112 protein-coding genes and 1 tRNA gene (1 of these 113 running past the window's edge) are annotated in these 113741 nt (G+C 70.4%); 68 read left to right on the forward strand and 45 right to left on the reverse strand.

What is annotated here, in order from left to right; translation table 11 throughout:
• Positions 1-97: 97 nt before the first annotated feature.
• The 3 genes from CLV68_RS27185 to eno all read right to left on the reverse strand — a co-directional run bounded on the left by CLV68_RS27185 (position 98) and on the right by eno (position 2399).
• The gene (locus CLV68_RS27185) at positions 98-586 is read right to left on the reverse strand and encodes a DUF501 domain-containing protein (protein ID WP_121393763.1); all 489 of its coding nucleotides are present in this window, start codon (positions 584-586) and stop codon (positions 98-100) included.
• The gene (locus tag CLV68_RS27190; protein WP_246010140.1) at positions 583-1041 is read right to left on the reverse strand and encodes an FtsB family cell division protein; all 459 of its coding nucleotides are present in this window, start codon (positions 1039-1041) and stop codon (positions 583-585) included. The genes CLV68_RS27185 and CLV68_RS27190 overlap by 4 nt, the downstream gene beginning before the upstream one ends.
• A gap of 71 nt (positions 1042-1112) precedes the next feature.
• A complete protein-coding gene (gene eno, locus CLV68_RS27195) occupies positions 1113-2399 on the reverse strand; it encodes a phosphopyruvate hydratase (protein ID WP_121393765.1) in 1287 nt (428 codons plus the stop codon).
• 157 nt (positions 2400-2556) lie between these two features.
• Here eno and CLV68_RS27200 point away from each other — a divergent pair, with 157 nt between their 5' ends.
• Both CLV68_RS27200 and CLV68_RS27205 read left to right on the forward strand, forming a co-directional pair.
• The gene (locus CLV68_RS27200) at positions 2557-2943 is read left to right on the forward strand and encodes a tetratricopeptide repeat protein (RefSeq protein ID WP_121393766.1); all 387 of its coding nucleotides are present in this window, start codon (positions 2557-2559) and stop codon (positions 2941-2943) included.
• A gap of 97 nt (positions 2944-3040) precedes the next feature.
• Positions 3041-3295 carry a hypothetical protein gene (locus CLV68_RS27205; protein ID WP_121393767.1) on the forward strand — a complete coding sequence of 85 codons (255 nt, stop codon included), beginning with the start codon at positions 3041-3043 and terminating at the stop codon, positions 3293-3295.
• Positions 3296-3401: 106 nt separating this feature from the next.
• Here CLV68_RS27205 and CLV68_RS27210 read toward each other — a convergent pair whose 3' ends face one another.
• Complete coding sequence (locus CLV68_RS27210) at positions 3402-5039, reverse strand: acyl-CoA dehydrogenase family protein (RefSeq protein WP_121393768.1); 1638 nt, start codon at positions 5037-5039, stop codon at positions 3402-3404.
• 263 nt (positions 5040-5302) lie between these two features.
• Here CLV68_RS27210 and CLV68_RS27215 point away from each other — a divergent pair, with 263 nt between their 5' ends.
• The 9 genes from CLV68_RS27215 to CLV68_RS27255 all read left to right on the forward strand — a co-directional run bounded on the left by CLV68_RS27215 (position 5303) and on the right by CLV68_RS27255 (position 16549).
• Positions 5303-6559, forward strand: coding sequence for a lytic transglycosylase domain-containing protein (locus CLV68_RS27215; RefSeq protein WP_211346788.1), 1257 nt, complete (start codon positions 5303-5305; stop codon positions 6557-6559).
• A gap of 357 nt (positions 6560-6916) precedes the next feature.
• Positions 6917-7609 carry an enoyl-CoA-hydratase DpgB gene (dpgB, locus tag CLV68_RS27220; RefSeq protein ID WP_121393769.1) on the forward strand — a complete coding sequence of 231 codons (693 nt, stop codon included), beginning with the start codon at positions 6917-6919 and terminating at the stop codon, positions 7607-7609.
• A 263-nt stretch (positions 7610-7872) separates the two neighbouring features.
• A complete protein-coding gene (locus CLV68_RS27225; RefSeq protein ID WP_121393770.1) occupies positions 7873-8844 on the forward strand; it encodes a Ppx/GppA phosphatase family protein in 972 nt (323 codons plus the stop codon).
• 278 nt (positions 8845-9122) lie between these two features.
• Entirely contained in the window at positions 9123-10793 is a 1671-nt protein-coding gene (locus CLV68_RS27230; RefSeq protein WP_211346789.1) for a peptide ABC transporter substrate-binding protein, read from the forward strand.
• Positions 10794-10868: 75 nt separating this feature from the next.
• Positions 10869-11798 (forward strand): ABC transporter permease, encoded by a 930-nt coding sequence (locus tag CLV68_RS27235; protein ID WP_121393771.1) that lies wholly within the window; start codon positions 10869-10871, stop codon positions 11796-11798.
• Positions 11791-12744 carry an ABC transporter permease gene (locus CLV68_RS27240; protein ID WP_121393772.1) on the forward strand — a complete coding sequence of 318 codons (954 nt, stop codon included), beginning with the start codon at positions 11791-11793 and terminating at the stop codon, positions 12742-12744. The genes CLV68_RS27235 and CLV68_RS27240 overlap by 8 nt, the downstream gene beginning before the upstream one ends.
• A gap of 4 nt (positions 12745-12748) precedes the next feature.
• Positions 12749-13783 (forward strand): ABC transporter ATP-binding protein, encoded by a 1035-nt coding sequence (locus CLV68_RS27245; RefSeq protein WP_121393773.1) that lies wholly within the window; start codon positions 12749-12751, stop codon positions 13781-13783.
• On the forward strand, positions 13776-14774 hold the full coding sequence (locus CLV68_RS27250; protein WP_121393774.1) for an ABC transporter ATP-binding protein: 999 nt from the start codon (positions 13776-13778) through the stop codon (positions 14772-14774). Before CLV68_RS27245 ends, CLV68_RS27250 begins: the two co-directional genes overlap by 8 nt.
• A 20-nt stretch (positions 14775-14794) precedes the next feature.
• Positions 14795-16549, forward strand: a complete 1755-nt coding sequence (locus CLV68_RS27255; RefSeq protein WP_121393775.1) for a S8 family serine peptidase — start codon at positions 14795-14797, stop codon at positions 16547-16549.
• Here CLV68_RS27255 and CLV68_RS27260 read toward each other — a convergent pair.
• The 4 genes from CLV68_RS27260 to CLV68_RS34265 are packed head-to-tail and all read right to left on the reverse strand — an operon-like array spanning position 16521 to position 19313.
• Positions 16521-17318, reverse strand: coding sequence for a hypothetical protein (locus CLV68_RS27260; protein ID WP_121393776.1), 798 nt, complete (start codon positions 17316-17318; stop codon positions 16521-16523). The two genes, CLV68_RS27255 and CLV68_RS27260, sit on opposite strands and share 29 nt — an antisense overlap.
• A complete protein-coding gene (locus CLV68_RS27265) occupies positions 17303-17938 on the reverse strand; it encodes a TfuA-like protein (protein ID WP_170224612.1) in 636 nt (211 codons plus the stop codon). The genes CLV68_RS27260 and CLV68_RS27265 overlap by 16 nt, the downstream gene beginning before the upstream one ends.
• Complete coding sequence (locus tag CLV68_RS27270; RefSeq protein ID WP_121394015.1) at positions 17935-19128, reverse strand: YcaO-like family protein; 1194 nt, start codon at positions 19126-19128, stop codon at positions 17935-17937. Before CLV68_RS27270 ends, CLV68_RS27265 begins: the two co-directional genes overlap by 4 nt.
• A 17-nt stretch (positions 19129-19145) precedes the next feature.
• Positions 19146-19313 carry a hypothetical protein gene (locus CLV68_RS34265; protein ID WP_170224613.1) on the reverse strand — a complete coding sequence of 56 codons (168 nt, stop codon included), beginning with the start codon at positions 19311-19313 and terminating at the stop codon, positions 19146-19148.
• Between the two features lie 156 nt (positions 19314-19469).
• Between CLV68_RS34265 and CLV68_RS27275 the strand changes: the two genes are divergently transcribed.
• A complete protein-coding gene (locus tag CLV68_RS27275) occupies positions 19470-20792 on the forward strand; it encodes a caspase, EACC1-associated type (protein ID WP_121393778.1) in 1323 nt (440 codons plus the stop codon).
• A 75-nt stretch (positions 20793-20867) separates the two neighbouring features.
• Here the strand turns inward: CLV68_RS27275 and CLV68_RS27280 are convergent, their stop codons facing one another.
• The 3 genes from CLV68_RS27280 to CLV68_RS27290 all read right to left on the reverse strand — a co-directional run bounded on the left by CLV68_RS27280 (position 20868) and on the right by CLV68_RS27290 (position 24004).
• Positions 20868-21083: a hypothetical protein gene (locus CLV68_RS27280; RefSeq protein WP_092779822.1), complete on the reverse strand. Its 216-nt coding sequence runs from the start codon at positions 21081-21083 to the stop codon at positions 20868-20870.
• A 167-nt stretch (positions 21084-21250) separates the two neighbouring features.
• Positions 21251-22426: a helix-turn-helix domain-containing protein gene (locus CLV68_RS27285; RefSeq protein WP_121393779.1), complete on the reverse strand. Its 1176-nt coding sequence runs from the start codon at positions 22424-22426 to the stop codon at positions 21251-21253.
• Between the two features lie 111 nt (positions 22427-22537).
• The gene (locus tag CLV68_RS27290) at positions 22538-24004 is read right to left on the reverse strand and encodes a S10 family peptidase (protein WP_121393780.1); all 1467 of its coding nucleotides are present in this window, start codon (positions 24002-24004) and stop codon (positions 22538-22540) included.
• Between the two features lie 59 nt (positions 24005-24063).
• Here CLV68_RS27290 and CLV68_RS27295 point away from each other — a divergent pair, with 59 nt between their 5' ends.
• On the forward strand, positions 24064-24765 hold the full coding sequence (locus CLV68_RS27295) for a uracil-DNA glycosylase (protein ID WP_121394017.1): 702 nt from the start codon (positions 24064-24066) through the stop codon (positions 24763-24765).
• A 100-nt stretch (positions 24766-24865) separates the two neighbouring features.
• Positions 24866-25060 carry a hypothetical protein gene (locus tag CLV68_RS27300; protein ID WP_147460181.1) on the forward strand — a complete coding sequence of 65 codons (195 nt, stop codon included), beginning with the start codon at positions 24866-24868 and terminating at the stop codon, positions 25058-25060.
• Between the two features lie 68 nt (positions 25061-25128).
• Here CLV68_RS27300 and CLV68_RS27305 read toward each other — a convergent pair whose 3' ends face one another.
• Positions 25129-25974, reverse strand: a complete 846-nt coding sequence (locus tag CLV68_RS27305) for a helix-turn-helix domain-containing protein (protein ID WP_121393782.1) — start codon at positions 25972-25974, stop codon at positions 25129-25131.
• Positions 25975-26350: 376 nt separating this feature from the next.
• Between CLV68_RS27305 and CLV68_RS27310 the strand changes: the two genes are divergently transcribed.
• From CLV68_RS27310 to CLV68_RS27365, 16 genes are all read left to right on the forward strand, one after another.
• The gene (locus CLV68_RS27310) at positions 26351-26524 is read left to right on the forward strand and encodes a DUF397 domain-containing protein (protein WP_121393783.1); all 174 of its coding nucleotides are present in this window, start codon (positions 26351-26353) and stop codon (positions 26522-26524) included.
• Between the two features lie 159 nt (positions 26525-26683).
• Entirely contained in the window at positions 26684-27355 is a 672-nt protein-coding gene (locus tag CLV68_RS27315) for a DUF4129 domain-containing protein (protein ID WP_121393784.1), read from the forward strand.
• On the forward strand, positions 27352-27672 hold the full coding sequence (locus CLV68_RS27320) for a hypothetical protein (RefSeq protein ID WP_121393785.1): 321 nt from the start codon (positions 27352-27354) through the stop codon (positions 27670-27672). The genes CLV68_RS27315 and CLV68_RS27320 overlap by 4 nt, the downstream gene beginning before the upstream one ends.
• Before the next feature lie 8 nt (positions 27673-27680).
• Positions 27681-27830: a hypothetical protein gene (locus CLV68_RS34270; RefSeq protein WP_170224614.1), complete on the forward strand. Its 150-nt coding sequence runs from the start codon at positions 27681-27683 to the stop codon at positions 27828-27830.
• On the forward strand, positions 27830-28141 hold the full coding sequence (locus CLV68_RS27325; protein WP_147460182.1) for a hypothetical protein: 312 nt from the start codon (positions 27830-27832) through the stop codon (positions 28139-28141). Before CLV68_RS34270 ends, CLV68_RS27325 begins: the two co-directional genes overlap by 1 nt.
• The gene (locus tag CLV68_RS34275) at positions 28138-28299 is read left to right on the forward strand and encodes a hypothetical protein (protein ID WP_170224615.1); all 162 of its coding nucleotides are present in this window, start codon (positions 28138-28140) and stop codon (positions 28297-28299) included. Before CLV68_RS27325 ends, CLV68_RS34275 begins: the two co-directional genes overlap by 4 nt.
• A complete protein-coding gene (locus CLV68_RS34280; protein WP_170224616.1) occupies positions 28296-28457 on the forward strand; it encodes a hypothetical protein in 162 nt (53 codons plus the stop codon). The genes CLV68_RS34275 and CLV68_RS34280 overlap by 4 nt, the downstream gene beginning before the upstream one ends.
• Positions 28454-28615, forward strand: coding sequence for a hypothetical protein (locus tag CLV68_RS34285; protein WP_170224617.1), 162 nt, complete (start codon positions 28454-28456; stop codon positions 28613-28615). The genes CLV68_RS34280 and CLV68_RS34285 overlap by 4 nt, the downstream gene beginning before the upstream one ends.
• Positions 28612-29082 carry a hypothetical protein gene (locus CLV68_RS27330; RefSeq protein ID WP_121393787.1) on the forward strand — a complete coding sequence of 157 codons (471 nt, stop codon included), beginning with the start codon at positions 28612-28614 and terminating at the stop codon, positions 29080-29082. Before CLV68_RS34285 ends, CLV68_RS27330 begins: the two co-directional genes overlap by 4 nt.
• The gene (locus tag CLV68_RS27335; protein WP_121393788.1) at positions 29079-30026 is read left to right on the forward strand and encodes an AAA family ATPase; all 948 of its coding nucleotides are present in this window, start codon (positions 29079-29081) and stop codon (positions 30024-30026) included. The genes CLV68_RS27330 and CLV68_RS27335 overlap by 4 nt, the downstream gene beginning before the upstream one ends.
• A 52-nt stretch (positions 30027-30078) precedes the next feature.
• Positions 30079-31404 carry a DUF58 domain-containing protein gene (locus CLV68_RS27340; protein ID WP_121393789.1) on the forward strand — a complete coding sequence of 442 codons (1326 nt, stop codon included), beginning with the start codon at positions 30079-30081 and terminating at the stop codon, positions 31402-31404.
• Between the two features lie 59 nt (positions 31405-31463).
• The gene (locus CLV68_RS27345; RefSeq protein ID WP_147460183.1) at positions 31464-31973 is read left to right on the forward strand and encodes a hypothetical protein; all 510 of its coding nucleotides are present in this window, start codon (positions 31464-31466) and stop codon (positions 31971-31973) included.
• Between the two features lie 102 nt (positions 31974-32075).
• Positions 32076-33401: an NAD(P)/FAD-dependent oxidoreductase gene (locus CLV68_RS27350; RefSeq protein WP_121393791.1), complete on the forward strand. Its 1326-nt coding sequence runs from the start codon at positions 32076-32078 to the stop codon at positions 33399-33401.
• 90 nt (positions 33402-33491) lie between these two features.
• Positions 33492-33568, forward strand: a tRNA-Leu gene (locus CLV68_RS27355).
• Positions 33569-33843: 275 nt separating this feature from the next.
• The gene (locus CLV68_RS27360) at positions 33844-34593 is read left to right on the forward strand and encodes a MerR family transcriptional regulator (RefSeq protein WP_121393792.1); all 750 of its coding nucleotides are present in this window, start codon (positions 33844-33846) and stop codon (positions 34591-34593) included.
• A 68-nt stretch (positions 34594-34661) separates the two neighbouring features.
• Entirely contained in the window at positions 34662-36416 is a 1755-nt protein-coding gene (locus CLV68_RS27365) for an SDR family oxidoreductase (RefSeq protein ID WP_121393793.1), read from the forward strand.
• A 4-nt stretch (positions 36417-36420) separates the two neighbouring features.
• On the opposite strand, the gene CLV68_RS27370 is transcribed toward CLV68_RS27365, so the two are convergent.
• Together CLV68_RS27370 and CLV68_RS27375 are read right to left on the reverse strand one after the other, a co-directional pair.
• On the reverse strand, positions 36421-36807 hold the full coding sequence (locus tag CLV68_RS27370; protein WP_121393794.1) for a hypothetical protein: 387 nt from the start codon (positions 36805-36807) through the stop codon (positions 36421-36423).
• Positions 36808-36881: 74 nt separating this feature from the next.
• Positions 36882-37691 (reverse strand): Bax inhibitor-1/YccA family protein, encoded by an 810-nt coding sequence (locus tag CLV68_RS27375; RefSeq protein WP_121393795.1) that lies wholly within the window; start codon positions 37689-37691, stop codon positions 36882-36884.
• A gap of 417 nt (positions 37692-38108) precedes the next feature.
• Here CLV68_RS27375 and CLV68_RS27380 point away from each other — a divergent pair, with 417 nt between their 5' ends.
• The 5 genes from CLV68_RS27380 to CLV68_RS27400 all read left to right on the forward strand — a co-directional run bounded on the left by CLV68_RS27380 (position 38109) and on the right by CLV68_RS27400 (position 43656).
• Positions 38109-39581, forward strand: a complete 1473-nt coding sequence (locus tag CLV68_RS27380) for a SpaA isopeptide-forming pilin-related protein (RefSeq protein ID WP_211346790.1) — start codon at positions 38109-38111, stop codon at positions 39579-39581.
• Positions 39582-39587: 6 nt separating this feature from the next.
• On the forward strand, positions 39588-40352 hold the full coding sequence (locus CLV68_RS27385; protein WP_121393796.1) for a class F sortase: 765 nt from the start codon (positions 39588-39590) through the stop codon (positions 40350-40352).
• Between the two features lie 114 nt (positions 40353-40466).
• A complete protein-coding gene (locus tag CLV68_RS27390; protein WP_121393797.1) occupies positions 40467-41594 on the forward strand; it encodes a polysaccharide deacetylase family protein in 1128 nt (375 codons plus the stop codon).
• Between the two features lie 90 nt (positions 41595-41684).
• The gene (locus CLV68_RS27395; protein ID WP_121393798.1) at positions 41685-42644 is read left to right on the forward strand and encodes an ATP-binding protein; all 960 of its coding nucleotides are present in this window, start codon (positions 41685-41687) and stop codon (positions 42642-42644) included.
• 139 nt (positions 42645-42783) lie between these two features.
• The gene (locus CLV68_RS27400) at positions 42784-43656 is read left to right on the forward strand and encodes a coiled-coil domain-containing protein (RefSeq protein WP_170224618.1); all 873 of its coding nucleotides are present in this window, start codon (positions 42784-42786) and stop codon (positions 43654-43656) included.
• Between the two features lie 725 nt (positions 43657-44381).
• Here the strand turns inward: CLV68_RS27400 and CLV68_RS35805 are convergent.
• On the reverse strand, positions 44382-45392 hold the full coding sequence (locus tag CLV68_RS35805; RefSeq protein WP_121393800.1) for a polyprenyl synthetase family protein: 1011 nt from the start codon (positions 45390-45392) through the stop codon (positions 44382-44384).
• A 400-nt stretch (positions 45393-45792) separates the two neighbouring features.
• On the opposite strand from CLV68_RS35805, the gene CLV68_RS27410 reads away from it, so the two are divergent.
• Positions 45793-46866, forward strand: a complete 1074-nt coding sequence (locus tag CLV68_RS27410) for a terpene synthase family protein (RefSeq protein WP_147460184.1) — start codon at positions 45793-45795, stop codon at positions 46864-46866.
• Here CLV68_RS27410 and CLV68_RS27415 read toward each other — a convergent pair.
• Complete coding sequence (locus CLV68_RS27415; RefSeq protein ID WP_170224619.1) at positions 46863-47345, reverse strand: Lrp/AsnC family transcriptional regulator; 483 nt, start codon at positions 47343-47345, stop codon at positions 46863-46865. The genes CLV68_RS27410 and CLV68_RS27415 overlap by 4 nt on opposite strands.
• Positions 47346-47496: 151 nt before the next feature.
• Here CLV68_RS27415 and hppD point away from each other — a divergent pair, with 151 nt between their 5' ends.
• Together hppD and CLV68_RS27425 are read left to right on the forward strand one after the other, a co-directional pair.
• Positions 47497-48699, forward strand: a complete 1203-nt coding sequence (gene hppD, locus CLV68_RS27420) for a 4-hydroxyphenylpyruvate dioxygenase (RefSeq protein ID WP_092779865.1) — start codon at positions 47497-47499, stop codon at positions 48697-48699.
• Positions 48700-48825: 126 nt separating this feature from the next.
• Positions 48826-49077: a hypothetical protein gene (locus CLV68_RS27425; RefSeq protein WP_143073539.1), complete on the forward strand. Its 252-nt coding sequence runs from the start codon at positions 48826-48828 to the stop codon at positions 49075-49077.
• A gap of 70 nt (positions 49078-49147) precedes the next feature.
• Here the strand turns inward: CLV68_RS27425 and CLV68_RS27430 are convergent, their stop codons facing one another.
• From CLV68_RS27430 to CLV68_RS27445, 4 genes are all read right to left on the reverse strand, one after another.
• Positions 49148-50305, reverse strand: coding sequence for a cystathionine gamma-synthase (locus CLV68_RS27430; RefSeq protein ID WP_121393802.1), 1158 nt, complete (start codon positions 50303-50305; stop codon positions 49148-49150).
• 149 nt (positions 50306-50454) lie between these two features.
• Positions 50455-50973 (reverse strand): hypothetical protein, encoded by a 519-nt coding sequence (locus CLV68_RS27435; protein ID WP_121393803.1) that lies wholly within the window; start codon positions 50971-50973, stop codon positions 50455-50457.
• 88 nt (positions 50974-51061) lie between these two features.
• Entirely contained in the window at positions 51062-52330 is a 1269-nt protein-coding gene (locus tag CLV68_RS27440; protein ID WP_121393804.1) for a hypothetical protein, read from the reverse strand.
• Positions 52331-52449: 119 nt separating this feature from the next.
• Positions 52450-53829 (reverse strand): cystathionine beta-synthase, encoded by a 1380-nt coding sequence (locus CLV68_RS27445; RefSeq protein ID WP_121394019.1) that lies wholly within the window; start codon positions 53827-53829, stop codon positions 52450-52452.
• Positions 53830-53996: 167 nt separating this feature from the next.
• Between CLV68_RS27445 and CLV68_RS27450 the strand changes: the two genes are divergently transcribed.
• Both CLV68_RS27450 and CLV68_RS27455 read left to right on the forward strand, forming a co-directional pair.
• Positions 53997-54809, forward strand: coding sequence for an SGNH/GDSL hydrolase family protein (locus tag CLV68_RS27450; RefSeq protein ID WP_121393805.1), 813 nt, complete (start codon positions 53997-53999; stop codon positions 54807-54809).
• Positions 54810-54894: 85 nt separating this feature from the next.
• Positions 54895-56115 carry an acetyl-CoA C-acetyltransferase gene (locus CLV68_RS27455; RefSeq protein WP_121393806.1) on the forward strand — a complete coding sequence of 407 codons (1221 nt, stop codon included), beginning with the start codon at positions 54895-54897 and terminating at the stop codon, positions 56113-56115.
• 188 nt (positions 56116-56303) lie between these two features.
• On the opposite strand, the gene greA is transcribed toward CLV68_RS27455, so the two are convergent.
• Positions 56304-56798 carry a transcription elongation factor GreA gene (greA, locus tag CLV68_RS27460; protein ID WP_092780077.1) on the reverse strand — a complete coding sequence of 165 codons (495 nt, stop codon included), beginning with the start codon at positions 56796-56798 and terminating at the stop codon, positions 56304-56306.
• Between the two features lie 175 nt (positions 56799-56973).
• Positions 56974-57414 (reverse strand): DUF4307 domain-containing protein, encoded by a 441-nt coding sequence (locus CLV68_RS27465; RefSeq protein ID WP_121393807.1) that lies wholly within the window; start codon positions 57412-57414, stop codon positions 56974-56976.
• A gap of 128 nt (positions 57415-57542) precedes the next feature.
• On the opposite strand from CLV68_RS27465, the gene mca reads away from it, so the two are divergent.
• The 3 genes from mca to CLV68_RS27480 all read left to right on the forward strand — a co-directional run bounded on the left by mca (position 57543) and on the right by CLV68_RS27480 (position 59109).
• Positions 57543-58424 carry a mycothiol conjugate amidase Mca gene (gene mca / locus CLV68_RS27470; protein WP_121393808.1) on the forward strand — a complete coding sequence of 294 codons (882 nt, stop codon included), beginning with the start codon at positions 57543-57545 and terminating at the stop codon, positions 58422-58424.
• The gene (locus CLV68_RS27475) at positions 58421-58693 is read left to right on the forward strand and encodes a hypothetical protein (RefSeq protein ID WP_425454885.1); all 273 of its coding nucleotides are present in this window, start codon (positions 58421-58423) and stop codon (positions 58691-58693) included. Before mca ends, CLV68_RS27475 begins: the two co-directional genes overlap by 4 nt.
• A gap of 134 nt (positions 58694-58827) precedes the next feature.
• Complete coding sequence (locus CLV68_RS27480) at positions 58828-59109, forward strand: hypothetical protein (protein ID WP_342772813.1); 282 nt, start codon at positions 58828-58830, stop codon at positions 59107-59109.
• Positions 59110-59115: 6 nt separating this feature from the next.
• On the opposite strand, the gene CLV68_RS27485 is transcribed toward CLV68_RS27480, so the two are convergent.
• Both CLV68_RS27485 and CLV68_RS27490 read right to left on the reverse strand, forming a co-directional pair.
• The gene (locus tag CLV68_RS27485; RefSeq protein WP_121393809.1) at positions 59116-61626 is read right to left on the reverse strand and encodes a polynucleotide kinase-phosphatase; all 2511 of its coding nucleotides are present in this window, start codon (positions 61624-61626) and stop codon (positions 59116-59118) included.
• Entirely contained in the window at positions 61627-62967 is a 1341-nt protein-coding gene (locus CLV68_RS27490) for a 3' terminal RNA ribose 2'-O-methyltransferase Hen1 (protein WP_121393810.1), read from the reverse strand.
• A 59-nt stretch (positions 62968-63026) separates the two neighbouring features.
• On the opposite strand from CLV68_RS27490, the gene CLV68_RS27495 reads away from it, so the two are divergent.
• Positions 63027-65021, forward strand: coding sequence for a thioredoxin domain-containing protein (locus CLV68_RS27495; RefSeq protein WP_121393811.1), 1995 nt, complete (start codon positions 63027-63029; stop codon positions 65019-65021).
• Positions 65018-65314 carry a hypothetical protein gene (locus CLV68_RS27500; RefSeq protein ID WP_121393812.1) on the forward strand — a complete coding sequence of 99 codons (297 nt, stop codon included), beginning with the start codon at positions 65018-65020 and terminating at the stop codon, positions 65312-65314. The genes CLV68_RS27495 and CLV68_RS27500 overlap by 4 nt, the downstream gene beginning before the upstream one ends.
• On the opposite strand, the gene CLV68_RS27505 is transcribed toward CLV68_RS27500, so the two are convergent.
• The gene (locus CLV68_RS27505) at positions 65311-65841 is read right to left on the reverse strand and encodes a GNAT family N-acetyltransferase (RefSeq protein ID WP_121393813.1); all 531 of its coding nucleotides are present in this window, start codon (positions 65839-65841) and stop codon (positions 65311-65313) included. The two genes, CLV68_RS27500 and CLV68_RS27505, sit on opposite strands and share 4 nt — an antisense overlap.
• A 74-nt stretch (positions 65842-65915) precedes the next feature.
• Here CLV68_RS27505 and CLV68_RS27510 point away from each other — a divergent pair, with 74 nt between their 5' ends.
• Positions 65916-66419: a hypothetical protein gene (locus CLV68_RS27510; protein WP_121393814.1), complete on the forward strand. Its 504-nt coding sequence runs from the start codon at positions 65916-65918 to the stop codon at positions 66417-66419.
• Between the two features lie 456 nt (positions 66420-66875).
• On the opposite strand, the gene CLV68_RS27515 is transcribed toward CLV68_RS27510, so the two are convergent.
• From CLV68_RS27515 to CLV68_RS27530, 4 genes are read right to left on the reverse strand one after another with little or no spacing between them, the layout of a single operon-like run.
• Entirely contained in the window at positions 66876-67076 is a 201-nt protein-coding gene (locus CLV68_RS27515) for an exodeoxyribonuclease VII small subunit (protein WP_121393815.1), read from the reverse strand.
• The gene (locus CLV68_RS27520; protein WP_121393816.1) at positions 67073-67444 is read right to left on the reverse strand and encodes a sugar ABC transporter substrate-binding protein; all 372 of its coding nucleotides are present in this window, start codon (positions 67442-67444) and stop codon (positions 67073-67075) included. The genes CLV68_RS27515 and CLV68_RS27520 overlap by 4 nt, the downstream gene beginning before the upstream one ends.
• Positions 67445-67452: 8 nt before the next feature.
• On the reverse strand, positions 67453-68691 hold the full coding sequence (gene xseA, locus CLV68_RS27525) for an exodeoxyribonuclease VII large subunit (protein ID WP_121393817.1): 1239 nt from the start codon (positions 68689-68691) through the stop codon (positions 67453-67455).
• Positions 68688-69218: a lipid droplet-associated protein gene (locus CLV68_RS27530; protein ID WP_121393818.1), complete on the reverse strand. Its 531-nt coding sequence runs from the start codon at positions 69216-69218 to the stop codon at positions 68688-68690. Before CLV68_RS27530 ends, xseA begins: the two co-directional genes overlap by 4 nt.
• A 126-nt stretch (positions 69219-69344) precedes the next feature.
• Between CLV68_RS27530 and CLV68_RS27535 the strand changes: the two genes are divergently transcribed.
• Positions 69345-70307, forward strand: coding sequence for a 4-hydroxy-3-methylbut-2-enyl diphosphate reductase (locus CLV68_RS27535; RefSeq protein ID WP_121393819.1), 963 nt, complete (start codon positions 69345-69347; stop codon positions 70305-70307).
• Here CLV68_RS27535 and CLV68_RS27540 read toward each other — a convergent pair.
• Positions 70304-70840, reverse strand: a complete 537-nt coding sequence (locus CLV68_RS27540; protein WP_121393820.1) for a DUF4245 family protein — start codon at positions 70838-70840, stop codon at positions 70304-70306. The two genes, CLV68_RS27535 and CLV68_RS27540, sit on opposite strands and share 4 nt — an antisense overlap.
• 154 nt (positions 70841-70994) lie before the next feature.
• Between CLV68_RS27540 and glpX the strand changes: the two genes are divergently transcribed.
• Positions 70995-72056, forward strand: coding sequence for a class II fructose-bisphosphatase (glpX, locus tag CLV68_RS27545; protein WP_121393821.1), 1062 nt, complete (start codon positions 70995-70997; stop codon positions 72054-72056).
• A 194-nt stretch (positions 72057-72250) separates the two neighbouring features.
• Positions 72251-72910 carry a L,D-transpeptidase gene (locus tag CLV68_RS27550; RefSeq protein WP_121394023.1) on the forward strand — a complete coding sequence of 220 codons (660 nt, stop codon included), beginning with the start codon at positions 72251-72253 and terminating at the stop codon, positions 72908-72910.
• Between the two features lie 79 nt (positions 72911-72989).
• On the opposite strand, the gene CLV68_RS27555 is transcribed toward CLV68_RS27550, so the two are convergent.
• Positions 72990-73973, reverse strand: coding sequence for an NAD(P)/FAD-dependent oxidoreductase (locus tag CLV68_RS27555; protein WP_121393822.1), 984 nt, complete (start codon positions 73971-73973; stop codon positions 72990-72992).
• A 114-nt stretch (positions 73974-74087) separates the two neighbouring features.
• Between CLV68_RS27555 and CLV68_RS27560 the strand changes: the two genes are divergently transcribed.
• Positions 74088-75479 (forward strand): class II fumarate hydratase, encoded by a 1392-nt coding sequence (locus CLV68_RS27560; protein ID WP_121393823.1) that lies wholly within the window; start codon positions 74088-74090, stop codon positions 75477-75479.
• On the opposite strand, the gene CLV68_RS27565 is transcribed toward CLV68_RS27560, so the two are convergent.
• Positions 75385-76323 (reverse strand): DMT family transporter, encoded by a 939-nt coding sequence (locus tag CLV68_RS27565; RefSeq protein ID WP_246010141.1) that lies wholly within the window; start codon positions 76321-76323, stop codon positions 75385-75387. The two genes, CLV68_RS27560 and CLV68_RS27565, sit on opposite strands and share 95 nt — an antisense overlap.
• Positions 76324-76432: 109 nt before the next feature.
• Between CLV68_RS27565 and pdxR the strand changes: the two genes are divergently transcribed.
• Positions 76433-77815, forward strand: coding sequence for a MocR-like pyridoxine biosynthesis transcription factor PdxR (gene pdxR, locus CLV68_RS27570; protein WP_121393825.1), 1383 nt, complete (start codon positions 76433-76435; stop codon positions 77813-77815).
• Between the two features lie 294 nt (positions 77816-78109).
• Positions 78110-79621, forward strand: a complete 1512-nt coding sequence (locus CLV68_RS27580; RefSeq protein ID WP_121394025.1) for an ATP-dependent DNA ligase — start codon at positions 78110-78112, stop codon at positions 79619-79621.
• Between the two features lie 813 nt (positions 79622-80434).
• Here CLV68_RS27580 and CLV68_RS33520 read toward each other — a convergent pair.
• Positions 80435-81160, reverse strand: coding sequence for a hypothetical protein (locus CLV68_RS33520; RefSeq protein ID WP_147460185.1), 726 nt, complete (start codon positions 81158-81160; stop codon positions 80435-80437).
• Positions 81161-81165: 5 nt separating this feature from the next.
• Positions 81166-81729 carry a papain-like cysteine protease family protein gene (locus CLV68_RS27585; protein ID WP_121393827.1) on the reverse strand — a complete coding sequence of 188 codons (564 nt, stop codon included), beginning with the start codon at positions 81727-81729 and terminating at the stop codon, positions 81166-81168.
• Positions 81730-81915: 186 nt separating this feature from the next.
• Here CLV68_RS27585 and CLV68_RS27590 point away from each other — a divergent pair, with 186 nt between their 5' ends.
• The 7 genes from CLV68_RS27590 (at position 81916) to CLV68_RS27620 (ending at position 87595) form a co-directional block, all read left to right on the forward strand.
• Positions 81916-82869 carry a hypothetical protein gene (locus tag CLV68_RS27590; protein WP_121393828.1) on the forward strand — a complete coding sequence of 318 codons (954 nt, stop codon included), beginning with the start codon at positions 81916-81918 and terminating at the stop codon, positions 82867-82869.
• Positions 82870-82874: 5 nt separating this feature from the next.
• Complete coding sequence (locus tag CLV68_RS27595; RefSeq protein ID WP_121394027.1) at positions 82875-84311, forward strand: GuaB1 family IMP dehydrogenase-related protein; 1437 nt, start codon at positions 82875-82877, stop codon at positions 84309-84311.
• Positions 84312-84378: 67 nt separating this feature from the next.
• On the forward strand, positions 84379-85431 hold the full coding sequence (locus tag CLV68_RS27600) for an ABC transporter ATP-binding protein (protein ID WP_121393829.1): 1053 nt from the start codon (positions 84379-84381) through the stop codon (positions 85429-85431).
• A complete protein-coding gene (locus CLV68_RS27605; protein WP_121393830.1) occupies positions 85428-86210 on the forward strand; it encodes an ABC transporter permease in 783 nt (260 codons plus the stop codon). The genes CLV68_RS27600 and CLV68_RS27605 overlap by 4 nt, the downstream gene beginning before the upstream one ends.
• Positions 86211-86311: 101 nt before the next feature.
• Positions 86312-86857, forward strand: a complete 546-nt coding sequence (locus CLV68_RS27610; RefSeq protein WP_121393831.1) for a hypothetical protein — start codon at positions 86312-86314, stop codon at positions 86855-86857.
• Between the two features lie 52 nt (positions 86858-86909).
• On the forward strand, positions 86910-87389 hold the full coding sequence (locus CLV68_RS27615; protein WP_121393832.1) for a DUF2975 domain-containing protein: 480 nt from the start codon (positions 86910-86912) through the stop codon (positions 87387-87389).
• Positions 87389-87595, forward strand: coding sequence for a helix-turn-helix domain-containing protein (locus CLV68_RS27620; protein ID WP_092779936.1), 207 nt, complete (start codon positions 87389-87391; stop codon positions 87593-87595). Before CLV68_RS27615 ends, CLV68_RS27620 begins: the two co-directional genes overlap by 1 nt.
• A 1-nt stretch (position 87596) precedes the next feature.
• Here CLV68_RS27620 and trhA read toward each other — a convergent pair whose 3' ends face one another.
• Both trhA and CLV68_RS27630 read right to left on the reverse strand, forming a co-directional pair.
• Positions 87597-88220, reverse strand: a complete 624-nt coding sequence (gene trhA, locus CLV68_RS27625; protein ID WP_092779956.1) for a PAQR family membrane homeostasis protein TrhA — start codon at positions 88218-88220, stop codon at positions 87597-87599.
• Positions 88221-88665: 445 nt separating this feature from the next.
• Positions 88666-89103 carry a CoA-binding protein gene (locus CLV68_RS27630; RefSeq protein ID WP_246010143.1) on the reverse strand — a complete coding sequence of 146 codons (438 nt, stop codon included), beginning with the start codon at positions 89101-89103 and terminating at the stop codon, positions 88666-88668.
• A gap of 49 nt (positions 89104-89152) precedes the next feature.
• Here CLV68_RS27630 and CLV68_RS27635 point away from each other — a divergent pair, with 49 nt between their 5' ends.
• On the forward strand, positions 89153-89929 hold the full coding sequence (locus CLV68_RS27635) for an isoprenyl transferase (RefSeq protein WP_170224620.1): 777 nt from the start codon (positions 89153-89155) through the stop codon (positions 89927-89929).
• A gap of 492 nt (positions 89930-90421) precedes the next feature.
• Complete coding sequence (gene phoH2, locus CLV68_RS27640; RefSeq protein ID WP_121393835.1) at positions 90422-91786, forward strand: RNA 5'-3' helicase PhoH2; 1365 nt, start codon at positions 90422-90424, stop codon at positions 91784-91786.
• Between the two features lie 452 nt (positions 91787-92238).
• Here the strand turns inward: phoH2 and CLV68_RS27645 are convergent, their stop codons facing one another.
• Both CLV68_RS27645 and rmuC read right to left on the reverse strand, forming a co-directional pair.
• A complete protein-coding gene (locus CLV68_RS27645) occupies positions 92239-92862 on the reverse strand; it encodes a DUF6542 domain-containing protein (protein WP_121393836.1) in 624 nt (207 codons plus the stop codon).
• Between the two features lie 81 nt (positions 92863-92943).
• Complete coding sequence (rmuC, locus tag CLV68_RS27650) at positions 92944-93879, reverse strand: DNA recombination protein RmuC (protein WP_121393837.1); 936 nt, start codon at positions 93877-93879, stop codon at positions 92944-92946.
• A gap of 123 nt (positions 93880-94002) precedes the next feature.
• Between rmuC and CLV68_RS27655 the strand changes: the two genes are divergently transcribed.
• Positions 94003-95145 carry an exonuclease SbcCD subunit D gene (locus tag CLV68_RS27655; protein WP_121394029.1) on the forward strand — a complete coding sequence of 381 codons (1143 nt, stop codon included), beginning with the start codon at positions 94003-94005 and terminating at the stop codon, positions 95143-95145.
• Positions 95142-98105 carry an AAA family ATPase gene (locus tag CLV68_RS27660; RefSeq protein ID WP_121393838.1) on the forward strand — a complete coding sequence of 988 codons (2964 nt, stop codon included), beginning with the start codon at positions 95142-95144 and terminating at the stop codon, positions 98103-98105. Before CLV68_RS27655 ends, CLV68_RS27660 begins: the two co-directional genes overlap by 4 nt.
• Before the next feature lie 40 nt (positions 98106-98145).
• Here CLV68_RS27660 and CLV68_RS27665 read toward each other — a convergent pair whose 3' ends face one another.
• Together CLV68_RS27665 and CLV68_RS27670 are read right to left on the reverse strand one after the other, a co-directional pair.
• Positions 98146-99609: an AlkA N-terminal domain-containing protein gene (locus CLV68_RS27665; RefSeq protein WP_121393839.1), complete on the reverse strand. Its 1464-nt coding sequence runs from the start codon at positions 99607-99609 to the stop codon at positions 98146-98148.
• Positions 99610-99744: 135 nt separating this feature from the next.
• Positions 99745-102966, reverse strand: coding sequence for a S8 family serine peptidase (locus CLV68_RS27670; RefSeq protein ID WP_121393840.1), 3222 nt, complete (start codon positions 102964-102966; stop codon positions 99745-99747).
• A gap of 340 nt (positions 102967-103306) precedes the next feature.
• Between CLV68_RS27670 and ychF the strand changes: the two genes are divergently transcribed.
• From ychF to CLV68_RS27695, 5 genes are all read left to right on the forward strand, one after another.
• Positions 103307-104380: a redox-regulated ATPase YchF gene (gene ychF, locus CLV68_RS27675; RefSeq protein WP_121393841.1), complete on the forward strand. Its 1074-nt coding sequence runs from the start codon at positions 103307-103309 to the stop codon at positions 104378-104380.
• A 57-nt stretch (positions 104381-104437) separates the two neighbouring features.
• A complete protein-coding gene (locus CLV68_RS27680; protein WP_121393842.1) occupies positions 104438-105952 on the forward strand; it encodes an Eco57I restriction-modification methylase domain-containing protein in 1515 nt (504 codons plus the stop codon).
• Positions 105949-106908 carry a BsuBI/PstI family type II restriction endonuclease gene (locus CLV68_RS27685; protein ID WP_121393843.1) on the forward strand — a complete coding sequence of 320 codons (960 nt, stop codon included), beginning with the start codon at positions 105949-105951 and terminating at the stop codon, positions 106906-106908. Before CLV68_RS27680 ends, CLV68_RS27685 begins: the two co-directional genes overlap by 4 nt.
• A gap of 179 nt (positions 106909-107087) precedes the next feature.
• On the forward strand, positions 107088-107915 hold the full coding sequence (locus CLV68_RS27690; protein ID WP_121393844.1) for an ATP-grasp domain-containing protein: 828 nt from the start codon (positions 107088-107090) through the stop codon (positions 107913-107915).
• 22 nt (positions 107916-107937) lie between these two features.
• Positions 107938-108585 carry a Clp protease N-terminal domain-containing protein gene (locus tag CLV68_RS27695; RefSeq protein WP_121393845.1) on the forward strand — a complete coding sequence of 216 codons (648 nt, stop codon included), beginning with the start codon at positions 107938-107940 and terminating at the stop codon, positions 108583-108585.
• Here the strand turns inward: CLV68_RS27695 and CLV68_RS27700 are convergent.
• The 5 genes in view from CLV68_RS27700 to CLV68_RS34290 are tightly spaced (each overlapping or abutting the next) and all read right to left on the reverse strand, a layout consistent with a single transcriptional unit that may run on beyond the window.
• On the reverse strand, positions 108582-109886 hold the full coding sequence (locus CLV68_RS27700) for a protein kinase domain-containing protein (RefSeq protein WP_121393846.1): 1305 nt from the start codon (positions 109884-109886) through the stop codon (positions 108582-108584). The two genes, CLV68_RS27695 and CLV68_RS27700, sit on opposite strands and share 4 nt — an antisense overlap.
• Positions 109883-111181, reverse strand: a complete 1299-nt coding sequence (locus tag CLV68_RS27705; protein ID WP_170224621.1) for a DUF4407 domain-containing protein — start codon at positions 111179-111181, stop codon at positions 109883-109885. Before CLV68_RS27705 ends, CLV68_RS27700 begins: the two co-directional genes overlap by 4 nt.
• Complete coding sequence (locus CLV68_RS27710; RefSeq protein WP_121393848.1) at positions 111178-111771, reverse strand: hypothetical protein; 594 nt, start codon at positions 111769-111771, stop codon at positions 111178-111180. The genes CLV68_RS27705 and CLV68_RS27710 overlap by 4 nt, the downstream gene beginning before the upstream one ends.
• Positions 111764-113191 (reverse strand): vWA domain-containing protein, encoded by a 1428-nt coding sequence (locus CLV68_RS27715; protein WP_170224622.1) that lies wholly within the window; start codon positions 113189-113191, stop codon positions 111764-111766. The genes CLV68_RS27710 and CLV68_RS27715 overlap by 8 nt, the downstream gene beginning before the upstream one ends.
• On the reverse strand, positions 113188-113741 hold the 3' portion of the coding sequence (locus CLV68_RS34290; RefSeq protein WP_170224623.1) for a hypothetical protein. The gene runs 496 nt beyond the window's last position; the window shows 554 of its 1050 coding nt (coding positions 497-1050); the start codon falls outside the window, past its right edge; the stop codon is at positions 113188-113190. The genes CLV68_RS27715 and CLV68_RS34290 overlap by 4 nt, the downstream gene beginning before the upstream one ends.

Genomic DNA, 113741 nt, shown 5'->3' on the forward strand with positions numbered 1-113741 from the left:
CCATCGAGCTTGTCGCTTGAATCGCGCACAGGCCAATGCCGCAGGCGAGGCGTTCACCGTCGACGGCGCAGCCGAGAACGAGAGCCGGACAGTCCAATCAAACCGCGCAAACCCCCACCGGCCAATGCGGCGAAAGCAACTCCAACGCCTCATCCCCAAACGGATTCACGCCCGCCCCCTTGGCCAACGAATGCGCCACCAACGCGTGCAAACACTTCACCCGCCCAGGCATCCCCCCCGCGGTAACCTGAGTCCCCAAAGGACCCAACGCATCGCGTTCGTCCAAATAGGACTCATGCGCCCGCAAGTAGTGCGCGGCCAGATCCGGATCCACAGCCAACCGATCCGTCATCTCCCGCATCACCCCGCTCGTCTCAACCGTACTGATCGCCGCAGCAAGCCGAGAGCAAGTCAAGTAATACAGCGTGGGAAACGGCGTCCCATCCTCCAACCGAGGATTGGTCTGAATCACCGCCGGATGCCCGCTAGGACAACGAGCAGCCACCGCCCGAATAGCGCGCGGCTGCCGCCCGAGCTGTTCGGCGATCGTGGCCAGGTCAAGGTCGCTGGGCGGCTCGAAGGTCACCGGCCCGCTCCGGTGACCGAGTCCCACAGGCCCTCGTACCAGGCTTGTTGCGGGATCGGGTGGCCCGGCTGACCAGCGCCGGGCGCGGTGGCCGGGTCGCTGGGGAGTTCGACCATGTAGGGGGTTTCTCCTGGCATCACGTAGCGGAGTCTCTCGCGGGCCTGGGCGCGGATCTGCTCCGGGTCCGAGAGGCGCTCCTTGCGCGCGTTGAGCTCGGCGACCTGGCTGACGAGTTCGGCCTGGCGCTGTTCGTAGACCTCGATCTCGGAGCGCTGTGACAGGTAGTTGCGCAGCGGGACCGCGATGCTCAGTGCCAGGGCGCACACCACGGTGGCGACGACGGCGGCGCGGCGGGTGGTGGCCAGGCCGAGGATGCCCTTGCGGGTGTGCCTCGCGCCGGGCTGCGCCTGCGGTTCGCGTGCCGGGGTGGTGGTGGTCGGGCGCGTGCGCCGCACGCGTGCCGGACCGCGGGCGACGGGGTCGCGTCGCCCCCGGCCTCGTTCGGTTCCGCGCCCGACCATCGGCGTCAGGACTCCGCGGTGAAGCGGGGGAAGGCGAGTTCGCCCGCGTAGCGCGCGGCGTCGCCCAGGGTCTCCTCGATGCGCAGGAGCTGGTTGTACTTGGCGGTGCGCTCGCCGCGGGCCGGGGCGCCGGTCTTGATCTGGCCGACGCCGGTGGCCACGGCCAGGTCGGCGATGGTGGTGTCCTCGGTCTCGCCGGAGCGGTGGCTCATCATGCTGCGGTAGCCGTAAGAGGTGGCCAGGGTGACCGCGTCCAGGGTCTCGGACAGGGTGCCGATCTGGTTGACCTTCACCAGCAGCGCGTTGGCGGCGCGGCGGGCGATGCCCTCCTCCAGCCGGTCCGGGTTGGTGACGAACAGGTCGTCGCCGACGATCTGCACGCGCTCGCCCAGCTCGGCGGTCAGCCGCACCCAGCCGTCCCAGTCGTCCTCCGACAGCGGGTCCTCGATCGAGACCAGCGGGTAGGCGTTGACCAGCTCGGTGTAGTACGCGATCAGCTGCTCGGAGCTCTTCTTGCTGCCCTCGAAGGTGTAGGCGCCGTCGGAGTGGAACTCGGTGGCGGCGACGTCGAGGGCCAGCGCGATGTCGCGCCCCGCGGTGTAGCCCGCCTTGTCGATGGCCACCAGGATCAGGTCGAGCGCCTCGCGGTTGTTCGACAGGCTCGGCGCGAAGCCGCCCTCGTCGCCGAGGCCGGTGCCCAGGCCCTTGGCCTTGAGCACGGACTTGAGCGAGTGGTAGACCTCGGTGCCCCAGCGCAGCGCCTCGCGGAAGCTCTCCGCGCCGATCGGCGCGATCATGAACTCCTGGATGTCGACCGCGGTGTCGGCGTGCGCGCCGCCGTTGAGGATGTTGAGCATCGGCACCGGCAGCACGTGCGCGTTCGGGCCGCCCAGGTAGCGGAACAGCTCGAGGCCGCTGGAGTCGGCGGCGGCCTTGGCCACCGCGAGCGACACGCCGAGGATGGCGTTGGCGCCGAGCCGGGACTTGTCCGGGGTGCCGTCGAGGTCGACCAGCTTCTGGTCCACGATCCGCTGGTCGACGGCGTCGACGCCCTGCAGCTCGGGGCCGATCTCGTCGAGCACCGCGGTGACGGCCTTCTCCACGCCCTTGCCGAAGTACCGGTTGGGGTCGCCGTCGCGCAGCTCGACCGCCTCGTGCTCACCGGTGGAGGCACCCGAGGGCACCGCGGCGCGGGCCAGCGTGCCGTCGTCGAGGGCGACCTCGACCTCGACGGTGGGGTTACCGCGTGAGTCCAGGATCTCGCGCGCGCCGACCTGCTCGATGACCGCCACGTGGTGCTCCTAACAACGTCTGCCGACTACTCCGGGTCGAGCCTAGCGGTGCCCGGACCCGGTCGGAGACGAACACGACCGGGGGATGGCTCACATCGTGGAGCGAGTTGTTCTGGGGTCGAACTACCACCCCGTCCCGCGTAGAGTTGATCTGACCATGAGCCCTGAGCCCGCAGAGGTGTTCGCCGCGTTCCGCCACGCAGAGTCACTGGTGGCCCAACGCAGGCCCCTTGACGCCCTCGCGGCGCTCGCTCCGGTGCTGGCGGCCGAGCCGGACGCGCCGAGCGTGCACCTGCTCGCTGGCCGGGCCTACCTGGGCTCGGCCCAGCTGCGCCGCGCCGAGCAAGCATTCCTGCGGGTGCTGGAGCTCGACCCGTCCGACCACTACGCCCGCTTCGCGCTCGGCAAGACGTTGCAGCGGCAGAGCAGGCTGACCGAGGCGCAGACCCAGCTGCGGATGGCGGTCGCGATGAACCCGCTGCCCGAGTACCAGGAGGCGCTCGGCGAGGTCAACGCCAGGATCTCGGTCGAGAGCGACCGCTGAGCGCGCGGGTTCCGGCCATCACCGCGGGTGTCCGCCCGGTGTCGGCGAAGATATCCCGGTCCGAGTCGCGTCACCTGCCGACGGGAGAATCCGGAGGATGAGCATCCAAGAAGAAGCGCAGCGGTTGAACGGCGTCGCGGACCGCGTCCCGGTCAACGCCACCCAGCAGTTCCTCAGCGAGTTGGGCAACATCGGGGCCGAGGTGTCGTCGATCCTGGGCAGCACGTCCACCTCCGGCAACATCACCAACCTGCTGCACCAGGCCGAGTCGCACGCCGAGGCGCTCAACCAGGCGCTGCAACAGGCCCGCCAGGCCATCCAGGACGCCGCGCAGCACCACCTGACCGGCTGAGCGGCGACAGCCGCCGACCGGCACGGCTGGTCGGCGGCCAGTCCACACCCGACGCTCACCAGTCGCGGTCGCGCAGCAGCCGAGCCCGGCGGTCGTACTCCGGGGCTCACCCGACCGCGGGCGTCACCCGGTCGACCAGGTCCCGCACCGGCACACCCCGCGGCAGCACCCCCAGCACGCCCGACCGCGCCCCCAGCCGCGACGCGCAGAAAGCCTCGCCGACCACCGGCGACACGCGCAGCAACAGGCTCGTCTGCAAGCACAGCGCGATCAGCTCGGCCACCCGCCTGGCCCGCACCGGCGCGGGGTCCGCGATCTCCGCCCGCAGTTCGGCCACCGCGGTGTCCAATCGGGAGTCGGCCCCGGCAGTCGACGCCAATTCCTCCCACAGCGCCTCCACGGTGAGCGGCTCGCGCTGGACCGCCCGCAGGACGTCGAGCGCGGTCACGTTGCCAGAGCCCTCCCAGATCGACATCAGCGGCGCCTCGCGGTAGAGCCGCGGCAGACCGGATTCCTCGACGTACCCGTTGCCGCCCAGGCATTCCAGCGCCTCGGCCACGACACCGGGTGCCCGCTTGCAGACGGTGAACTTCGCCGCGGGCAGGGCGAGGCGCAGCAGCGGGGAGCCGGAGTCCACCAGGGACGCCAGCCACATCGCCAGCACGGTCGCGCCTTCCGATTCCAGCGCCAGGTCCGCGAGCACCGCCGTCATCGCGGGGTGTTCGCGCAGCAGCGAGCCGAACGCGGTGCGGTGGGCGGCGTGGTGGGCCGCCTCGGTGAGCGCGGCGCGGATGTTCGACGTGGAGCCGAGGACGCAGTCGAGGCGGGTCATCGTGACCATCTCGATGATGGTCCGCACGCCGCGGCCCTCCTCGCCGACCCGCCAGCCGGTCGCGCCGGTGTACTCCAGTTCGGCTGAGGCGTTGGACTTGTTGCCCAGCTTGTCCTTGAGGCGTTGCAGGCGCAGTGCGTTGCGGGTGCCGTCCGGGAGCACCCTGGGCAGCAGGAAGCAGGTGAGGCCGCCCGGTGCCTGCGCGAGGGTGAGGAAGAGGTCGTTCATCGGGGCGGAGGTGAACCACTTGTGGCCGACGAGCGCGTACGTCCCGTCCCCCGAAGGTGTTGCTGTGGTGGAGTTCACGCGGACGTCCGAGCCGCCTTGCTTCTCCGTCATGGACATCCCCGCGAGCAACCCCGCTTTCGCCGCGGGGGGCCGCAAACCGAAGTCGTAGGACGAAGAGAGCAAACCGGGTTCGTAGGCGGCGGCCAGGGTCGGTTCGTGGCGCAGCGCGGGGATCACCGCGTAGGTCATGGAGATCGGGCAGCCGTGGCCCGCTTCCACCTGTGACCACAGGGTGAAAGCCGCCGCGCGGCGCAGGTGCGCGTGCTCGCCCGCGTCCGGGGCCCAGGGGGCGGCGTGCAGCCCGTGCGCCACAGCGCGTGTCATCAGCCAGTGCCAGGACGGGTGGAACTCGACCTCGTCCACCCGGTTGCCGTACCGGTCGTGGGTGTGCAGCACCGGAGGGTGTGCGTTGGCCAACCGTCCGTGTTCACGCGCCTCGGCGGATCCGGACTCCAGCGCGACCGTGCGGAGCGAGTCGAGCACGCCGTCGGATCCGAACGCGCGCACCGCGCTGACCAGCGCCGGGTCACACTCGAGGGGGTCGAGGCGATGCAGTGGTGGGGTCTGGTTGACCACGAGGTGGGTGCGTTCCAGCGGGCGCGCGGTGAGCTCGGTGCCGGTCATTACCGAAGGGTAATCCCGGCGGCGGGGCAACCCGGAGCGGTGCGCTTTACGTCCCTCCTTGGTCAAGAACGCCACAACTCGTACCCCAGGGTTAACAACGGACGGACGTAAGGGCGGCAGGTGACGACTTCTGGACCCTTTTACCGCGGCTTCGCCTGCCGACGATGACTCTGGGACCGAGATGAGGCAGGGTAGATGACCGGACACACGAGCACGGGTCTGCGGCGGCAGGCGGAAGCACAACCGAGGGGCGGGGTTTGACGGTGGGTTCCAGGACCGGGGGCGGGAAGGCGGGCAAGCACCGGCAGCAGAGAAAGCGCAGACGGGGCGTGGCCGCGGCGGCTGGGGCCCTGCTGCTCGTTCCCGTCGTCGTCGCGGGCGAGCCGGTGAACTTCGCCGGTGCCGATGACGCGGGCGGTGTCACGCTGGCCAAGCACGTCGGTGGCGGGCTCTTCGGCCTGACCGACCCGAGCGAGGTCGGCGCGGACGGTTCGGCGCCGGAGAACACCGAGCTCGGCAAGCAGATCCTCGCCCTGGCGGGTACGCCGGAGCTGCTCAAGTACACGGCAGGCCCAGCGGTCTCCCCGCTGCCGGGCGGCCCCAACGGCATCCCGGGCACGATGCTGCAGGCGTACATGCGCGCCGCGCAGGCGCTGGCCACCACCACGCCCGGCTGCAAGATCGACTGGCCGCTGCTGGCCAGCATCGGCCGCATCGAGTCCAACCACGCGCGCGGCGGGCGGGTCGACGCGAGCGGCAGGACCGCGAGCCCGATCCTGGGCCCGGTGCTCAACGGCGGTGGTTTCGCCGCGATCCGCGACACCGACGGCGGCCGCTACGACGGCGACGCCCGCTGGGACCGCGCGGTCGGCCCGATGCAGTTCATCCCGTCGACCTGGAAGGGCTACGCCTCCGACGGCAACGGCGACGGCGAGACGGACCCGAACAACATCTACGACGCCACCCTCGGCGCGGGCAAGTACCTGTGCTCCGGTGGCCTCGACCTGTCGAACCCGCAGCAGCGGGCCACGGCGGTGTTCCGCTACAACCACTCCGACAGCTACGTGCGCACGGTCCTGATCTGGGCCGACGCCTACGCCAAGGGCGTCACGCCGCTGCCGAGCACCCCGGTGGACCAGGCCGAGCAGCTCGCGCTGCCCGCGCCGGTCGAGCCGAGGCCGCAGGGTGGCACCCCGCCGGTCGAGGGTGTGCAGCCGACGCAGAACCCGAGCACCCCGCCCGCGGGCACCACGCAGCCCACCGGTTCCAGCGACGCCTCGACCACGACCACGGAGCCGAGCACGAGCCAGACCACGGCCCCGACCAGCACGCCGACGACCACCACCGACCCGACCAGCACCACGACGCCGACCACCGCGCCGAGCTGCGTCGAGCCGACCGAGTCGACGACGCCGACCCCGACGCCCACCACGACTCCCGTCCCCGACCCGTGCGCGCCGCTGAGCTCGTCGGTCCAGGCCACCGGCGCCGCTGGGTCGACCGTCGTGCCGACTCCGTAGGACCGCGGCGACAACGCCGAACGGAACCGCCCCACTCGATTCGAGTGGGGCGGTTCTTTCATTCGGCAATCGGCGATCTTGCCAGGCCGGGCCATTACCCTGTGCCGCAAGGCAAAGATCGTGTGGACGGCCCACCAGAATAGTCGCCGCCGCGGTGCCCCGCGGTGCTTTCCCCGATGCCGCAGCCGAAGGACCCGACCTGGTTGACACCGCTCACCGGCTGTGCGCATCCTGGGTGCCGCCAGGGGGTGTTTATTTTTATATATTCCACACCGCGCGGCCAGTGACTGTCGCTTGTGGACGGTCGAATGGCGCGCGGACCGGGTTGGGGCCCGGGGGAGCAGTCGAGGGGGAGCGATGACAGGTCCAGTCCCGAGGTCCACCGACCGCGCTGCCGGTCGAGCAGGGGGCGGTGCGGGCGGCGAACGGCCCATGGCCGAGCTGGCCGCCCTGCTCGAGCGGGCGTGCGCGGCCGCGGAGCGCGACGGCGGGCCGCTGGTGCTGTGGCACCGCGCGACGGCGCGGACGTGGCCGGGCACGGCCGACGTCGCCGACGTCGCGGCCTGGGAGCGGGTGCTGCGCCGGGTCGAGCGGGTCGATGTCCCGGTCGTCGCCGTGGTCGTCGGCGCCTGCTCCGGCCCGGCGCTGGAGACCGTGCTGGTCGCCGACCACCGCATCGCCGCCGTCGACGCGCGGATCGGGCTGCCGCGCGAGCGGGGGAGGGTCTGGCCGGGCATGGTCCTGCACCGGCTCGCCACCCACCTCGGCGCGGCCAGGGCCAGGAGCCTCGCCGTGCGCGGCACCGAGCTGACCGCGGCGCAGGCGCTCCAGGTGGGCCTGGTCGACGAGGTCACCGACGACCCGGCGGCCGCGCTGGCCTCGGTCATCGCCGACGCGGGAGCGCTGGCCGGTGGGTTCGCCACCCGCAGGGCGCTGCTGCTCGACGCCGCGGGCCGCGACTACGCCGCTGCGCTCGCCGCGCACCTCGCCGCCTGCGACGCCGAGCTGTCCGAGGTGGACCTGCCCGCCCGGGTCGTGTCCCGGCTCTGATCGCGGCCACCACCGCCTCGGCCACTTCCTTCACACCGTTGCGGGATGGCAGCGTGACGACTGACAAATGGCAACCGGTAATGAAGCGGGACCGTGCCACTCGTTATTGACGGGCTGTGTCGTGCCTTGCCCGACCCGGTGAATCCGGACCCCACCGGGTGCGATCAGCGCACGTCCGCGCATTCCGACCCGGCAAAGCCCCGAAAGCGGTGGCACCCGGCCCGGCAAGACACGCCAAAAAACCGACGCTTAGGCTCGTGCCCATGAGCAGAGTGGCCGCCATCGACTGCGGCACGAACTCGATCCGCCTGCTGGTGGCCGAGGTGGCCACCGGGCACGACGGTTCGGCCGCCCTGCGCGACCTGCACCGGGAGATGCGGGTGGTGCGGCTCGGCCAGGGCGTCGACGCGACCGGCCTGCTCGCCCCCGAGGCCATCGCCAGGACCAGGTCCGCGCTGGTGGACTACGTCGGTGTGCTGCGCCGCAAGGGCGTCGAGCGGGTGCGCATGGTGGCCACGTCGGCCACCAGGGACGCGGCCAACCGCGCCGAGTTCTTCGCCATGACCACCGAGGTCCTCGGGGTCGAGGCCGAGGTCATCAGCGGTGCCGAGGAGGCGCGCCTGTCCTTCCTCGGCGCGGTCGGCGACCTCGACCCCGACGACGGCCCGTTCCTGGTCGCCGACGTCGGCGGCGGGTCGACCGAGCTGGTCCTGGGCGGCTGGGACGGGGTCGAGGCGCGCTTCGACGGCTCCCACTCCGCCGACGTGGGCTGCGTGCGGCTCACCGAGCGGGCGCTGCACTCCGACCCGCCGACCGAGGCCGAGGTGGCCGAGGCCGACGCCGTGGCCGCGCGGCTGCTCGACGAGGCGTTCGCGCAGGTCCCGGTGGCCTCGGCGCGCACGTTCGTCGGGGTCGCGGGCACCGTCACCACCATGGCCGCCATCTCGCTGGGGTTGCCCGCCTACGACCCGGACCGGATCCACCTGAGCCGGATCCCGTTCGCCGGGATCGAGTCGATCACCGCCCGTCTGCTCACCGCCGGTCACCACGAACGCGCCGCCATCGGGGCCATGCACCCCGGTCGGGTGGACGTGATCGGTGGTGGCGCGGTGGTGGTCCGGGCCCTGGCCAGGCGCGTCGCGCTGGAGACGGAGATCACAAGCCTGCTGGTGAGCGAACACGACATTCTGGACGGCATCGCGCTGTCGGTCGCGAAGGCCGCGGGCCATCAGTGAACCGCATCAGTTCTTTGGATAGCCGTCATAACATTGCCCTGACACAGAATCGCCAACGACAAACTGTTCGGTTAGCGGTCACTCTCCGAAGAGGCCATCCCCCAAACGGATGAACTCGCGCTGATTGTGACTCGTTTGTGACGCTGTCGATCGCCTGCTGACTCACCCCTCCGGTTAACTTCCACTCACTTTCGGAGCGGGCGGTTCCGCTCCGCGATCGACGACTGCCGTTGGGCGTACCAAGCCTGAGCACGTCGAACTAGCCTGGGAGGAGACCCATGCGCAAACCACGCTGGATAGCGGCATCGGTGATGCCGCTTGCACTCGCGCTCACGATCGCGGGGTGTGGCGGTGGCAGCGAGGACACCGGCAGCGGCGGCACCACCGGTGGCAACACCGGGGCCGCTGACGCCGATGGCGCGCTGTCGGCCTTCGGTACCGAGCCGGAGAACCCGCTCGTGCCCGGTAACACCACCGAGAGCGGCGGCAGCAAGGTCATCCGCGCCCTGTTCGTCGGTCTGACCAGGTACGACCCGGTCACGGGCGAGTCGAAGAACGCGGTGGCCAAGGAGATCGCGACGACCGACTCCAAGAGCTACAAGATCACGCTGAACTCGGGCTGGAAGTTCCACGACGGCACCCCGGTGAAGGCCAAGAACTTCGTCGACGCCTGGAACTACACCGCCTACAGCCCCAACGGGCAGCAGGGCGCGAGCTTCTTCGAGCAGGTCCAGGGCTACAAGGACGTGCACACCGAGGACCCGGACGGCACCGCGGGCCCGCAGAAGGCCCCCGAGCCCACCGCGAAGGAGATGTCCGGCCTCAAGGTCGTCGACGACTCCACCTTCGAGGTCAACCTGAACGCCCCGTTCGCGGTCTTCCCGCTGAAGCTGGGCTACAACCCGTTCTTCCCGCTGCCGGACTCGTTCTTCGCCGACCAGAAGGCGTTCGAGGCCAAGCCGGTCGGCAACGGGCCGTTCAAGTTCGTCTCGCGCAAGCCCAACGCCGAGATCGTGCTGACCCGCAACGACGACTACGCCGGTGACGACAAGGCGAAGTTCAAGGACCTCACGTTCAAGATCTTCGAGTCGAACGAGGCCGCCTACACCGCCATCGTCGGCGGTGACCTGGACTTCCTCGACACCATCCCGCCGACCGGCATCGCCGGTGGCAAGTACAAGCAGGACCTCGAGGGCCGCAACGGGTCGACCCCCTACATGGGCAACCAGACCCTGACCTTCCCGTACTACGACCCGACCTACACCAACGCCGACCTGCGCAAGGCGCTGTCGCTGGCGATCAACCGCCAGGAGATCGTCGACAAGATCTTCGACGGCACCCGCATCCCGGCCGACGGCTGGGTCAACCCGGCTGTCCCCGGCTACGCCAAGGGCCAGTGCGGCGACCTGTGCACCTACAACCCGGAGAAGGCCAAGGAGTACCTGGCCAAGTCGGGCTTCAAGGGCACCGTCAAGCTCTCGACCAACGCTGACGGCGGTCACAAGGACTGGATGACCGCGACCTGCAACAGCATCAAGAACGCGCTGGGCATCGAGTGCCTCTACGAGCCCATCCCGACCTTCGCCGAGACCCGCCAGAAGATCAACGCCCGGCAGATGAGCGCGATCTTCCGCACCGGCTGGATCGCGGACTACCCGTCGATCGAGAACTTCCTGAACCAGCTGTACCGCACCGGCGCGTCCTCCAACGACGGTGAGTACACCAGCCCCAAGCTCGACGGGATCCTGGCCAGGGCGGACTCCGCCCCCAGCGTCGACGAGGCGAACAAGCTGTACCAGGAGGGTGAGCGCGTGCTGGCCGAGGACTTCCCGGTCATCCCGCTGTGGAACCAGACCGCCCAGTACGGCTGGTCCGAGCGGCTCGACAACGCCCGCCTCAGCTCGCTGCGTGAACTCGACCTGACCAGCGTGACGGTCAAGAAGAAGTAGTTCACACCAGTTCCACTCCGGGCCGGGGGTGCGGCGATCCCGCGCCCCCGGCCCGGAGTCAGGTTGGGAGAGACAATGGGACGCTACGTCCTCCGACGACTGCTACAGCTGATCCCGGTGTTCATCGGGACCACCTTCCTGATCTACTGGCTGGTCTGGAGCCTGCCCGGCGACGCGTTCGCGGGCAAGTGCGGCGACCGCCCCTGCCCGGACTCCTACGTCCAGGCCATGATGGACAAGTTCAACCTCGGCGACCCGCTGGTCGTGCAGTACGGCAAGTACATGATCAACGTGCTGCAGGGCAACTTCGGCGAGACCTTCCGCGGCCTCGACGTGGGTGAACTGATCGGTGAGGCATACCCGAACACGATCCGCCTCGCGCTCGTCGCGCTGGCGATCGAGGCCGTCATCGGACTGGCCGCCGGTGTCCTGACCGGCCTGCGCGGCCGCGGCTTCCTGGACAACCTCGTGCTGGTGTCCACCCTGTTCCTCATCTCGCTGCCGGTGTTCGTCACCGGCTTCGTCCTGCAGATCACCCTCGGGTTCGAGCTCAAGTGGATCAAGACCACGGTATCCGCCTCACCAGCGCCGTGGCAGCACCTCATCGTCCCCGGGTTCGTCCTCGGCAGCCTGTCCATGGCCTACGTGACCAGGTTGACCCGGACGTCGATCGCGGAGAACAAACGCGCCGACTACGTCCGCACCGCCACCGCCAAGGGCCTCGCCCAGCGCCGGGTCGTCGGTGTGCACCTGCTGCGCAACTCCGCCATCCCCGTGGTGACGTTCCTCGGTACCGACCTCGGCGCCCTCATGGGCGGAGCCATCGTCACCGAGGGCATCTTCGACATCAAGGGCATCGGCAGTCTCGTCTACGACGGCATCATCGGCAAAGAGGGGGTAACGGTCACCGGCGTCGTCACGCTGCTGGTGATGGTCTACCTGTTGTCGAACCTGCTGGTGGACCTGCTCTACGCCGTCCTCGACCCAAGGATCCGCTATGACTGACCCGAGCACCGCGAGCACGGTGACGACCGCTCCGGAGGAGTTCGTCACCGCCGCCGAGCACGCCGAGGTCAAGGGCAACAAGCCCCGCAGCCTCGCCTCCGACGCCTGGCACGACCTGCGCAGGCGACCCCTGTTCATCGTCTCCGCCGCGCTGATCCTGCTCGTGCTGCTCATGGCGTTCTGGCCGAGCCTGTTCACCTCGGTCGACCCGAACTACGCCGAACTGGGCCGCAGCCGCGAGGGACCCTCCGCGGCCGCCTGGTTCGGGTACGACAACCAGGGTTACGACCTGTTCTCCCGCACCATCTACGGGAGCCGGGCCTCGATCATCGTCGGTGTGGCGGCGACCCTGCTGACCGTCCTGATCGGATCGACCTTCGGTCTGCTCGCCGGGTACTACGGCGGCTGGCTCGACGGACTCATGTCGCGCATCGCCGACGTGTTCTTCGGCCTGCCCTTCGTCCTGGGCGCCATCGTCATCCTGTCCAGCTTCCGCGCGAGCGGGGAGACCAGCGCGACCCAGATCATCTTCCTGGTCGTGCTGTCCATCTCGATCCTGTCCTGGCCGGTCTGCATGCGCATCATGCGGTCGGCGGCCATCGCGGCCAAGCAGCAGGACTACGTCAAGGCCGCCCGCGCGCTCGGCGCCAGCACGTCGCGGATCATCCTGCGGCACATGCTGCCCAACGCGGTCGCGCCCGTGCTGGTCTACGCGACCATCGCGCTCGGGGCGTTCATCGGCGCGGAGGCGACGCTGTCGTTCCTCGGCATCGGGCTGCGCGCGCCGGTCGTGTCCTGGGGCGTGATGATCTCGGACTCGCGCGACGTGATCCGGGTGGCCCCGCACAGCCTGCTGTTCCCCGCTGCGTTCCTGACCGCGACCGTGCTCGCCTTCGTGATGCTCGGCGACGCCGTGCGCGAAGCGCTGGACCCCAAGGCGAGGTAGCGCCATGACCACCACAAGGTCCGAAGTGGACTTCGAAGAACCAGCCCAGGTGCCCGGTGCCCCGCTGCTGGAGGTCGACGACCTGTTCGTCGAGTTCCGCACCCGCGACGGGGTGGCCAAGGTGCTCAACGGCGTCAGCTACCGGGTCGAGCCGGGCGAGACGCTCGCCGTGCTCGGCGAGTCCGGTTCCGGCAAGTCGGTGACCGCCCAGACCATCATGGGCATCCTGGACATGCCGCCCGGTGTCATCACCGGCGGCGAGATCCGGTTCCACGGCGAGAACCTGCTCAAGGCGTCCTCGAGGCGGCGGCGGGAGGTGCGTGGATCCGGCATCGCCATGATCTTCCAGGACGCGCTGTCGGCGCTCAACCCGGTTTTCACCGTCGGCTTCCAGATCGAGGAGCAGTTGCGGGTCCGGCGCGGCATGTCGCGCAAGGACGCCCGCAAGCGCGCGATCGAACTGCTCGACCTGGTCAAGATCCCCAACCCCCAGGGCCGGGTGCGCCAGTACCCGCACGAGTTCTCCGGTGGCATGCGGCAGCGCGCGATGATCGCGATGTCGCTGGCGCTCGACCCGGAGATGCTCATCGCCGACGAGCCGACCACCGCGCTGGACGTCACCGTGCAGGCCCAGATCATGGACCTGCTCAAGGACATCCAGGTCGAGCGGAACATGGGCCTGATCCTGATCACCCACGACCTCGGCGTCGTCGCCGAGGTCGCCGACCGGATCGCGGTCATGTACGCCGGGCGGATCGTGGAGCAGTCGCACGCGCGCGACCTCTACCGCAAGCCGGGCCACCCCTACACCCAGGGCCTGCTCGACTCGCTGCCCAGGCTCGACCTCAAGGGCACCGAGTTGACCACCATCAAGGGGTTGCCGCCCAGCCTGCTCAACATCCCGAAGGGCTGTCCGTTCAACCCGAGGTGCCCCCGCGTGCAGGACATCTGCAAGACCGAGGTCCCGCCGCAGCACCGCCTGGCCCCCGGTCGGCTCAGCGCCTGCCACTTCGCCGAGGAGCTGATCAGCGGTGACTGACAACATCATCGAGGTCCGCGACCTGGTCAAGCACTTCCCGGTCCGGGTCGGCGTGCTGTTCAAGCGGACCGTCGGGCACGTCCGCGCGGTCGACGGGGTCTCCTTCGACCTCAAGCGCGGCGAGACCCTCGGCATCGTCGGTGAGTCCGGCTGCGGCAAGTCGACCCTGGCCCAGGTGCTGATGCGCCTGGAGCCGCCGACCAGCGGCACCGCCACCTTCGAGGGTCGCGACATCCTGAAGATGAAGGGCGGCGAGCTGCGCAAGCTGCGCCGCGACATCCAGATCGTGCTGCAGGACCCGTACACCTCGCTCAACCCGAGGATGACCGTCGGCGACATCATCGGCGAGCCGTTCGAGATCCACCCCGAGGTGGCGCCGAAGGGTTCGCGGGCGAAGAAGGTGCGCGAGCTGCTCGACGTGGTCGGGCTCAACGCCGAGCACATCAACCGCTACCCGCACCAGTTCTCCGGCGGCCAGCGCCAGCGCATCGGCATCGCCCGCGCGCTCGCGCTGCGGCCCAAGGTGATCGTCTGCGACGAGCCGGTGTCCGCGCTGGACGTGTCCATCCAGGCCCAGGTGATGAACCTGCTGGGTGACCTGCAGACCGAGTTCGGGCTGTCGTACGTGTTCATCGCCCACGACCTGTCGGTGGTGCGCCACCTCTCCGACCGGGTCGCGGTGATGTACCTGGGCAAGATGGTCGAGGTCGGGACCGAGGAGGAGATCTACGAGCACCCGACCCACCCGTACACCCAGGCGCTGCTCTCGGCGGTGCCGGTGCCGGACCCGGAACTGCGCGACCAGCGGCAGGTGATCCGGCTGGAGGGCGACGTCCCCAGCCCGGTCGACCCGCCGTCGGGCTGCCGGTTCCGCACCCGGTGCTGGAAGGCGCAGGACATCTGCGCGACGGAGGAGCCGAAGCTGGTCACCCGAGTCGCCAACCACCCCAGCGCCTGCCACTTCGCCGAGGAGAAGTCGATCGTTCCCTGAGTCGGGGGCCGTTCTCAGGGATGGTTTCACGAGGAGGAGTTCGCGTGAATCGTCGCAAGCTGGTCGGTGCCGCACTCGCGGTACCGCTGGTGGTGACCCTCGCGGGGTTGGTCGCGCCCAGCGCGGCCAACGCCCAACAGGCGCTGTCCGGCAAGACCGTCGAGTTCAACGTCCTCGCCGCCGACGGCGCGTCCGTCGAGTCGGCTGAGGCCGCTGTGCGCGCGGCAGGCGGTACCGTCGTGACCAGCAACAAGGCAGCTGGTCTGATCACCGCCACCGCCCCTGAGAACGGCTTCACCGCCCGCCTCGCAGGCAACAGGGCGGTCGACACGGCCGCCCGCTCGAAGTCGATCGGCCAGTCGCCGCGCGGCGACAAGGCGGCCAAGACCAAGGCCGTCGAGCAGGAGGGCCGCTCGGCCAAGGCGGGCAAGAAGAAGTCCCCGAAGGCGACCACGGCGGGTCTCGACCCGCTCGACTCGCTGGCGTGGGGGCTCACCGCGGTCCGCTCGGACCTGGCCCGCACCAAGCAGGCAGGCGACAAGCGGGTCAAGGTCGGCATCCTGGACACGGGTGTGGACGCCTCGCACCCGGACATCGCACCCAACTTCGACCGGGCCCTGTCGCGCAACTTCACCCGCGACATCCCGTTCGACGAGAACGGCGAGGTCGTCGACGGCCCCTGCGAGTACCGGGGCTGCGTCGACCCCGCCGACGTCGACAACGGCGGGCACGGCACGCACGTCGCGGGCACCATCGCCGCGGCGGCGGACGGCTTCGGCATCTCCGGTGTCGCACCGGGCGTGTCCATCGTCAACATCCGCGGCGGTCAGGACTCCGGCTACTTCTTCCTGCAGCCGGTCGTCGACGCGATGACCTACGCCGGTGACGCGGGGATCGACGTGGTCAACATGTCGTTCTACGTGGACCCGTGGCTCTACAACTGCGCCAACAACGCCGCCGACAGCCCGGAGCAGCGCGCCGAGCAGCGGCTGATCGTCCGGTCGGTCAACCGGGCGATGGAGTACGCGCACCGCAAGGGCGTCAGCCAGATCGTGTCGCTGGGCAACGGGCACATGGACCTGGGCAACCCGTTGCCCGACTCCAGCAGCCCCGACTACCCGGCAGGCACGGCGTACCCGCGCACGATCGACAACGCGACCTGCTTCTCGCTGCCGATCGAGGGCCCGCACGCGATCGGCGTCAGCGCGTACGGCCCGTCGCAGGCCAAGGCCGACTACTCCAACTACGGCACCGAGCGCATCTCGGTGTCGGCCCCCGGCGGCTACTTCCGGGACGGCCTCGGCACGGACTGGTACCGCACCAACGAGAACCTCATCCTCTCGACCTACCCCCGCAACGTCGCACTGACCGAGGGGGCGATCGACGAGGCCGGGAACATCACCCCGGACGGCGAGGCCCTCGGCGTCCAGAAGGCGTGCAAGGCCAACGGGACCTGCGGCTACTACCAGTACCTCCAGGGCACCTCGATGGCATCGCCGCACGCTTCCGGTGTGGCAGCGCTCATCGTCTCCCAGTACGGCGACTACACCCGCAACGGCGTGTCGCTGTCCCCGGACAAGGTCAAGCGCGTGCTCGAGGGCACCGCCGCCGAGATCGCCTGCCCGACCCCGCGGACGGTGGACTACACCCCCATCGGCCGCCCGGCGGAGTTCAACGCCACCTGCACCGGCACGCCGTCGTTCAACAGCTTCTACGGCCACGGCTCCGTGGACGCCTGGAACGCGGTCACCAACGGTCGCAAGTTCCTGAAGTAGCACTGTTCCGACAGGCCCCCTCGGTCCGCCGAGGGGGCCTGTCGCATTCCCGGCGCCGGTACGCGCGCAGGACACCGCGGAAGCCGTACAGGTTGACGTGGAAAGGGCTGTGCCCCAACAGGTCCCAGCGCTCCAGCGCGGTGAAGAAGGCTTGGCCCGCGCAGACATCCGGGTTCAGCTCGCCGACGTAGACGACCGTGTCGCCCTGGTAGTGGTGGAGCGCAGTGTCGGCCATGCCGTTGGCGGGTGGCCAGCACAGCAGCAGCGCGCGGTCGGGGTGGTCGGCGGCGACCTCGGCTGGTCCGTTGTGGACAGTGGCGTACGGCTCGACGTCGTCCAGCCAGGCTCGGCTGCCGGTGCCGAGGTCGTAGGCGAGGGAGTCGATGTCGAGCTGGCGCAGCTGCCAGGACCAGTAGCCCAAGCCGGCGCCCAGGTCCAGTACGGGGCGTCCGCCGAGCCTCTCCTCGAGCCAGGCGAGGTCTCCCGGGCTGGGGACCGCCCAGGCGATCTGCTTCTGCGGGACCCACCAGCCGAACGGGCCGTGCGGCGGGGGCAGGACCTCGACCAGCACGCCCGAACCCTCGACGGGCAGGGTCCGTTCGTGCACCGGCACCGTGCTCGCCAGGTCCCAGTACGGGTTCACCGTGGACTGATGGGTTTCGGGCAGCGTGCGCACCGGGGCGCCGGACAGCGAGGTCGTGCCCGGGCGGTTCCAGTGATCCCGTGCCTGTGCGAGCAGCCGCGCTGCGCCGGTCAGCCGAGTCGCCACGGTTGCTCGGTGGTGAACCGGACGAGGTCCTTGGTCTTGAGGCAGTGGTCGTCGAACGGGGGTAGCGCGGCGGGCGGGAGGTCGGCGAGGTCCTGTAGCGCGGCACGGAGGGCCTGGTGGGTTCTCTCGGCGTACCAACGGTTCTTGAGGTGATCGATGACCTTGTCCGCGGCGGCGGGCGACACCAGGCTGTGCTCGCGCAGCGCGTCGACGAACGAGCGGATGTGGATCATCGGCTCCGAGAGCGGCCGGTGCGGGGCCTCGGCGGCGTGCAGTAGGGCGACCTCGTCGTCGGCGAGATCCGGATCGTCGACGTAGCGCTGGTAGACCGCGCCGAAACCGTGCATCCCGAGGTGGCGCATCTCGGCGGCGCGGATGGCACCCATCGAGGACAGGCCCCAGACCTGCCACCCCTCGGCGATCGCCGTGCGCAGTTCGACGTGCCCCACGGCGGGGAAGCTGTGGAAGGTGCCGTCGACCACGATCAGGACGCCCGGCTCGGTGCCGAGCAGCGCGGCAACGTCACCGCGGCGCACGGGACCGCGGACATCGACATCAGCGGGGAAGACCGGACTGCTCAGGCCGAACGCAGTCGGTCCTACGAAGGCGATGGTCTTCACGCGGTGCGAACCCTGGCCGCGAGTCGTGGTCCTACTCGCTTGAGACCGGGCTCGAAGGACTCCATGCCGGGCACGATCACCCGGACAACGGCGAGCGGTAGGTCCGGTGTGGACAGTGTGACCCGGTATGCGTGCTCGATTCCGGCGCGTGAGAGGGCTTTCCGCAGTTCGTGCAGTGCCGAGCCGATGCTGTCCACGGGTGTTCCTGCCGGGATCTCGGAGTAGCGCACGGATCCGGTGGTGTCGGTGACCTGGGCGCGCAGTTCGCGGGTCGCGCGCCGCTCCCGGTCAGCGCCGCCCGGCTCGGCGAAGTAGTCCACCCGGTCCATGAGGTCGTCGCGCCCACCGTGGATACCGGTCAGCCGGGACTGCGCCGCCTCGCACAGACCGCGCACCGCGGCGATGTCGCGCAGCAGGTGCAGGCCCGCGCCCTGGGCGATGGCGATCGGCTGGTCGTCGTCCGGTTCCAGGATGGATGCCCGGAAGTAGGGCAATCCGAACTCGGTGGGCGTGTACCGCAGCACGGCCCGCAGCCCGGCGTCCTCGACCTTCGCGACCACCTCGGCGACCTCCGGCGGCACGGTGTCCGGCTCGACCAGCCGCGACCGGTCCCCGAAGTGGTTGAACGCGGAGACATCGCGCTCGATCACCTCGGCCAGCCCGTGCACGGTCGCCTCGGCCACCGAGTTGCCCGAGGCCAGGCCGGTCGTGCTGCTGCCGAACACCCGCTGCCCCTGGTTCTCCCGGTACGGGGCGAACACCAACTCGGCGGGCAGCGCGACCCGGGTCCCGTCGGCGATGTCCTCCGCCATCACGCACATCAGCGGCCCATCCGGGTCGACCGGGCGGCCCAGCAGCGGGCACAGGTCCACGAAGTCGAACCCCTGCCCCGCGACCTCCCGGGGCGTCGACTCGAACACGCTGGGGGACTGCGGACCGTACTCGGCCAGGGCGTACTCGATCGCCTCCATGTAGGCGCCCACCTGGGCCTCCCGCACGCGAACGCCCTTACCCGCGTTCACGCACAACGACCCCACGCCCGCCGAAGGTCGGATGCTCGCGAAAACCGGGATCCCCAGGTAGTCCAACCAGGTCGTGTCCGTGACCCGGGTGACCCCCAACCCAGCAGCCACCCGCCTCGCCCGCGCCAACGTCTCGTCCAACGCCACAACCCGCAGACTCGACGTCATGCGGTACACCGCTCAACTCACCTCTGGCCGCCCGAGGTCCCCGCCGCGGTCTCCTCGTGGAAGCACATGCTCATGTGCGCCACGAACCCCGCCCGGTGCACACCCTCGTCTTCCAACATCCCCCAGAACAACTCCGTGGTGTCCTCGTCCAGCACGTACCCGGACTCCTGCTGAGAACCACTCATCGCACGCCCCCATTCGCCGCAACACCAACGCACCCGACCCTACGCACGCCCGAAACCGCCTCGCAACCAATCGAACCGGCAGAACAACACCCCGAGATCTCCTTGTGGGAAGGTGTTGTCCCCACGACACCGACGGCGCCCACCGAGGATCTCCGCATGCGCTTACCCGATCCGGCCCGTTCCCGCGCGATCCTGGTCGGCACGAGCACCTACCAGGCCACCTCGCTGCCCGATCTGCCCGCCGTCCCGGCAAACCTGCACGACCTCAAGTCCGCTCTCACCGCACCCGGCCTCGGGGGTTTCGCCCCGCAGCGGTGCACGGTCGTGGAGAACCCGGGGTCGACCCGCGAGGTCTACCGCGCCCTGCGCGAACAGACCCAGGCCGAGGACACGGTGTTGGTGTACTTCGCCGGGCACGGCCTCGTCAGCCCCGGCAGGGGAGAGCTGCACTTCGCCCTGGCGGACACCGACCCGGATGAGGTGCGGGTCAGCGCCTTGGCGTTCGACCTGGTGCGCGACCTGCTCCGGGAGTCGCCCGCGGCCAACCGGGTCCTGGTCCTCGACTGCTGCTTCAGCGGCCGCGCCCTCGGCGAGACCATGGGCGCCGCCGTCGTGGGCCAGGTCGAGGTGACCGGTACCTACACCCTCGTCGCCACGCCGCCGAACGCCGTCGCCCTCGCGCCGAAGGGGCACCGGCACACCGCGTTCACCGGTGAACTCCTCGCAGTACTGCGCGACGGCCTCCCCGACGGCCCGGATCTCCTCGGCCTCGACGACATCGCCCGCACGGTCCGGTCGCGCATGGCCGCCCGCGGCTACCCGACCCCCGGCAGCGTCGGCTCGCACAACGCCGGTCTACTCGCGATCGCCCGCAACCCGGTACACGTGGTGACCGCGGCGGCGGATGATCGTCCCCCGGCCCAGCCCGTGCGGCGCCGTTGGCGGTACCCGTCCGTGTGGGTGGGCGTCGTTGTCGTGGTGGCCGCCGCGTCGGCCGTGTTGCTCGCCATCCGGTTCGTCCCGAACGATGACGTCGGTACCACTCCGTCCACGTCGGCCACCACGTCGACGACGTCGCCCGCGACCACGGTCGCCACCTCGGGGTTCCCCGCGCCGCCCGGGCCGACGATCAGATCAGAGCTGCCGGGCGGTCCGCCGAGCCTCTCGTCCTCGTCTCCCCGTGGCTCGATCCGCGTCTACGACAAGTCGACGGTCGTAGACCCCGGTAAAGCGGCTGTCGACTACCTGCGCGGTGATGGGTGGACTGTTCTGGAGGCCAGGGGCCTCACCGAGAACGGGCTGGCGAGTACCAAGAAGACCACCGTCTACTACTCGGCGGGCATCGCCGATCAGCAGAACTCGGCCTGTGTACTGGCGACCACCATCAGGGTTGCCTGCGACTCGCACCTGCCCACCTACGGAGAGGAAGATCCCGGCGTGATCCTGGTCGTCGCCGACGACTTCCGGGTTCCTGGTTGATCTGTCCACTGTGGATGACAGCGGGCCCCGTCGAGTCGGTCTCGGCGAGGCCCGCTGCCCTGTGGTGGAGTGGGGTTATTCCATGGTCAGCACGAACCTCGGTCGGTTGAGGCGGATCTGTCGTGCTGTTTCCTCCAGGGCGTCGGCCAGGGCGTCGGCTTGTTCGGGAGAGGCCCAGCCGATGATGAGACCGGAGGCGTAGTCACGCAGCCGCGTGGGTAGCGTGTCCAGTTTGGCGGCGAGCAGGACGATCGCCCGTGCTGTGTCGACCTGCTCCGGGGTCGCCGTCACACCGTGCCGCCCAGCCGTGCTGCGGACCCGATCTCCCCGACCACACCCATCACCTCCTCCACCGCGGTCAACGCTAGGAGACGGCCGGGGACCGGCTTTGCCACTGTGGCAAGGTCCCCCGTTCGGCGGAGGCGCGGACACCGCGAACCCATGAGCGGGAACGCATGTCAGGACAGCAGACCAGCCCGATAGGCCAGGCCGCGCAGTTCCCTGCCGATGGCGTCGTCGCGGGCGCGGGCCAACAGTTCCGAGAGTACGGAGTGCATGAACGGGTGCCGGTGAACCCGGGCCGGGGAGATGCGCTCGGCGCGGCGCAGCATCAGCACCGCTTCGTCGCGGCGGTTGGGCATCCGCGCCAGTGCTCGGCCGTACTCGCGCCAGTACGCGGACTTGCGGGTCGGGGACGGCAGGGCGTTCGGGTCGACGGTGCTCGCGATCCGGACCGCCTCGGCGTGCTCGCCCGCCTCCAGCGCGACCGTCATCCGCCACACGCCGACGTTGGACGGGCCGAAGCCGAACCACAGGGCGTTGCCCTCGCCCGCGTGCCTGGCCAGGTCGTCGGCGTGGTCGAGCGCCGCGGCCCGTTCGCCCTGCTCGCCCTTCGCCGCGGCGACCAGCGACCTGGTGAGGGTCAGCATGCCCGCCATCTGCAGCTCGGTGTTGCCCGCCGTGCCGGGGTGGGTGTCGTGCAGCACCCGCTCGGCCAGGTCGAACCCGCCCGCGCCGATCAGGCCGAACGCGGTGCCGAACCCGCTGACCGCCAGGTACGCGGGCTCACCGAGCCGCTGCGCGGCGTCGGCGGCCAGCGTCGACGCCTGCCAGCCGAGGTCCTGGCTGGCGCCGATGTCACCCAACCAGGCTTGCGTGCCCTGCACGTGGGTGATGACCAGCAGCCGCAGGACCTCCCGTTGGTCACGACCAGCCGCCAACGTGGTGTGCAGGTCGTCGATGAGATCCGGCAACCGGGCGCCGACGAGCGCGTAGTCGCACTGCCGCTGCTGCTCCAGCAGGTGCTCGGCCCGGTCGGTCAGCTCGTCGACCCCGCAGACCCGCCCGCGCCAGGCGTGCATGGCCGCGGCGAACAGGGCGAGCCGGACCGCGCCGAGCGAGCGGTCCTCCTCGGCCTCGCCGGGCAGCGCGAGGGCGACGTTGGTGATCTCGGTCGGCGCGACGTCGAGCGCCCTGGCCAACGCCATGATCAGCGACCGGCGGTCCAGCGCCCGGTGCCCGGACTCCAGCCTGCTCAGGTACGACGGCGAGATGCCCGCCAGCCCGGCAACGACCGCGAGCGACTTGCCCCGCGCGTTGCGGATCTGCCGCAGGCGTCGCCCGATATCGCTCACGCTTGACCCCGTCGCCGAAGGGAGGCTCAGCTGAGACCGCCCCCGACCGGACCGGTCGGGGGCCACACGCCGCTCAGCGTACGGGCTCGGGGTCCGCGTGGTAACCGCTTATCAGCTAACGGTTTTCCCGATGAACGCGGCGATGTCCTTCGACTGGCGCAACCGGGACGGCTCGTGCACGTACATCATGTGCCCGGCGTCGTAGTAGCAAACCTCGATGTTGGCCCGCAGCTCGTCGGGGATGTCGAGCTGTGCCAAGGAGTGCTCGGTGGCGAAGTACGGGGTCGCGCCGTCGGTGTACCCGGATGCGACGTGCACCCGCAGGTGCGGGTTGGCGCGCATCGCCGCGGCGAGCCGGTCGGTGACCGTGACGTGCGCGTTCTCGAACTCCTTGAACGACCAGGATCGATTCACCTCGATGCTGAGCACCTCGTAGGGCAAGTCGTTGGGGTACGCCAGTTCCGAGTGCAGGTAGTGGTTCATACCAGCGGTGTAGGCGCCCATGATGGCCGAGCCCGCCGGGTCGTCGCTGAACCGTTCACGACCGTAGTCGCTGTCCCACCCGGTGAACCGGCCGTCGAGCCGCCCGACCGTTTGCTTGCGGTGGCGCAATAGTTCGGTGAAGAAGCGAATGTGCTCGACCCGCAGGTTGACCCGGTCGACGTAGTCGGGGTCGAGGCCGGTGAGCCGCGCGAGGGTGGCCACCGCGGCCGCACGGTCCTCAGTGGACAGTCGGGAGCCCTGGGCGAGCGCGTACGGGTAGTCGCGCGCGGCGAATGCCTCCGCCTCGTCGAGCACCTCGCGCAGCGGCCGGTCACCGTGCAGGCCGTGGTGGTGCGCGATCGCGGCGTAGCTCGGCAGGAACAGCGCGTACGGGACGTCGTTGCCGGTGGTGAAGTCCAGCGTGGCGAAGTCGAGCACCGAGGAGATCAGGATCAACCCGTTGAGGTACATCCCGCGCCTGGTCTGCAGGTGGTGCGCCAGCCCGGCCGCGCGCGTGGTCCCGTAGGACTCGCCCGCGAGGAACTTCGGCGACACCCAGCGCCCGTTGCGGGTCGTCCACAGCCGGATGACCTCGCCGACGGACTCGATGTCGCCCTCGAAGCCGTGGAACTCGCCCGCCTTCTCGCCCTTGACCGCCCGCGAGTACCCGGTGGACACCGGATCGATGAAGACGAGGTCGCTGTGCGCGAGCAGGGTCTCGGTGTTGTCCACCAGGCCGTAGGGCGGCGCGGCCAGGTCGCCCGCGTCGCCGCTGACCACCCGGCGCGGCCCGAACAGGCCCAGGTGCAGCCAGATGCTGGCCGAGCCGGGGCCGCCGTTGAAGGCGAAGGTCACCGGCCTGCGCGCCGGGTCAGCCCCGTCGAGGGTGTACGCGGTGAGGAAGACCTCGGCCTTGGGCTGGTGCCCCTCGAACTTGCCGTCGGTGGTCACCTCCTTGCGCAGCACGACCCGGCCGGTGGTCGCCGTGTAGTTGAGCTTGCGCCTGCGGACGGTGAGCGAGTGGGAGGTGCTGACGAGGTCGTCGGTCGGCTCGACGGCGGGCTTCGGCTCGTCGGCTGCGTCGGTGGGTGCCATGTCACCGACCCTAGTGGCGCCTGTGCGGCGGGGGCGGTGACGTGGTGTGATTGCTGGTCGTGAGCACCATCGCCGAGTTGGACGGCCGCGTCGTCGAGTGCCGGGCGTGTCCCCGACTGGTCGCCTGGCGCGAGGAGGTCGCCGCCACCAAGCGCGCCGCGTTCCGCGACCAGGACTACTGGGGGCGACCGGTGCCCGGCTTCGGCCCGCCGGACGCCTCGGTGGCCGTCGTCGGCCTCGCCCCTGCCGCGCACGGCGCCAACCGCACCGGCCGCGTGTTCACCGGCGACCGTTCCGGCGACGTCCTCTACGCCGCCATGCACGCCGTCGGCCTGGCGTCGCAGCCCACCGCCACCCACATCGGCGACGGCCTGGAACTGCGCGGCGTGCGGATCACCGCGCCGGTGAAGTGCGCCCCACCGGCCAACAAGCCGACCCCGGCCGAGCGCGACGCGTGCGGGCACTGGCTGGTCGAGGAGTTCGCCCTGCTCCGACCCACCCTGCGCGCGGTCGTCGTCCTCGGCGCCTTCGGTTGGCAGGCCCTGCTTCCGGTGCTGACCGCGATGTGGTCGGTCCCGACGCCGCGCCCCCGGTTCGGCCACGGCGTCGAACACCACCTCGCCGCGGTCGACGGCGGCCCGCCGCTGACCCTGTTCGGCTGCTACCACGTCAGCCAGCAGAACACCTTCACCGGCAGGCTCACCCAGGCGATGGTCGAGGACGTCCTGCGCCGCGCCGCCCGGGTCCGCCCGGGCGAGTGATGTGGACTGAATGGTGGTGTTGACAGCCGCCGTTAAGATCGGGGAAGCGCCACCGCCGCGCCGGGGGAGGGATTTGTCCCAGGCGGATGAGGTAACCACGGTGACTGTGCTGCTCGGTGTGCTGCTGTCATGGGGGTTCGTATTCCTGTCCCCGCGCTTGCTGGTGCGCGGACCGGTGCGGGAGATCAGGGTGCGTGTTCGGCTGTTGCCGGTGCCCGTGCTCGACGTCGTGGTCACCGGGGGCGCCGCGAATGGCGATTCCGGGAAAGCGGGAAGGGCTATTCGGCGGCGGTGACGCTCGGTGTCGGTCGCGGGCGGTGGCGGTCCCTTGTGGGCCGCCACCGTGCGGTCGAGTTGGGACTGTCAGCTTTCGACAAGTTGCCGCAGCAGGGTGGTGGTGTCGGCCTCGGACAGCGCTAACTGCTCGATCGCGAGGAACCGTTCCCAGGCGGCGGTGACGACCTCGCTGTCCCCGGTGGCGAGGTAGTCCTTACCGACCGACTCCTCGAACAGGACGGTGTCGCCGATCTCGTCGTCCAGTTCCAGCAACATGAATCCACCACCCATTCCCGGGTGCGCGCCCGAGGTGAACGGGACGACGCGCAGGGTCGTGCAGTCCTCCGCCGACCGCGCGAGCAGGTGCCGCAGCTGGGCCCGCAGCACCTCGGGGCCGCCGATGGTCCGGCGCACCGCGGCCTCGTCGACCAGCGCGACCATCTTCGGCCGGTCGCTCTCGAACCGGTACTGCCGCTGCAGCCTGCACTCCACCGCGAGGTCCAGATCCACCCCGGAGTAGTGGCTGCCGAGTACGGCCCGCGCGTAGTCGGCGGTCTGCAGGTGCCCCGGCACCAGCACGGGGTGGAACTGGTGGATCGCGGCGGTGGAGCCCTCGTAGGCGAGCAGGCGCCGGAACGGCTCGCTGGTGACCGCGTCGTAGCGGGCGTACCAGGGCTGCTCGCGGCTCTCCTTGGCCACCTCGACCAGGTCCGCGACCACCTCCGGGTCGTGCATCCCGTACTCGGCGAGCAGCGCGCGCAGATCGGTGGTGGAGACGCCCACCGCGGCCTTCTCTATGCGAATCAGTTTCGACACCGACCAGTCCATGGTGGTGGCGACCTCGGGTTGGGTCTTGCCCGCCTGCTCGCGGAATGTCCGCAGGAGTCGGCCGAGCTGGCGCTTGGAGAAGCGGGGGTCCCGTTGTCTTGGCATGGTGCGACTCCGAGGGGGACGATCGGCTACGGGGCGTCATACTATCGAGCGAGTGTCACCCAGCAGAGTGCTACTTGGCTGTCCGCCACCGCGCTCCCTGTTCGGGCGCGTTTCGCAAGGTAGCACGCGCGGACCTGGTTCCGCTGCCCTTTCGCGAAGCCCGCGACCGCGACATCGGCCACCCCGTGGGACTCACCCCGACCCCGGTTGTGGTTACTCTGGGTCGAACTTCTGGTCAGTGGTGACCGGTGCCCCGTGCCCTGCGTTCGGTGCAGAGGTGCTACCCGTGCAGGGGATTCACGGGTCCCCGACAATCGCGGAATAATGCCCGGGTATTGCGCGCCCCGACGGGGGGCCGAAACTCGGAGGGGCTTTGATGAACGCGGTGTTGCCGGAATGGCGAAAGAGTTCCTACAGCGAAAGCGATAATTGCGTCGAACTCGCCAGGTGGTCCGGCGGGAATTCGGTCCGTGATTCGAAGAATCCGGCGCGGAAATTGGAGGTGTCGCGCCGCTCGGTGCGCAGGCTGCTGGCCTTCGTGCGCGCCTAGGCGCCGTCGGCGCGGGTCTGGTGCGCGGGAGCCGCGATCCGGGCGCGGAGCCGCTCGTACCCGGGTGCGGCCGGGCTCGCGAGCGGCGCGCGTCGGACTCGCGGGTCTGCGCCCGGTGACCCTGGTCCACGGGGGCGCCGGTGGGGCAAGCTGGCGCCCATGTCCCCGCGCCTGGCCCCGCCGCTGGTCGCGACCGCGTTGCTGCTGCTCGCGGTCGCCGCCGCCCGCGGCAGCTCGGCGATCCCGGCGGGCCCGGGGACCGCGGCGCCCCCCGACCCCGACCCGGCCGCCGCCCCGGCGGCCACCGCCGCGACCGACCCGAACCCGGTGCTCGACCTCATCAGCGGCATCAGCACCGCCCTGCTGCTGCTCGCGGTGGCGACGATGCTGGTCGTCGGGCTGGTGGGCCTGGCGGCGAACCTGGTCGGCCGCCGCACCCGCCGCGCGCTGCCCGAGCTCGACTGGTCACTCGGCCGGGTCGACGGGGAGGGCGTGTCGGCCGTGCCCCACCTCGCGGCCGCCGCGCGCTCGGCACGCCTGGACCTCACCGGTCCCGCCGCGGGTGACCCGACCAACGCCGTCATCGCCGCCTGGTTGACCCTTGAGCGCGGCGCCGCGCGGCTCGGCACCCCGCGCGCAGCCCACGAGACGCCCACCGAGTTCGCCGAGCACATCCTGGCGGCACACGCCGTCGACCCGCAGGCCCTCGTCGCACTGCGCCGCACGTACCACCGCGCCCGGTTCAGCCCCACCGCCGTGATCACCCCGCGGGATGTCGACGCCGCGGCTGACGCTCTCGCTCGCATCGAGCGCTCCCTGGTGGACCGGTGACGACGGCCATGGAGGTCGTGCTGGGGCTGCTTGCAGGTGCGCTGCGCGGCACGTACCACCGGGCCTGGTTCTGCTCGGCCACCGTGATCACCCTGCGGGACGTCGATGCCGCGGCCGATGCCCATCGCTCGCATCGAGCACTCGCTGGTGGACCGGTGATGACGGCCAGGGAGGTCGTGCTGGGGCTGCTGGCAGGCGCGCTGCGTCGTATGTACCACCGGGCCTGGTTAAGCCCGGCCGCGGTGATCACCGCGCGGGGCGTTGACGCCGCGGCTGACGCCCTCGCCCGCGTCGAGCACTCGCTGGCGGGCCGGTGACGAGGGCCATGGAGGTGGTGCTTGGCCTGCTGGCAGGTGCGCTGCGTCGTGCGTACCACCGGGCTTGGTTCGGCTCGGCCGCCGTGATCACCCTGCGGGACGTCGACGCCGTGGCTGACGCCCTTGCCCGCATCGAGCATTCCCTGGCGGGCCGGTGATGACGGCCATGGAGGTGGTGGTCGGCTTGCTCGCCGGTGCGGTGTGTCGTACGTATTGCCGGGCCTGGTTCAGCTCGGCCACCGTGATCATCCTGCGGGACGTCGACGTCGCGGCTGATGCCCTCGCCCGAGCGCTCCCTGGCGGGCCGGTGATGATGGCGAAGGTGGTCGTGCTGGGGCTGTTTGCCGGTGCGCTGCGTCGTACGTACCACCGAGCCTGGTTCAGCTCGGCCGCCGTGATCACCCCGCGGGACATCGATACCGCGGCTGACGCCCTCGCTCGCATCGAGCACTCCCTGGTGGACCGGTGACGGCGGCCATGGAGGTCGTGCTGGGGCTGCTGGCAGGTGCGCTGCGTCGTGCGTGCCACCGGGCCTGGGTCGGCCCTGCCGCCGTGATCACCCCGCAGAACATTGATACCGCGGCTGACGCTCTCGCCCGTATCGAGCGCTCCTTGGCGGGCCGGTGACGACGGCGAAGGTGGTCGTGCTGGGGCTGCTTGCCGGTGCGCTGCGTCGCATGTACCAGCGCGCCCGGTTCAGCCCCACCGCTGTGATCACCCTGCGGGACGTCGACGCCGTGGCTGACGCCCTTGCCCGCATCGAGCATTCCTTGGTGGGCCGGTGACGACGGCCATGGAGGTGGTGCTCGGCTTGCGCGCCGGTGCGCTGCGTCGTGCGTACCACCGGGCCTGGTTCGGCCCGGCCGCCGTGATCACCCCGCGGGATGTCGACGCCGCGGCTGACGCTCTCGCTCGCATCGAGCGCTCCCTGGTGGACCGGTGACGACGGCCATGGAGGTCGTGCTCGGCCTACTCGCCGGTGCGCTGGTCGTCCTGGTCGCCGCCTGGCCAGGCGGCATCCCGCTGTTCTGGGCGATCGCCATCGCGATCCCGGCCGCCGCGGTCACCGTCGTCGCCGTTCGGGTGTCCGGTCCGCTCGAACCGGTGTGGACCGCCGTCCCGGACGAGACCGCGTCCAGCACCCACCCCCAGCCCGCCACCCTCGCCGCCCGTCTCGCCGAGGCGGCCGAGGACCAGCACCGCTTCCGCACCAGGATCCAGCCCCGGCTCCGCGCCGTCGTCGTCCGGGCGCTCGGGGAGTCCGATGTGGACTCGCCGGCGGTGCGGGCAAGGATCGGGCCGGAGCTGCACCACCTGATCACTTCACCGGTGGCCGTGCTCCCGTCGCCGGAGAGGCTTTCTGCTTTGCTCGGACCCGTGGTAAATGAGTCTCTTGTGGAGGGACGATGACCGTCAGCGAGTCAGCCGAGGCGATCACCAAGGCGGTGGGCGAGGTCGTCGTCGGCAGCGAGCGGGCGTTGCGGTTGACGCTCGCCGCCGTGCTGGCGGGCGGGCACGTCCTGCTGGAAGACGTGCCGGGGTTGGGCAAGACGCTGCTGGCGCGGAGCCTGGCCGGGGCGATCGGGCTGCGGTTCACGCGGTTGCAGTGCACGCCGGACCTGCAACCCGCCGACGTCACCGGGTCGTTCGTGTTCGACCCCACCGAACGGGACTTCACCTTCCGACCGGGGCCCGTCTTCACCGGGCTGCTGCTGGCCGACGAGATCAACCGGACGCCACCCAAGACGCAGTCGGCGCTGCTGGAAGCCATGCAGGAACGGCAAGTCACCGTCGAGGGCCGCACTTTCCCGCTGCCGCGCCCATTCCACGTCCTCGCCACCGCGAACCCCGTGGAGTACGAGGGCACCTACCCGCTCCCGGAAGCCCAACTCGACCGCTTCCTGCTCCGCGTCGACATCGGCTACCCACCGGTCGACCACGAGGTGGAGGTCCTCCGCCGCCGCCTGGCCCGCCGCCGCGAGGAAACCGCTGTCACCACGGTGGTCGACGCGGACGAACTCGCCACCCTCCAAACCGCCGTCGAACAGGTCGACGTCGACCCGGACATCCTCCGCTACTGCGTCGACCTCGCCCGAGCCACCCGAACCCACCCCAACGTCGAAGTCGGCGCCTCCCCGCGCGGCTCCCAAGCCCTCCTCCTCGTATCCCGAGCCCTAGCCCTGATCGACGACCGCGACTACGTCCTCCCCGAAGACGTCAAGTCCTGCGCCGTCCCCGCCCTCGCCCACCGCATCACCCTCCGCCCGGAAACCTGGAGCACCGGCACGACCACCACCGAGATCGTCACCGAACTCCTCCACGCGGTCCCCGGCCCCGCGAGCACCCGCCCGTGACCCGGGACCGACGGAACACGGTCGCCTCGGCGGATCGCACAGGTGGTCGCGCGTGAGTCGGGTGCGGGGGTTCCTGACCGCGCGGCAGGTGGCGGGGCGGGCGGGGTGGCGGGGGACGGACGCGTTGTTCCGGGGGGCCGTGGGTGGGCTCGGACTGGTCGGGGTGGGGGTGGTGTTGCACCGGATCGATCTCGTGGTCATCGGGGTGCCGTTGCTGCTGGCCACTGTCGCGGCGCTCGCGGTGCCGGTGGGTGGGGTTCCGGTTCCGCGGATCGCGCCGTTGCCGCGCAGTGTCGAGGCGGGGGACGGGGCTCGGGCAGTGATCACCGTCGACGCGGGGGCTGGGGTGGAGTTCGTGGCCATCCGGTTGCCCACGCCGGGTGGGGTGGCGCTCGGGCCGGTCCAGCTGGTGCCGGGCGGCGCGCGGACGCTGCGGGCCGCGGTGCGGTGGAATGCCTGGGGTGAGGGGGTCGACCTGCGGCCGGACCACCTCGCGGCTGGGCGGGACGCGCTGCTGATCAGCGGGCCGGTGGTCGGGGTGGAGACCAGGCGGACGGTGCTGCCGCCGGTCGTGCCGCTCGACCCGGGGCCGCTGCCGCCGCGGGTGTCCGGGCTGGTCGGGGCGCACCGGTCGCGGCGGGCGGGGGACGGGGTCGAGCTGCGGGCCGTGCGGCCGTTCCACCCGGGCGACCGGCTGCGCAGGATCGACTGGCGGGTGACCCTGCGCGCGGGTGCCGCGACCGGGGACCCGCTGGCCGTCCCGCACGTTCGCGAACAGCACGCCGAGGTCGACGCGGACCTGGTGCTGGTGCTCGACTCCCTGGCCGACGTCACCGCCGACCTCGCCGACTGGTCCACCTCGGTGCCCGGCGTGCAGGTCCGCCCCGGCGGCAGCCTGGACACCGCCGTCCGCGCCGCCGCCTCCCTCGCCGCCGTTTACCTGCGCCAAGGCGACCGCGTCGGACTGATCGACCTCGGCCACCCGCAGCTGTCCCTGCCACCCGGCATCGGTCTGCGCCAGCTCACCCGCCTGCGCCACCAGCTCGTCGCCTGCTCGCGCGCCTCGGGCCGGGCGTCGCGCCCGGTGCTCCTCCCCAGGCAGATCCCCCCGGGCGCGGTGGTCGTCTTCCTCTCCCCGTTCCTCGACGACGCCACCGCCACCGCGGCCACCACCACCGCCCGCCACCACCTGGTGATCGCCGTCGACACCCTCCCCAGTCCCCTGGTAGCCGATACCCACACCCCGTGGGGCGAGGTCGTCCGCCAGATCCTCACCGCCGAACACCACGCCCGCCGCAACGCCCTGCGCGCCAACGGCGTAGCCGTCGTCACCACCCCCGAGGCGGTCCCCGCCACCCTCCGCCGAGTCCGCCCATGACCACGCCGAGTACCGGCCCGCTTGGTCGGCGCCGCCATGACCGTCCCGGACCACCGCCCATGACCAGCGTGGATGTAGGCCGTGGTTGGTCCGCGTGGTGGCTGCGCGGTGCTGCCGGTGTGGCTGCGGCGGGGATGCTGTTGGATCTAGGGCTCAGCGGTGTGTCCACTGTCATGTTCGTCATCGCCGCTCTCTTAGCGCTCGCCAGCGTGCTGCTCCCCGCTTCACCGGCTCCTCTAGTCCTCATCTGCTGCGCCGCGCTCAGCGTCGCCCTCACCGGCGATGACCCCCTCAGGCCCGCCGTCCTAGTCCTGATTCCGCTGGTCCACGCCTTGCACCTAACCTGCGCCCTAGCCGGACTCCTCCCTAGAGGCGCCCGCTTCGACCCCGCCGCCTTACGCCCGACCCTCCGCCGGGCAGCAGGGGTCCAGGCGGTCGCGCTAGGGCTGGCGGGGGTCGCGGTTGTGCTGCCCGCCACGCGTACACCCGAACCGGTGGAGTTGATCGCGTTACTGTCGATCGCCGGTCTCGCACTGCTCGTGATCACCGCTCGTCGGGGCGGTCGGTAGCCCGGCGACGGGCGTCACACCAGCGGAAACTCGCCAGCGACCGGGGTCACACCAACACAGGGGCGCCTCGCGGTGACCCCACACCAGTGCCACGATGGGGACATGGCGCATGGAAAGTCGGAGCCCACCCGGATCCTGATCCTCGGTGGCGGCTACGTCGGGCTGTACACCGCGCTCGGCCTGCAGCGCAAGCTGCGCTCCGGCGAGGCGTCGGTCACCGTGGTCGACCCGCAGCCGCACATGACCTACCAGCCGTTCCTGCCCGAGGCCGCCGCAGGCGCGATCGAGCCGAGGCACGTTGTCGTGCCGCTGCGCCGCGCGCTCAAGCGCTGCCACGTGATCACCGCGCGCGCCCGGTCGATCGAGCACGCCCGCAAGGTCGTCACCATCGAGGCGCCCGACGGCCACACCGAGGAGCTGGGCTACGACGTGCTGGTCGTGGCGCTCGGCTCGGTGGCCCGGTTGCTGCCCATCCCCGGCCTGGTCGAGCACGGCATCTCGTTCAAGACCATCGGCGAGGCGATCTACCTGCGCAACCACGTGATGAGCAAGCTCGACGAGGCCGACAGCACGCTGGACCCCGAGCTGCGCAAGCGGTTGCTCACCTTCACCTTCGTCGGCGGCGGCTTCGCGGGCATCGAGGCGCTCGGCGAGCTCGAGGACATGGCCCGCTTCGCCACCCAGTACTACAAGAACATCAGCCCCGAGGACCTGCGCTTCGTCATGGTCGAGGCGGCGGGCCGGGTGCTGCCCGAGGTGCGCGAGAGCCTGGGTGTCTACACGGTGATGCAGCTGGAGAAGCGCGGCATCGAGGTGTACCTGTCCACGCTGGCCAAGTCGTTCGAGAACGGGCACGTGGTGCTCTCCGACGGCACCGAGTTCGACAGCGACACCATCGTGTGGACCGCCGGGGTCAAGTCGAACCCGGTGCTCGCCGCGTCGGACCTGCCGCTGACCAAGCAGGGCCGACTGCGCGCCACCGCCGCCATGCGCGTCGAGGGCCTGCCGGACGCGTGGACCGCCGGTGACTGCGCCGCGGTCCCCGACCTGTCGCGCACCGAGGACGACCCCACCGCGATCTGCGCCCCCAACGCCCAGAACGCGGTGCGCCAGGCCAGGCTGCTGGCCCGCAACATCGTCACCGCCCTGCGCGGCGACGAGCCCAAGGACTACTTCCACAAGAACATCGGCTCGGTCGCCAGCCTCGGTCTGCACAAGGGCGTCGGCGACGTGTTCAACATCAAGGCCAAGGGCTTCCTCGCCTGGGCCATGCACCGCGCCTACCACGTCAAGGCGATGCCGACCTTCAACCGCAAGGTCCGCATCACGCTGGACTGGTTAACTGGCGGCCTGTTCCGGCGTGAGGTGATCTCGATGGGCCAGATCAACGACCCCAAGGCGGAGTTCGCCAGGGTCTCCAAGGGCTGAGGGGCAAACGGCCCAACTCCGGTTGGGCCACCCGGCCGGAGTTGTCACAAACCCGTCCCCAGCCCGCCTGTCGCACCTTAGGCTGCCGCTGCCCCCGTAGCCCAACAGGCAGAGGCAGCCCCCTTAAAAGGGGTCGAGTGCCGGTTCGAATCCGGTCGGGGGCACCAAAGCAGGACAGCAGTCCGCTAGGGACGTCCATTCGGCGATCGTCCACTGGACCACAGTCGCGGTGGTGATTCACCGTTGCGCGCGCGGTCCCGCTGTCCGTCCACACAGGCACGGCACCCGGGATGTGTCCGGGTGCCGTGCGCTGCTGTCCGCTCCCTGGGCGGTCCGAGTCGCCGGGGATGTCCCGCGCCCACCCGTTGTTGGGACTTTTCGGACCCGGCCCGGATCGAGTGTCCACTGTGGATCTCTCGACACAGCGCCTAAGCTCGTCCGGGTGGCGGAGTACCGGATCGACGACCTGGCGCGGGCGGCGGGCACGTCCGTGCGCAACGTGCGGGTCTACCAGGACCGGGAGCTGCTGCCGCCGCCCGCCCGGCGCGGGCGCACCGCGGTCTACTCCGACGCGCACCTGGCCCGGTTGCGGCTGATCCTCAACATGCTCGACCGCGGCTACGCCTTCGCCCAGATCAAGGAGATGCTCGACGCCTGGCAGGCCGGGCACAGCCTCGCCGACGTGCTCGGCCTGGAGGCGGCCGCGGGCGCGGCGTCGTCGCACGAGCAGCCGACCGTGGTGTCCATGGCGCAGCTGGTGCGGATGTTCGGCACCCAGGTGACCCCGGCGACCCTGCGCACCGCCCTTGAGCTGGGCGTGCTGCAGCGGCGCGGTGCGCAGCTGGTCGCGCCCAGCATGAAGCTGCTGGAGGCGGGCCACGAGCTGGTCAGGCTGAACGTGCCGCTGGCGGACGCGTTGGCGCTGGCCGCGGAGCTGCAAGCGGAGACGGACAGGGTGGCCGCGCTGCTGGTCGGCCTGGTCCGCAGGTACGTGCTCGACCCCAAGGGCCCGGACTGGCTGCCCAGCGGCGACGAGCTGCCGCACTTCGCCGACGTCATCTCCCGGCTGCACCCGCTGGTGATGTCCGCGGTCGGCGCCGCGGTCGACCGGTCGGCGAGCCGGGTCATCCCCGAGGTCATCGGCGACCGGTTGATCGCCCTGGCCGAGCGGGCCAGGGGCCGGGCGGAATGACACCCTTGCAGCGTGACAACGGCGATTGTAACGTTCGCCATTGTCAAGAACCCGGGTGAGGAGCCGCCATGGCCAGCGAACCGCGCCACCTGCCCCCCACCGGGCCCCGCCGCCGCACCGTCGGCACCGACGACGTCGACCTGGCCGTCTTCAGCGAGGGCGACCCGGCGTCGCCCACGATCCTGCTGGTGCACGGCTTCCCCGACACCCACCGCCTCTGGGACGGCCTGGCCGAACGCCTGGTGGGCGACTACCACGTCGTCCGCTACGACGTGCGCGGCGCTGGCGAGTCGACCGCCCCGCGCAAGACCGCCGCGTACCGGACCGAGTTGCTGGCCGAGGACCTGTTCGCCGTCGCCGACGCGGTCAGCCCGAACCGCCCGGTGCACGTCGTCGCGCACGACTGGGGTTCCATCCAGGCGTGGGCCGCGGTCACCGCGCCGCGCGCCAAGACCAGGATCGCGTCGTTCACCTCGGTCTCCGGGCCTCACCTCGACCACATCGGCCAGTGGACCCGCCGCAGGCTCACCCACCCCACCCCGGCCAACCTGGTGCAGGTCGCCACCCAGCTCGCGCACTCCTGGTACATCGCCGCGTTCCACCTCCCCGTGCTGCCCGCCCTCGCCTGGCGCACCGTGATCGGCCCCCGCTGGGGCGGCATCCTGCGCCGGGTCGAGGGTGTCGACTCGACCCCCGCGCCGACGATCGGCACCGACGCGGCCAACGGCGTGCGCCTCTACCGCGCGAACATGCTCACCAGCGCTGCCAAGCCCGCGCCCGGCCCGACCGAGGTGCCCGTCCAGGTCGTGCTCCCCACGCGGGACAGGTTCGTCACCGCGGCACTCGCCGAGGACCTGGAGCGCTGGGTCCCCCGGCTGTGGCGGCGCCGGATCGTCGCCGGGCACTGGGTTCCGCTGTCGCACCCGGAAGCCCTGGCGCGCATGGTCGAGGACTTCGTGGAGCACGTCTCCGGCGCCCCGATGACGCGCAGCCTGCAACGGGCCCGCGCGGGCCGTGCAGAGGGTTTCACCAACCGGCTCGTGGTGGTGACGGGCGCGGGCAAGGGCATCGGTAGGGCTACCGCGCACGCGTTTGCGGCTAGAGGAGCCGAAGTTGTGGTCGCCGACGTCGACATCGAGGCCGCGCGTCGCACTGCTGCGGAGATCGGACCGGCCGCTTACCCGTACCTGGTCGATGTGTCTGACGCCGACGCCGTGCGCGCGTTCGCCGAGGACATCACCGACCAGCACGGCACCCCCGACGTCGTGGTCAACAACGCCGGGATCGGCATGGCGGGCCCGTTCCTGGCCACGACCGCGCGCGACTGGCAGCGGATCACCGACGTCAACCTGCTCGGCGTCGTCAACGGCTGCCGCGAGTTCGGCGCGCTGATGGCCGAGGCGGGGGAGGGCGGCCACATCGTCAACATCTCCTCGGCCGCCGCATACACCCCTAGCCGCTCCCTCTCCGCTTACGCGGCAAGCAAAGCAGCGGTGTTAGCGCTATCGGACTGCGTTCGCGCTGAGTTCGTCGACCACGGCATCGGTGTCACGGCAGTCTGTCCCGGTGTTGTGGCTACCGACATCACGAACACGACCACGTTCACCGGCGCCGACGACCTGGAGCAGCAACGGATGCGGCAGAAGGCGACAAAGGCTTACGCGCGCCGCGGATTCACCCCGGACCGGGTCGCCGAGGAGATCGTCCGCGCCGTCGACCACGGCACCCCGGTCGTCGCCGTCACCCCGGAGGCCAAGTTGGCCCGCTTCGGGTCCCGGTTCGCCCCCGGCTTGATGCGCCGCGTCGCCAGGCTGATCGGCTGATCCCTCAGAGCCTGCCCGGCCGAAGGATCCCCGCCGCCAACACCAACAGGCTGCCGAACAGCGCGTTCCAGGCGCCCACCTGAAGATCACCCAGGTCGACCACTTCGCGCGCCCGCACCACCCACACGACCATGGTCGCGGCCAGGATGATCCCGCCCAACTGCAGGATCCCCTTGGCGCGGAACATCCCCACCACCGCGAGCAACGCCCCGATCGCCAGCGGCAGGGTCAACGACCCCAGCACCGGCGCGCTCTCCCTGGTGACCCCGCTGAACAGGTCCGACAACGGCAGCGTGGTGCCCACCCGGTCCTCGTACCACGCCCGGAACGCGCCGAAGGCGACCACGGCCACCCCGACCAGGCACATCAGCCACGACATCAGTGCGCGCACGAGATCGACTCTAAGGCCAAACAAGAGGGGCGCCCAACCGGCCGGTTGGGCGCCCCTGTCGTGCTGGCGGGTGATCAGTCGCTGCTCTGCAGCATGTAGAGCAGGCGCAGGATCTCCAGGTACAGCCAGACCAGGGTGGTCATCAGGCCGAAGGCGACGTACCAGGCGAACTTCGACGGGGTGCCGGAGCGGATCATCTGGTCGGCCATGTCGAAGTCGAGCAGGAAGTTGAACGCGGCGATGCCGATGAACAGCAGGCTGATGCCGATGCCCAGCGGTCCGGCGTCGCGGATGCCCATGTTCACGCCGAACATCGACAGCACCAGGTTGACCAGCATCAGACCGGCGGCGCCGACGGTGGCCCCGATGATCCACTTGGTCAGCTTCGGGGTGACCTTGACCGCGCCGGTCTTGTAGACCACCAGCATCGTGATGAACACCAGCGCCGTGCCCAGGATGGCCTGGAACGCGATACCGGGGACGAACATCTCGAAAACGCCGGTGATGGCACCGAGGAACAGGCCCTCGGCAGCGGAGTAGGTCAGCACGAGCGCGGGGCTCGGGGTCTTCTTGAAGATGATGACGAGCGAGATGACCAGGCCGACGAGCGCGCCGATGATCATCGGCGGGTACGGGCTGAGGTCCTTGCCGAGCACGAGCACCGCGGTGATGACGCCCACCACGACGGCGACGCCGAGGGTGACCGCGGTCTTGGTGACCACGTCGTCGACGGTCATCGGGCGGTCGCCGGTGCCCGCTGGCGCGCTGGGGCTGCCGTACCCGGGCGGGTAGCCCTGGTGCTGGTAGCCCTGGGCCTGGGGCTGGAAGCCCGCGTAACCGCCCTGCGGCAGGTTGCGGAACGCGGGGTTGCTGGTAGAACGCACCTGATCCTCCTGGGCCTGGATGGCGCCTGCTGACGGTCAACGATCGACCCGGCCGACCGGTTCCCGCTGGGTAAAACCCACTTTACCCACATTCGGCGCAACGCAGGGCAGGCACCGCCGATTCCCGCACGGCACACCGAGCGTGACCGTCCAGGCGCACACTACGCCGTCCGGTACCCCACATGCCGCCCGACCTCGGCGCCGACCTGCGGGAACGCCGCAGGGTAACCATGATCAACTCCACTGGGTTGGCGGATTGCCCGGTGCCCCGCCCACCCAGCAGGCTCGCACGGAAGGTGCGCGCCCCGGTCCCCATCCGCTCTCCCCCGCGGCGGGCCGCACCGCCAGAGCAGTTCCCCGCACTTCAAGCGCCGACGGCCGTGCGCTGCCCCGGCGCGGCAAGGAGCCGACCGAACCATGCGGCGATCCACACTCGGTGCCCGGCTGACCTCTGCGGTGGCGACGGTGGCCACCCTGTCGGCGGCGTTACTCGTCGTCGGCGCCTCACCGGCCGCAGCCGACTACCAGAAGGGCCTCGGTGTCGGGGTGGCCCCCCAGCCGTACCGGGGCGCGCCGCCCACCTCGACGGAGGACTGGCTCGGGTCCTACGTCGTCGGCGGCAAGCAGGTCTGGTGCGTCAAGTTCGCCTTCAAGGAACCCGACACCAACGAGGTCTACCAACCGGGCGACGTGCTCAAGACCAAGTACGGCGACGCCCTGTCCCCGACCCAGGCCGCGGACATCTCCTACCTGCTGCTGCGCTACGCCGAGACCAAGGACGCCACCGAGGCCGCCGCCCTGGCGCACCTGCTGCACCAGTGGACCGCGGCCCCGCGCAGCCCGGCCGACCTGAACCCGGCGACCAACGGGTTCCGCACCATCGCCTACGACATCGCCTTCCACGACCGCGAACTCGCCCAGAAGGCCCCGGCCGTGGTGCAGGCCGTCGGCAGGCTGCGGGCCGACGCCACCGCCAACCACGGCCCGTGGACGACGGCGCTGACCAAGCCGACCAAGCCGCAGGTCATCGGCACCGCGGACACCTGGACCGCCGAGGTGCGCGGCGCGGGCGGCAGCGGCGTCGGCAAGGTCCCGGTCAAGGTCGTGCTGACCGACGCGACCTCCGGCGGCAAGACCGAGCTGACCGCGACCACCAAGGACAACGGCGGACCCATCGCGCTGGAGGTCGTGCCGACCGGGCCGAAGCCGTCGGTGTCGATCTCCCTTCTCGCGCCTGCCGACCAGCCGGTCGTGCAGCACACGGTCAAGGACGGCACCCAGAGCGTCGTGTCCACCGGCGGTGAGAAGCAGCTCAAGGCGGCAGCCGACACCACCGCCGTCACCGCGCCCGGCGCCGTCTCGGTGGCCAAGGTCGACGAGAAGACCGGGCAGGGCATCGCCTCGGTGTCGTTGAAGGTCACCGGCGCCGACAAGACCACCCCGGCCGTCGGCCAGGACGGCAAGCCCCTCGTCGGCGCGGACGGCAAGCCGCTGGTCGTGGTGACCGGCGCGGACGGCAAGGCAGCGGTGCCGAACCTGCGCACCCCGCAGGAGGTCTGCGTCACCGAGGTCGCCGCGCCGCCCGGCTACGAGCAGTCCTTCGACCCGGCCAAGCCGCCGTCGGCGTGCGGGAAGCTCGAACCGGGCAAGACGCTGGAACTGCGGCTGGTCAACAAGCCCAACGTGCCGACCGTCCCGCAGACCATCCCCGCGGGCGACGGTCCGACCAACGCCGCGGCCGTGGTCGACGAGTCCGGCCCGTCCGTCGGCCTGCTCGTCGCCCTCGGCGCGCTGCTGCTGTTCGCGGGCGGCGCGGGTACCGCCCTGTGGCGCAAGGGCCGCGGTCCGGTCGTGGTCGGGCGCCGCATGCGCAAGGACTGGGGGCACTGACCCGGCATGGCTCGCCGTAGCTCGACGCTCGCCCCACCCGCCGTCGCGGGTGGGGCGGGCGTGCTCGTGCTCCTGGTCTGCGGGCTGACCTTCGCCTCGCCGACACCGGTGCAGGGCCTCCCGCTGCCCGCCCAGCCGGGCCTGCAGCTCACCGCCATCCGCAAGGCCGCCGCCGACAGCGACGCCGCCCTGGCCGGGCTGCGGTCGCAGATCAAGCCGAAACCCGCCGAACCGACCACGACCGCACCAGCGCGACCGCCGCAGCCGACCGCCACCCAGCCACCCACCCAGGCCCAGCCCGCCCCGCCCGCACCGCCGCGCCAGGCCGCCGGGCAGCGCCCCGGCACGCTCCGGCTCGCCAAGGGCGGCACCGCGACCCTGGTGCGCAAGGAACTGGGCCCGGACGCCACGCTGCCGGTCCCGAGCGGGGTCAGGGAGGCCACCTGGTGGGGCGCCGGTCTCGACGCCCCAGCGGGCGCGTCGGTGTTCGCCGGGCACGTCAACTGGAAGGGCGCCACCGGGCCGTTCGCCGAGCTGTGGAGCTCCCGGGTCGGCGACCTCGTCTCGGTCGTCGACGACAAGGGCACCCAGTGGCGCTACCGGGTGACCCAGGTGGAGACGGTCGGCAAGCACGACCTGCCAGCCAGGGCCGAGGAGTTCTTCGGGCAGACCGGGCCGCACCGGGTCGTCCTCGTCACCTGCGGCGGCCAGTGGGTCGGCGGGGCGGACGGCTACGAGTCGAACCGGGTGGTCGTCGCCGTCCCGGCCTGAGCCACCCGCGCGGGCCACGTCCGGGGGACACCGGGTGGCAACGCGTCATCGGCACGCGCGTCCCTTCTCAGGGGAAGCGGCAATTCGGGGAGCGGTGGCAGGGGAGGGACGCGAATGTCGACCAGGAGGCGTTGGGAGTTCATCGTCGTCGGGGCGGCGGTGGTCCTGGCATTCGTCGTCCTCGTCTTCGTCGGCACCGTCCGACCGCAACAGCACGGGCAGGTGCGCGAACCGGAACCGCACCCGCAGGCATCCGCCGGACCGCCGAAGTGGATGCGGAAGCTGAACCCGGGCGAGAAACCGCCGCAGTTCGTGCTGTTCTCGTTCGACGGCGCCGGATCGCACGAGCACTGGCAGAAGTTCTTGCCACTTGCCAGAAGCGTGAACGCGCATTTCTCCGGGTTCCTGTCCGGGATCTACATGCTGACCGACGCGCAGAAGGCGGAGTACACCGGACCCGGCCACAAACCCGGTCGCGCGTCGATCGGATTCGGCGGATCGGCCGAGGACGTGCGCGCGTTGATCGGCGACCTCAACACCGCCGTCGACCAGGGCAACGAGGTCGGCACCCACTACAACGGGCACTTCTGCCACGGGTCCGAGCCCAGCGTCGGCCGGTGGGACACCGCGCAGTGGAACTCCGAGCTGGACCAGTTCTTCGCGTTCGTCGACCGCGGTAGAGCGATGGGCCTCAAGGTCGACCCGAAGACCATCAAGGGCGGCCGGACACCGTGCCTGGAGGGCGACTTCGACGTGCTGCTGCCGGTTCTGGCGCGGCGCGGCATGACCTACGACACCAGCCAGGTCTCGGATGGACTCGCCTGGCCCACGACACAGCACGGGGTGTGGGAATTTGCCATGCCCTCGGTTCGGGTGCCGGGGCTGAAGTACAAGAAGACAATCATGATGGACTACAACCTCTGGTACCTGCTCAACAAGGCCAAGGACGAACCCGCGCGGGCCGCGGAGTTCACCGGGGTGGTGTTCGACACCTACGAACGCGCCTACCAGGCCGCTTTCGACGGGAACAGGGCGCCGGTGGTGGTGGGCAACCACTTCAACACCTGGTCCGGCGGCGCGTTCACCGCGGCGACGGAGAAGTTCATGGGGTCGGTGTGCGCGAAACCGGAGACGGTGTGCGCCACCTACTCCGAGGTCGTGGAATGGCTGGGCCTGCAGGACCCGGCGGTGCTCGACGCGTTCCGGAAAATGCCGAACGCGCAGATCGCCCAACCGAGCTGATCACATTCGGGTGGTCCTGCTTGCGTTGGATAATGATAACCGATACCAGTAGTGGGGTCAGATCCACCCGGAGCACACCCGGAGACCCCCGTGAAGATCGCCTTCGTCGGCAAGGGCGGCAGCGGCAAGACCACGCTGGCGTCGTTGTTCCTGCGCCACCTCGCCGCGGAAACCCCCGCGCCGCCCCTGCTCGGCATCGACGCCGACATCAACCAGCACCTGGCCGCCGCACTCGGTGCCGGGGACGACCACCAGCAGCCCACCCTCGGTGAGCACATGTCGGTCATCAAGGACCACCTGCGCGGCGACAACCCGCGGGTGCACTCGGCGGGCGACATGATCAAGACGACCCCGCCCGGCCGCGGCTCGCGGTTGATCGGGATCGACGACGACAACCCGCTCTACACCCGGTTCGTCCGCGTGGTCGACGGCGTCCGGCTGGCCGCCACCGGGCCGTTCACCGAGTCCGACCTCGGGGTGTCCTGCTACCACTCGAAGGTCGGCGCGGTCGAGCTGCTGCTCAACCACATGGTCGACGGCGCGGGAGAATACGCGGTGGTCGACATGACCGCGGGGGCCGATTCGTTCGCCTCCGGGCTGTTCACCCGATTCGATGTCACCTTCCTGGTGTGCGAGCCCACGCTGCGCAGCGTCGGGGTGTACCGCCAGTACCTCGACTACGCGCGCGACTTCGACGTGCGGGTCGCGGTGGTCGGCAACAAGGTCATCGATGCCGACGACGTCGCCTTCCTGCGCCAGCACGTCGGTGCCGACCTGCTCACCTGGATCGGCCGCTCCGACCACGTCCGCGCGGCAGAACGCGGCGACATCCGGCCGGTCGAGCAGCTCGAACCGGCCAACCGCGACGCGCTGCGCTCGATGCGCGCCCTGGTCGACGGGGTCGAGCAGGACTGGCCGAAGTTCCACCGGCAGACCGTGGAGTTCCACCTGCGCAACGCCACCGCGTGGGCCAACGGCCGCGCGGGCCGCGACCTGGCCGACCAGGTCGACCCCGGGTTCGTGCCGGGACCGGTGTCGCTGGCGGGCTAGCGGAGGGGGTCAACGGTTCCCGGCAGGCAGGTGCCCACGTGGCATCCCGGGGCTGTTGTGCCCCCTCTGCGGGGTGATGTGTCACCCGGTCGAGCGGCCTTCATGTTGCCGCCGGTGGCCTCGCGGGTACGGTCGTCCCATGGGCCCCCAGCAGGATCACCCCGAGTTCGGCGTGTCGCGGCACGGCTACGACCGGACCCAGGTGAAGCGGTACCTCGGCACCCTCGCCGAGCAGCACGCGGCGACCACCGCCGAGCGCGACGAGGCACGGGCGCGCACCGAGGAGTTGGACGGCCAGCTGCAGCTGGCCAGGCGCGAGATCGCCGCCCTCACCGAACGCCTCGACAAGATCGGCAACGCCGCCGCCGCGTCCTCGGCCCCCAACGCCGCCGAACGCGCCGCCCGCGCCGTCGCCACCGCCGAGGCCCAGGCCGCGGAGATCACCGCCCGCGCCGAGGCCGCCGCCGACACCGCGTGGTCCGCCGCCGAGGCCGCCTCCACCGCCCTGCGCGACCGCTACCGCGCACTGATGGCCGACGTGGAGAAGCGCCACACCGAACTGCACGAGGCCCACGAACAGCTCATGTCCGACACCCGCGCCAAGGTCGAGGACATGACCACCGCCGCGACGGCCCGCCAACGCACCACCGACGACCAGGCCGAACGCGACCGCCAGCGCGTGGAACAGCAGTTCCAGCAGGAACTCACCACCCGCCGCACCGACCTCGACACCGAGATCACCACGGCCCGCGCCACCGCCACCGCCGAAGCCACCCGAGTGGTCCAGACCGCCACCGACGAAGCCGCCAAGCGCATCGCCACGGCCACCAGCCAGGTAGAACGCCTCACCGCCCTCCGCGAACAACTAGCGGGTCGCCTGCGCGGCACCTCGGAACTGCTAACCCAAAGCACCCACCTCCTAGAACCCCTGGCCGCAGAGTCCGAAATGGACGAACTAGCCGCCAACGCCCCCACCGCCAAGAACCTCCCCATCCCCCAGAAAACCAGCTAACCCCACCCCTCCGCCCCACCCCACCACTCGGCGCCCCACCCCTCCCTCGGCGCCCCCGCCCCCGCCCCCGCCGCTCAAGATCAACTCCGCTCCGGGGGCCCACCCTCCCGGGGCCCGGGGCCCCATCTCTGAACCTATCGCCCCCGCCGATCTGTCAATAGGGCTTGGCCGGGGGCTGTGGATGGTTGCCGGGGTTGTGGACAAGTCCCCGGGCTGAACGATCGCCGGCCCATAGCGGCCGGCCCAAGCCGGGTGAACACTTGGCGACGGCGGTCTCCACCCGGCCTTCACGATCGTTGGCCCCCACGCGCCCCCGAACAACGTTGGCCGACCACGCGCTCCTCGGAGTCGCTGGTGCCAACCCAGCTCGATGGGGCGGACTTGTTTTGTGTGGGGGAGGACTGCCCGTAGCGTCGTTCGCGGACAGGGCCATGCTTTTCGGCCCCTGCTTTGCGGTCCTGCCACGGGTAGTTCAGGGGCCCCGCGCAAAACAAGTTCGCCGCATCGAGCAAAGCTCGAAACTCGCGCCAGGCCAATGCCGAAGGCGAGGCGTTGATCATCGACGGCGAAGCCGAGCAAGAGAGCCGGACACCCCTCAGCTCAAGATCAAACCCGCCACAGCAGCCCCCGATACACAGCTTACCGACCAGCACCGACAAAACGGTCAGAGTGAGCAGTCACCCTGTGGACAACCCACCCCCTGCGGAAACCCACCAGCACCCCCCTCACCGCTCCCGATGCGCCAAGTGATCCGCCAACACCCCCAAGCTCTCCGCCGCCACCCCCACCGGCGACGCCTCCGCCAACGCCGCAGCAGCCAACGCCAAATGCCGCTCAGCCTCAGAAAGCGCCCACTCCCGCCCCCCAGCCGAACTGATCAACCCCGCCACCCGAACCTGCTCAGCAGAAGAAAGCTCACCCTCCACATCCAGGTACACAGCAGCCAACTCAGCCCCAGCAACAGTTCCCGAGTTCAACGCAGCCACCACCGGCAGCGACTTCTTGCGGTGCACCAGATCCGCCCCCGGCTTCCCCATCGTCTCGGGATCGCCCCAGATCCCCAGCACGTCATCAACCAGCTGGAAAGCCATCCCCAGGTGCTCGCCCATGTCGCGCAGCAGGGCCACCCGGTGAGCAGAAGCGCCGCCGAAGAGGGCGCCCAGGGCGGTGGCGCAGGCCATGACGGCGCCGGTTTTTCCGGCGGCCATGGCTTCGCACTCGGCCACGGTGACCGTGCGGCGGTGCGGGAAGTCGGCGTCGGCGCTCTGGCCGTCCATGAGGCGCCACAGGGCTTCGGTGAGTTGGGGCAGGGCGCGGTCGGCGTGGGGGCCCGCGGCGAGGACGCGCAGGGCCAGGGCCCACAGGGCGTCGCCCGCCAGCAGGGCGGTGGGGACGCCGAACACCGCCCAGGCCGTGCCCCGGTGCCTGCGGGTGCGGTCGCCGTCCATGATGTCGTCGTGCAGCAACGAGAAGTTGTGCACCAGTTCGATCGCCACCGCCGCGGGCACCGCGTCGACCGGGTCGCCGCCGACCGCCTGGGCTGACAACAGGGTCAGCGCGGAGCGCACCATCTTGCCGCTGTCGCCGCTGACCGGCAGGCCGCAGACATCCAGCCAGCCGAAGTGGTAGCACGCTATCCGCCTCATGGCAGGCGGGAGCGAGTCGACGGCGGCACGCAGCGCAGGCAGCACCGCGGTGCGGCTCTCGGCAAGCAGCTGCTCGATACCGGGACCCATTCCTCGCGCTTTCTCCGTCGACCTCGATGGCGGCCCCTGAATGATCCCGTGCACCTGCACACCCGCCGGTGATCTTTTCGGGTGATCTCGGTGCCACCACACCCCCGCACGGCCCAACCCCGGCCGCGCACCGTGGTGGGAGCGCTGCCGCACAGGTGAAACCCATTCACACTCGGGTGACGTGCCGCCCACGCATCAGTGGTTAAGGAAGCAACGACCACGGACCGCCCGCAGCCGCGGCGTCCGGGTCCGACACGATCACCGGTGTGGCCCAACGCGCTCATGCACACGGTGACGCCCGTGCGTCCGCACAGGTGAACCGCTGCGGCATCCGCATGAGCCGGATGGAGCGAAACAATCCACCGCGTTTACAATTGAACTATTAAATGGAGGAGTTGGTGTGAAAAATTCCCCCCACCCAGGCGCCGGACTCCGTTACGGAATGACCTACCGGCTGCCCGCGCTGCCCACCCGGTGCCCGCTCGCGGTGCACCCGGACGCCGCGGCCACCGCGCCGCGGGTCGAGGCGTGGTTGCGGCCGTACCTGGTCGACTACTTCGGGGAGTCCGAACAGGACAGTCCGGTCACCGGCCACTACCTCCGCCAGGACCTGCACCGCTGGGGCGCGCTGTGCATGCCGCACACCAGGTCGGACCGGTTCTTCACCCAACAGCTGTGGATGAACGCCGCCGCGCTGCTCGACGACGCCTTCTCCGCGCCGTGGCTGCGCGAGCAGTCCGCCAGGGACCGGCTCGCCCGCCAGTTGTGCGCGGCCGTCGAGGGAACCCCCGGTGGCGCGACCCCGCTGGCCCGACTCCTCGGTGACGTCCACGCCATGCTGCTGCCCACCGCGGGCGCGCTGCGCGAGCGCTTGGTCCAGGTCGGCACGAGCGTGGTCGTCGACAACGCCAACCAGCACGACATCGGGGAGTTCGACGACCTCGACGCCTACCTCGGCTCCAGCAGGCGCGTGAACGCCTACGGGTACTGGATCCTCACCCTCGCCGAGTGGGCGCTCGGCGTCGACCTCGGTGGCCTCGTCGACGAGGACCCGTTGGTGCGCAAGGCGTGCGCGCTCGCCATCGACCACTGGATCCTGGTCAACGACCTCTACTCCTTCGCCAAGGAGATCGAGGAGGGCGAGAAGATCAACGCCGTCTGGGTCCTGTTGGGACAGGGCGCGCCGCTGCAGGAGGCGCTCGACGCCATCGCCGCCCGCGCGGTGGCCACCGAGGAGCGGTTCATCGCCACCAGGGACAAGATCTCCCGCGGCCCGCTGCGCCGCCGCGACGACCTCGCCCGGTTCCTGGCCGAGGTCGGCCACATGATCACCGGCAACCTCCGGCACGCCCGCGAGAGCAGTCGCTACCACGGCGATGGCCACCGGGTGGCCGACGACCTGGCGGGCAACCCCGTCGCCGAGCAGCGGACCCTGGTCCGGCTGGGCACGGTGCACCAGCCGCTGGCCGACTAGCGGACCTCGCGCTCCAGCAGCGGCCGGACCCGGGTGGGGATCGGCGTGGACAGCGCGATCGAGGTCGACGTCCGGCGCACCCACTCGACGTTGACCACCCGGTCGATCACCCGCTGCAGGTCGGCGTTGTTCTGCGCGACCATCCGCACCAGCAGGTCGCCCTCGCCGGTGGTGGCGTGCACCTCGCACACCTCGGGGATGGCGTGCAGCCGGGTGGCGACCTCGCCGCGCTTGCCCTGGGCGATCTCCAGCACGGCGAACGCGGTCAGCCCGTAGCCCATCGCGGCCAGGTCGACCGCGGGCGGGAACCCGGTGAGCACCCCGCGCCTCTCCAGCCGGTCCATCCGCGCTTGCACCGTGCCGCGCGCGACGCCGAGCCTGCGCGAGCACTCCAGCACCCCCAACCGGGGTTCGTCGGTGAGCAGCAGCAGCAGTCGGGCATCGAGCACGTCGATCCCGGGACTTTCCTCGGTCGTCACGTCTCTCCTTGAGCAGAGTGTTCAGTTTGCCAGACACGCATGGTGACACCCTAGTCATCTTGTCCAGTGATCTTCGCAAGTGTTGCGCAGGATGCACTGGGGTACCCATGCTGCGTCAGCAGGTGCAGGACGCAAACGCAGGAGGAACGCCATGACGGGCACGCTCAACCGCGGTGACCAGGGCATGGACGAGGTGAGCTTCGACCAGCTCCGCCAGCTCGTCGGCCTCGTCGAGTACGACGAGAGCAAGGACCCGTTCCCGGTGCGCGCCATGGACGCCGTCGTCTTCGTGGTCGGCAACGCCACCCAGACCGCGCTGTTCTACCAGGCCGCGTTCGGCATGACCCAGGTCGCGTACTCCGGTCCCGAGACCGGCAACCGCGACCACAAGTCCTACGTGCTCAAGTCCGGCTCCGCCCGCTTCGTCATCAAGGGCGGCGTCGACCCCAAGAGCCCGCTGCTCGACCACCAGCGCGCGCACGGCGACGGCGTCGTCGACCTCGCCCTCGAGGTCACCGACGTGGACAAGTGCCTGGCGCACGCCCGCGCCCAGGGCGCGATCGTGCTCGAGGAGGCGCACGACGTCACCGACGAGCACGGCACCATCCGCGTCGGCGCCATCGCGACCTACGGCAAGACCCGGCACAGCCTGATCGACCGCTCCCGCTACAACGGCGTCTACCTGCCCGGCTACGTCGAGAAGGCCGGTGCGTACAAGAAGCCCGAGGGCGCCCCGAAGCGCATCTTCCAGGCCGTCGACCACTGCGTCGGCAACGTCGAGCTCGGCAAGATGGACTACTGGGTCGACTGGTACAACCGCGTCATGGGCTTCGTGAACATGGCGGAGTTCGTCGGCGACGACATCGCCACCGAGTACTCGGCGCTGATGAGCAAGGTGGTCGCCAACGGCAACCACCGGGTGAAGTTCCCGCTCAACGAGCCCGCGATCGCGAAGAAGAAGTCGCAGATCGACGAGTACCTGGAGTTCTACGGCGGCCCCGGCTGCCAGCACATCGCGCTGGCCACCAACGACATCATCGCCACCGTGACCGCCATGCGCGCCGCCGGTGTCGAGTTCCTCGACGTGCCGGACTCCTACTACGAGGACCCGGAGCTGCGCGAGCGCATCGGCAACGTGCGGGTGCCGATCGAGCAGCTCAAGGAGCACGCCATCCTGGTCGACCGGGACGAGGACGGCTACCTGCTGCAGATCTTCACCAAGCCCACCGGCGACCGGCCGACCGTGTTCTACGAGATGATCGAGCGGCACGGCTCGCTCGGCTTCGGCAAGGGCAACTTCAAGGCCCTGTTCGAGGCGATCGAGCGCGAGCAGGACCGCCGGGGCAACCTGTAACCACCAGCGCTGGTCGTGGCCCCCGCCCGGATCCCGGGCGGGGGCCACACTCAGCTACTGCTCAGGTGCGGTGGCGGGTGGGCGGGTACGCTCGCACCCAGGGCGATATCCACCTCGGGGAGAACCATGGCCACCTCACGCAGGGCGATGCCACTGGCAGGCGCCGCTGCCGCCGCGCTGGTGCTGGCCGGGGTGGCCGTGTTCACCGTCAGCAACGCCGGGTGCGCCAGCGCGGGGGAGTTCGTGCAGCGCGGCCAGGGCCTCGAGCTCGTCGGCGGGTGCGTCGACCCCGCTGACCTGCCGCCCGCCTCCAGCACGCCGACCGTCGGCACCAACCCGGGCAGCGCCGTGGAGCGGTTCCACCAGGTCAGCCCGTAGCCCGAGGTTCCGCGAAAGAGGCCCGATCCCCACTCGGGGGACCGGGCCTCGTTGTCGTCCGGGGGGGGGGCTAGTCCAGGGCCTTGAGCAGGTCGTTCACCAGGTCGGTGCCGTCCTCGATGCCGACCGACAGGCGCAGGATGTCGCCCGCGATCTGCAGCGGCGACCCGGTGGTGCTGGCGTGCGTCATCTTGCCGGGGTGCTCGATGAGCGACTCGATGCCGCCGAGCGACTCGGCGAGGATGAACAGCTTGGTGCGGGCGGCCACCGCGAGCGCGGCCTCCTCGCCACCGGCGACCGAGAACGACACCATCCCGCCGAAGCGCCGCATCTGCTTGGCGGCGACCTCGTGGCCGGGGTGCTCGGGCAGGCCGGGGTAGTAGACCTTGGTGACCTTCGGGTGGTTGAGCAGCGCCTCGACGATGCGCTCGGCGTTGTCGCTGTGCCGCTCCATCCGCAGCGCCAGCGTCTTCGCCCCGCGCAGCACCAGCCACGCGTCGAACGGGCTGGGCACCGCGCCCGCGGCGTTGCGCAGGAACGCGAACTTGTCGCGCAGGTCGTCGTCGGAGGTGATGAGCGCGCCGCCGACCACGTCGGAGTGGCCGCCGAGGTACTTGGTGGTCGAGTGCAGCACCACGTCGGCGCCGAGGCCGAGCGGGGACTGCAGGTACGGGGTGGCGAAGGTGTTGTCGATGACCAGCTTCGCGCCGCCCTCGGCGGCGACCGCGGCCAGCGCGGCGATGTCGGCGATGCCCAGCAGCGGGTTGGTCGGCGTCTCCGACCAGATGACCTTGGTGGTCGGGCGCAGCGCGGCCCTGGTGGCGGTCAGGTCGGACAGGTCGACCGAGGTGTACTCGACGCCCCACTGGGTGAGGACCTTGTCGAGCAGCCGGAAGGTGCCGCCGTAGGCGTCGTTGCCCAGGATGACGTGGTCGCCCGGCCTGGTCATCGAGCGCAGCGCCACGTCGGAGGCGGCGAGGCCGGAGGCGAAGGCCAGGCCGTGCTTGCCGCCCTCGAGCGCGGCGAGCGCCTGCTCCAGCGCGGTCCTGGTCGGGTTGGCGCTGCGCGAGTACTCGTACCCGCCCTCGCGCACGCCGCCGACGCCGTCCTGGGCGAAGGTGGAGGTGGCGTAGATGGGCACGATCACCGAGCCGGTGCGCGGATCGGGTTCTTGTCCAGCGTGGATCGCCCTGGTCTCGAAACCCCAGCGCGACGTCTCGTCTGCCATGTCCCCCAGGTTACGGGGAACCGCCCAACCGACCACCATGTGGGACCGTTCCCACTATGAGGAATATTTCACTGATCGAGTGATGACTGGTGGTAAGGCCGTGCGGTACAAGTCCGCACGGCCCCGATCCAGGTCCCGCCTCGGGTCGATCAGTACCGGGCCGCGCCGCGCAGCCACCGACCGGTGGACGGCAGCACCGCGAAGAAGAAGGCCAGAATGCCCGCGATAGCGCCGACGGCGAGCAGAATGGTGTAGGTGTCGTTGAACTCGGTGAGCGCCTGGAAATAGTCGCCGATTCCGAGCCCGATGCCGCGCAGCAATTCCGAGACGAACGGTTCCAGCGGCAGCGAGGCGACGCCGAGCACCGCGGTGATCGCGACCACCGGCACCCCCGCCCTGCGCCGCGCGAACAGCATCACCGCGCCGATCAGGGCCAGCGCCGCGAGCACCAGCCTGCCGATGACCAGCGACTGGAGCCCGGCCGGGAGTTCGAAGACATCACTGGCGTAGGGCACCTCGGCCACGAAGTACGCCGAGGACCCGCCGATCCCGGCCGCGATGCCGAGCGCGCCGAGTCCGGCGACGACCGCCGTCGCCGGGCTGCCCGGAGCCGCCTGCTGGAATTGCGGGTAGTAGCCCTGCTGCTGGTACGGCGCCTGGTAGTTCACATTTCCCCCTCGCGTCTTCCTGGACGACCCCAAAGACGCGGATAGGCCCCGGCAGGTTGCCGGGGCCTATCAACTCAGTTCGCGCGAGCTACCACTGCTGCGGCGGCTGCCCACCGGGCGGCTGCTGGCCGAACCCGCCGGGCGGGGGCGGCGGGGGCTGCTGCCCGTAGCCCTGCTGCGGCGGGGGGAACCCGGGCTGCTGGCCCTGCGGCGGCTGGCCGTACTGCTGCTGCGGGGGCTGCTGCTGGCCGAACCCACCCGGCTGGCCGTACTGCTGCGGCGGCTGCTGCTGGCCGAAGCCCTGCTGCTGGTGCGGCTGGCCGAACCCGCCGGGACCACCGGCACCGGGGCCACCGGAACCGCTGCTGAGCGAGCTGAGCGGCGAACTGCCGAGCAGGTAGTCCTTGGTCTGCGGGAAGAACGCCAGCGCACCGGCACCGGCGATGAGCAGGCCGAACACCAGCGGGGTCATGATCTGGCCGACGAAGCTGAAGGTCGCGCCGTTGAGGATCGCGGCGACCACCAGGCCGCCACCGCCGCCCGCGACGAGCAGGTGGGCGATGTTCAGGTTCTTCTTCAGCGCCAGCAGGACCGCGCCCGCGATCGCCACGGCCGCGCCCGCGATCTGGACGAACGACAGGAACGTGTTGAACCCGCTCGGGCAGTAGCTCGACGCCACCCCGCCGAGCCCGCGCACGTCACCGCAGAGGCCGCTGATGGTGGAGATGTTCGACATCAGCGAGATGCTCATGATCAGCGCGATCAGGCCGAGCACCGCGACGGCGCCGAGCACGATCAGCGCGATCATGCCGGTGTTCTGGCCCTGACCACCCGCGCCAGGCGCGCCGCCGAGACCGGACTGCTGGGCGAAACCACCCGGCTGGCCGGGGTAGCCGCCGGGCTGCTGCTGGCCGTAACCCTGCTGCTGCTGGCCGAACCCACCGGGCTGGCCGTACTGCTGCTGGGGCGGCTGCTGCTGGCCGTAGGGCTGGTGGAACCCACCGGGGGGCGACGCCTGGTCGGCGGCGCTGGGCGGCGGGGCGTAGGGCGGCGACTGCGAGACGGAGCCGGGCGGCACCATCTGCGTCGCGTCACCCTGGCCGGGGCGCACGACCTGCGTGCGGTCGACGCCCTCCTCCTCCCCACCGGGAGGGGTCTGACCCGGGCGGATGGCCTGCGTCCGCTCGACGCCGTCGGCGCCGGTGGTGTCACCGGGTGGTGGCGCGTAATGCGGCTGCGGCGGGGGGTACCCGCCCGGCTGCTGGCCGTACGGCGGCTGGTCCTGACCGGGTTGACCAGGCCACTGCTGGGGCTGACCGCCCTGCCATGGCTGGTTCGGCGGCTGGGGAGCACTCATCGGGTTTCCCACCCCTTTTGACCTGGACTATCAGTTGGCAAATCAGCTAACTCTGCGGGTAACGCTATCGGACTCGATATCCGGGCGCGGTTCGCGGCTCGCGGGGTGACCATAGGGCGTCAGCGCCCGGCCAGGAAGCCCAGGAGATCTTGCCTGGTCACCACACCCGCGGGCTTGCCGTCGACCAGCACCAGCGCGCCGTCGGCGTCGGTGAGCGCGGTCATCGCCACCGACACCTGCTCACCAGCGCCGATGGTGGGCAGCGGGCCGGACATGTGCCGGTCGAGCCGGTCGGCCAGCGCGGCCTTGCCGGTGAACAGCGCGTCGAGCAGGTCGCGCTCGTTGACCGCGCCGACCACCTCGGCCGCCATCACCGGCGGCTCGGCGTTGACCACCGGCATCTGGCTCACGCCGAACTCGCGCAGGATGGCCACCGCGTCGGCGACCGTCTCGGTCGGGTGGGCGTGCACGAAGTCGGGGATCGTGGTGCCCGAGGCGCTCTTGCGGCGCAGCACGTCACCGACGGTGGCGCCGGAGTGCTCAGGCGGCAGGAAGCCGTACTGGGCCATCCACGAGTCGTTGAACACCTTCGACAGGTAGCCGCGGCCGCCGTCGGGCAGCAGCACCACCACCACGTCGTCCGGGCCGAGCCGCTTGGCCAGCCGCAGCGCGGCGGCCGCCGCCATCCCGCACGAGCCGCCGACCAGCATGGCCTCCTCGCGGGCCAGCCTGCGGGTGACCTCGAAGGACTCCGAGTCCGACACCGCGATGATCTCGTCGGCGACCGAGCGGTCGTAGGTCTCCGGCCAGAAGTCCTCGCCGACGCCCTCGACCAGGTACGGCCTGCCGGTGCCGCCCGAGTAGACCGAACCCTCCGGGTCGGCGCCGATGACCCGCACCTTGCCGCCGGAGACCTCCTTGAGGTAGCGGCCGGTGCCGGAGATGGTGCCGCCGGTGCCGACGCCTGCCACGAAGTGCGTGATCTTGCCCTCGGTCTGCCGCCACAGCTCGGGGCCGGTCGAGTGGTAGTGGCTCGCCGGGTTCTCCCGGTTGGCGTACTGGTTCGGCTTCCACGCGCCCTCGATCTCGCGGACCAGCCGGTCGGACACGTTGTAGTAGGAGTCCGGGTGCTCGGGGGCCACCGCGGTCGGGCACACCACGACCTCGGCGCCGTACGCCTTGAGCACGTTGCGCTTGTCCTCGCTGACCTTGTCCGGGCAGACGAACACGCACTTGTAGCCCTTGCGCTGGGCGACCATGGCCAGGCCGACGCCGGTGTTGCCCGAGGTGGGCTCGACGATCGTGCCGCCGGGGCGCAGCTCGCCGGACGCCTCGGCCGCCTCGACCATGCGCAGCGCGATCCGGTCCTTCACGCTGCCACCCGGGTTGAAGTACTCCACCTTCGCCAGCACGGTCGGGGCGAGCCCGTCGGCCAGGGTGTTCAGCCGCACCAGGGGCGTGTCACCGACGAGATCAAAGATGTGCTCGACGTACTCCACCGAGGGCTCCTTCATGGGGTCGCGTTAGGGGTTCGCGTCGTTGACCTGCTCGTGGGGAGCGTATCCCGGCTCTAGCGCCGGTGAAGTAATCGCCGCGTTTGGTAAAGAGGAGGTCGGCGGGGGCGATAGCTCTAAGACAGTCACCTTTGGTCGAAGGGGGGCAGGCGATGCTGTGGATCCGTGGACTCTGGGTGGCCGCTGTGGCAGCAGGCTCCGTGGGCGGCCTGTCCGGCGCGGCGTACACGTTGTTGCAGTCGCAGTCCCGACAAGCGCGCAGCATCATCGGTGTACCTCGCGACCTGCCGTTCAACGCGGACGGCTGCTACTGGCCCGACGGAACCGGCCCTGGGCAGGTCGCTGACGCTCTTACCTTCGGCATCTTCGGTGACTCCACCGCCGCGGGGCTGGGCGCTGAGTCGCCGGAAGCGCTACCTGGCGTGCAGCTCGCAAGGGGTCTGGCCGAGGAGTCGGGTCGCCCGGTGCGGCTCACGACCTACGCGGTCGTCGGCTCCCGTAGTACCCACCTCGCTGACCAGGTCGACCGCGCGCTGTTAGACCCACCGCGGGCGGCTGTGGTCATGGTCGGCGGCAATGACGTGACGGCTCGGCTCGGTGTGGCCGCGTGCGCCGAACTGCTTGGCGAGCAGGTCCGACGGCTGGTCGCGGCTGGCACCGGTGTCGTCGTCGGAACCTGCCCCGACCTGGGCACGGTCCGGCCGATCCCGCAGCCGCTGCGCTCGCTGGCGCAGCGGTGGAGCCTGGCCCTCGGCCGTGCGCAGGCCCGCGCCCTGGTCGGCAGCGGCGCGGCGGTGGTGCCCATGACCCTGGTGTCGCGGCACTTCGCCCGGCGGCCCGACGAGCTGTTCAGCCCGGACCGGTTCCACCCCAACGGCGCCGGGTACGGGCTGGCGGCAGGCGTGATCCTCGCCCCACTGTGCGCGGTGGCCGGGGTGTGCCACAGTGCGGTGACACCCGGCTGAGCAGCGTGGCTCCACGGGTGGAGTTACCTCTCGGTAACCTCAGCGGTGTCGTGCTGGACCGGCCTACCGCGAAGGAGCACCCGCCATGCCAGAGGCAGTCATCGTCTCCGCTGTCCGCTCGCCGATCGGCCGGGCGGGCAAGGGTTCCCTGGTCGACATCCGACCGGACGACCTGACCGCGCAGATGGTCCGCGCCGCACTGGACCGGGTGCCCGCGCTCGACCCCACCGACATCGACGACCTCATGCTCGGCTGCGGCCTGCCCGGCGGCGAGCAGGGCAACAACATCGGCCGGATCGTCTCGGTGCTGCTCGGCTACGACTTCCTGCCCGGCTGCACCGTCACCCGCTACTGCGCCTCCTCGCTGCAGACCACCCGCATGGCGCTGCACGCGATCAAGGCGGGCGAGGGCGAGGTGTTCATCTCCGCCGGGGTGGAGACCGTGTCGCGCTTCGCCAAGGGCAGTTCCGACTCCTGGCCCGACACCCACAACCCGATCTTCGCCGAGGCCGAGGCGCGCACCGCGGCGGTCGCCGAGTCCGGCGCCGACGAGTGGCACGACCCGCGGCTGGACGGCCGGGTGCCCAACGCCTACCTCGCCATGGGCCAGACCGCGGAGAACCTGGCGCTGGCCAAGGGGATCACCCGCGAGGAGATGGACCACTTCGGCGTCCGCTCGCAGAACCGCGCCGAGCAGGCGATCAAGGACGGCTTCTGGGCCAGGGAGATCACGCCGGTCACCCTCCCCGACGGCCGCGTGGTGGAGACCGACGACGGGCCGCGCGCCGGGGTGAACTACGAGAAGACCGCGACCCTGCAGCCGGTGTTCCGACCGGACGGTCGCGTCACCGCGGGCAACTGCTGCCCGCTCAACGACGGCGCGGCGGCCCTGGTGATCATGTCCGACCGCAAGGCCGCCGAGCTGGGGCTGACCCCGCTGGCCAGGATCGTCGCCACCGGGGTCTCCGGGCTGTCGCCGGAGATCATGGGCCGCGGGCCGGTCGAGGCGTCCCGGCGCGCGCTGGCCATCGCCGGTCTGTCCATCTCGGACATCGACCTGGTGGAGATCAACGAGGCGTTCGCCGCCCAGGTCATCCCCTCGGCGCGGGAACTGGGCGTCGACGACGACAAGCTCAACGTCAACGGCGGCGCCATCGCGGTCGGCCACCCGTTCGGCATGACCGGCGCCAGGATCGCCACCACGCTGATCAACTCGCTGCAGTGGCACGACAAGCAGTTCGGCCTGGAGACCATGTGCGTCGGCGGCGGCCAGGGCATGGCCATGGTGTTGGAGCGGTTGAGCTAGGGCTCTGCTGACTCCCTCCCGCCACCCGCCCCCTCATCCCCACCCGGCATCGTTCCCGGCCTGGCACCGTCGCGCCCCGGGTGCGTACCCGGCCTGGCCCGTCGGGTCCGCGCGGTTGTCCTGACACAACGAGAACGGCCACCCCATCGGCACGTGGGGTGGCCGTTCTCGTTGTCGCTGGCTGGGGATCAGCCGCCGTACGGGACCGCCTTGGTCAGGGTGACCTTCTGGGTCTTGCCGTTGGGCAGGTCGTACTCCCTGGTCTCGCCCTCCTTGGCGCCGAGCAGCGCGCGGCCGAGCGGGGACTCGGGGGAGTAGACCTCCAGCTCGCCCTCGCCGCCCTCCTCGCGGGTGGCCAGCAGGAAGACCTCTTCGTCGTCATCGCCGTCGTAGCGGACGGTCAGCACCATGCCCGGCTCGGCGATGCCGTCGTTGGCGGGCGCCTCGCCCACCTTCGCGCCGCGCAGCAGTTCCTGGAGGTGGCGGATCCGGGCCTCCTGCTGGCCCTGCTCCTCGCGGGCGGCGTGGTACCCGCCGTTCTCCTTGAGGTCACCCTCCTCGCGGCTGGTGTTGATCTTCTGCGCGATGACCGGGCGGTTCTCAATCAGCTCGTCGAGCTCGTTCTTGAGCCGGTTGTAGGCCTCCTGGGTCAACCAGGTCACCTGGGTGTCGCTCACGGTCACCAACTCCTCGTCGTACTCCGGGCCCGTGGTCACAGGCCGGCAAACCAGGCCCGGTGGTGCGCCCGGAATGGAAAAAACACGGCCCTCCTAGGGGCCGTGCAGGTCTACGAGCGTACCACGAACACACGTGCTATAACGCCCGTTTTGTCTGGTTAGTCGCTTCTGCGGCTGGAGTTCACCCCGTTGGCGGCGCGGTTGTGGACAGGTAAGAGGGTACCTGGTACGAGCAACCGAAGACGTCCGCGGTGACCGGTTCGCCGCTGCTCGCGATGACCGTCGTCATCCGGACGGACGCCTGGCCCGGGGCGATGTACACCTCTTTGCGACCGGTCTCGTCGCCGTTGACGCCGCGCACCCGCACCACGCACACGGCGGCCCGCTCCGGGGTGGTCCTGGTCACGTCGAAGGTCATCCGCAGCCGGTTGCCCGGCTCCTCGCTGAACCCGGTCCGCTCGGCCTCGATGGGCGCGGTGCCGAGGTTCTTGTAGCCGAGGAACGCGACCACGACGCCCGCCGCCAACCCGAGGATCACCAGCACCACGGCGGTGCGGCGGGACCTCGGCGCCCTGCGCGCGCCGTAGCGGCCCTCTGGCGGTGTGCGACCGGCGGCGGTCATAGCGGGGGCCTCCTCACCGGGGCGGTCCACCAGGCGGGAACAATGGTCCCCGCCCGGCGCGTTGCGCTGTTCGGGTCGAGTATCCGCCGTGTGCGGGACCACGTTCCAGGAGGGGGCCGAGGAGGACCATGTCCGAGAAGCTGCGTTTGATGGCCGTGCACGCGCACCCCGACGACGAGTCGAGCAAGGGCGCGGCGACGATGGCCAAGTACGTCGCCGATGGGCACGAGGTCATGGTGGTCACCTGCACCGGTGGCGAGCGCGGGGACATCCTCAACCCGGCCATGGACCGCCCCGAGGTCACCGCCGACATCCCCGGCGTGCGCCGCGCCGAGATGGCCAAGGCCGCCGAGATCCTGGGCGTCTCGCACCGCTGGCTCGGCTTCGTCGACTCGGGCCTGCCCGAGGGCGACCCGCTGCCGCCGCTGCCCGACGGCTGCTTCGCGCTGGTGCCGCTGGAGGAGTCGGTGCCGCCGCTGGTCCGGGCCATCCGCGAGTTCCGCCCGCACGTCGTCATCACCTACGACGAGAACGGCGGCTACCCGCACCCCGACCACATCCGCTGCCACGAGGTCTCCATCGCCGCCTTCGACGCCGCGGGCGACCCGGACCTGCACCAGGACGCGGGCGAGCCCTGGCAGCCGCTGAAGCTGTACTACTCGCACGGCTTCAGCCGCGCCCGCTTGGTCGCCATCCACGAGGCCCTGCTCGAGCGCGGCCTGGAGTCCCCCTACGGCGAGTGGCTGGAGAACTGGCCAGCCGAACGCGGCGACATCGCCAACCGCGTCACCTCCCGCGTCGAGTGCGCCGACTACTTCGAGGTCCGCGACGCCGCCCTGCTGGCGCACGCCACCCAGATCGACCCCAACAGCCGCTGGTTCGCGGTACCGCTGGACCTGCAGCGCACCATCTGGCCGTACGAGGAGTACGAGTTGGTCCGCTCCCTGGTCGACAGCACCCTCCCGGAGGACGACCTCTTCTCCGGCCTCCGCGAGAAGGCATCCCTGTGATCGCCGCCCTGCCCGGCGCCGACTTCCCGATCACCGTCGCCCAGGTCCAGACCGAACCCCCCAAGCCCGCCGACCCGGGTGGTCAGGGCGAGGACTTCGGCAAGTCCTCGCCGCTGGGCTTCTTGATCCTGGTCTTGTTCTTCGTGGCGGTGGCGTTGCTGGTGCGGTCGATGACCAAGCACCTCAAGCGCCTCCCGGAGTCCTTCGACAAGCCCGCCGACGAGCCCGCCGAGGGTGCCGAACCACCGGCGAAGCCAGCCGCGGGCTAGTCCAAAGATCAAGGCTGGCCCGCAGGTGGAGTTGACACAGCCCGCGGCGGGCCCGTTTCCCACCCCAGTGCCAGGTAGCGACCTAGGCTGCCCGCCTGTGGCAGTGACTGGGCGGCCTGGTCGCCCCGGCCTGGATGTCGGTCGCGCCTCGCGCTGCTTGCTCCCGAGTTCGCGGCAGTGACCAGGTTGGGGCGGACCCGATCGCTGCCGGGCCTGCTGACCCGGGCGGCCAGGGCGAGGACTTCGGCAAGTCCTCGCCGCTGGGCTTCTTGATCCTGGTCTTGTTCTTCGTGGCGGTGGCGTTGCTGGTGCGGTCGATGACCAAGCACCTCAAGCGCCTCCCGGAGTCCTTCGACAAACCCGCCGACGAGCCCGCCGAGGGTGCCGAACCACCGGCGAAGCCCGCGGCGGGCTAGTCCGGCTCACAGTCTCGGGTCGACCGGTTCCGACTCCAAGGCCAAGACGGCGAACACGGCCTCGTGTACGCGCCACAGCGGTTCGGCCTTGGCCAGCCGCTCCAGGGCTTCCAGGCCCAGGGCGTACTCGCGCAGGGCCAGGGAGCGCTTCGGGCCGAGTTTGCGGTCGCGGAGGCGACCCAGGTGGTCCGTGTAGTCCGGGCCGTAGACGATGCGGAGGTAGTCGGGGCCGCGGACCTTGAGGCCGGGGAGGGTGAGTTTGCGGCCGGTGCGGACGAAGTTGGCGGCGGGTTTGACCACCATCCCCTCACCGCCCGCGGCGGTCATCGACTCCCACCACGCCACGCCCGCGGCCACCGCTTCGGCACTGGTCGGGTCCACCTCGAGCCGTGCGGTCCGGGTGAACAGCCCCGGATCGGCCGCGTGCAGCCGGTCGGCGATCGCCAGGTGCCAGGTGTGCGGGCGGTCGTGGTAGGTGGTGCCCTCGCTGGCCAGGACCTGGAACGGCGCCAGTCGCACGCCGTCGAGTCCGGCGGTCGGCCGGCAGTAGCGGCGGTAGGCGTCGCGGAAAGCCGAGGCGTTGGCCAGGCGTGACGAGGTGCGGGACAACAGATCGCCCACCGGCACGCCGCGATCGACCGCATTGCCCAACGCCGACAGGGCCGCCGGTAGCGCGGCGTGAGCAGCCGCACCGACGGCGGCGAACTGGGTCGTGATCAGGTCCATCGCCTTGGCGTTCCACGGCAGCAGTTCCGCGTCCAGCAGCAGCCAGTCCGTGTCCAGCTCATCCCACAGGTCCGCGACCGCCGCCCGGACCCGGTGCAGCAGCGCAGTTGTCGCCTCCTCGTCGAAGAACGGCCGCCCGGTCCGCGTGTACACGGCCCCGTCGCCCTCGACCGCGAACCGACGGGGCCCGACCGACGCCGAGCGGGTCACCAGCACGACGGCCCGCGACCCCATGTGCTTCTCCTCGCACAGCACCGGCAGCGACCCGAACCCGGCGAACGCCTCGCGCGGGTGTTCCAGGACATCCCCGTCCCGGTGCGTTTCCGCAGGCGCCATCGTCGGCGGCAGGTACACCAACCACCGCGGGTCGACCGAGAACCGGCTCATCACCTCCAGCGCCGCCGCCGACTGCTCGCCGCGCACCGTCACCGCACCCTGCGCCCAGGTCTCCACGATCCGGCGCCCCATGACGTCGTCCAACGCCAGCGCGGTCGGTTCCCGGTCGGGCAGCGGTGCCACCAACGGGCGCACCGGCTCGTACCAGACCTCGTGCGCCGCAACCGAAACCAGCTCACGCTCCGGGTACCGCAGCGCCGTGAGCTTGCCGCCGAAGACGCACCCGGTGTCCAGGCACATCGTCGAGTTGACCCACTCCGCCTCGGGCACCGGCGTGTGTCCATACAGGACCATCGCGCGTCCCCGGTAGTCCCGCGCCCACGGGTACCGCACCGGCAACCCGTACTCGTCGGTCTCCCCGGTGGTCTCCCCGTACAGCGCGAACGACCGCACCCGCCCCGACGCGCGCCCGTGGAACTCCTCCGGCAGACCGGCGTGTGCGACGACCAACGCGCCTCCGTCGAGCACGTAGTGCCCGATCAGGCTGTCGCAGAACGCCGTCGCGCGCTCCACGAACTCCGGTGGCTCCGCCGCCAGCTGCTCCAGTGACTCGGCCAGCCCGTGCCGCACCGTCACCTGCTTGCCGCGCAACGCCCGCAGCAGCTTGTGCTCGTGGTTGCCCGACACCGCCAGCGCCGAGCCGGACTCGACCATCCCCATCGCCAGCCGCAGCACCCCGGGCGTGTCCGGGCCGCGGTCGACCAGGTCGCCGACGAACACCGCGCGCCGCCCGGCCGGGTGCGCCGCGCCGACCGCGCGCCCCCGCTCGTCGCGGTCGACGGCGTACCCCAGCGCGCCGAGCAGTTCCTCCAGCTCCGCCCGGCAGCCGTGCACGTCGCCGATCACGTCGAACGGCCCGGCCTCGCCCCGCAGGTCGTTGCGCAGCGGCTCGACCACGATCCGCGCGGCGTCCACTTCGGACTCCCCGCGCAGCACGTGCACCCGCCGGAAGCCCTCCTTGGCCAGCGACCGCAGCGACCGGCGCAGTTCGGTGACGTGCCGGTGCACCACGTGCGCGCCGAAGTCCCGGTCCGGCCGGTCGGCGTTGCGCCGCACGCACACCGACTCCGGCAGGTCCAGCACGATCGCGACCGGCAGGACGTTGTGCTCCTTGGCCAGTCGGATCAGCGCGGCCCGCGGCCCCGGCTGGGTGTTCGTCGCGTCGACCACCGTGACCAGACCGGCCCGCAAGCGCTTGCCCGCGATGTAGTGCAGGGCGTCGAACGCCTCGGCCGACGCGCCCTGGTCGTTCTCGTCGTCGCTGACCAGGCCGCGGAAGAAGTCGCTGGAGAGCACCTGGGTGGCCGCGAAGTGCTTGCGCGCGAAAGTCGACTTGCCGGAGCCGGAGGCGCCGATCAACACGACCAACGCCATGTCCGGGATGGTGAGATCCATCTACGCCTCCTCCTTGCTGAACACGGCCAGCTGGGTCGCCGGGCCGAGATCGGGGTCGACCGGACCGACGGGTCCGAATCGGACGGTGTAGCCGGTGCGCGCGGCCACCGCGCCCGCCCACTCCTGGAACTGCGCCCTGGTCCACTCGAACCGGTGGTCCGGGTGGCGGGACGCCGCCTGTCCGAGCAGCGGGTTGTACTCGACGTTCGGTGTGGTCACCACGACGTGCCCCGGCCGCGCGACGCCGAACACGACCCGCTCCAGCGCGGGCAGCCTGGGCGGGTCGACGTGCTCGACGACCTCCATCAGCACCGCCGCGTCGAACCCCGCGAGCCCGGGGTCGGTGTAGGTCAGCGACGAGTGCCGCAGCGACACCCGGGACCTGGCCCGGTCCGGCAGCTTGGCCAGCCGCCGCTCGGCCGCGTCCAGGGCGCTCGCGGACACGTCGGTGCCGAGGATCTCGGTGAACGCCGGGTCCGCTACCAGCTGTTCCAGCAACGCGCCGCCACCACAGCCCAGGTCGAGTACCCGGCGCGCGCCGACCTCGTGCAGCGCGGCGACCACGGCTTCCGCTCGCTGCGCCGCCAACGGCCGGTGCGTCGGCGCCTGCTCCTCCGGCAGCGTGCCGTCGAGTTCGGACAGCTGGGTGAGCGCGTCGCGCACGTACCCGCGCTGGTGGGCCAGGTAGCGGCGGCTCACCAGGTCCCGCTCGGGGTGGCCGGGTAGCCAGTCACCCCCGGCGCGGACCAGTTTCGCGACCTCGTCCTCGCCGACCCAGTAGTGCTTGGTGTCGTCGAGGACCGGCAGCAGCACATAGAGGTGCCGCAGCGCGTCGGCCAGCCTGAGCTGACCGGTGAGCCGCAGGTCGAGGAACCGGGAGTCGCCCCAGGCGGGGAACACCGGGTCCAGCGGCACCGGGGTGGTCTCGACCTGCCAGCCCAGCGGCGTGAACAGCCGTTCGGCCAGGTCAGCGTTGCCCTCGTGGGCCACGGCAGGCAGGTGAACCTCCAGTGGGATGGCCGTGTCCGCCAGCTCCGGGCGCGCATCGCAGCGGCCGTTCATGGCCGTGCGGAACACCGACCCGATGGCCACGGCCATGAGCGACCCGGACGCGTACGGCCGGTCGTCGACGTAGCTGCTGCCGGGGCGGCTCTTGGCCAGGGTGATCGGGTCGACCTCCAGCAGCAACGCCGCCGTGCACACCGACTCGTCCGCTTGTGGGTAGAACACGTGCGCGGTACCGGACGCGATCGCGAAGGACTGCGCCCGGTCGGGGTGCTTGAACAGCAGGTAGCCCAGGTCGGTCGCCGGGCGCGCGGTGGTCGAGACGGTCAGCAGCACGTCCGCGAGTGTGGCAAACCCGAGTACCCGCCGACACCTCGGTTTGAGAGGCTGGGGGCATGGCGAACCGGCTGCAGGACTCGACCAGCCCCTACCTGCTCCAGCACAAGGACAACCCGGTCGACTGGTGGGAGTGGGGCACCGGGGCGTTCGCCGAGGCCGCTCGCCGCGACGTCCCGGTGCTGCTGTCGGTCGGCTACGCGGCCTGCCACTGGTGCCACGTCATGGCGCACGAGTCGTTCGAGGACGACGCGACCGCCGCGCTGATGAACGCCCACTTCGTCAACGTCAAGGTCGACCGCGAGGAGCGCCCCGACGTCGACGCCGTCTACATGACCGCCACCCAGGCCATGACCGGGCAGGGCGGCTGGCCGATGACCGCGTTCCTCACCCCGGCGGGCGAGCCGTTCCACTGCGGCACCTACTACCCGCCGACCCCGCGCTCCGGCATGCCGTCGTTCCGCCGGCTGCTGACCGCCGTGCACCAAGCCTGGTCGTCGGGCGATGACGAGGTGCGCCAGGCAGGCGCCCGGATCGTCGCCGAGCTGCGTGAGCAGACCGGTCCGGTGGAAGCATCCATTGTGGACTCCTCGGTGCTCGCGGGCGCGGCGACCTCGCTGCTGGGGGCTTACGACCGGGTCAATGCCGGGTTCGGTGGCGCGCCCAAGTTCCCGCCGACGATGGCGCTGGAGTTCCTGCTGCGCCACCACGAGCGCACCGGCTCGGTGGAATCGCTGTCCATTGTGGAGAGCACGGCCCTGGCGATGGCCGACGGCGGGCTCGACGACCAGCTCACCGGCGGTTTCGCCCGCTACAGCGTCGACGCGGGCTGGGTCGTGCCGCACTTCGAGAAGATGTTGTACGACAACGCCTTGCTGCTACGGCTCTACGCCCACCTCGCCCGTCGGACCGGCGCTGAGCGGTACCACGAGGTTGCCAGGGACACGGCCGCGTTCTTGCTGCGCGACCTGGGGACTTCCCAGGGCGGGTTCGCGTCGTCGTTGGACGCGGACACCGAAGGTGTGGAGGGGGCGACCTACGTGTGGACCCCGGCCCAGCTGGTCGAGGTCCTGGGAGCGGAGGATGGTGTGTGGGCCGCCGAACTGCTGGGCGTCACCGAGGAGGGCACGTTCGAGCACGGGGCGTCCACGCTGCGGCTGATCAGGGCGGTCGACGATCGGCCCAGGTGGGAGCGGGTGCGCGCGGCCCTGGTCGAGGCCAGGTCCAGGCGGCCGCAGCCCGGTCGTGACGACAAGGTGGTCACCGCGTGGAACGGGCTGGCGATCGCCGCGCTGGCCGAGGCGGGCATGGCCCTCGGCGAGCCGTCGTGGGTCGCGGCGGCGGAGCGGGCGGCGTCGTTGGTGCTCGACCTGCACCTGGTCGACGGCAGGCTCCGGCGGACATCGCGCGACGGTGTCGTCGGCACGGCGGCTGGGGTGCTGGAGGATTACGGGACCCTCGCGGAGGCGCTGTTCATCCTGCACCAGGCGACGGGCGCGCTTCGTTGGCTGGAAGCGGGATGCGCGTTGCTGGACACCGCGCTCGCGCACTTCGCCGACCCCGCGGCCCCCGGCGCCTACCACGACACCGCTGACGACGCGGACGCCCTGGTGTGGCGTCCGGGCGATCCGGGGGACAACGCGAGCCCGTCCGGGGCTTCGGCGTTGGCGGGGGCGTTGCTGCTGGGCGATTCCCTCGCGGGGCATGGGCGCGGATACCGGGAGGCCGCGGAGTCGGCGTTGGCTCGTGCTGGGGTGTTGGCTTCGCGCGCGCCCCGGTTCGCCGGACACTGGTTGACCGTCGCGGAAGCCATCGCCTCGGGCCCGGTCCAGGTCGCGGTCGTCGGCCCGGACCGCGAATCCCTTGTCGCTGCTGCCATCGCCCACGCGCACGGTGGCGCGGTCGTGCTGAGCGGGGAGACCGGGGCGTCGCCGCTGTTGGCGGACCGGCCCGCGGTTGACGGGCGCGCGGCCGCTTACGTGTGCCGGGGGTATGTGTGCGATCGTCCAGTGACCACAGTGGACGAACTGGTCGCGGCCTTGGAGAACCTGTGAGCGAGATCTGGCGCTTGCTGCGCGGCACCGACCTGATCGGCGAGATCACCATCACCGACCGCGACTTCCCCTGGCTGTACGGCGATTTCACCGCCCACCCCGGCTTCGCCGAGTTCCAGCCGCTGTTCGCCGAGGAGTTGGAACTCCTCAACGCCGACGACGACCACGAGGCGTGGGAGTCGGTCTACGAGAAGGTCACCGGCTCCCTGGCGCTGGTCTCGCCGGACGGCCCGGTGACCCACTTCCTGCTGCACATCGACGGCGCCGAGGCGTGGTTCCGCTACCTCGCCTAGTCGACCAGTTCGTCGGCCAGCAGGCTCATGACGATCATGTCGTGCAGCTTGCCGTCGCGGCGGAAGTACTGGCGGAGGCGGCCTTCCTCGACGAAGCCGACCTTGCGGTAGAGGTGGCGGGCCGGTTCGTTGTCGGCGACCACGAAGAGCTGGATGGCGTGCAGGCGCATGTCGTCGAAGCCCCAGCGGCACATCAGGCGCAGGGCCTCGCCGCCGTAGCCCTTGTTCCAGGTGTCGGGGTCGCCGAGGTAGATGTCGAGTTCGGCGCGGCCGGTCTCGGGGCGGGCGTCGCGCAGGGCGATGTAGCCGACCAGGCGGGACTCGGCGGTGGTCTCGATCGCGAAGCGGCAGCGCTCGTGGCTGTTCGCCGGGAGGTCCGCGAAGCGCTTGCGCAGTTGGGCGCGCGACTCCGGGTACGACGTCTCCATCCAGCGCATGGCGTGCTCGTCGTGGTGCCACCGCCAGAACGTGTCGGCGTCCTCCGGCTCGATGGCGCGCAGCCGCACCCGCTCCCCGATCAGCGTCATACCCCCACCCTAGATCGGCCCACCACTGGTTTTGCAGGTGTAACGTTGTAATCAGGTAAGCGAGAGGAGCCGTCATGTCCGACGACGTCACCGCCTGGTTCACCGGGCGGCTGCCCGACACCTGGTTCACCGAGAAGCCCACCATCACCGTCGACCGGGAGGAGATCCTGCTGGTCGGCACCCTGCCGCCGCTCGCGGAGCAGTTCCAGGACGAGGCCGCGACCGCCGCCGCCGAGTCCGGCCGCATCGCGCGGTGGCGGGAGGAGACCAGGGACCACCGCATCGAGATCGCCCGCCAGGCCGAGCACCGCTACGGCCGCAAGGTCGCCTGGGGCGCGCGCGTGGGCGGCACCGAGGAACTGTTCACCACCCTCTCGGTCCCGGTCATGACCCGCCTGCGCCAACCGGAACGCCGCACCCTCGACACCCTCGTCGACGCAGGCGTCGCCCGCTCCCGATCCGAAGCCCTCGCCTGGGCAGTCCGCCTGGTCGGCAAGCACGCCGAGGAGTGGCTGGCCGACCTCCGCACCGCCATGACCACGGTCGAGGACCTGCGCACCAAGGGCCCCAACCTCTAACCAAGGGCCCCAACCGCCAGCCCCGACACACCGCCCCTGCCGCGCCGACCCCGTCCCACCGGCGCGGCAGGGGCGGTAGGCATATCTCCGATCGACCAAGCCGCAGGCCCGAACCTGATAGCCCGATCTGAGGGTCGGACCTGCGACCGATTCGGCCGCCATCGGAACCGGGGGGCCGTCCTCTGGCCGGGCCAGGCCAGCCCTGTCGCACCCCGCCCCTGCCGCGTCCTCGTCCCGAGGCGCCGGTCGAGCAAGATCAACTCCGCCCCGGGGGCCCACCCTCCCGGGGCCCGGGGCCCCATCTCTGAACCTATCGAACCCGCCGGGTTGTCAATAGAGGACGCGGGTGGGCTGTGGATGGTTCGGGGCCTTGTGGATAGCGGGTGCGATCGAGCGCCTGGAGGAGGCTGGTCACGGACGTGCTGGAGCGTGGGAAGTGGGGGATGGGCCGGAGGGTCAGTCCTCGGCCTCGGCGGCCGCCAGGGCGGTTTCCACGCGTTCCCGGGCTCCGGCCAGGTGGCGGTCGCAGATCTTGGCCAGGGACTCGCCGCGTTCCCAGAGGGTCAGCGACTCCTCCAGCGGCAGTCCGCCTGCTTCCAGTCTCGCCACCACCGCGGCCAGTTCATCTCGTGCCTGTTCGTAGCCGGGTTCGGTCACCGTGTGGGGCTTTCCTGTCTGATGCGGGCGAGGGCGGCGGCCACCGCCTGGTCGTAGCCGATGAACGCCTCGGCGAAGTCCTCGCCGTCGCGGTCGGCGACGGCTTCCTCGATGCGGCAGCGGGCCTCGTCGATCCTGCCGCGGTTGTTGTCGGTCGTGTACGCCGCCGCGGCCGCGGCCAGCTCGCGCAGGCGGGTGGGCAGCTGGTGGCGGCCGGGGGCGTCGCAGCCCGCCAGCAGGGCGGCCCAGCACTCGGCGGCGGCCGAGTCGGCGCGGCGGACGGTGGCCTGGACCACCTGGGTGGCGCGCACCCGGCCGACCGTGGACAGGGTCAGTGGGAGGAACGTCGGTTCGCGACAGGTCCGCATCGGCAGGATCAGCCTCCTTCGCCCTCCCGGCCGCCGGTGACGACCGCGTGCAGTGCGCCGTCGGCGAGCCGGATGCGGACCTCGACGCCCTCGGTGACGTCCTCGATGGAGCGGAGAACCCGGGGAGTCCCGTCGGCATCGGTGTGCTGTACGACCGCGTACCCTCGGGCAAGGGTGGCGGCTGGCCCCAAGGTCGTCAAGCGGGCTTTCGTCGCGTCCAGCGCCGCCCGCTCCTGCGCCAACCGCGCCAGCAGCGCCCGGCGACCCCGCTCGAGCAGCGAATCCACCTGCTCCGCGCGCCGCACCAGCGGGGTGATCGGGTCGGCGAGCACCGGTCGGCTGCGCAGCTGGGACAGCAGCCGGACCTCGCGATCCACCCATCCGTGCAACGCCCGCCTGGCCCGGTCCCGCAGCTGGCGGACCCTGGCCGACTCCTCCGCCACGTCCGGGACCACCCGTTTGCCCGCGTCGGTCGGCGTCGAGCAGCGCAGGTCGGCGACGTGGTCGAGCAGCGGGGTGTCCGGTTCGTGCCCGATCGCGCTCAGCACCGGCGTGCGGCAGTCGGACACCGCGCGGCACAGCGCCTCGTCGGAGAACGGCAGCAGGTCCTCGACGCTGCCGCCGCCGCGGGCGATGACGATCACCTCGACCTCGGGGTCGCGGTCGAGCACCCGCAGCGCGTCCAGGATCTGCGGCACGGCCAGCGCGCCCTGCACCGCCACGTTCTCCACCCGGAACCGCACCGCGGGCCACCGGGCGCTCGCGTTGGCCAGCACGTCCCGCTCCGCCGCCGACGCGCGACCGGTGATCAGGCCGACCTTGCTCGGCAGGAACGGCGGCCTGCGCTTGCGCCGCGGGTCGAACATGCCCTCGGCGGCCAGCAGCCTGCGCAGCCGCTCGATCCTGGCCAGCAGCTCACCGATGCCGACCGCGCGGATCTCGTCGGCGCGCAGGCTCAGCGAGCCGCGGTTGAGGTAGAAGGTGGGCTTGGCGTGCACGACGACCCTGGCGCCGTCCGACAGCGGCGGCTCGTGCTCGCGCAGCATCTGCGTCGAGCAGGTGACCGTCATCGACACGTCGGCGGCGGGGTCGCGCAGGGTGAGAAACGCGGTACCGGTGCCAGGGCGGGCCGAGATCTGGGTGACCTGGCCCTCTACCCACACGGTGCCCAGCTTGTGCACCCAGTCCGCGATCTTGCGGGCGACCGTGCGGACCGGCCACGGCTCCTCGGCGGTGGGCGCGCTCACGTGGCGGGGGTGTCCCGCAGCGTGGCGAGCCTGCGGGTGAGCATGCCGACGTACGACGGGCGGTTCTCGGTGGCGCGCTCGTGCGCCAACAGCTCTTCCAGCGCGGCGACGTCGAACCCGCGCAGCCGGGCGCGCAACTGCGCCAGCGACAACTCCCCGTAGTTCGGCACCGACGCGGGCCCGACCACCACCGGCACGTCATCGACCACGACCGGTGCCGCGGTGTCCTCTTCGGCCAGATCGAAGGCGGCGGGCTCGACGGTGTCGTCGACCGCCTGGTCGTCGAGGTCCTCGTCGAAGGTCGCCCACTCCGGCTCGTCCTCGACCGGGCGCAGCGCGGCGATCGCCTCGTCGCCCTTGATCGCCAGCTCGGTGACCTGCTGCTGCACCCGCATGGACACCTGCAGCGCCTGGCTGGCCACGGTGACCGGCAGCCCGGCGATGCGGGTGGGCAGGTCGCGGGCGTGCTCAAGCGCGGTGGCGGCGAGCCCCGCCGCGACCCGCAACGGCAGCGGGAGTGACTTCATGCTTCCTAGCCTGCCTGAATCCACCCGTTCTGCACAGCGACCCGCCCGCCCACCGCCGCTCCCTGTGACCCCGCGTACACCCCACCGAACAGGAGAGTCACCGCGAGCGCCCGTACCCTGGACGGCATGAGCGCCACCACCAAACGCGTCCTGCTGGCCAAGCCGCGCGGCTACTGCGCCGGTGTCGACCGCGCGGTGATCACCGTGGAGCAGGCGCTGGAGACCTACGGGCCACCGGTGTACGTGCGCAAGGAGATCGTCCACAACAAGTACGTGGTCGAGACCCTGCGCGACCGCGGCGCCATCTTCGTCGACGAGGCCGACGAGGTGCCCGAGGGCGCGCTCGTGGTGTTCTCCGCGCACGGGGTGTCGCCCGCGGTCCACGACCAGGCCGCCCAGCGCAACCTGCGCACCATCGACGCCACCTGCCCGCTGGTCACCAAGGTCCACTTCGAGGCCAAGCGGTTCGCCAAGGACGACTACGACATCCTGCTCATCGGCCACGAGGGCCATGAGGAGGTCGAGGGCACCGCGGGTGAGGCGCCCGACCACGTGCAGCTCGTGGACACCGCCGAGGACGTCGACAAGGTCGTGGTGCGCGACCCGTCGAAGGTGATCTGGCTGTCGCAGACGACGCTGTCGGTCGACGAGACCCTGGAGCGGGTCGACCAGCTGCGCGAGCGCTTCCCGGACCTGCAGAACCCGCCGAGCGACGACATCTGCTACGCCACCTCCAACCGCCAGACCGCGGTCAAGGCCATGGCGCCGCAGTGCGAGCTGGTGATCGTGGTCGGCTCGCAGAACTCGTCGAACTCCAAGCGGCTGGTCGAGGTCGCGCTGCAGGCGGGCGCGAACGCGTCGTACCTGGTCGACTTCGCCAAGGAGGTCGACGAGTCGTGGTTGGACGGTGTCACCACGGTAGGCGTCACCAGCGGCGCCTCGGTGCCCGACATCCTGGTGATGGACCTGGTGGCCTGGCTGGCCGAACGCGGCTACGGCGACGTCGAGGAGATCACCACGGCTGAGGAGAAGGTCACCTTCTCGCTGCCCGCCGAGCTGCGCAAGGCGCGCAAGGCCGCCGCCAACTAGTCGACGGCCTCGGCCAGCAGTCTGAAGTCGTCGGCGGTGGCGTTGCCGGTGATCAGTAGTCGGACGCCGGAGACATCGGCGACCCAGGCGCGCTCGTCGCGGCGGCCCGGAAAGACAGTCCACTGTGTACCGTCGATGGTCACCGCTTCCTGGGCCAGCCCGAGCGCGCCGGTCTCGGCGGCCACCAGGTCGGTCAGCTGTGCGTCGGACTGGCTGAGCTGGATGAAGTGCTCCGGCGTCAGCCACCCGGCGCGCACCACGCGCCCCTTCGGCTCGACCGACCCGCTGCTCAGCGAGTTCCCCTGCCAGCCGGAAGGCACCGTCGGCACCCGGACCGCGAACGGCGCCTGTGCGCGCGAGAGCCCAGCGGCGACGTCGACCCTCGGTGCTGAGGCCGGGTCGGCCTGCGGCGCCCCCGGGCTGAACGTGCACGCCCGGAACAGCAGCAGCGGGATGCCGACCATGAGCAGCAGCGCCAGCATCGACAGCAGGATGTCGCGCGGGCCGTGGGTCAGCCGGTTGCCGGAAGCCATTCGCCCATAATCGCAAGCCGCCCCACCGGCGCCGCACGCACACCGCGTGACGAGCAGCACGGCCGTCGCCGTAGGCAGGTACACACCGTGGTCTGGGAGGATGCGGATTGGTCTGCACAGCTTGCAGGCTGCCCGCGCCGATCCGGGAGGCAGTATGAGCACTCCGACCACCACTTCGACGCCCGCGCGACGCCGGGAGGCGCCCGACCGCAACCTGGCGATGGAGCTGGTCCGGGTCACCGAGGCCGCGGCGATGGCGGCGGGCCGCTGGGTCGGCCGCGGCGACAAGAACGGCGGCGACCAGGCGGCGGTCGACGCGATGCGGATGCTGATCGGCACCGTCACCATGCGCGGGGTCGTGGTGATCGGCGAGGGCGAGAAGGACGAGGCGCCCATGCTGTTCAACGGCGAGGAGGTCGGCGACGGCGACGGCCCCGACTGCGATGTCGCGGTCGACCCGATCGACGGCACCACGCTGATGGCCAAGGGCATGCCCAACGCCCTCGCGGTGCTCGCGGTGGCCGAGCGCGGCGCCATGTTCGACCCGTCCGCGGTGTTCTACATGGAGAAGCTCGCCGTAGGCCCAGAGGCGGCCGACGTGGTGGACATCACCGCCCCGGTCGCGGAGAACATCCGCCGGGTCGCGCGCGCCAAGAGCACCGACGTCTCCGACGTGACGGTCTGCATCCTCGACCGGCCCCGGCACGACAGCCTGGTCAAGGAGGTCCGCGAGGCGGGCGCCCGGATCCACTTCATCTCCGACGGCGACGTCGCTGGCGCCATCTCCGCCGCCCGGCCGAACACCGGTGTCGACCTGCTGCTGGGCATCGGCGGCACGCCGGAGGGCATCATCGCCGCCGCCGCGCTCAAGTGCATGGGCGGCGCGATCCAGGGCAAGTTGTGGCCCAAGGACGACGCCGAGCGCGGGCGGGCCATCGACGCGGGCCACGACCTGGACCGGGTGCTGCTGACCGACGACCTGGTGCGCGGCGACAACGTGTTCTTCTGCGCCACCGGCGTCACCGACGGCGACCTGCTGCGCGGCGTGCACTACCGCTCGGGCGGCTGCACCACCCAGTCGATCGTGATGCGCTCGAAGTCCGGCACGGTCCGCATGATCGACGGCTTCCACCGGCTGACCAAGCTGCGCGAGTACTCCTCGGTCGACTTCGACATCGACCCCACCGAGGCCGACGCGATCCCGCCGCTCCCGTAGTCCCCACCCGCCAGTCCCCACCCGCCGCCCGTGGGGGTCGTCGCGCCCCACGGGTGTCCGGGTCCGTTCGGGGTTCGTTCGAGCCGCTGGGTAACGGATCGGTCGCGGTGGACAACCACGCGTGGTCCCCGGTCGTCATCCTTGTCGACGGGGTGTCTACCCAGACGCCCGCTGGGGTAGTCGAGGAGCGAGACATGAAGGTCAACCGGCTGATAGCGGGCGCGGTGGTCGCCGCGGCCGCCCTGCTGGCCACGGCGTGCGGCACCGGGGATGCCGCCCCGGCCGCGCAGCAGGTCCAGGCCGCGACCACGACGACGACCACCACCACGGTCGCGCCGACCACGACCACCACTACGACCACAGCGGCCCCCACTACGACGACCACCACGGTGGCGCCGCCGGTGACGACAACGACGACCAAGAAGAAGCCGCCGGTCACCACGACCACCACGAAGAAGCCCAAGCCGTCGACCACGGCCAAGCCCGCGCCCGCCCCGGTCGAGGGCGTTCCGTGCGCCGCGACGGCGTCGGCCTGCATCGACCTGTCGGCGAACCAGTCCTGGCTGCTCAAGGACGGCAAGGTCGTCCTCGGCCCGGTCCCGATCACCCACGGCCGCGCCGGCTACCGCACCCCGGTCGGCACCTTCAAGGTGGGCTGGAAGGACATCGACCACAAGAGCCGCGAGTTCAACGACGCCCCGATGCCCTTCTCGGTCTTCTTCAACGGCGGCATCGCCTTCCACCAGGGCAGCCTGAAGGTCCAGAGCCACGGCTGCATCCACCTCTCCGCGTCAGCCGCGAAGGCGTACTTCAACGGCCTCTCCGTCGGCGACACGGTCCAGGTCGTGGCCTGACAGCTCTTGTGACAACCTGACAGCTCTTACGACAAGAGGCGGCGGAGAACATCTCCGCCGCCTCTTTCGTGTGCTGGTCCTATTCCGCGTTGCTGGAGTGCCCCGGGAACAGGTGCGCGTCGGGGTCGAGTGCCACGGCGATGTTGTTCACCGCTGTCGCCGCTTCGCCGAAACCGGTCGCGATCAGCTTCACCTTGCCCGGATAAGCCGCTACGTCACCGGCGGCATAAACCTTGTCTCTAGCCGTGCGCATCGTGGAGTCGACCGTGATCGAGCGGTGGTCGATTTCCAGGCCCCACGAGTCGATAGGGCCTAGGTCCGCGGTGAAACCGAGTGCGGCGACCACTGCCTGCGCAGGCAGCACCAACGTCTCCCCGCCGACGGATAGCTCTACCTCGTGCAGGCCGTCGTCATCGCCGCGCAGGTCGGTCACCTGGGCGTCGGTGATGATCCGGACGCCGAGGGCCTCGACCTGGCGGACGGTGGCGGGCATGGCGCGGAACTTGGCGCGGCGGTGCACGAGGGTCACCGAGGTGGCGATCGGGTGCAGGGCCAGGGCCCAGTCGAACGCCGAGTCGCCACCGCCGACGATCACCACGTCCTGGCCGCGGTGCACCTCCAGGCTGGGCACGAAGTGCACCATCCCCCGGCCCAGCCAGCCCGATCCGGCTGGCAGCGGGCGCGGGGTGAACTCGCCGATGCCCGCGGTGATCAGCACGGCCCTGGTGTCGACGACCGTCCCGCCGTCGAGCTCGACGTGGAACCGGTCTCCCACTTGGGACAGCGTGAGCGCGCGGCGGCCGAGCAGGTAGGTGGGCTTCCACTGGTCGGCCTGCTCGACCAGGGAGGTGACCAGGTCCCGTCCGCGCACGGCGGGGAACCCGGCGACGTCGAAGATCTGCTTCTCCGGGTACATCGCGGTGATCTGCCCGCCGGGTTCGGGCAGCGAGTCGACCACGGCGGTGCGCAGGTCGCGGAACCCGGCGTAGTAGGCGGCGAACAGGCCGGTGGGGCCAGCGCCGATGATGACGAGGTCGACTTCGGTGGTGGTGGGAGCGGTCATCGGGGTACCTGCCCTTCCACGTGGTGGGCGTCCGGCACCCACCCTATTGCCGCGAACCGGGGTGTGGGGAAGCTGACCATGCCGTCGGCGGGCGACCGGACGAGACTGGCCGGTATGGGCGAGTTCCGCATCGAGCACGACACCATGGGTGAGGTCAGGGTCCCGGCGGAGGCGCTGTGGCGGGCGCAGACGCAACGGGCCGTGGAGAACTTCCCGATCTCCGGGCGCGGCCTGGAACGGGCGCAGATCCGCGCGCTCGGCCTGCTCAAGGCCGCCGCGGCGCGGGTCAACGGCAGGCTGGGGGTGCTGCCAGCCGACGTGGCCGACGCGATCGCGGCCGCCGCCACCGAGGTCGCCGGTGGCGCGCACGACGAGCACTTCCCGATCGACGTGTTCCAGACCGGGTCGGGCACCTCGTCCAACATGAACGCCAACGAGGTCATCGCGACCCTGGCCAGCCGGGCGCTCGGCCGCGACGTGCACCCCAACGACCACGTCAACGCCTCGCAGTCGTCCAACGACACCTTCCCGACCACGCTGCACCTGGCCGCCACCGAGGCCGTGGTCACCGACGTCATCCCGGCGTTGGAGCAGCTCGCGGGGGCCATCGAGGGCCGCGCGGCCGAGTGGGGCGACATCGTCAAGTCCGGTCGCACGCACCTGATGGACGCGGTGCCGATCACCCTGGGCCAGGAGGCAGGCGCGTGGGCGGCGCAGGTCCGCTACGGCGTCGAGCGGCTCCAGTCCGTGCTGCCCCGGCTGGGTGAGCTGCCGATCGGCGGGACCGCGGTCGGCAGCGGGCTCAACGCGCCGCGCGGGTTCGGCGCGGCCGTGTCGGCGGAACTGGCCGAGGTGACCGCGCTGCCGGTGACCGAGGCCCGCGACCACTTCGAGGCGCAGGCCACCCAGGACTCGGTGGTGGAGGCGTCCGGGCAGCTGCGCACGGTCGCGGTGTCGCTGTTCAAGATCGCCAACGACCTGCGCTGGCTGGGCTCGGGACCGCGCACCGGCCTGGCCGAGCTGGCGCTGCCCGACCTGCAGCCGGGCTCGTCGATCATGCCGGGCAAGGTGAACCCGGTCATCCCCGAGGCGACGATGATGGTGGTCGCCCAGGTCATCGGCAACGACGCCGCGGTGGCGTTCGCGGGCAGCCAGGGCAACTTCCAGCTCAACGTGATGCTGCCGGTGATCGCCCGCAACGTGCTGGAGTCGGCGCGGCTGCTGGCCGCGGTGGCCAGGCTGCTGGCGGCGAAGGTCGTCGCCGGGGTCGCGCCGGACGTCGAGCGGCTGCGCGAGTACGCCGAGGGCTCGCCGTCGATCGTGACCCCGCTCAACGGCTTCCTCGGCTACGAGGAGGCGGCCTCGATCGCCAAGCAGTCGCTCAAGGAGCGCAAGACCATCCGCGACGTCGTCATCGAACGGGGTCACGTGGCGGCGGGGAAGCTGACCGAGCAGCAGTTGGACGAGGCGCTCGACGTGCTGCGGATGGCCAAGGGGAACGGGTAAGCAGGCCGATCACGCAGCCCGCCCCTACTACTACGACACCCGCCACGCCTGTCAGCGTCAAGCTCTGGGAGCCGACCGCGACCGACACCGCCAGCCCTGCCGCGGGCATCACCCCGATGAGCACTCCGGCGCGGTCGGCTCCCAGGACGTTCACGGCCTGGTACCAGATGACGAATGCGACGACGGTCAACACAGCGACGACCGATAGCGCTGTCCACTCGCGATTGGTCGGTGTCTGCCACGGCTCGTAGACCACGGCCAGGCAGGCACCGACAACGGCCGCGATGATGTGGCACCACAACGCCACGGACAACCCGCCGAGCCTGCCGACCACCCGTACCGCGAACAGGGTGAAACCGGCCTCGCACAGCATGGTCAGGATCGCTAGCAGCAGCCCAGGGCCCTCCCAGCTACCGCCGCCGGACAGCACAACCACACCGGCGACGACCACGGCCGCTCCTACGAGCGGCTGCGCGGACGGCCTGCGTTTGGCCATGAGCGGCGCGACGACCGCCAGGACGAGCGGGCTGCCACCGAGGACGGCCGCGACCAGGCCGGGTTCGGCGTGCTGCTGGGCGGTGATCATGAAGGCGTTGAAGCCGAGCATGCCGACGGCGACGATCGCCAGCAGCGCGGGGACGTCCCTGGCCCTCGGGGCCTTGAGCGGCACGCGCCTGGCGAGCGCCCACGCGGCGAGCAGGACCGCGCCGACGCCGTAGCGCGCCGACTGGCCGGTGAGCAGCGGGTAGTCGACGAGCATGCCGGACAGCGGGACGGAGCCGCCGATCATGGCCGAGGTGAGCAAGCCTGCGCCGATGGCGAGGCGGTAGCGGGAGGTGGGCACGTGCCCAGCGTCGCCGGAAAGTGGACCCAATGATAGCTCCACTTCACGGTATGTGGACTGGTCCACTTGCTCGTGCCTGCCTGGCCGGGGTGGCCCGTAGGCTGGGGACATGTCCTCCTTCCGCGAGTTGCTCGTCCCCGGCTTGGCCGAGGTCGGGCGCGGTCAGCGTGGTCGCGCGCTAGAGGCAGCGGTACGAGCCGCGATCCGCGACGGGCGACTGCCGCAAGGGACGCGGTTGCCGTCCACACGCGACCTCGCCGTGCAGCTCGGTCTGTCGCGGGGGACTGTCAGCTCTGTCTACGCGCAACTCGTCGCCGAGGGGTACCTGCGCGCGAAGCATGGCTCGGGGACGACCGTGGCCACCACACCCGCGAGTTCGGAGGCAGCGTCACCTCCACCGGTGAAGACTCAGACTCGGTGGCGCTATGACCTTCGACCGGGCGTGCCCGCTCTCTCGGCGTTCCCCCGGTCCGAGTGGCAGGCGGCGATGCGCGCGGGCTTGGCGACGTTGACCGACGACGACTTGGGCTACCCGGACCCGGCAGGTCTACCGGCGTTGCGCACTGAGCTCGCCGCGTACCTGGGACGTGCCCGGGCAGTCGAGGCGGCTGACGTCGTCGTCACCCACGGCGTCGCGGAGAGCCAGTCGCTGATGGCGCAGATCCTGCGGGCGGACGGCCACCGGACTATCGCGGTGGAGGACCCGACCCACCCCGGGTCCGCGGAGGCTCTAGCGGCGCACGGGCTGCGGCCAGTGCCGGTGCCGGTAGATGAAGACGGCATGCGGGTAGACCTGTTGCCGCGCACAGGGTGCCGCGCGGTACTGGTCACCTCGGCGCACCAGTTCCCTCTTGGCGTCGTCCTGAGTCCTCAGCGCCGTCGGGCCTTGGTGAGCTGGGCACGCGAGCGCGACGGGTACGTCCTAGAGGACGACTACGATGCCGAGCACCGGTACGACCGGCCAGCGGTAGGGACAACGCAGGTTCTTGACCGCGACCGGGTCGTTTACCTCGGTAGCGTCAGCAAGGTCTTGGCGCCCGCGATCCGGCTGGGGTGGATGGTCGTCCCCGCTGCGCTGCGGGACCGGGTGGTCGACCACAAGCGTCTGTCGGACCTGGGCTGCTCCCCGATGCCCCAGGCCGCGTTGGCACATTTGCTGCGCACCGGCGGGTACGACCGACACCTCCGCCGCAGCCGTCAGCTCTACCGGCGTCGCCGCGACGCTCTGCTCGCTGCTGTCGCGGGTGAACTACCGGACTGGCAGCCACACGGCGTGGCCGCGGGGTTGCACCTGGTGCTGCGGCTGCCCGAGGGCACTGACGACCGGGCGTTGCAGGTCGAGCTGGCCAGGCGCGGGATCAACGCACCGGCGCTGTCCGGGTACGCGCTGTCGACCAGTCCCTTCCCCGGGCTGGTGCTCGGCTACGCGGCCACGTCGGTGGACCGGCTGCGCGCCGCGGTCGCGGAGATCGCCTCGGTCAGCGCGCTCTGACCATCCACTGTGGAGACCGGAGCGGGAGCGCCTCGGTCGCCTGGTGCACCGGCGGCGGCATCGGGATCGCGATCCGGCTCCTGGGTTCGGCGCTGGGCGGTGTGCGGTCGGCACACCCGAACAACACCGCGGCGGTCAAGGTGAGGACTGCGGCGAGGATGAGACGCATCAGGAGGGCTCCACTGGGTACGAGGGGCTCATCCAGGTAGACGCGCGGGTGCGGCCGGGGTTGGGTCCGGTTCCGATCTTCTTTCGGCTGCGCTTGTCAGTGCACCGGGGCACCATGGGCGCATGCTGACCATGACCGATGTGGTGGCCGCCTCCGCCGAGGTCGGCGGCACCCGGTCGCGCCTGGCCAAAGTCGACACCCTCGCGGGCGTGCTGCGCCGCGCCTCGGCCGAGGAGATCGCCCCGCTGGTCGGGTTCCTCACCGGCGCCCCCGTCCAGGGCCGGGTCGGCACCGGCTGGCGGACGCTGGTGGCGCTCGACCACCCGCCCGCGGCCGCCGCGACGCTGACCGTCACCCAGGTCGACACCGCGTTGACGGCGCTGGCGCGGACCACCGGCAAGGGCTCCACCGCCACCCGCAGGCAGCTGCTCGACGACCTGTTCGGCGCCGCGACCGAGCCGGAGAAGGCGTTCCTGATCGCCCTGCTCACCGGCGAACTCCGCCAGGGCGCCCTCGAAGGCGTCATGCTCGACGCGGTGGCCAAGGCGGCCGACGCCCCGATCGCCGCCGTCCGCCGCGCGTTCATGCTCTCCGGCCGCCTACCCGCCACCGCCGCGGTAGCCCTAACCGGCGGCGACTTGGCCGCCATCGGTCTTGAACTCCACCGCCCGGTCCGCCCGATGCTGGCCTCGCCGGGGGAGTCCCTCGCGGACGCGCTGACCCAACTCACCCCGTGCTCGGTCGAGTACAAACTGGACGGCGCGCGCATCCAGGTGCACAAGACCCCGGATCGGGTGACGATCTACACCCGCTCCCTGCGCGAGATCACCGACAGCGTCCCCGAACTGGTCGCCCTGGTGCGCGCCCTGCCCTGCACCACGGCCGTGCTCGACGGCGAGACCCTGGCGATCACCGACGACGGCCGCCCCCGCCGCTTCCAGGACACCATGAGCCGCTTCGGCAGCACGGCCGAGGAACAGGTCAAGGCATTGCTGCTGCACCCGTTCTTCTTCGATTGCCTCCACCTGGACGGCGCGGATCTCATTGATCTACCACTCCGCGACCGCCTCGCCGCCCTGCGCGCGGCGGTCGGCGAGCACGTGATCCCGGGTGTGGTGGACCCATCGCCCGAGGAGGCCGAGGACCTGGCCGCCCGCGCCCTGTCCGAGGGCCACGAAGGCGTGATGGTCAAGGACCTGTCCTCGGCGTACGCCGCAGGCCGCCGGGGCAAAGCCTGGCAGAAGATCAAACCCGTCCACACCCTGGACCTGATCGTCATCGGCGCGGAATGGGGCCACGGCCGCCGCACCGGCTACCTCTCCAACCTCCACCTAGCCGCCCGAGACCCCGACGGCGGCCCCCCGATCATGGTCGGCAAGACCTTCAAGGGACTCACTGATGAAGTGCTCCGCTGGCAAACCGAAACCTTCCCCCACTACCAATCCGCCGCCGACTCCTGGTCCGTGACTTTGCGCCCCGAGCTAGTAGTGGAAATAGCCCTGGACGGCACCCAATCCAGCCCCCGCTACCCCGGCGGCGTAGCCCTCCGCTTCGCCCGAGTCCTCCGCTACCGCCCCGACAAATCCCCCACCGAAGCCGACACCATCACCACAGTCCGCTCCATGCTGACCCCATAACCCCACACCCAATCCCACGACCACCGCCCCAACACACCCCTCGCGATCGTCGATCTCCCCTCAGCCTCACCAACGTTGACCCCAACGCCCCCTCCGCAGTGTTCGGCCCGACGCGGCCCTCTCGGGCATTGGTCCAACGTGCCCCTCTGCGACATTGGCCCCAACGCTCCCACCACGGCCGTTCGCCCTCACGTGCCCCTCACAGGCATTGGTCCCTAGTGTGCCCTTCTACGACGTTGGCCCCAACGCGCCCCGCACAGGCGTTGATCCGAACGCGCCCCTCTCAGACGTTGGCCCCCACTTGGCCCTCACAGGCGTTGGCCCACACGCGCCCCTCACAGGCGATTGTCCTCAACGTGCCCCTCTACGACGTTGGCCGAACAACGCTCCTCGGATCCGCTGGTGCCAAGCCGGCTCGATGGGGCGGACTTGTTTTGTGTGGGGGAACGACACCCGTAGCGTCGCTCACGCGGCAGGGCCTGCTTTTCGGCCCCTGCTTTGTGGTTCTGCCCGGGTGTCGTAGGGGCCCCACGCAAAATAAGTTCGCCGCATCGAGCTTGCTCGAAACTCGCGCCCCCACGCAATGCCGAAGGCGAGCCGTTCACCATCGACGCCGCAGGCGAGCACGAGAGCCGCCTACCCCCAGCCCAAGATCAAACCGCCCAAAGCAGCCCCCGACATCCAGCTTACCGCCGCACACCGACAAACCAGGCACAGCGAACAGACACCCTGTGGACAACTCCAACGAACAACAGCGGATGGCGGCGATCCCGAGACCTCCTCAAGCCCGGAACCACCGCCACCCGCCAGCCCTCAGCGTCGTCGCAACGCAGGACCGGTAGTCATAGCAACCACCGCGGCGACACCAAGCACCAGAACCCCAAGCACAGCCCAAGGCGCGCTACCGCTACCGGCAGGGCTAACCACCCCCGTGCTCGGGGAAGCAAACCCACCCGCTAGCCCAGACCGGTCGTAAGCAGACCCCGGCATCTTGTCGCCATAGCGGCCAGCAACATCCCGCTGATACTGCGACAACGACTGCACCTTCCCAGTGGCCAGCGACCGAATGGTGCTACCCGTGACCGCGTACCAAGCGTTGGTCTGCGGTTCGCGGAGCAAGAGTGCGCCCGCGGGGACCTTGCCCGCGTTGCGGAACTCCAAGTCGCCCGCCGCGATGTTGGCGACTGTCCACGCGCCGGAAGGTGTGCGGACAGTCCAGACCGAGGCGGTAGCGCTACCTGCGGTTGCGGGGACGGCGACGTAAGCGAGGCGGCCGACCTTGGGGGAGCGGCCGGACACGAAGTCGGGGCTGAGTTCGTAGACCGGGACTGACGTTCCCCCGACCTGTGGGGCGGCGAGGCCGGAGACCCCGAGGAACTTGCCCACGGTGGCGGTGACGTCAGGTGCGCTTGCGGCTGCTTGGGCCTTAGCGCTGTCGGCCGGTGTAACAGCGCCTTCGACTGGGTCGGCGCCCGCGTAGCCGGATAGACCTAGGACTCCGATGGCGGTGAGAGCGAGGGTTGTGAGGATCTTGCGCATGCCGTTCACCGCCTGATTCCGGTCAGCGTGTGGGTCCACGAGAAGCTGGAGTTGTTGACGTAGTAGCTGTAGGTGGCCCAGTTGTAGCGGTAGTTGTCCGGCCACGGGTCGCCCCAGTAGACCCAGCTCTTGGCCGAGTCGAAGCCGTAGAGCACGTGCATGTGGCCGCCGCCGGACTTCCACAGGATCCGGGTCTCGACCGGCTGCGCGGCGTTGAGCTGGGACTGCACGGCCGAGTAGCTGATCGTGTTGTAGACGTAGGAACCCGGGCTGCTGAAGCCGAGCCGGGAGAAGCCGTTGCGGACCTGGGCCAGGTCCGCCTGGTCGTTGGGGCACTGCGTGCCGGTGCTGCGGTTCTTGGCCAGCGCGCAGAAGTTGTTCTGGGTCACGTTCACGCCGTGGGACGCGGCGATCGACGTGCCGGACGCCGCCCAGCACCAGTTGGTCTGCTGCTGGGCCTGCATGGTGAACGCGGCGGCCGCCTGGGCCGACGCCGGGGAGCTGACCAGCCAGGCGAGGACGGCCACGAGGGTGGCCGCCAGCGCCGAGCGGGTCGCGGGGCGGGACATTGTGCCTCCTGAAGACGCAGGGTGGAGTGCACGGAAGCGTGCGATCACCGCGTTTCGGGCGACAAGGGCCGCGCAAGGGCTCCCGGACCGTTCCAGCACGACGGCGCACCTTTACCCACCGGTAGTGCGTGGCTACTGTGAACGTTCACCACTGTTCACCCGTTCGAGAACGTCCCCGGAGTCGCCGTGACCGCTGACGCGCTGGCCGACGCACTGCGCCGCGGCCCGTTCCACGTGGCCCTGCGCACGGCGATCGAGCACCGGGGCTTGTCGCTGGCCCGGCTGCGGGCGCACCTGGCGCGCATCGAGGTGACCGTCGCCGAGTCCACTCTCAGTTACTGGCAGCGCGGTCTCCGTCACCCCGACATGCCACACGCGTTGTCCGCCGTGCGCGGGCTGGAGATCGTGCTCGGCCTGCCTGCCGACTCGCTCGTGGTGCTCATCGGCCCCCGCCGGCGCGGCACCCGGACCCGCAGGCCGTCCGCGTCGTTCGCCGAGATCGTGGTGGCCGGACCGACCACCCGGGAACTGCTGGCCCAGCTGGGCGTCGACCCGGAGCGCTGCAACGCGGGCCTGGAGCTGCGGATGACCCACGAGCGGGTCAGCATCGCCGCCGACCGCACCCAGGGCCGCATCCACACCAGGCTGGTGAGCGTCGCGCGCGAGCAGGGCATCGACCGCTACATCGCCGTCTACCACGGCGAGCCCGACTGCGACATCGACCGCGTGCGGATCGTGGCCGGGGACGGGTGCCGCTTGGGCCGGGTGCGGCGCAAGGGGATCTGCGTGGCCTTCGAGCTGATGTTCGACCGCGGGCTCGCCGAGGGCGACACCGTGGTGCTCAGCTACTCGCTGGAGGACAAGTCCGAGCTGGAGTGTCCCGGTTACTACCGGATCTTCCGCGAACCCAGTGGCCCCTTCCTGTTGCAGTTAGAGCTACCGCCCGGCGACCCGCCTGCCCGGTGCGTGCAAGAGGTGCGGACCAACGACATGCGCCCGCCGTCGGTGTCCGCGGACCTCTACTGCGATCGGGGGTACGTCGTGAGTGCGTACTACCCAGGGGTCGACAGCGGGATAGCCGGTATCACGCTGGAGTGGTCGGAGAATCCGGCGGAACCCCAGGCGCACCCCGTACCGTGACGGGGGTGCGCTTCCTCAACGGCGAGCCCGCCCACGACCTGACCTACGACGACGTCTTCCTGGTGCCCGGCCGGTCCGCGGTCACCAGCCGGTTCGACGTCGACCTGGGCACCTCCGACGGCACCGGCGCCACGATCCCGATCGTGGTGGCGAACATGACCGCGGTCGCCGGGCGCCGGATGGCCGAGACGGTCGCCCGCCGCGGCGGCCTGGTCGTGCTGCCCCAGGACGTCGACCCCGCCGCGGTCGGCGACATCGTGACCTGGGTGAAGTCGCGGCACCTCGCGTGGGACACGCCGCTGGTGCTGACCGCGAACGACTCGGTCGCCGACGCGCTGAACCTGCTGCCGAAGCGGGCGCACGGCGCGGTGGTCGTCGTCGACGGCGAGGGCCGCCCGGTCGGGGTGGTCGACGAGGCCGCGTGCCTGGGCGTGGACCGGTTCACCAGGGTGGGTGAGGTCGCCGACCGCGCGATCGTGATCCTGCCGGTGGACAGCCCGCCGCGGTCGGTCTTCGACTCGCTGCACGACCACTCCGCGCGCGTCGCGCTGGCGGTCGACCCGCAGGGACGGCTCGCGGGCGTGCTCACCGGCGTGGGGGCGTTGCGCGCGGACATCTACTCGCCCGCCACGGACGCGTCCGGCCGGTTGCGGATCGCCGCGGCGGTGGGCGTGAACGGTGATGTGGCGGCCAAGGCGGCGGCGCTGCTGGAGTCCGGTGTGGACACACTGGTGGTCGACACCGCGCACGGCCACCAGGAGAAGATGCTGTCCGCCTTGAAGAGCGTGCGGGCGCTGAACCCCGGCGTGCCGGTGGTGGCGGGCAACGTGGTCACCGCGCAGGGCGTGCGCGACCTGGTGGACGCGGGCGCCGACGTGATCAAGGTCGGCGTCGGGCCCGGCGCGATGTGCACCACCCGCATGATGACCGGCGTCGGCCGCCCGCAGTTCTCCGCGGTGCTGGAGTGCGCCGCGGAGGCCCGCTCGCTGGGCAAGCACGTGTGGGCCGATGGCGGCGTCCGGCACCCGAGGGACGTGGCGCTGGCGCTGGCCGCGGGCGCGTCGTCGGTGATGGTCGGCTCGTGGTTCGCGGGCACCTACGAGTCGCCCGGCGACCTGCTGCGCGACGAACAAGGCCGCCCGTACAAGGAATCCTTCGGCATGGCCTCCAAGCGCGCGGTGTCGGCGCGCACCCGGGCCGACAGCGGGTTCGACCGGGCGCGCAAGGCGCTGTTCGAGGAGGGCATCTCGTCGTCCAGGATGCGGTTGGACCCCAAGGCGCCCGGTGTGGAGGACCTGCTGGACGCGATCTGCTCGGGTGTCCGCTCGGCGTGCACGTACGCGGGGGCGGGCACCCTGGAGGAACTGCACGACCGCGCGGTCGTCGGTGTCCAGTCCGCCGCGGGATTCGCCGAGGGCAGGCCGCTTCCGTCCGGTTGGTAGCGGCATTTCCGTTCACTCCACAGCGAACATCCGCCAACTCGGTTGACTCCGGGCATATGGTTGCCCGGTGAGAGCAGTCGAGGTCAGCGACCTTGTCAAGCTGTACAAGAAGAACCCCAAGCCCGCGGTGGACGGCCTGAGCTTCGGCGTCGAGGCGGGCGAGGTGTTCGGCTTGCTGGGACCCAACGGCGCCGGGAAGACGACCACCGTCGGGGTGTTGACCACCCGGGTGCTGCCGACCTCCGGGCGGGCGTCGGTGCACGGTGTCGACGTCGTCCGCGACGCGCGCCGGGCCCGGCAGCTGCTGGCGGTGGTCCCGCAGCGCAACAACCTGGACAGATCGCTCAACATCCGGCAGAACCTGCTGTTCCACGCCGCCTACCACGGTGTCCCGCGCGCCGAGCGCAACGCGCGCGCCGACGAGATCCTGGACCGGATGGGCCTGGCCGACCGGGCCAAGGACAAGATCGACATCGTCTCCGGCGGGCAGGCGCAGCGGGTGATGATCGCCAGGGCGCTGATGCACCAGCCGAAGGTGATGTTCCTCGACGAACCGTCCACCGGGCTGGACCCGCAGGCGCGGCTGTTCGTGCACGACAGGGTGAAAGACCTGCGCGCCGAGGGCGTCACGGTCGTGCTCACCACGCACGACATGGACGAGGCGGCCAAGCTGTGCGACCGGGTCGGCATCGTCGACCACGGCAAACTGCTCGCGTTGGACACTCCTGCCGCTCTTACCCGCGGCCTGCCCGGTAGCACCACCGTGAGCGTCACGGTCAACCTGGCGAACACCCCGGCTGAGCTTGTCGAGAAGGCACTCGCAGGCATCGACGGCGTGGAACGGGTCGAGCGCATCGGTTCGGGTGGACCGGCGGTAGCGCTACCTCCCGGACTTCCACCGGCAGCTTTGGCCGCTATAGCCGCAAAAGCAGCCGCAGCCCCGGCAGTGTCATCGCCCACGGGCCAGTTCCGGCTCTACACCGGACACGAGGCAGCGGTAGTCCTACCGGCCGTGCTGCGGGTCCTAGGCGACACCGCGTGCGACGTGACGGACCTGTCGATCGGCACACCCAGCCTCGAAGACGTCTTCATCCACCTCACCGGCCGGGAGTTGCGATGACCACCGCCCCCTCACCGCTGCGCACCTTCGGCTCGGTGCTGTGGCGCGACACCTTCGTCACCGGCCGCGAACTGGTGCCGTTCCTGGCGCAGGTGATCATCCAGCCGTTCTTCACGCTGTTCATCTTCGGCAAGGTCCTGGCCAACCTCGGCTACGTCGGCCCGGACTACGCCGCCATCCTGCTGCCCGGCATCGTCGCCCTCAACGGCTTCCTCGGCGCGCTGCAGAACACCACCATGCCGCTGATCATGGACTTCTCCTGGACCCGCGAGATCGAGGACCGCCTGCTCGCCCCCATCCCGATCGCCTGGGTCGCGATCGAGAAGATGCTCTTCGGCGCCCTGCGCGGCGTCGTCGCCGCGGTCCTGATGATCCCCATCGGCTTCCTCATCCTCGACGGCGTCCACTGGCCCGCCGCCGCCTGGCTCCCGGTCCTGCTCATCGTCGTCCTCGGCTCCCTGGTCGGCGCCGCGATCGGCATGACCATCGGCACCTCGGTCCAGCCCCGGCAGATCAACATCCTGTTCGCGGTCATCCTGGTCCCGCTCATGTTCACCGGCTCCACCCAGTTCCCCTGGATGGGCCTGGAGAGCGTCCGCTGGTTCCAGGTCCTGTGCGCCCTCAACCCCCTCACCTACGTCAGCGAGGCCATGCGCGCCGAACTGGTCCCCCAGGTGCCGCACATCCCCGTCTGGATCAGCCTCCTGGTCATGCTCGCCGCCTGCGCGGGCTTCGGCACCCTGGGCATCCGCGGCTTCCTCCGCCGCGCCCTCGACTGAGCCAACCGGGAACCCCGGGATGGCGCATTGTCCCGGGCTCCCCCGCTGGAGCAAGATCAGCGACGTCAGGCGAACCACTCGACGAACGAGGCGGTAACCAGATGACGACGCCCAGAACCCTCCGCCGTGCGCTGGTCCTCGCCGCTGCCTTGGCGGCGGCCTTGACGAGTGCTTGGGCACCGGCCGCCGCGGCACCCGCGAAGGTCACCACCCTGGTCGACGCGCAGTGCCTAGGCGGGTTCAGCCGGGTGTTCACCCCGCCGATCACCACCACCCCGCAGACCGTGTCGGCCACGGCCACGTACAGCTACGGCACCTGCCTGGTCGGCCCCACCGCGACGGGGACGGTGGTCAACAGCGCCACCCTGTCGTGCGTGCCGGTGGTGCCCGGCGTCCCGCCCGAGACCGAGGTCGTCACCTGGCTCGACGGCACCGGTGACACGAGCACGGTCGCGTGGTCCAACGCCACCGTGGTCGGCCAGACCGTCGTGCTCACGGGAGCGGTCACCGCGGGCAGGCACCTAGCCGCGTCCGCCACGAAGGTCACCTCCGGGATCAGCTACGTCGGCAGCGTGGTGGGCTGCCTGCTCGGAACCCCCATCGCCAGCACCACCGGTGTGGTCGACAGCTTCCTGCTCACCGGGTGAGCAGCGATAGCTAGCGATTGACTTTCGATAGATTCCCCGCGACACTCGATGCATGGTTGCTGCGCGTCGAGCGGTACTTCCGCTCCGATTCCTGCTGGTCGTGCTGTTCGGCGTCCTGGTCTTGTTCCAGACCCTGTCGCTCCCGGGGCAGTTCGCGCACATGGCGCGCGAGGACCCCGAGTTCGCCTACCTGAGGTGGCCCGCGACCGGGGTGGCGGTGTTCTGGGTGCTGTGCGTGCAGGTGGTGATCGTGTCGACCTGGAAGCTGCTCACCCTGGTCAAGACCGACCGGATCTTCAGCGAGGGCTCGCTGGTGTGGGTCGACGCCATCGTGTGGGCGGTCGCCGCGGGTGGGGTGGTGCTGATCGGGGTGCTCGGCTACGTCGGGTTCAACGCCGACGATCCGGGGTTGCCGCTGTTGTTGTTCCTGCTGACGGTCGGCGTCACCGTGGTCGGGCTGCTGGTGGTCGTCCTGCGCGCGCTGCTGCGGCAGGCGTCCGCCCTGCGGGCCGACCTGGACTCGGTGATCTGATGCCGATCGTGGTGCGCATCGACGTCGAGTTGGCCAAGCGGAAGATGAGCGTGGGCGAGTTCGCCGAGCGCGTCGGCCTCACCCCCGCCAACGTCGCGGTGCTCAAGAACGGCCGGGCCAAGGCGGTGCGGTTCAGCACCCTGGAGGCCATGTGCCGGGTGCTGGAGTGCCAGCCGGGGGACCTGCTGGAGTGGATCCCGGACTGACCTACGGGTACATCGCCAGCCAGATCGCGACATAGTGGCAGATCGCGGCGAGGACGGTGGCGGCGTGGAAGAACTCGTGGTGGCCGAAGGTGCCGGGCCACGGGTTCGGCCACTTCGTCGCGTAGAACACGGCGCCGACGGTGTAGAACAGGCCGCCGACGAGCAGCAGCACCAGGGCGGCGACACCGGCGTGCGCCAGCAGTTGCGGCAGGACGAACACCGCGACCCAGCCGAGGGCGATGTAGATCGGCGTGCCGAGCCAGCGGGGTGCGTGCGGCCACAGCAGCTTCAGCCCGACGCCGAGCACCGCGCCGCCCCAGACCACCGCGAGCACGATGTAGCCCGTCGGCTGGTCCATCGCCAGCAGGCTGAACGGCGTGTAGGTGCCCGCGATGAACAGGAAGATCATCGAGTGGTCGAGCCGCTTCATCATGGTGTGCGCGCGCTTGGTCACCCACCAGCGCCGGTGGTAGAGCGCGCTGACGCCGAAGAGCCCGAGCACGGTCGCGCCGTAGATGGCGGTGGCCAGCGCCGCGGTCGCCGACACGGTCGCCGCCATCGAGACCAGCGTGCCGCCGGTGGCGAACGACAGGAAGAACGACCACATGTGGATGACACCGCGCATGCGGGGCTTCGCGTGCCGCGGGCTGGGCGCGGTCGGGGTCGCTGCCGTCACCCCACCGAGGTTACGGGACCGTAGGTTCTTCCGCCGGTCTTGTGTGCGCCGGACCACAACCGGCCGGTATCTCACGACTAGCCCCCCACCTCGCGGCGCCCCACCGCCATGCACCGGCCCCCCACCACGTCGAACCCTCCTACCGCGACTAGCAGCGCCGCTTCGGTGTTGATCACCCTCGGTTGCGCCCGGAGATCTCCGCGCCCGTCGTGAAAGCCCGCGCGACCTCGGTTGCGTCCCCGGGTCGGCAGACCACGTCGTGTTCTAGCCTGACCGGTTGTCCTAGCCCGATCGGCCGTTTCGCAGCAGTCCATAACCACGTCCAGCGGTTCATCACCACGTCGAGCTCGGCCGCGGCGGCTGGCAGCGTCGCCTCTGGCCACAACCGGCCGTTTCACGACCAGCCGACCACCTCCCGGTGCTCGACGGCGAAGCAGCGGTCCATCACGACGTCCAGCCCGCCCGCCGAGGCCAGCAGCGCTGCCTCCGTGCTGATCACCCCCAGTTGCAGCCACAGCGCCCCGGCGCCCACCGCGACCGCCTCGCGGGCGATTTCGACCGCGTGTGAGGGCTTGCGGAACACGTCGACGACGTCGATCGGGACGGGTACCGCGGACAGCGACGGGTAGGCGGGCAGGCCCTCCCACTCGGTCAGGGCCGGGTTCACCGGAAAGAGGGTCAGGCCGCTGGCCACCAGGTAGGACGCCACGCCGTGGCTGGGGCGGCTCGGTTCGGCGCTCAACCCCACCACGGCGATCGTGCGCGACTCCCTGACCAGCCGTTCCAGCACGGCGAGGTCCTGCCATATCGGATCGATCTCGGTACGGTGCACGTCCCCAGTGTCCCCCGGACCGGGCCGGTGCGGCGTAACCTTGTCGGCCGTGAGTCTGCGGCGGCGCGTGGCCGACATCGTCTATGGCATCTACGAGAAGCGGCTCGTCCAGCAGGCGGGCGGGCGCACCCCCCGGCACGTCGGGGTGATGCTCGACGGCAACCGGCGGTGGGCGCGGGAGGCGGGCTTCACCGACGTCAACGACGGCCACCGGGTCGGTGCCAGGCGCATCGCCGACCTGCTCGGCTGGTGCGAGGAGACCGGGGTCGAGGTGGTGACCCTGTGGCTGCTGTCCACCGACAACCTCACCCGCGACGAGGCCGAGCTGCGGCCGCTGCTGGAGATCATCGGCGACGTGGTGGACGAGCTGGCCGAGCCGGGCGCGCCGTGGCGGCTGCGCATCATCGGCGCGCTGGACAGGTTGCCGGTGGAGACCGCGACCAGGCTGAAGGCCGCGGCGGGCCGGGCGGCGGGCCGCGAGGGCGTCGAGGTCAACATCGCGGTCGGCTACGGCGGCAGGCAGGAGATCGCCGACGCGGTGCGCAAGCTGCTGCAGCAGCACGCCGAGGCGGGCACCAGCATCGAGGCGCTGGCCGAGGTGCTCGACGTCGACCACATCTCCGAGCACCTCTACACCTCCGGCCAGCCCGACCCGGACCTGGTGATCAGGACCTCCGGCGAGCAGCGGCTCTCCGGCTTCCTGCTCTGGCAGTCGGCGCACTCGGAATTCCACTTCTGCGAGGCGTACTGGCCGGATTTCCGCCGCACCGATTTCCTGCGCGCACTCCGGGCGTACGGAATACGCCACCGGCGATTCGGTTCTTGATCTCGCGAACCACCCATTTCGCCGGGTGGTGCGGGTTTTACCGCCGTCCCGGTGGTCGCGGCCCTGGTCCGATACGCAGCGTCAAGGTCGCTAGGGGCCGACCCCCTACCGGTCGGGTGTGGATGCCGAGACTCGTTCGGCCGCTGCTATCGGTGACCGGTTGTGCTACCTGGGTGCGGGAGCGATAACGCTGCGCGTTCGCGTGGACCCGGGATGTCACGATGATGACGAAATGGAAAATCACCTGGCTGGCAGCGTGCCGATTGTCGTACTCCGCAGGTAGCTTTCGAAGTGTCGGGCCGTGTCCACTGCGGCCCGTCCCGGGAGGCCCTGGTCGTGAGAGTGACGATCGCGAGGGGGCCGGCGCCCGGCTCCCGCGGGGAGCGAGGTGGACGCCGGTAAGACCGTGCGTCGCTTCGCAACCCAGCCAGGGCCGGTTGCCCGGCCCACCGAGGAAGCGGGCGCGGGTGCCGCGCTCGCGAGGGAGTTGCCGTGACTGCTTCGCGTTCGTCCACAGGCCTTTCCTCACGTCAGTCGAGCTCTCAGGAGGCGGACCCAGCCAGGCGCACCTACGTCCTCGACACCTCCGTTCTGCTGGCGGACCCCTGGGCGTTGACCCGGTTCGCCGAGCACTCGGTGGTCGTCCCGCTGGTGGTCATCAGCGAGTTGGAGGGCAAGCGGCACCACCCCGAACTGGGCTGGTTCGCCAGGGAGACGCTCCGGTTGCTCGACGACCTGCGGCGGCTGCACGGCAGGCTCGACAAGCCGATCCCGGTCGGTGACGGCACCCTGCACATCGAGTTGAACCACTCCGACCCCTCGGTGCTGCCGCCCGGCTTCCGCACCGACGGCAACGACGCCAGGATCCTCGCCTGCGCGCTCAACCTGGCCGCGGAGGGCCTCGCGGTCACCCTGGTCACCAAGGACATCCCGCTGCGGGTCAAGGCGGGCGCGGTCGGCCTCGACGCCGACGAGTACCGCGCCGGTGAGGTCAGCCCGTCCGGCTGGAACGGCATGGCCGACCTCGACGTCCCGATCGAGGCGGTCGACGCCCTGTTCGAGTCCGGCAGCATCGACCCGGCCGACTACGGCATCCCCTCGGCCGCCGAACTGCCGACCAACACCGGCCTGCGGTTATTGGCCGGGTCGTCCAGCGCACTCGGCCGCGTCACCGCCGACAAGCAACTCCGCCTGGTCCGCGGCGACCGAGAGGCGTTCGGCCTGCACGGCCGCTCCGCCGAACAGCGCATCGCCCTCGACCTCCTGCTCGACAACGACATCGGCATCGTCTCCCTCGGCGGCCGCGCGGGCACCGGCAAGTCCGCACTGGCGCTGTGCGCGGGCCTCGAAGCCGTCATGGAACGCGGCCTGCACAAGCGGGTCGTCGTCTTCCGCCCGATGTACGCCGTCGGCGGCCAGGACCTCGGCTACCTCCCGGGCACCGAGAGCGAGAAGATGCTCCCCTGGGCCCAAGCCGTGTTCGACACCCTCGGCGCCCTCGTGGGAAAGCCCGTCATCGACGAGGTCCTGCACCGGGGCATGCTCGAAGTCCTCCCCCTGACCCACATCCGCGGCCGCTCCCTCCACGACACCTTCGTCATCGTCGACGAGGCCCAGTCCCTGGAACGCAACGTCCTGCTGACGGTGCTGTCGCGGTTGGGGTCCGGTTCGCGAGTTGTGCTGACGCATGATGTTGCCCAGCGGGACAACTTGCGGGTCGGCCGCCATGACGGGGTGGCGGCGGTGATCGAGAAGCTGAAGGGGCACCCGCTGTTCGCGCATGTCACGTTGACGCGGTCGGAGCGGTCGCCGATCGCCGCGCTGGTGACGGAGATGTTGGAAGACCACGCGGGTTAGAGGCTGCTTTAGCTTGACTGCTGCCGGTGGGGCGCTGTGCCTCGCCGGCAGCAGGCTCTTCATGGAGTTGTCCACAGGGGGGCGCTCGCTCTGCCCGTTTGGTCGGTGGCCGCCGGTAAGCTGTATATCGGGGGCTGCGTTGGCTGGTTTGATCTTGAGCTGAGGGGTGGCGGCTCTCGATCTCGCCTGCGGCGTCGACGAAAACGCCTCGCCTGCGGCATTGGCCTGGGCGCGATCTAAGTGACAAGCTCGATGGGGCGAACTTGTTTTGCGCGGGGCCCCTACGACACCCGGGCAGAACCGCAAAGCAGGGGCCGAAAAGCAGGCCCTGCCGCGAACGACGCTACGTGTGCCGTTCCCCCACACAAAACAAGTCCGCCCCATCGAGCCGGCTTGGCACCAGCGGATCCGAGGAGCGCGTGGCTGGCCAACGTTGCTTGGGGGCGTGTGATCTACCCGCGGTCTTCGCGATCCCGAGGCTTCCGAGGAGGCTTGCGGTCCTCCGACCGACCACCCGACCGCTCAACAGGCCGTTCCCGAGCAGCGGGCTTGGGCCTAGCGGCGGAAGCAGCGGCGGCGGCAGTGGGCCGTTCCCGTGCAGGCTTCCCCCCAGCAACACGACTGGGGTCGCGTTGGGTGAACAGGCGCAGGATGCCCAAGGCCAGGGTGATGCCCGTGGTGATGGCCATGGTGGGGAAGTTGCTGGTGAGGGGGATGCCGATGGTCAGCAGCAGCTTGGTCTTGCCGCCGTCGTCGGGGGCCATGGCTATGTTGGCGGTGATGGCGACCAGGGCGAAGACCAGGGGTGGCTGGACCATGGGGCCGAACAGGTTCGCGCGGCGGACCAGGCTGATGGCGGCCACGCAGCTGATGATGTAGGTGGCTTGGAAGATCTTGCCGAGGGTGCCCTGCGACTGCATGTCGATCACGGCGGCGGCGGCGGTGAGGCCGAAGGCGAGTAGGACCGCGCCCCACCAGGGGAGCCCGCGCGAGCGGCCCAGGATGGGGCGTTCGTCCCACGCGGGCGCGGTGGGGGAGTCGTCGAGATCGCTGCGGCGATCGCGGGTCGCGGTCACACGGGCACATTAGTCCGTCTCGGCGGCGACGCGCCGTGACATGGCCGTAACCGGGAGTCGGCGTCGCCCGGTATGACCGGTTCAGCCGGTCAGTTCCTCCTCGCCGCCCGCCAGGAGTTCCTCGACCCGCCGCAGTTCAGGCACCGGGGTCGGGGATCCGGATGCCTCGCTGAGCGGTGTCACCGTGGAGCGGAACTGCTCCAGCGCGTCGAGTTCGCGCCGTCGCGCCGAAAGGAAGCGCTGCAGGTGGGTGCTGGACAGGTTGACCGCCTCGACCGCGGCCGTGGCGTTGCGGTGGGCCGCGCCCGCGCCCGCGCGGACCGCGTCGACGTCGGCGGCGAGGGTGCGCTCGGTCGCGGCGAACAGGGCGGCGGAGGCCAGCACCGCGAACCCGGTCGGCCCGCACAGGAACACCCGGCGGTCGAGCAGCCAGCGCAGCAGCGTCGGGTCGGTGTCGAGCGCGGACACCACGGCGGCGTCGGACGGGACGAACATGACCGTGCCGTAGATCGCGTCCGCCCAGCGCTGGTAGCCCTTGCCCGCCAGTTCGGCCGCGCGGGAGCGGATGTTGCGGACGTGCACGCGCAGCGCGTCGAGCCGTTCCTCGGCGTCGTCGGTCTCCACGGCCTCCGCCCAGGTGGCCATGCTCATCTTGGCGTCGACCGGGACGCGGCGGTCGTCGCCGACCACGAGCAGCAGGTCCGGCCGGGCCGCGCCGCCGCCCGCGACGTCGGTCTGCAGCGTGAAGTGCAGGCCCTCGCGTAACCCCAGCGCGCGCGCCGTCTCCACCAGCACCTGTTCGCCCAGCTCGCCCCGGCCGCTGATGGACGCGAACGCGACCTCGTAGCGGCGCAGCGCGGACTGGTGCCCGTCCGAGCGGTGCCGTTCGGCGACCACCTCGGCGCGCGCGGCGTCGGCCCGGCGCAGCGCGTCGGTGTAAAGCCGCCAGAACAGGCCGCCCGCGCCGACCAGCAGCAGGGCGAGCACGGCGACGATCGTGCCGAGCACGGCGGTCACGGCGACACCTCCTTCGACAACAGTGATCTCTACCGTATTGCCCCGACAGAACCAGGCTCGAACGGGCGTTCGACCGGCGAGCCTCCCCCGATCGGGGGCAAGATCGGCATACCGTGGCCCGTCATGCGGGTCCTGCACACCTCCGACTGGCACGTGGGGCGCACGTTCCACGGTCGCGACCTGCTCGCCGAGCAGGAAGCGGTGCTCGGTGGCCTGGCCGATCTGGTCGACACCGAGCGGGTCGACGTCGTTGTGGTCTCCGGTGACCTCTACGACCGAGCAGTGCCCTCAGCCGAGGCCGTCGACACGTGCGCGCGCGTGCTGCTCGGCATCGCGGCGGCCGGTGCGCGGATCGTCATCACCCCGGGCAACCACGACTCCGCTCCTCGCCTGGGTGCCTTCGCCGCCTTCGCGAAAGCCGGGGGCCTGCACCTGCGCACCGCGATCGCGGACCTGCACGAGCCAGTACTCCTGGATGACGCACACGGCCCCGTTGCCTTCTACGGCATCCCTTACCTCGAACCAGAGTTGGCTCGCCACGCGCTAGGAGATCCCGAACTGCGCGGTCACGCCGCCGTGCTCGGTGAGGCTATGCGCCGGATCAAGGCCGACCTGGCTGTGCGCGGGACTAGGTCCGTCGTTCTCGCGCACGCCTTCGTGATCGGTGGTGAGGCCAGCGACTCCGAGCGCACCATCGCCGTCGGTGGCGTCCCCCACGTGCCGGGCTCCCTGTTCGACGGCATCGACTATGCGGCCCTCGGACACCTTCACGGTCCGCAGGTCCTGGCCGAGCACCTGCGCTACTCGGGTAGTCCTCTGGCGTACTCGTTCTCCGAGGCGAACCACCGCAAGTCGGTCTGGCTGGTCGAGCTTGATGCCAGCGGCCTCGTTGGAGTCGAACGGCGCGAGTTGTCCGTACCGCGCGCTCTTGGCCGCCTGCGGGGGCGGATCCAAGACCTGCTGACCGACCCCACGCTCGACGTCGAGATCGAGAAGTTCCTGACCGTTGAGCTGACCGACCAGGTCCGACCCCTCGACGCCATGCGCAGGTTGCGCGAACGCTTCCCGTACGCGCTGCACCTCGACTGGCTCCCGGAGGGCGGCAAGCCGCGCGTCCGCCGGTACACCGAGACCGTCAAGGGGCGCACGGACGAGGAAGTCGCCTGTTGCTTCGTGGAGGACACCCGCAATAGCCCGCCGAACGACAGCGAGCGCGCGCTACTCCGGGAGGCTCTTGCCGCCGTCGCAGGTAAGGAGCGCGAGTGAGGCTGCATCACCTGGAGTTGACCGGGTTCGGGCCGTTCGTGGGGACCGAGAAGGTCGATTTCGATGCGCTGGGCGCAGAGGGCTTGTTCCTCCTGCACGGTGACACGGGCGCGGGTAAGACGACCCTGCTCGACGCGGTCGCCTTCGCTCTCTTCGGCGCGGTGCCCGGTGCGCGTGCGGATGCCAAGCGTTTGCGTTGCGATTATGCAGACCCGGACACACACACCGAGGTGACGCTAGAGCTGACCGTCCAGCATCACCGGCTGCGGATCACGCGTAGTCCCGAGTACGAGCGACCTAAGCGGCGTGGGGGCGGCACCACCAAGCAGCAGGCGAAGGCGTCGTTGACGTGGGTGAGCGCTCCGCCGTCCGGTCACCGGCCGGAGGGCGTGGCCCGCATCGACGAGGTGGCCCGTGTCATCGAGCGGCTGCTCGGCATGACGAAGGAGCAGTTCTTCCAGGTCGTCCTGCTGCCCCAGGGCGAGTTCGCGAAGTTCCTCCGGTCCTCGACCGAGGAGCGGGAGAAGCTGCTGGAGAAGCTGTTCGGCACCGAGCACTTCGAGCGGGTCGAGCAGTGGTTCCGCGACCAGCGCCGGGAACTGGGCCGCGAACGCGACGAGCGCCGGTCCGGGTCGAACCTGGTGCTCGCCCGGTTCGCCCAGGCAGCGGGCATCGACACGCCGGAACAGCCGGACCCGCCCTGGCTCGAGGCCATCCTCGCCGACGCCGAGCAGGCCGCCGGAAAGGCCGCTGAGGCGGCCGCTGCGACCGCGAAGCGGCGCGACCGGGCCGACGAGGCGTTGCTGGACGGCCGGGACCTCCAGGGCCGCGTGAAGCGCGTCCACCGGGCCGTCAACGGCCTCGCGGAGCTGGCCCACCAATCCGTCGAGCGGGTCGCCTGGCGCGACGAACTCGCGGCTGCCGAGCGGGCCATCCCGGTCGTGGCGGCCACCGAGCAGCTGATGACCCTGGAGCGCCGCGCCGACGACGCTGACGCCAAGGTCGTCACCCAAGCCGAGGCTGTGGCCCAACGGGGTTTCGCTGACGCAGACGCCGCCCTGCCGACATTGCGCGAGGCCGTGGGCAACCTCCGCGAGGAAGCCGGGGGACTGGCGAAGCTGGTCGAGGAGGCCGAGCACCAGCGCGCTGACAAGCGTCGGCTCGGGGTGCTCGTGGAACGCGAACAGGCCATCCGGGCCGACGTGACGCGGATCGAGTACCAGCTCAAGTCCTACCCCGACCAACTCGTGAAGGCGCGCGACGCTCTTACCGCCGCCACGACCGCGCGTGCCGAGCTGGTCGGACTGCGCGCGCGCCGAACCGAGGTCAATGCCGCCCTGGGCAACCAGAAGGCGTTGCCCACAGCGCGGAGGGCGGTCGTCGAGACAGAAGACGCCGCGCGCACCGCGATTGACGCGCACCAGGCCGCGCGCGACGAGGTCCAGCGCCTACGCCAACTCCGCCTGGACGGCATGGCAGCCGAGCTAGCCGCAGGTCTGACTGATGACGCACCTTGTCCTGTCTGCGGCGGTCACGAACACCCGCACCCCGCGTCAATGCCCTCCGGTGCGGCCACCGCCGCCGACGAGCGGAAAGCGCAAGCGGCTGAGGTGACGGCGATGCGGGTTCGTGAACAGGCAGGCATCGGGCTCACCCGGGCCCGTGCGGCCGTCGACTCCCTCTTGCAGCAGCTGACGCCGTGGGAAGGCCAGGACCTCGCGGCCGCTTACGCCGAAGCCGACAAGGCGTTCGTTGCCGCCAACGACCTGGCCTCCCGCTATCCATACCTGGAACGCGCCCTGCAGAACGTGGAGCGTGACCACGAGGCGCTGCGCGGCGAGCACGCGAAGCTGGACGTCGAGGCCGGGAAGGTCGCGTCCGAGGCCGCCGAGCTGAAGTCCGCCATCGACCGCCGACAGTCCATAGTGGACGAGGCGCGCGCCGGTCACGCCTCGGTGGCCGAGCGCCGCCAGCACGTCCTGACGACCGTGGCCGCCATTGACGCCCTAATCGAATCCCACGCGATAGCCCTAACTGCCCGCGACCGAGTCCGCGAACAGCGCGACGCCCTCGCCGACCAGGTCTCGACCGCAGGCTTCCACGAACTCGCCGAAGCCCTAGCCGCGGCCCGCACTGATCCGATCATCGACAAACTCCGCCAGCGGATCGTTGACGCTACCGAGGCCGAACAACAACACCGCGCCACCTTGTCCGACCCAGACCTCTTCGGCATCGAAGCAGACCTGGACATCGACTTGGCCCCGCTGATGGAAACGGCGACGGTAGCGCGAAGGGCAGCCGAGAACGCATACGCCCATGAGCAGGCGACCTCATCGCGGTTGGATCAACTAGCCGCGCTGGGCACGACGCTGCGCAAGGCGTGGGCTGAACTGGCGCCCCTTGAAGCCGAGTTCGCCGAACTGGACGCGCTGACCGACGTGGTCAACGGTCGCGGCCAGAACAGCACCAAGATGTCCCTGCGGTCTTACGTACTGGCGGCCAGGCTTGAAGAGGTCGCCGTCGCCGCCAGCCAACGACTCCGCAAGATGACCCAGGGCCGCTACTCGTTCGAGCACTCCGACCAGGCAGGCGCCCGGGGAACGCGCGGCGGCCTTGGTCTGGACGTGCTGGACGACTACTCGGGCGTGACCCGCCCCGCCAAGACCCTGTCCGGCGGCGAGTCGTTCCTGGCGTCGCTGGCGCTGGCGCTGGGCCTCGCGGACGTCGTCGCGGCGGAGAGCGGCGGGGGAGCGCTGCTGGACACCCTGTTCGTCGACGAGGGTTTCGGCACCCTGGACGCGGGCACGTTGGACGAGGTCATGGGCATCCTGGACGAACTGCGCGACGGCGGCAGGGTGGTCGGCATCGTGTCCCACGTGGACGAACTCAGGCACCGCGTCCCCACCCGACTGCGGGTGCGGAAAGGCCGGACCGGCTCGACCCTGGAGCTCTCCGGCTGAGAGTGGTCGAGCGGAAACGTCAGTGGCTCAAGGAATGTGGCTAGACGGCGGGCCCTGCGGCCCGGAGAAGGTGCATGGCGGCGTAAGAGCGCCAAGGGCGCCAGTGGCGGCCGTGCTCGGTCAGTGTCTCGATGCTGGAAGGAAGACCCAACGCGCGGGCGCCGTTGCGCAGCGACAGGTCCTGGGGGAGTAAGACGTCCGGGTCGCCCAAGAGGCGCATGACGACGTAGCTGGCTGTCCACGGGCCGATGCCCGGGTAGGACTGGAGCCGGCTGCGTAATGCCTCGCCGTCAACGCCAACGTGGAGTTCGATGTCCCCGGAGGCGATGGCGGCGCAAATGGTGCGAATCGTCTCGACGCGACGCGCGGGGCCGGTCAGGATCTCCGAGGCGCGCTCGGCGACGGCGGCCGCCGACGGGAACAGGGTCGTCAATTCCCCCTCTGGCACGAGGAGTTGCTCGCCCACGGCCTCGGTCAACCGGCGCGCAGCGGTCCGGGCAGCGGCGACACTCACCTGTTGACCTAAGAGCGCCCGCACGACCGTCTCTGTGCCGTCCACGCTGCCCGGTACGCGAATCCCCGGTGTGACGGCGACAGATGCCGCTAGAGCCGGATCCAACACCAGCACGCCATCCACGGCGGCAGGGTCAGCGTCCAGGTCGAACAGTCGGCGCAAACGGGACACCGCTGTGCTCAAGTCGCGCAGATCCGCCAAACGCAGTGTGCATTCGACGTGCGTGCCTGCCGGACGCAAGTGCGCGGTAGCCGAACCATGAGGCAGGCGAAGGGTTCTCGCGTATCTGCCCGGCCGCGCGGACTCCACGCCCGGGATGGCCCTGGCGGACAGGAAAGCCAGGATTCCCGCCGCGTCGAACGGCGTGCGCACCGGGAGCCGCAGCCGGACCCGGCCCGCTCCGGCGGGCTGTCTGCCCCGGCCAGCGCGTTGCGCGGCGACCCGCAGCTCCGACGGCGTGGTCGCGAACACCGACCGGATCGTGTCGTTGAACTGGCGCACGCTGGCGAAACCGGACGCGATGGCCACGTCCGACACCGACATCGTGGTGGTCTCGATCAGCAGCCGCGCGGTGTGCGCGCGGTGCGCCCTGGCCAGCGCCAGCGGTCCAGCGCCGAGTTCCGCGGTCAGCACCCTGGTCAGGTGCCGCTCGGAGTACCCGACCCGACGCGCCAGACCCGGCACGCCCTCCCGTTCCACCACACCGTCGACGATCAGCCGCATCGCGCGTCCGGCCAGGTCACCCCGGGTGTCCCACTCGGGGGACCCCGGGATGATGTCGGGCAGGCAGCGCCTGCATGACCGGTACCCGGCCTGCTGCGCGGCGGCCGCGGTCGCGAAGAACTCCGCGTTGCGGCGCCGCGGCGCGATGGTCGGGCACGATGGTCGGCAGTAGAGCCCGGTCGGCCGCACGGCGAGGAAGAACTGACCGTCGAAGCGCGCGTCGCGGGAGACGACCGCGCGGTATCCCAGCTCCGGGTCGATCAACACCCGACCATGCTGCCGGCGTGCAAGCACAAGAGCTGGCAAGAAAGAGACATGTGCATCCGTACGGCCCACAAAACAAGTGGGACCCGCCGCGAACGGCGGGTCCCACTCGTCTTACCGCTGGGATTGCAGGTGCGGTTATGACACCGCCTGGACCACCACGTCACCGGTGCCGATGAGCACGTTGGCGTCGTTGCGGACCTCGACGCTGCCCAGGAGCACACGACCGGCGGCCGGGGCCTGGTTGGCGGTGACCGAACCGGAGACCGTCCACTGGGCGCCCGCCGCGCGGACCGCGTTGGCGTCGGTGATGGCCACCGAGCCGAACGCCGGGTTCGCGAACACGTCCAGGTAGTCGTAGGTCGTGGTGCCCGCGGGCACCGCGTAACCCTGCACCAGGACGATCCAGGTGCCCGCCGCCGGGTTGGCGATGGTCACCTCTTCCTCCGAGTCGCCGTCGGCCTGCTGACCGGCCAGCACGCAGCTGCCCGAGGAGCAGTTGTAGACCGCGAGGTCGAGGTCGGCCGCCACGTCGGAGGTCTTGCCGATCTTCGCCCGCAGCGAGGTCGACCCGGCCGGAACGACGATCGGGAACTGCTTGTTCTCGCCGTCGGCGATGCTCTGCTGACCCAGCTTGGCGCTGCCGAGCGCGGTGCCGTTCGCCTTACCGGTGAACGAACCGAACAGGTTCTTCAGCGTGTAGCTGCGCGCCACCGGGGTGCCCTTGGTCGCCGAGGCGATGGTGTCGGGGTTCGGGGTGACGGACGCGCCGAGGACCGAGGTGGTCAGCGTGAACGGCGCGAAGGCGGTGTCCGAGGTGCGACGGGCCTCGACCACGACCTCCCAGACACCGGCCTGCGGGTTGGTGATCGTCCGGCTGGTGGGGCTACCGGCGTCACAGCCCGCGACGGGCGGGTTGTAGCAGTTGGTCGAGGAGTTGGCCTCGATGCTGTAGCCGTACGGGTGGAAGCGCAGGAAGCGCAGCTGGCCCGCACCGGCACCGGTGCCGCCGCCCTGCAGGTCGACCTTGAACGCCGGGGTGTTGGCGGGGACGCGGTAGTAGAACTTCGCGACCTCGTTGCGACCCAGCTGGCCGCCCTTGCGCACCGAGAAGCCGTTGGCCGCGGTGAAGTCCTCGGCCGCGACGACGGTGTTCAGCGTCTGCGCCTCGATGCCCGAGGTGAGCGGGCTGTCGAGGTTCAGGATCGCCGAGTGGATGCCCGCGGAGCGCGGGTTGATCGTCACGGTGTACTTGACCGCGCTGTTCTTCGGCAGCGTGACGACCGGCAGCGAGCTGAAGGTGCCGTCGTTGCCGACCCACTTGGCCTGGTAGGTCACCGGGTAGTCCGAACCGGTGGTGCGCTTGAAGGTGTAGGTCCGGGTGTAGCGGTCACCGGCCTTGACGCCCTCGCGGTCGTAGATGCCCGTGCCGACGCCCGGGGTCTTGAGCAGCGGGGACAGCACGGTGTTGACCGGGACGGTCGCCGAGATGTCGGTGATCTTCGGGTTGTCCTTGAGCAGGGCCCACGCCTTCTTGGTGTCGATCAGGCCGTTGCCCTGCTCGTAGGCGCCGAGGCCGTCGACGAAGCGCGCCGTCGAGCGGAACGCGGTGCGGATCTGCGCGGCGGTGTGCGAGACGTCCTTGGCCTTCGCGGCGCTCACCAGCAGCGCGGCGGCACCGGCTGCCTGCGGGGATGCCATCGAGGTGCCGTTGAACTGCGCGTAGCCGGGCGGCAGGGTGTAGGTGCCGGGGACCGGCTGGCCCGCCTGCCAGGTCGGCACGGTGGAGATCGCCGAGCCGGGCGCGATGATGTCGGGCTTGAAGCCGCCGTCCTCGCGCGGACCGCGGGAGGAGAAGCCGTGCAGGCTCTCCGCGCGACCCAGGTCGGAGCCGTAGTTGCTCTTCCAGGTCTCCTTGGTGATGTAGGAGCCAACGGAGAGGACCTTGGTGGCCACCGACGGGTCGCCAACGGTGTTCAGGCCCGCGCCGGAGTTACCGGCGGAGATGAACATCTGCACGTTGTAGGTGTCGATGAGCCGGTCGTAGAGCTCGGCGCGCGCGTTGTTGGCGTCGTTGAGCGGCGGCAGGCCACCGATCGACATGTTGATCACGTCGGCACCGGCGTCGCGGGCGGAGTAGATCATGCCCTCGAGCAGCGCGTGGTTGGTGCAGCCGGTGATGAACAGGCAGACCCGGACCGAGACGAGCTTCGCGCCGGGGGCCGCGCCGTTCACGGTGCCGCCGAAGAGGCGGTTACCGGCGACGATGCCCGCGACGTGCGAGCCGTGCGCGCCGGAGACGATGCCGATGTTGACCACGTTGTTGGCCACGTCGGTCTGCACGACGTAGGGCAGGGACTCCTTGACCGGGGTGGCCGGGTTGTCCTTGCCGAAGTAGCCGATGTCGTACTTGACCTTGTAGTCGGTCAGCGCCTGGTCGTCACCGAAGTTCTTGTTCTGGTTGGTGTCGACCCAGACGGTGCCGGTCGCCGGGTTCCACAGCACGCCGAACAGGCCGTTGCTGCCAGCCGGGTTGCCGTCGCGGTTGACGTCGTTGCCCAGCTCGCCACCCAGGCGGGAGTCGCGCTCGTTGAACACGCCGTAGCGCAGCGCGCCCGACTCGCCGGGCAGGCCGTTCTCCGGGCCGGTGGTCGGCGTGGACATCTGGATCCACGTCGGGTCGGCGTCGTTGTTGACGCCGTCGGTGAAGGTCGGGTCGGTGTAGGTGACCCAGTCGCTGATCTTGCGCTCACCGGTGCTGGTCTTGTTCAGCGCCGGGTGGTCCAGGTCGATGCCGCTGTCGACGATGGCGACGGTGGTGCCGCGGCCGTCCCAGGTGGGGTGCTCGTTGACGAACTGAGCCGCGTTGGTGTCGCCGATCGGCATGTACGGGTTGACCCGCGGCGTGCTGGAGCCGGGGGCGGGCTGGGGGGTCGGGTCGACCTGGCCGGTGGGCCGGGGGTCGTCCAGCGCGACGTTCTCGTCCAGGTCGAGCGCCTGCACGCCGGGCAGCTTGGCGAGCTTGACGACCTTGTCCACCGCGACCTCGGCCCGAACGTAGCCGATCTCGTCCTCGCGGTACTCGACCTTGGCGCCAGCCTTGGTGAGCTCGTCGACGTGCCGGGCGGCGTCGCCGTCCTTCGTCGCGATGAGGACCTTGACGGTCTTCTCACCGGCCTGCTGGGCCTTGGTCAGCAGTTCTTGGTCGTGCTTGCCGATACCGGGGCCGTCCTCGGTGGGGACCTGGACGGGCGCCGCGTTGGCGGTCGGGATCGTCGTCAGCACGGCGCCCGCCACCGCGGTGGTGAACGCCATGCCGAGCGCGATCCGGCCACGCCGTCGCCTGGGGGGTTGAATCATCCCACTTCCTTCTTCCTCAGCGGGTGAGCTGGGCGCGCCCCTGGACCTCCGGTCGGTGGACGAGCGCGGGGGCGCTCACGGAGTGTTCTTCGCGACCGTCCCGGTGACTAGCGTCCATCTGGGCTAATCCAGTCGAGTGGGACTGGACGATTTGGCACGCAGTGTGCTCGCATCGTTGCCCAGCGCCCGCTTGTTACCACGCGAACGGGGGGTTTGCTGCGGATGAAGGGCCTAGTACATACATCGTTTAGTCACCAAAACTGGGAACGGTGTTGGTAACTATTTCGCACACGACCGGGCGGTCGGGCATCCTCCGGGGCGGTCCGTAGACTCAGGCACCGTGAGTTTGACCCTCGGGATCGTCGGCCTGCCCAACGTCGGCAAGTCCACCCTGTTCAACGCCCTGACGAACAACGACGTGCTCGCCGCGAACTACCCGTTCGCCACCATCGAGCCCAACGTCGGCATCGTCGCCCTGCCCGACCCCCGGCTCGACCGGCTGGCCGAGGTGTTCTCCAGCGAGAAGATCGTCCCGGCCGTGGTGTCGTTCGTGGACATCGCGGGCATCGTCAAGGGCGCGTCGGAGGGCGCGGGGCTGGGCAACAAGTTCCTCGCCAACATCCGCGAGGCCAACGCGATCTGCCAGGTCATCCGGGTGTTCGACGACCCGGACGTCGTCCACGTCGACGGCGCGGTCGACCCGCTCGCCGACATCGAGACGATCAACACCGAGCTCATCCTCGCCGACATGCAGACCCTGGAGAAGGCGCTGCCCAGGCTGGAGAAGGAGGCCCGCACCCGCAAGGAGGCCCGCCCCCTGCTCGAGGCCGCCCAGGCCGCCAGGGACATCCTGGACAGTGGTCGCACCCTGTTCACCGCCGGTGTGGACACCTCGCTGCTGCGCGAGCTGTCACTGCTGACGACCAAGCCCTTCCTCTACGTGTTCAACGCCGACGAGGCAGTGCTCACCAACGACGAACGCGTCGCCGAACTCGCGAAGATGGTCCTGCCCGCCGACGCGGTGTTCCTCGACGCCAAGGTGGAGTCCGAACTGCTGGAGCTGGACGAGGAGTCCACCCGGGAGCTGCTGGAGTCGGTCGGCCAGACCGAACCGGGCCTCAACGCCCTCGCCCGCGCGGGCTTCCACACCCTCGGCCTGCAGACCTACCTCACCGCGGGCCCCAAGGAAGCCAGGGCCTGGACCATCCCCCAGGGCGCCACCGCCCCCCAGGCCGCGGGAGTCATCCACACCGACTTCGAACGCGGCTTCATCAAGGCCGAGGTCGTCTCCTTCGCCGACCTGGTCGACGCGGGCTCGATGTCCGCCGCGAAAGCCGCGGGCAAGGTCCGGATCGAGGGCAAGGAGTACGTCATGGCCGACGGCGACGTGGTCGAGTTCAGGTTCAACGTCTAGACCTGCGTGGTTACCGGACGCAGTGGCTGTCATGGTTCCGTCATAGACTCCGTGCACATGGGCGGTGGAGTGCTAGAAGAAGCCGAGCAAGTCCGAGTTCAGGCTCTGTCCCGGCTTGACAGTGGCGAGCAAGATCGGCTCGGCCAGTTCTTCACCCCGCATCTGGCGGCCGAACTGGTAGCGGCCATGCCCCGTCTTCCACACGGAGACGGGGTAATCCGTGTTCTTGATCCAGGCGCGGGTTCGGGAATGTTGATGGCGGCGGTCATCAATCGGGTGATCACCGAGCAGCCTGGTCGACCGCTGCACGTGACGGCGGTCGAAGTGGACGAAAGCCTGCTGCCTGCTCTGGCGGAGACCGCGGGCCTGTGCCAGACGTATGCGGCCGAGCGAGGTACTGAGGTGTCGGTCGACATCCGTCGTGAAGACCTGCTCGACTCGGTGGCAGGGGTGTTCCCGCAGGACGATCTCCTGGGCTCGTACGACCTTGTGATCATGAATCCGCCGTACGCGAAGATGTCTGTCACATCACCGTACCGGAAGGCGCTGTCGTTCTCCGGAGTTGACTGTCCCAATCTGTATGCGGCCTTCGTGGTCATCGGGTTGAGGCACCTGAGTGATATGGGCCAATTGGTGGCGATCACTCCGAGGTCGTTCGCGAATGGCCCATACTTCGAGCAGTTTCGAAAGTTTTTGCTGGCGACGCTGACCCTGGATCGAGTTCACACATTTGAGTCTCGGTCGACGGTGTTCTCCGATACTGGCGTCCTGCAAGAGAACATCATATTCTCCGGGACCAAACATGGAGAAGCCGACTCGGTCCGGTTCACAGTCAGCCGCGGGCATACGGATGAGGCGTCTGAGCACATCGTAGGCTACGACCAGGTGGTTCGCCCGGACGATCCGCACAAGTTCTTGTGGATCACTGCTGATCGGGATGATCAGTCGGCGGCGCGCCTCATGTCGACGATGTCCTGTGGACTGCCTGACCTAGGTTTGAAGGTATCCACTGGCCGGGTTGTCGATTTTCGGGCAAAGGGCAACCTTCGAGCGGTTCCGGCTGAAGGCAACCTTCCTTTGATCTACCCGGTCAACCTGCGAGGCGGCGTGATCGAGTGGCCGCAGGTGACCAAAAAGGCTCAAGGATACGCGATCGTGAATGACGAGGACCGCAAACTGCTCATGCCTAGTGGTTACTATGTGGTGATCAAGAGGTTCTCCGCGAAGGAAGAGCGGCGGCGTATCGTGGCTGCGGTGTGGGACCCCGTATACAATGGTGACATTGATGTGGCGTTCGAAAATCACCTCAATGTGATCCATGATGCCGGCCGCGGTCTTGGTCGAGCGGTCGCCATCGGGTTGAGTATCTGGCTCAATAGCAGCGTTGTGGATCGTTACTTCCGCACCTTCTCCGGGCACACGCAGGTCAATGCAACCGACCTGCGCGCCTTGCGCTATCCTCCACTGGATATTCTGCATGAACTCGGCAGTCGAGGGCAGACGCGGTTGGATGCGCAAGACGAGTTGGACAAGTGGGTCGAGAAGATCGTGCTCCCTGAGGTCGCAGCATGAACGATGTCGCATACGACCAGGTTGAGCATGCGCGTATCGTGCTGGAATCGCTCGGCTTTGACAAGGAACGCAGTAATGAGCGTTCGGCCAGAGTCTTGCTGGCCCTCCTCCAGTTGAAGCCGGGCGACTCGTGGTCCAGCGCTACCGCTCCTTTGCTGGGGACCCGGGCCATCATGGACTGGATTCGTGACGAGTATGGTGTTGATTACAAGCCCAACACTCGCGAGACAATACGCCGCTCAACCCTGCACCAGTTCGCTGAAGTGGCATTGGTAGAGCAAAATCCTGACCAGCCTGACCGTGCCATCAACTCGCCCAAGTGGTGCTACGCGATACCCCCGCGAGTGTTGAAGGTACTGCAAGCCTACGGCACCGGGCAGTTCTACGAACTGGTCGCGCAGTATCTCCGAGAACAGCCGGGTCTGATCAGTCAATATGCTGCGGCGCGCTCGCTGGAACGTATTCCGGTCGCGTTGCCAGACGGCCGTCCGATCACCTTGAGTCCTGGCGGCCAGAACAGGCTGATCAAGAAGATGATCGACGAGTTCTGCGAGCGCTTTACGCCGGGCGGCCAGGTGCTCTATGTCGGCGATGCTGACGCGAAGTGGGCCTTCTTTGACGAGAAGAGCCTCGTCGAGTTGGGCGTCGTAGTCGACCAACACGGCAAGATGCCGGATCTGGTCGTCTATTTTACCGCCAAGAACTGGCTGGTTCTCATGGAGGCGGCCGACTCGCATGGTCCGGTAGATGCCAAGCGGCATCGTGAGCTTGCGACATTGTTCGGGCAGTCCTCCGCTGGATTGGTCTATGTATCTTGTTTTCCGGATCGTCAGACGATGAGGAAGTACCTGAATCAGATCGCCTGGGAAACCGAGGCTTGGTGCGCCGACAACCCGACTCATCTGATCCACTTCAACGGTGAAAGATTTCTCGGGCCATACGGGGTGACGAAGTAGGCGCGTTCGTCAGCGCTATCGCGGCGGCGAACCGGCACGGCAGTCCGATCGCCTGCTCGGATCTGCTCACTAAGATGATCTTGAGATCCAGCACGCGCGCGATCTCGGCCGTGTGTTTCGGGGCATCGGGCGGACGGTAAGATCTCTGGTGAGGGGCGTAATGGACACGGGGTGCGTGCGTGAAGGAATTTCTCGACGGGGTCGTGGGGTCGGCTGGGATCACTGATCGGCATTTCGTCCGGCACGTGGAGCGGGCGGTGGCCGAGTTGGGTGGGCGGGTCGCGTGGCACAGCGGGCACTGGATCGGGGAATTGATCCTGGGGGCGAGCCGGGGGTTGATCATCGGGTATTCGTTCCCGTTGAACAACGTGGCCTCGGCCAAGGCGGCGGATGACAAGGTCGCGACGACCGTGCTGCTGCGGGCGGCGAAGGTCGGGTGTGTGGACCACCAGTTGGTGCGGCCGGGGTGGAGTGGGTCGCCGTCGATTCGGTGGGAGCGGGAGTTGCCCGTCGTGGTGAAGCCCAACACCGAGTCCGGGGGGCGTGGGGTTCGGCTGGTGAGCACGATCGACGAACTGCACTCCGCCATCGGTGAGCTCTCCACCCGCTACCGGGCCATCGCCTGGTCGTCGTTCCTGTCGATCACCGACGAGTACCGCACCGTGTTCCTCGACGGCGCGATGGTGCTGGCGTTCCGCAAGGTCCGGTCCGACCCGACCGAGTGGCGGCACAACCTGCACCTGGGCGCCACACCCGAGGTGTGCACCGATCAGTCCACTCTGGACAGTCTGGCCCAGGTCGGCGCGGACGCCATGGTCGCGCTCGGGCTGCGGTTCGCCACCGTCGACGTGGTGGTGGTCGACGGTGAGCACCTGGTCATGGAGGTCAACAGCGGTGTCTCGTTGGAGCGGTTCAGCAGGCACAGCCGGGAGTACTCGGCGCTCGCGGGCGAGGTCTACGCGAAGGCGGTCGCGGCCAGCGTCAACCAAGGGTTGACGGAAGCCTGATCGTCAACCTAGGGTTGACGTCATGAACGCACCCAGGCTCGACGACCTGATCGCCGCCATCGAGGCCCGCGCCGACGACCCGCTCGACCGGCTCACCGAGGCCGCGCTGCTCGGCCGCCACCTCGACGAGGTGGCCGACCACCTGATCGGCCACTTCGTCGACCGCGCCCGCCGCTCCGGCGCGTCCTGGACCACCATCGGTGACAGCCTCGGCGTCACCAAGCAGGCCGCGCAGAAGCGGTTCGTGCCCACCGACCCCGCCACCGGCGAGGCGGACGTCCGGATCTTCGCCCGCTACACCGACGGCGCCCGCCAGGTCGTCATCCGCTCCCAGGAGCAGGCCCGCGCCGCCGCGCTCCCGGAGATCCAGCCGGGGCACCTGCTGCTCGCCCTGCTCCAAGATCCCGACGTGGCCGCGCTCGTGCCCGCCCCGGCCGAGGTCGAGGCGACCACGAAAGCCGTCCTCGGCACCGGCGACGCGCCGACCGACGGCCCGATCCCGTTCTCCGCCAAGGCGAAGAAGGCCCTCGAACTCGGCCACCGCGAGGCGCTGCGGCTCGGCGCCGAGAAGATCTGGCCCGAGCACCTGCTGCTCGGCATCCTCACCGACGCCCCGGACTTCGGCGTCACCCGCGCCGACGTGGAAACCGCCCTGCGCGCCCGCGACTAGCTGACGACGACCTTCCCCGGTCCGATCACCACCGCCAGGCACGCCCGGTCGGCGATCACCCACCGGTGACCGGCCCACGTCCGCTGGTCGACCTTGTCCCCCGGGCGCAGCGAGAACCAGAACCGTTGCGCACCGTCGAAGTCCACCCAGTACACCACCAGCGCCACGCTGTCAGCACGGGCGTTCTCGAAACTCAGCAGCACGGGTGTTGTGGAGTTCGGCGTCGAGAACTCCCCACCGCAGCCCGTGATCGTCGCTGTCCCCCTGATCCACTCCGCCGGTGGAGGCGCCATCTCGGCGGTCGGTGGAGCGGAAGGCGGCGGTGTTGTCGATGGCAGCGATGTCGGCGACGGTTTGACTATCCCGATCGGGCTGAGCGATGGGATCAGCAGAGCGAGCAGCACCGCGCAGGCGCCCAGCCCCAACGACAGCAGCGGCACCCGCCACCCGCGCCGCGCCGCCGGTGCGATCTCCACCGGCTGCTCCACCGTGGTTGTGTCGAGGGATGTCCGTGCGGCCGCGATGAACGCCGACGCGCTCGGCATCCGGTCATCCGGCCGCTTGGCCATCGCCTTGACCACGACCTCGTCAAGCGCCCAGGGGACCTGTGGTGCCAGGGTGGACGGTCGTGGTGGGTCCTGGGTGAGGTGCGCGCTGATGATCGCGGGCAGGTTCTTCCCCGGGAAGGGTTTGTGCCCGGTGAGGCACTCGAAGAGCAGGCAGCCCAGTGAGTACACATCGGACTGCGCGCTGGCTGCCCCCGCGCCGAACCGCTCCGGGGCCATGTAGTCAACGGAACCGATGAACATCCCGCTCTTCGTCAGCCCGGTGGTCCCGGTCGTGCTGACGGCGATGCCGAAGTCCAGCAGGTAGACGTGGTCGCCGTCGAGCTTGATGTTGCCCGGTTTGACATCCCGGTGCACCAGACCAGCGGTGTGCGCGGCTTGCAGCGCGACCGCCACCTGGCACACCACGTCCACCGCCCGCGCGACCGGCAGCGGACCGCGGTCGAGGACGTCGTCGAGGTCATCGCCTTCGAGCAGCTCCATGGCCAGGTACAGCCTGCCGTCGACCTGGCCGAAGTCGAGCACCGGCACCACGTGCGGCGACTGGATCCTGGCCAGCAACCTCATCTCCCGCTCGAACCGCACCCGGCCCAGCGGATCGTGCGCCAGGTCCCGGGTCAGCTGCTTCAATGCCACGTACCGGTGGTTGAGCGGGTCGTAGGCGCGGTACACCTCACCCATGCCGCCCCGGCCGAGCAGACCCTCGACCCGGTACCGGCCGAAGGCCGCGGTCACCGGCCCGGTCCGAACCAGCCGTTGACCTCGGCCGCCGCCCGCGCGTCGGCGGCGTGCGACCAGCGCATGATCGTCCGCCGGGCCAGCTCGGCCTGCTCGGCGACCAGCAGCTGGTTGGCCACCAACCCGGCCTCGTACTGCCGGTGCAGCGCGTCGTGCTCCAGATCGGCCTGGCGCTGCTGGATGTCGTCCTTGACGAACTCGGCGCGCGAGATCTCCTTGGCCCACTCCCGCCGCGCGGACTCGGAGAAGTCCTCGACCATCAGGTCGTACGCGGTGGGCGGTCCGGTGACCTGCAACAGCTTCACCAGCACCGGCAGCACCTCGATCGAGAGGAACAGCAGGAACAGCAACAGCTGCGCCGACGCGAGGTCCGACCGGTCGCCCGCCAGGGCGCCCAGCGCCTCCAGCCGGGCGAGCAGACCGTCGTCCGACGCGGTGCGGGCGGCGAACTCCCGTTGCGCGTTCTCCTTGGTGGCACGGGCGGCCGCGAGCTCGTCGGTCAGCCGCTGTGCCTCCGCCCGCGCCGAGGCCGAGGTGGTCCCAGCGTTCGCGACGGCGTTCGCCCGCGTCGTCTCCAGCTCCCGTTGGGCAGCCTGGTAGTCGGCGTACGCGATGTCCCGGGAGCGCACCGCTTCCCTTGCCGCCTCGGCGATCCCGGGAGTCCCGGTCCCGCACGTGCCGTCGATCTCGCACTGCGCTCGTTGCCGCGCGTCGGTGTAGGTCGCCAGCGCGGTCGCGGCCTTCTTCTCCGCCGCCTGCACGGCGGGATCCGCCTCCGCCACGGCCTGCGCGCTGCGGTCCGCCGTCGCCTGGGCCTGGGCCTGCCGCTGCTCCAGCGCCGGGATCCCACCTATGGTCGGGTTCTGGGTCAGTTGCTGCTCGAAGGCCGCGGTCCGCTCGGCGCGCAGCACGGTCAGCTGCGCGTCGATCTCCGGCTGGAAGATCCGCAGCACCAGCGGGGTGGAGATCACCGCGCCGAGCAGCACGGCCAGCGCCAGCCGCGGCACGGCGGTGAGCAGGTTGCGCAACGCGCTGTGCTGCTTGCTGATGCCGATGATCAGCTGCCGGTCCAGGTTGAGGATCACCACGCCCCAGGCGATGCCGCCGACCACGCCCGCCCACAGCGGGGCGTGCACGGCCATGACCATCGCGAAGCACGCCGACACCGCGGCGACGGCGGCGGTCGTGAGCAGCACACCGCCGGTCGTGGTGAACCTCGGCCGGTCGACCGGCGAGCGGTCCAGGGTCTCCAGGTGCGCGCCCGCGAGCCTCGCCAGCATCCTGCGGATCACCGGGTCCTCCTGGTGAACGGGGCCGGGCCGCGCACCGCGAACGGGCTCCGCCATGCCGTGAACAGGCTTCGGATGATCCGGGTCGCCGCGCCGCCGCGCGCGCAGCGGCCCGCGTCGGTGACCACACCGGTCGACCAGAGCTCGCTCGGGGGCGTCACCCAACTCGCGGACAACGAGACCCTCGTCGGCCGGTCGGGCAACCCGAGCGACCGGAGGGCCAGGGTGACCGGGGTCAGGTCGATCGGGATCGGGTGCGAACCACCGAGAACCGGGGTCGGCGGGCCGGGGAAGTCCACCAGCGGCAGGGGGATCCTGGTCGCGGGTTCGAAGGCCGCCACCACGCGGGTGATCTCGTCGTACGTGTTGCCCTCGCCGTACGCCCTCGCCGAGACGAGGCCGCTGGCTGTGAGCTTGAAAGTCCGTTCTCCCAGCGCTTCCGTGGACTCGAAGTGCTTGCCGCCCGGTGCCGTGATCCGCACACCCCACGCGCCGCGCGTACGCCACCGGACGGTGATCCGGCTCCCGGTCGGCACCGCGATCCGGTCCACGTCGAACCAGGTGATCTCCGGGCCGAGTGGTGCGTCAGTCATCGGAACTCCTCCCGCCCCGGTAGAGCATCGACACGCCGTGCACGATGAGCTCGTCGTCCACCAGGCACCGCCGCGGCTCGAACGGCTCGCCCCGGTGCGGGGTGTAGACGATCTGCGGTGGCCCTCCACCGGTGCCGGTCACCGCGTACTCGCCGCGTTCACCCGCCACCCTCGGCCTGGCGAACCGGACTTCCCGCTTGCCGTCGAGCCGGTACGCGGCGCGCCACCCGTCGTAGCTGGCGATCAGCACGCCATGCATCCTGGGCTTGCGCCGGTGCCACCGCGCGTACCCGGCGATCACCAGCACCGCGACGGCGAGCATCGGCAGCCAGATCAGCGCCAGGCTGATGCCCACGGTCTTGGTGCCCACCCAGCCGGTCGTCGCGTCCAGCGGGCGCACCAGGACCGGAAGGTCCAGTTCGGACTCAAGCACCGACCGCCACGGCGTGTCGACCGTGCCCACCAGCCGCGGCCGCACGTCGATGTCGGCGCGCTGGCGGCCGACCTTGGTGCTGCCGAGGACTTCGACGTCGGCGGTGAGCGTGAACCGGCGGCGTTCCCCGGGCTTGAGCGTGATCCGGTCGGGCAGGCCGGTGGCCGTGCCGCCCGACAGCTCGACCCTGGTGTTGGTCACGATCAGCGGCAGGTACTTGGTGTTCGACGTGAGTTCGACCTCGAACGGGACCGGCTCACCCAGGTCGACATCTTGCGGCAAACCGGGCCAGGCGACATCGATGCCACCGGTGACGTCCTGCCGGAGCTTGCTCGCGGCGCTGGCCCGGACGAACTGGACCCGCAGGCGTTCCAGCAGGGGGCCGATCTGGTCGGGGTCGCCCGATCCGAGCACGGTGGTGTCCGGGATGACGGTGCGGAGTTGGCTCTTGCCGGATTCCCCGGTCGCCAGCGGGATCGTGAAACCACGCACGCGGTCGGCCAGTTCCCGGCCCCGGCCCACCAGGTCCCGCCAAGCGGCGGAATCGGGAGAGGAGTACGCGCTTGCGTTGGGAGGGGCCGTTTTGCCGTCGGTCAGCATCACGATCGCCCCGCCGCCTGCTGCCGTGGAGGTCTTGAGGATGTCCACGGCAAGGCTGATCGCCTTGCCGGTGTCGGTCGCCTCGCCGATCGGCGGCGGCATCCTGTCGACGGCCGCCGGGCGGTTCTGCGGGGGCAGGTCGACCACGTGGGGGTCGGTGTCGAAGGTGATGACGGTGACGGTGTCGCTCGCGGGCAAGGCGTTCAGCAGACCGCGCAGGGCCTCCCGGGTGCTGTCGTACCGGTGGTCGGTCGCCATGGAGGCTGAGGTGTCGACGAGGACGACGAACTCCGCCGGGGCGTCGGCGAGGCCCAGGTCCCGGTAGACCTCGGCGGACCCGGTCTGCGCCGCGAGGACCAGGGCGGCCGCGGTGAGCAGGGAGATCATCCGGCCTCCTCGACGGGGGTGAGGTGGTGCAGGCGGGTGCCGATCTGGAGCGCGCCGTAGGTGCCGTGCCTGGGGTGCAGGGTGAGGTCGTGGCTGCCGGGGGCCGTGGCGGTGGGGAGCCCGGCGGGGAGCCAGGGGCCGGTGCGGTGGAGTTGGATCACGACCGGGAGCGGCGCGGTGTGGTCCTCGGTCACCGTCAGCCGGGTGGGCGTGGCGGATAGTGGCAAGGTGGTGGTCTCCAGGACGCCGTTCTTGATCAGGTGCGCCACCACGGCGACCTCGTGCGGGTACGCCAGCAGCGCGGTCGACTCGCCCTGGGCGATGAGCAGCGCGCCCCGCGCGGTCTCGGTCGCGTCCGCCCAGCGCGCCGAGGAGATCCGCCCCCCTGCGGCGGCCCGGATCGCCTCCAGTGTCGCCGTCGTCGCGTTGCCGCCCGTCACGACCGCGTGCGGCGCCAGGGTTCCGTCGAACCGGCCCAGCAGTCGCTTCACCGCCGCAGCCGCCGCCTCGCTCGGCGATTCGCGCCACCCCGCGCTGGTCAGGTCCCCGT

The sequence above is a fragment of the Actinokineospora cianjurensis genome, from assembly GCF_003663795.1.
GTDB lineage: Bacteria > Actinomycetota > Actinomycetes > Mycobacteriales > Pseudonocardiaceae > Actinokineospora > Actinokineospora terrae.

Excerpts from the sequence above, each read along its gene's own strand:
- CLV68_RS27605 (WP_121393830.1), top strand. The coding sequence starts at position 85,428 with ATGACCACCGCCCCCTCACCGCTGCGCACCTTCGGCTCGGTGCTGTGG.
- CLV68_RS35805 (WP_121393800.1), bottom strand. The coding sequence starts at position 45,392 with ATGGGTCCCGGTATCGAGCAGCTGCTTGCCGAGAGCCGCACCGCGGTG.
- CLV68_RS27695 (WP_121393845.1), top strand. The coding sequence starts at position 107,938 with ATGAACGCACCCAGGCTCGACGACCTGATCGCCGCCATCGAGGCCCGC.
- CLV68_RS27555 (WP_121393822.1), bottom strand. The coding sequence starts at position 73,973 with ATGACCGCTCCCACCACCACCGAAGTCGACCTCGTCATCATCGGCGCT.
- CLV68_RS27350 (WP_121393791.1), top strand. The coding sequence starts at position 32,076 with ATGGCGCATGGAAAGTCGGAGCCCACCCGGATCCTGATCCTCGGTGGC.
- trhA (WP_092779956.1), bottom strand. The coding sequence starts at position 88,220 with ATGCGCGGTGTCATCCACATGTGGTCGTTCTTCCTGTCGTTCGCCACC.
- CLV68_RS27210 (WP_121393768.1), bottom strand. The coding sequence starts at position 5,039 with ATGACCGGCACCGAGCTCACCGCGCGCCCGCTGGAACGCACCCACCTC.
- CLV68_RS27670 (WP_121393840.1), bottom strand. The coding sequence starts at position 102,966 with ATGATTCAACCCCCCAGGCGACGGCGTGGCCGGATCGCGCTCGGCATG.
- CLV68_RS27380 (WP_211346790.1), top strand. The coding sequence starts at position 38,109 with ATGCGGCGATCCACACTCGGTGCCCGGCTGACCTCTGCGGTGGCGACG.
- CLV68_RS27520 (WP_121393816.1), bottom strand. The coding sequence starts at position 67,444 with ATGCGGACCTGTCGCGAACCGACGTTCCTCCCACTGACCCTGTCCACG.
- CLV68_RS27465 (WP_121393807.1), bottom strand. The coding sequence starts at position 57,414 with ATGACCGCCGCCGGTCGCACACCGCCAGAGGGCCGCTACGGCGCGCGC.
- CLV68_RS27290 (WP_121393780.1), bottom strand. The coding sequence starts at position 24,004 with ATGGCACCCACCGACGCAGCCGACGAGCCGAAGCCCGCCGTCGAGCCG.
- CLV68_RS27305 (WP_121393782.1), bottom strand. The coding sequence starts at position 25,974 with ATGCCAAGACAACGGGACCCCCGCTTCTCCAAGCGCCAGCTCGGCCGA.
- CLV68_RS27310 (WP_121393783.1), top strand. The coding sequence starts at position 26,351 with ATGAACGCGGTGTTGCCGGAATGGCGAAAGAGTTCCTACAGCGAAAGC.
- CLV68_RS27235 (WP_121393771.1), top strand. The coding sequence starts at position 10,869 with ATGGGACGCTACGTCCTCCGACGACTGCTACAGCTGATCCCGGTGTTC.
- CLV68_RS27450 (WP_121393805.1), top strand. The coding sequence starts at position 53,997 with ATGCTGTGGATCCGTGGACTCTGGGTGGCCGCTGTGGCAGCAGGCTCC.
- CLV68_RS27400 (WP_170224618.1), top strand. The coding sequence starts at position 42,784 with ATGGGCCCCCAGCAGGATCACCCCGAGTTCGGCGTGTCGCGGCACGGC.
- CLV68_RS27390 (WP_121393797.1), top strand. The coding sequence starts at position 40,467 with ATGTCGACCAGGAGGCGTTGGGAGTTCATCGTCGTCGGGGCGGCGGTG.
- CLV68_RS27225 (WP_121393770.1), top strand. The coding sequence starts at position 7,873 with ATGAGCAGAGTGGCCGCCATCGACTGCGGCACGAACTCGATCCGCCTG.
- dpgB (WP_121393769.1), top strand. The coding sequence starts at position 6,917 with ATGACAGGTCCAGTCCCGAGGTCCACCGACCGCGCTGCCGGTCGAGCA.
- CLV68_RS33520 (WP_147460185.1), bottom strand. The coding sequence starts at position 81,160 with ATGCGCAAGATCCTCACAACCCTCGCTCTCACCGCCATCGGAGTCCTA.
- CLV68_RS27315 (WP_121393784.1), top strand. The coding sequence starts at position 26,684 with ATGTCCCCGCGCCTGGCCCCGCCGCTGGTCGCGACCGCGTTGCTGCTG.
- CLV68_RS27715 (WP_170224622.1), bottom strand. The coding sequence starts at position 113,191 with ATGATCTCCCTGCTCACCGCGGCCGCCCTGGTCCTCGCGGCGCAGACC.
- CLV68_RS27505 (WP_121393813.1), bottom strand. The coding sequence starts at position 65,841 with ATGACGCTGATCGGGGAGCGGGTGCGGCTGCGCGCCATCGAGCCGGAG.
- CLV68_RS27655 (WP_121394029.1), top strand. The coding sequence starts at position 94,003 with ATGCGGGTCCTGCACACCTCCGACTGGCACGTGGGGCGCACGTTCCAC.
- CLV68_RS27455 (WP_121393806.1), top strand. The coding sequence starts at position 54,895 with ATGCCAGAGGCAGTCATCGTCTCCGCTGTCCGCTCGCCGATCGGCCGG.
- CLV68_RS27685 (WP_121393843.1), top strand. The coding sequence starts at position 105,949 with ATGAACGATGTCGCATACGACCAGGTTGAGCATGCGCGTATCGTGCTG.
- CLV68_RS27385 (WP_121393796.1), top strand. The coding sequence starts at position 39,588 with ATGGCTCGCCGTAGCTCGACGCTCGCCCCACCCGCCGTCGCGGGTGGG.
- CLV68_RS27495 (WP_121393811.1), top strand. The coding sequence starts at position 63,027 with ATGGCGAACCGGCTGCAGGACTCGACCAGCCCCTACCTGCTCCAGCAC.
- CLV68_RS27540 (WP_121393820.1), bottom strand. The coding sequence starts at position 70,840 with ATGGCTTCCGGCAACCGGCTGACCCACGGCCCGCGCGACATCCTGCTG.
- CLV68_RS27200 (WP_121393766.1), top strand. The coding sequence starts at position 2,557 with ATGAGCCCTGAGCCCGCAGAGGTGTTCGCCGCGTTCCGCCACGCAGAG.
- CLV68_RS27535 (WP_121393819.1), top strand. The coding sequence starts at position 69,345 with ATGAGCGCCACCACCAAACGCGTCCTGCTGGCCAAGCCGCGCGGCTAC.
- CLV68_RS27240 (WP_121393772.1), top strand. The coding sequence starts at position 11,791 with ATGACTGACCCGAGCACCGCGAGCACGGTGACGACCGCTCCGGAGGAG.
- hppD (WP_092779865.1), top strand. The coding sequence starts at position 47,497 with ATGACGGGCACGCTCAACCGCGGTGACCAGGGCATGGACGAGGTGAGC.
- CLV68_RS27345 (WP_147460183.1), top strand. The coding sequence starts at position 31,464 with ATGACCAGCGTGGATGTAGGCCGTGGTTGGTCCGCGTGGTGGCTGCGC.
- CLV68_RS27710 (WP_121393848.1), bottom strand. The coding sequence starts at position 111,771 with ATGACTGACGCACCACTCGGCCCGGAGATCACCTGGTTCGACGTGGAC.
- CLV68_RS27430 (WP_121393802.1), bottom strand. The coding sequence starts at position 50,305 with ATGGCAGACGAGACGTCGCGCTGGGGTTTCGAGACCAGGGCGATCCAC.
- CLV68_RS27245 (WP_121393773.1), top strand. The coding sequence starts at position 12,749 with ATGACCACCACAAGGTCCGAAGTGGACTTCGAAGAACCAGCCCAGGTG.
- mca (WP_121393808.1), top strand. The coding sequence starts at position 57,543 with ATGTCCGAGAAGCTGCGTTTGATGGCCGTGCACGCGCACCCCGACGAC.
- CLV68_RS27610 (WP_121393831.1), top strand. The coding sequence starts at position 86,312 with ATGACGACGCCCAGAACCCTCCGCCGTGCGCTGGTCCTCGCCGCTGCC.
- CLV68_RS27230 (WP_211346789.1), top strand. The coding sequence starts at position 9,123 with ATGCGCAAACCACGCTGGATAGCGGCATCGGTGATGCCGCTTGCACTC.
- pdxR (WP_121393825.1), top strand. The coding sequence starts at position 76,433 with ATGTCCTCCTTCCGCGAGTTGCTCGTCCCCGGCTTGGCCGAGGTCGGG.
- CLV68_RS27615 (WP_121393832.1), top strand. The coding sequence starts at position 86,910 with ATGGTTGCTGCGCGTCGAGCGGTACTTCCGCTCCGATTCCTGCTGGTC.
- CLV68_RS27365 (WP_121393793.1), top strand. The coding sequence starts at position 34,662 with ATGGCCAGCGAACCGCGCCACCTGCCCCCCACCGGGCCCCGCCGCCGC.
- CLV68_RS27560 (WP_121393823.1), top strand. The coding sequence starts at position 74,088 with ATGGGCGAGTTCCGCATCGAGCACGACACCATGGGTGAGGTCAGGGTC.
- CLV68_RS34265 (WP_170224613.1), bottom strand. The coding sequence starts at position 19,313 with ATGAGTGGTTCTCAGCAGGAGTCCGGGTACGTGCTGGACGAGGACACC.
- CLV68_RS27205 (WP_121393767.1), top strand. The coding sequence starts at position 3,041 with ATGAGCATCCAAGAAGAAGCGCAGCGGTTGAACGGCGTCGCGGACCGC.
- CLV68_RS27680 (WP_121393842.1), top strand. The coding sequence starts at position 104,438 with ATGGGCGGTGGAGTGCTAGAAGAAGCCGAGCAAGTCCGAGTTCAGGCT.
- CLV68_RS27440 (WP_121393804.1), bottom strand. The coding sequence starts at position 52,330 with ATGAGTGCTCCCCAGCCGCCGAACCAGCCATGGCAGGGCGGTCAGCCC.
- CLV68_RS27275 (WP_121393778.1), top strand. The coding sequence starts at position 19,470 with ATGCGCTTACCCGATCCGGCCCGTTCCCGCGCGATCCTGGTCGGCACG.
- CLV68_RS27270 (WP_121394015.1), bottom strand. The coding sequence starts at position 19,128 with ATGACGTCGAGTCTGCGGGTTGTGGCGTTGGACGAGACGTTGGCGCGG.
- CLV68_RS27510 (WP_121393814.1), top strand. The coding sequence starts at position 65,916 with ATGTCCGACGACGTCACCGCCTGGTTCACCGGGCGGCTGCCCGACACC.
- CLV68_RS34270 (WP_170224614.1), top strand. The coding sequence starts at position 27,681 with ATGGAGGTGGTGCTTGGCCTGCTGGCAGGTGCGCTGCGTCGTGCGTAC.
- glpX (WP_121393821.1), top strand. The coding sequence starts at position 70,995 with ATGAGCACTCCGACCACCACTTCGACGCCCGCGCGACGCCGGGAGGCG.
- CLV68_RS27335 (WP_121393788.1), top strand. The coding sequence starts at position 29,079 with ATGACCGTCAGCGAGTCAGCCGAGGCGATCACCAAGGCGGTGGGCGAG.
- CLV68_RS27550 (WP_121394023.1), top strand. The coding sequence starts at position 72,251 with ATGAAGGTCAACCGGCTGATAGCGGGCGCGGTGGTCGCCGCGGCCGCC.
- CLV68_RS27530 (WP_121393818.1), bottom strand. The coding sequence starts at position 69,218 with ATGAAGTCACTCCCGCTGCCGTTGCGGGTCGCGGCGGGGCTCGCCGCC.
- CLV68_RS27255 (WP_121393775.1), top strand. The coding sequence starts at position 14,795 with ATGGTTTCACGAGGAGGAGTTCGCGTGAATCGTCGCAAGCTGGTCGGT.
- CLV68_RS27585 (WP_121393827.1), bottom strand. The coding sequence starts at position 81,729 with ATGTCCCGCCCCGCGACCCGCTCGGCGCTGGCGGCCACCCTCGTGGCC.
- CLV68_RS27425 (WP_143073539.1), top strand. The coding sequence starts at position 48,826 with ATGGCCACCTCACGCAGGGCGATGCCACTGGCAGGCGCCGCTGCCGCC.
- CLV68_RS27480 (WP_342772813.1), top strand. The coding sequence starts at position 58,828 with ATGTCGGTCGCGCCTCGCGCTGCTTGCTCCCGAGTTCGCGGCAGTGAC.
- CLV68_RS27485 (WP_121393809.1), bottom strand. The coding sequence starts at position 61,626 with ATGGATCTCACCATCCCGGACATGGCGTTGGTCGTGTTGATCGGCGCC.
- CLV68_RS27620 (WP_092779936.1), top strand. The coding sequence starts at position 87,389 with ATGCCGATCGTGGTGCGCATCGACGTCGAGTTGGCCAAGCGGAAGATG.
- CLV68_RS27325 (WP_147460182.1), top strand. The coding sequence starts at position 27,830 with ATGACGGCCATGGAGGTGGTGGTCGGCTTGCTCGCCGGTGCGGTGTGT.